The organism is Acinetobacter sp. YH12254 (assembly GCF_013417415.1).
Classification (GTDB): domain Bacteria; phylum Pseudomonadota; class Gammaproteobacteria; order Pseudomonadales; family Moraxellaceae; genus Acinetobacter; species Acinetobacter pseudolwoffii.
In genome coordinates, this window is record NZ_VPEB01000010.1 from 1 (window position 1) to 115,343 (window position 115,343).

96 protein-coding genes, 2 pseudogenes and 1 riboswitch (1 of these 99 running past the window's edge) are annotated in these 115,343 nt (G+C 43.6%); of the genes and pseudogenes, 51 read left to right on the forward strand and 47 right to left on the reverse strand.

Annotated features, from left to right (window positions below; all coding sequences use genetic code 11):
• Together FTV29_RS09170 and FTV29_RS09175 are read left to right on the forward strand one after the other, a co-directional pair.
• Nucleotides 1–115 (forward strand): annotated as a pseudogene (locus tag FTV29_RS09170) (IS982 family transposase); the annotation flags it as partial.
• Nucleotides 116–318: 203 nt separating this feature from the next.
• Nucleotides 319–406: riboswitch (glycine riboswitch) on the forward strand.
• 135 nt (nt 407–541) lie between these two features.
• Nucleotides 542–1,786: a D-amino acid dehydrogenase gene (locus FTV29_RS09175; RefSeq protein ID WP_180075400.1), complete on the forward strand. Its 1,245-nt coding sequence runs from the start codon at nt 542–544 to the stop codon at nt 1,784–1,786.
• Nucleotides 1,787–1,870: 84 nt separating this feature from the next.
• On the opposite strand, the gene FTV29_RS09180 is transcribed toward FTV29_RS09175, so the two are convergent.
• Nucleotides 1,871–2,524, reverse strand: a complete 654-nt coding sequence (locus FTV29_RS09180; RefSeq protein ID WP_100357638.1) for a hypothetical protein — start codon at nt 2,522–2,524, stop codon at nt 1,871–1,873.
• 100 nt (nt 2,525–2,624) lie between these two features.
• Between FTV29_RS09180 and ispF the strand changes: the two genes are divergently transcribed.
• Nucleotides 2,625–3,113 (forward strand): 2-C-methyl-D-erythritol 2,4-cyclodiphosphate synthase, encoded by a 489-nt coding sequence (ispF, locus tag FTV29_RS09185; protein ID WP_180075401.1) that lies wholly within the window; start codon nt 2,625–2,627, stop codon nt 3,111–3,113.
• 2 nt (nt 3,114–3,115) lie between these two features.
• Here the strand turns inward: ispF and FTV29_RS09190 are convergent, their stop codons facing one another.
• The 3 genes from FTV29_RS09190 to FTV29_RS09200 form a co-directional block, all read right to left on the reverse strand.
• Nucleotides 3,116–3,640 (reverse strand): protein tyrosine phosphatase family protein, encoded by a 525-nt coding sequence (locus tag FTV29_RS09190; RefSeq protein ID WP_180072762.1) that lies wholly within the window; start codon nt 3,638–3,640, stop codon nt 3,116–3,118.
• Between the two features lie 64 nt (nt 3,641–3,704).
• Entirely contained in the window at nt 3,705–4,796 is a 1,092-nt protein-coding gene (locus FTV29_RS09195) for a 3-deoxy-7-phosphoheptulonate synthase (protein WP_180049316.1), read from the reverse strand.
• 127 nt (nt 4,797–4,923) lie between these two features.
• A complete protein-coding gene (locus FTV29_RS09200) occupies nt 4,924–5,814 on the reverse strand; it encodes a sulfite exporter TauE/SafE family protein (RefSeq protein WP_005097034.1) in 891 nt (296 codons plus the stop codon).
• Between the two features lie 389 nt (nt 5,815–6,203).
• On the opposite strand from FTV29_RS09200, the gene lpxB reads away from it, so the two are divergent.
• Entirely contained in the window at nt 6,204–7,376 is a 1,173-nt protein-coding gene (lpxB, locus tag FTV29_RS09205) for a lipid-A-disaccharide synthase (RefSeq protein WP_180001439.1), read from the forward strand.
• Here lpxB and FTV29_RS09210 read toward each other — a convergent pair.
• Nucleotides 7,365–8,315 (reverse strand): AraC family transcriptional regulator, encoded by a 951-nt coding sequence (locus FTV29_RS09210; protein ID WP_100328572.1) that lies wholly within the window; start codon nt 8,313–8,315, stop codon nt 7,365–7,367. The two genes, lpxB and FTV29_RS09210, sit on opposite strands and share 12 nt — an antisense overlap.
• A 188-nt stretch (nt 8,316–8,503) precedes the next feature.
• Here FTV29_RS09210 and FTV29_RS09215 point away from each other — a divergent pair, with 188 nt between their 5' ends.
• A complete protein-coding gene (locus tag FTV29_RS09215) occupies nt 8,504–9,718 on the forward strand; it encodes an alkane 1-monooxygenase (RefSeq protein ID WP_180075402.1) in 1,215 nt (404 codons plus the stop codon).
• A gap of 54 nt (nt 9,719–9,772) precedes the next feature.
• Here FTV29_RS09215 and FTV29_RS09220 read toward each other — a convergent pair whose 3' ends face one another.
• Nucleotides 9,773–11,596 (reverse strand): acyl-CoA dehydrogenase, encoded by a 1,824-nt coding sequence (locus FTV29_RS09220; RefSeq protein ID WP_180075403.1) that lies wholly within the window; start codon nt 11,594–11,596, stop codon nt 9,773–9,775.
• Between the two features lie 78 nt (nt 11,597–11,674).
• On the opposite strand from FTV29_RS09220, the gene FTV29_RS09225 reads away from it, so the two are divergent.
• Nucleotides 11,675–12,655, forward strand: coding sequence for a GlxA family transcriptional regulator (locus FTV29_RS09225; protein ID WP_180001442.1), 981 nt, complete (start codon nt 11,675–11,677; stop codon nt 12,653–12,655).
• A gap of 6 nt (nt 12,656–12,661) precedes the next feature.
• On the opposite strand, the gene FTV29_RS09230 is transcribed toward FTV29_RS09225, so the two are convergent.
• Together FTV29_RS09230 and FTV29_RS09235 are read right to left on the reverse strand one after the other, a co-directional pair.
• Nucleotides 12,662–13,861, reverse strand: coding sequence for an MFS transporter (locus FTV29_RS09230; protein ID WP_005097026.1), 1,200 nt, complete (start codon nt 13,859–13,861; stop codon nt 12,662–12,664).
• Nucleotides 13,861–14,301 (reverse strand): MarR family winged helix-turn-helix transcriptional regulator, encoded by a 441-nt coding sequence (locus FTV29_RS09235; protein WP_005170722.1) that lies wholly within the window; start codon nt 14,299–14,301, stop codon nt 13,861–13,863. The genes FTV29_RS09230 and FTV29_RS09235 overlap by 1 nt, the downstream gene beginning before the upstream one ends.
• A 256-nt stretch (nt 14,302–14,557) precedes the next feature.
• Here FTV29_RS09235 and FTV29_RS09240 point away from each other — a divergent pair, with 256 nt between their 5' ends.
• From FTV29_RS09240 to FTV29_RS15145, 3 genes are read left to right on the forward strand one after another with little or no spacing between them, the layout of a single operon-like run.
• On the forward strand, nt 14,558–16,003 hold the full coding sequence (locus FTV29_RS09240; protein ID WP_005097024.1) for a cytochrome ubiquinol oxidase subunit I: 1,446 nt from the start codon (nt 14,558–14,560) through the stop codon (nt 16,001–16,003).
• Entirely contained in the window at nt 16,000–17,004 is a 1,005-nt protein-coding gene (cydB, locus tag FTV29_RS09245) for a cytochrome d ubiquinol oxidase subunit II (protein WP_180075404.1), read from the forward strand. Before FTV29_RS09240 ends, cydB begins: the two co-directional genes overlap by 4 nt.
• Nucleotides 17,005–17,013: 9 nt before the next feature.
• Nucleotides 17,014–17,121 (forward strand): DUF2474 domain-containing protein, encoded by a 108-nt coding sequence (locus FTV29_RS15145; RefSeq protein WP_100328576.1) that lies wholly within the window; start codon nt 17,014–17,016, stop codon nt 17,119–17,121.
• A gap of 67 nt (nt 17,122–17,188) precedes the next feature.
• Here FTV29_RS15145 and FTV29_RS09250 read toward each other — a convergent pair whose 3' ends face one another.
• Both FTV29_RS09250 and FTV29_RS09255 read right to left on the reverse strand, forming a co-directional pair.
• Entirely contained in the window at nt 17,189–17,743 is a 555-nt protein-coding gene (locus tag FTV29_RS09250; protein WP_005170726.1) for a thermonuclease family protein, read from the reverse strand.
• A 221-nt stretch (nt 17,744–17,964) separates the two neighbouring features.
• Nucleotides 17,965–18,882, reverse strand: a complete 918-nt coding sequence (locus FTV29_RS09255; protein ID WP_180075405.1) for a LysR family transcriptional regulator — start codon at nt 18,880–18,882, stop codon at nt 17,965–17,967.
• Between the two features lie 92 nt (nt 18,883–18,974).
• Here FTV29_RS09255 and FTV29_RS09260 point away from each other — a divergent pair, with 92 nt between their 5' ends.
• From FTV29_RS09260 to FTV29_RS09280, 5 genes are all read left to right on the forward strand, one after another.
• The gene (locus FTV29_RS09260; RefSeq protein ID WP_180075406.1) at nt 18,975–20,216 is read left to right on the forward strand and encodes an acyl-CoA dehydrogenase family protein; all 1,242 of its coding nucleotides are present in this window, start codon (nt 18,975–18,977) and stop codon (nt 20,214–20,216) included.
• A gap of 55 nt (nt 20,217–20,271) precedes the next feature.
• Entirely contained in the window at nt 20,272–21,393 is a 1,122-nt protein-coding gene (locus tag FTV29_RS09265; protein ID WP_180075407.1) for a phosphotransferase family protein, read from the forward strand.
• Complete coding sequence (locus FTV29_RS09270; RefSeq protein ID WP_005097015.1) at nt 21,390–22,088, forward strand: histidine phosphatase family protein; 699 nt, start codon at nt 21,390–21,392, stop codon at nt 22,086–22,088. Before FTV29_RS09265 ends, FTV29_RS09270 begins: the two co-directional genes overlap by 4 nt.
• A 53-nt stretch (nt 22,089–22,141) precedes the next feature.
• Nucleotides 22,142–22,885: an SDR family oxidoreductase gene (locus FTV29_RS09275; protein ID WP_005097014.1), complete on the forward strand. Its 744-nt coding sequence runs from the start codon at nt 22,142–22,144 to the stop codon at nt 22,883–22,885.
• Between the two features lie 481 nt (nt 22,886–23,366).
• The gene (locus FTV29_RS09280; protein WP_074382733.1) at nt 23,367–24,428 is read left to right on the forward strand and encodes a fatty acid desaturase; all 1,062 of its coding nucleotides are present in this window, start codon (nt 23,367–23,369) and stop codon (nt 24,426–24,428) included.
• A gap of 41 nt (nt 24,429–24,469) precedes the next feature.
• On the opposite strand, the gene FTV29_RS09285 is transcribed toward FTV29_RS09280, so the two are convergent.
• Entirely contained in the window at nt 24,470–25,840 is a 1,371-nt protein-coding gene (locus tag FTV29_RS09285) for an alpha/beta hydrolase-fold protein (protein WP_257224498.1), read from the reverse strand.
• Between the two features lie 179 nt (nt 25,841–26,019).
• On the opposite strand from FTV29_RS09285, the gene FTV29_RS09290 reads away from it, so the two are divergent.
• Both FTV29_RS09290 and FTV29_RS09295 read left to right on the forward strand, forming a co-directional pair.
• Nucleotides 26,020–26,730 (forward strand): SGNH/GDSL hydrolase family protein, encoded by a 711-nt coding sequence (locus FTV29_RS09290; protein ID WP_005097011.1) that lies wholly within the window; start codon nt 26,020–26,022, stop codon nt 26,728–26,730.
• Nucleotides 26,731–26,762: 32 nt separating this feature from the next.
• Nucleotides 26,763–27,347, forward strand: coding sequence for a uracil-DNA glycosylase family protein (locus tag FTV29_RS09295; RefSeq protein ID WP_005170739.1), 585 nt, complete (start codon nt 26,763–26,765; stop codon nt 27,345–27,347).
• Between the two features lie 275 nt (nt 27,348–27,622).
• Here the strand turns inward: FTV29_RS09295 and FTV29_RS09300 are convergent, their stop codons facing one another.
• The gene (locus tag FTV29_RS09300; RefSeq protein ID WP_005170745.1) at nt 27,623–28,060 is read right to left on the reverse strand and encodes a hypothetical protein; all 438 of its coding nucleotides are present in this window, start codon (nt 28,058–28,060) and stop codon (nt 27,623–27,625) included.
• Nucleotides 28,061–28,228: 168 nt separating this feature from the next.
• Entirely contained in the window at nt 28,229–29,785 is a 1,557-nt protein-coding gene (locus FTV29_RS09305; protein WP_100328581.1) for a phospholipase D family protein, read from the reverse strand.
• Between the two features lie 120 nt (nt 29,786–29,905).
• Here FTV29_RS09305 and FTV29_RS09310 point away from each other — a divergent pair, with 120 nt between their 5' ends.
• The 4 genes from FTV29_RS09310 to FTV29_RS09325 all read left to right on the forward strand — a co-directional run bounded on the left by FTV29_RS09310 (nt 29,906) and on the right by FTV29_RS09325 (nt 34,771).
• Nucleotides 29,906–31,018 carry an S-(hydroxymethyl)glutathione dehydrogenase/class III alcohol dehydrogenase gene (locus FTV29_RS09310; RefSeq protein WP_005170751.1) on the forward strand — a complete coding sequence of 371 codons (1,113 nt, stop codon included), beginning with the start codon at nt 29,906–29,908 and terminating at the stop codon, nt 31,016–31,018.
• A gap of 210 nt (nt 31,019–31,228) precedes the next feature.
• A complete protein-coding gene (locus FTV29_RS09315; RefSeq protein ID WP_005097004.1) occupies nt 31,229–31,759 on the forward strand; it encodes a hypothetical protein in 531 nt (176 codons plus the stop codon).
• A gap of 514 nt (nt 31,760–32,273) precedes the next feature.
• On the forward strand, nt 32,274–33,323 hold the full coding sequence (locus FTV29_RS09320; RefSeq protein WP_074382738.1) for a 3-deoxy-7-phosphoheptulonate synthase: 1,050 nt from the start codon (nt 32,274–32,276) through the stop codon (nt 33,321–33,323).
• A gap of 251 nt (nt 33,324–33,574) precedes the next feature.
• Nucleotides 33,575–34,771 (forward strand): PilT/PilU family type 4a pilus ATPase, encoded by a 1,197-nt coding sequence (locus FTV29_RS09325; RefSeq protein ID WP_180075408.1) that lies wholly within the window; start codon nt 33,575–33,577, stop codon nt 34,769–34,771.
• A gap of 55 nt (nt 34,772–34,826) precedes the next feature.
• Here the strand turns inward: FTV29_RS09325 and FTV29_RS09330 are convergent, their stop codons facing one another.
• The 5 genes from FTV29_RS09330 to FTV29_RS09350 form a co-directional block, all read right to left on the reverse strand.
• Nucleotides 34,827–36,011, reverse strand: coding sequence for an MFS transporter (locus FTV29_RS09330; protein WP_074382740.1), 1,185 nt, complete (start codon nt 36,009–36,011; stop codon nt 34,827–34,829).
• Nucleotides 36,012–36,253: 242 nt separating this feature from the next.
• A complete protein-coding gene (gene gcvH, locus FTV29_RS09335) occupies nt 36,254–36,628 on the reverse strand; it encodes a glycine cleavage system protein GcvH (protein WP_005097000.1) in 375 nt (124 codons plus the stop codon).
• 82 nt (nt 36,629–36,710) lie between these two features.
• Nucleotides 36,711–37,739 carry an AraC family transcriptional regulator gene (locus tag FTV29_RS09340; protein ID WP_100354802.1) on the reverse strand — a complete coding sequence of 343 codons (1,029 nt, stop codon included), beginning with the start codon at nt 37,737–37,739 and terminating at the stop codon, nt 36,711–36,713.
• A 151-nt stretch (nt 37,740–37,890) separates the two neighbouring features.
• Complete coding sequence (locus FTV29_RS09345) at nt 37,891–38,340, reverse strand: MaoC/PaaZ C-terminal domain-containing protein (protein WP_005096996.1); 450 nt, start codon at nt 38,338–38,340, stop codon at nt 37,891–37,893.
• Complete coding sequence (locus FTV29_RS09350; protein ID WP_005096995.1) at nt 38,340–40,193, reverse strand: ABC transporter ATP-binding protein; 1,854 nt, start codon at nt 40,191–40,193, stop codon at nt 38,340–38,342. Before FTV29_RS09350 ends, FTV29_RS09345 begins: the two co-directional genes overlap by 1 nt.
• A 207-nt stretch (nt 40,194–40,400) precedes the next feature.
• On the opposite strand from FTV29_RS09350, the gene FTV29_RS09355 reads away from it, so the two are divergent.
• On the forward strand, nt 40,401–41,057 hold the full coding sequence (locus FTV29_RS09355; RefSeq protein ID WP_074382742.1) for a hypothetical protein: 657 nt from the start codon (nt 40,401–40,403) through the stop codon (nt 41,055–41,057).
• A gap of 131 nt (nt 41,058–41,188) precedes the next feature.
• On the opposite strand, the gene FTV29_RS09360 is transcribed toward FTV29_RS09355, so the two are convergent.
• From FTV29_RS09360 to FTV29_RS09385, 6 genes are all read right to left on the reverse strand, one after another.
• A complete protein-coding gene (locus FTV29_RS09360; protein ID WP_180075409.1) occupies nt 41,189–42,427 on the reverse strand; it encodes a mechanosensitive ion channel family protein in 1,239 nt (412 codons plus the stop codon).
• 187 nt (nt 42,428–42,614) lie between these two features.
• Nucleotides 42,615–43,151: a DUF2058 domain-containing protein gene (locus FTV29_RS09365; RefSeq protein WP_005096992.1), complete on the reverse strand. Its 537-nt coding sequence runs from the start codon at nt 43,149–43,151 to the stop codon at nt 42,615–42,617.
• A gap of 15 nt (nt 43,152–43,166) precedes the next feature.
• A complete protein-coding gene (locus tag FTV29_RS09370; protein ID WP_005170772.1) occupies nt 43,167–43,841 on the reverse strand; it encodes a YoaK family protein in 675 nt (224 codons plus the stop codon).
• Nucleotides 43,842–43,883: 42 nt separating this feature from the next.
• Complete coding sequence (sstT, locus tag FTV29_RS09375; RefSeq protein WP_005170774.1) at nt 43,884–45,080, reverse strand: serine/threonine transporter SstT; 1,197 nt, start codon at nt 45,078–45,080, stop codon at nt 43,884–43,886.
• 328 nt (nt 45,081–45,408) lie between these two features.
• Entirely contained in the window at nt 45,409–47,157 is a 1,749-nt protein-coding gene (locus tag FTV29_RS09380; protein ID WP_005170778.1) for a SulP family inorganic anion transporter, read from the reverse strand.
• Between the two features lie 221 nt (nt 47,158–47,378).
• Nucleotides 47,379–47,696 (reverse strand): helix-turn-helix transcriptional regulator, encoded by a 318-nt coding sequence (locus FTV29_RS09385; protein WP_005096987.1) that lies wholly within the window; start codon nt 47,694–47,696, stop codon nt 47,379–47,381.
• Nucleotides 47,697–47,977: 281 nt separating this feature from the next.
• Here FTV29_RS09385 and cysK point away from each other — a divergent pair, with 281 nt between their 5' ends.
• The 4 genes from cysK to FTV29_RS09405 all read left to right on the forward strand — a co-directional run bounded on the left by cysK (nt 47,978) and on the right by FTV29_RS09405 (nt 52,543).
• Nucleotides 47,978–48,976, forward strand: a complete 999-nt coding sequence (gene cysK, locus FTV29_RS09390) for a cysteine synthase A (protein ID WP_180075410.1) — start codon at nt 47,978–47,980, stop codon at nt 48,974–48,976.
• A 191-nt stretch (nt 48,977–49,167) separates the two neighbouring features.
• Nucleotides 49,168–51,870 carry a heavy metal translocating P-type ATPase gene (locus FTV29_RS09395; protein ID WP_180075411.1) on the forward strand — a complete coding sequence of 901 codons (2,703 nt, stop codon included), beginning with the start codon at nt 49,168–49,170 and terminating at the stop codon, nt 51,868–51,870.
• Nucleotides 51,867–52,274, forward strand: a complete 408-nt coding sequence (gene cueR, locus FTV29_RS09400; protein WP_005096982.1) for a Cu(I)-responsive transcriptional regulator — start codon at nt 51,867–51,869, stop codon at nt 52,272–52,274. Before FTV29_RS09395 ends, cueR begins: the two co-directional genes overlap by 4 nt.
• 74 nt (nt 52,275–52,348) lie before the next feature.
• Nucleotides 52,349–52,543: a heavy-metal-associated domain-containing protein gene (locus tag FTV29_RS09405; RefSeq protein WP_005096981.1), complete on the forward strand. Its 195-nt coding sequence runs from the start codon at nt 52,349–52,351 to the stop codon at nt 52,541–52,543.
• Between the two features lie 65 nt (nt 52,544–52,608).
• On the opposite strand, the gene FTV29_RS09410 is transcribed toward FTV29_RS09405, so the two are convergent.
• Nucleotides 52,609–53,214 (reverse strand): TetR/AcrR family transcriptional regulator, encoded by a 606-nt coding sequence (locus tag FTV29_RS09410; RefSeq protein WP_005096979.1) that lies wholly within the window; start codon nt 53,212–53,214, stop codon nt 52,609–52,611.
• Nucleotides 53,215–53,746: 532 nt separating this feature from the next.
• Here FTV29_RS09410 and FTV29_RS09415 point away from each other — a divergent pair.
• From FTV29_RS09415 to FTV29_RS09425, 3 genes are all read left to right on the forward strand, one after another.
• Nucleotides 53,747–55,528 (forward strand): acyl-CoA dehydrogenase C-terminal domain-containing protein, encoded by a 1,782-nt coding sequence (locus FTV29_RS09415; protein WP_005096978.1) that lies wholly within the window; start codon nt 53,747–53,749, stop codon nt 55,526–55,528.
• A 79-nt stretch (nt 55,529–55,607) separates the two neighbouring features.
• Nucleotides 55,608–56,783: a thiolase family protein gene (locus FTV29_RS09420; RefSeq protein WP_180075445.1), complete on the forward strand. Its 1,176-nt coding sequence runs from the start codon at nt 55,608–55,610 to the stop codon at nt 56,781–56,783.
• Nucleotides 56,784–56,900: 117 nt separating this feature from the next.
• Nucleotides 56,901–58,397: a succinate CoA transferase gene (locus FTV29_RS09425; RefSeq protein WP_180075412.1), complete on the forward strand. Its 1,497-nt coding sequence runs from the start codon at nt 56,901–56,903 to the stop codon at nt 58,395–58,397.
• Nucleotides 58,398–58,485: 88 nt separating this feature from the next.
• Here the strand turns inward: FTV29_RS09425 and FTV29_RS09430 are convergent, their stop codons facing one another.
• Nucleotides 58,486–59,562: a putative zinc-binding metallopeptidase gene (locus tag FTV29_RS09430; protein ID WP_180075413.1), complete on the reverse strand. Its 1,077-nt coding sequence runs from the start codon at nt 59,560–59,562 to the stop codon at nt 58,486–58,488.
• A gap of 245 nt (nt 59,563–59,807) precedes the next feature.
• Here FTV29_RS09430 and FTV29_RS09435 point away from each other — a divergent pair.
• Nucleotides 59,808–60,254 (forward strand): annotated as a pseudogene (locus FTV29_RS09435) (GNAT family N-acetyltransferase).
• Between the two features lie 116 nt (nt 60,255–60,370).
• Nucleotides 60,371–61,258 carry a DMT family transporter gene (locus tag FTV29_RS09440; protein ID WP_100328590.1) on the forward strand — a complete coding sequence of 296 codons (888 nt, stop codon included), beginning with the start codon at nt 60,371–60,373 and terminating at the stop codon, nt 61,256–61,258.
• Between the two features lie 69 nt (nt 61,259–61,327).
• Here FTV29_RS09440 and pcaD read toward each other — a convergent pair whose 3' ends face one another.
• The 12 genes from pcaD to FTV29_RS09500 all read right to left on the reverse strand — a co-directional run bounded on the left by pcaD (nt 61,328) and on the right by FTV29_RS09500 (nt 72,570).
• Complete coding sequence (pcaD, locus tag FTV29_RS09445) at nt 61,328–62,107, reverse strand: 3-oxoadipate enol-lactonase (protein ID WP_005170799.1); 780 nt, start codon at nt 62,105–62,107, stop codon at nt 61,328–61,330.
• Between the two features lie 63 nt (nt 62,108–62,170).
• A complete protein-coding gene (pcaF, locus tag FTV29_RS09450) occupies nt 62,171–63,376 on the reverse strand; it encodes a 3-oxoadipyl-CoA thiolase (RefSeq protein ID WP_180075414.1) in 1,206 nt (401 codons plus the stop codon).
• A gap of 140 nt (nt 63,377–63,516) precedes the next feature.
• The gene (locus FTV29_RS09455) at nt 63,517–64,170 is read right to left on the reverse strand and encodes a 3-oxoacid CoA-transferase subunit B (RefSeq protein WP_180075415.1); all 654 of its coding nucleotides are present in this window, start codon (nt 64,168–64,170) and stop codon (nt 63,517–63,519) included.
• Nucleotides 64,171–64,190: 20 nt separating this feature from the next.
• Entirely contained in the window at nt 64,191–64,877 is a 687-nt protein-coding gene (locus tag FTV29_RS09460; protein ID WP_154773523.1) for a 3-oxoacid CoA-transferase subunit A, read from the reverse strand.
• A 27-nt stretch (nt 64,878–64,904) separates the two neighbouring features.
• A complete protein-coding gene (gene benE / locus FTV29_RS09465; RefSeq protein WP_154773524.1) occupies nt 64,905–66,125 on the reverse strand; it encodes a benzoate/H(+) symporter BenE in 1,221 nt (406 codons plus the stop codon).
• A 63-nt stretch (nt 66,126–66,188) separates the two neighbouring features.
• Nucleotides 66,189–66,974 (reverse strand): benzoate diol dehydrogenase BenD, encoded by a 786-nt coding sequence (gene benD, locus FTV29_RS09470; protein ID WP_154773525.1) that lies wholly within the window; start codon nt 66,972–66,974, stop codon nt 66,189–66,191.
• Between the two features lie 27 nt (nt 66,975–67,001).
• Nucleotides 67,002–68,018, reverse strand: a complete 1,017-nt coding sequence (gene benC, locus FTV29_RS09475; protein ID WP_154773526.1) for a benzoate 1,2-dioxygenase electron transfer component BenC — start codon at nt 68,016–68,018, stop codon at nt 67,002–67,004.
• Between the two features lie 96 nt (nt 68,019–68,114).
• On the reverse strand, nt 68,115–68,606 hold the full coding sequence (benB, locus tag FTV29_RS09480; protein ID WP_154773527.1) for a benzoate 1,2-dioxygenase small subunit: 492 nt from the start codon (nt 68,604–68,606) through the stop codon (nt 68,115–68,117).
• Nucleotides 68,603–69,991 (reverse strand): benzoate 1,2-dioxygenase large subunit, encoded by a 1,389-nt coding sequence (benA, locus tag FTV29_RS09485; RefSeq protein ID WP_180075416.1) that lies wholly within the window; start codon nt 69,989–69,991, stop codon nt 68,603–68,605. The genes benB and benA overlap by 4 nt, the downstream gene beginning before the upstream one ends.
• A 74-nt stretch (nt 69,992–70,065) precedes the next feature.
• The gene (gene catA / locus FTV29_RS09490) at nt 70,066–70,986 is read right to left on the reverse strand and encodes a catechol 1,2-dioxygenase (protein WP_005170822.1); all 921 of its coding nucleotides are present in this window, start codon (nt 70,984–70,986) and stop codon (nt 70,066–70,068) included.
• A 170-nt stretch (nt 70,987–71,156) separates the two neighbouring features.
• A complete protein-coding gene (catC, locus tag FTV29_RS09495) occupies nt 71,157–71,447 on the reverse strand; it encodes a muconolactone Delta-isomerase (RefSeq protein WP_154773530.1) in 291 nt (96 codons plus the stop codon).
• 13 nt (nt 71,448–71,460) lie between these two features.
• Nucleotides 71,461–72,570, reverse strand: a complete 1,110-nt coding sequence (locus FTV29_RS09500) for a muconate/chloromuconate family cycloisomerase (RefSeq protein ID WP_180075417.1) — start codon at nt 72,568–72,570, stop codon at nt 71,461–71,463.
• A 115-nt stretch (nt 72,571–72,685) separates the two neighbouring features.
• Between FTV29_RS09500 and FTV29_RS09505 the strand changes: the two genes are divergently transcribed.
• From FTV29_RS09505 to FTV29_RS09515, 3 genes are all read left to right on the forward strand, one after another.
• Complete coding sequence (locus FTV29_RS09505) at nt 72,686–73,597, forward strand: LysR family transcriptional regulator (protein WP_180075418.1); 912 nt, start codon at nt 72,686–72,688, stop codon at nt 73,595–73,597.
• A 227-nt stretch (nt 73,598–73,824) separates the two neighbouring features.
• Entirely contained in the window at nt 73,825–75,198 is a 1,374-nt protein-coding gene (locus FTV29_RS09510; protein WP_180075419.1) for an MFS transporter, read from the forward strand.
• Between the two features lie 108 nt (nt 75,199–75,306).
• Complete coding sequence (locus FTV29_RS09515; protein ID WP_180075420.1) at nt 75,307–76,656, forward strand: DcaP family trimeric outer membrane transporter; 1,350 nt, start codon at nt 75,307–75,309, stop codon at nt 76,654–76,656.
• Nucleotides 76,657–76,702: 46 nt separating this feature from the next.
• Here the strand turns inward: FTV29_RS09515 and FTV29_RS09520 are convergent, their stop codons facing one another.
• A complete protein-coding gene (locus tag FTV29_RS09520; RefSeq protein WP_180075421.1) occupies nt 76,703–78,124 on the reverse strand; it encodes a PLP-dependent aminotransferase family protein in 1,422 nt (473 codons plus the stop codon).
• Nucleotides 78,125–78,595: 471 nt separating this feature from the next.
• Between FTV29_RS09520 and FTV29_RS09525 the strand changes: the two genes are divergently transcribed.
• Nucleotides 78,596–80,233 carry a long-chain-fatty-acid--CoA ligase gene (locus tag FTV29_RS09525; RefSeq protein WP_100535121.1) on the forward strand — a complete coding sequence of 546 codons (1,638 nt, stop codon included), beginning with the start codon at nt 78,596–78,598 and terminating at the stop codon, nt 80,231–80,233.
• Nucleotides 80,234–80,383: 150 nt separating this feature from the next.
• Here the strand turns inward: FTV29_RS09525 and FTV29_RS09530 are convergent, their stop codons facing one another.
• Entirely contained in the window at nt 80,384–80,695 is a 312-nt protein-coding gene (locus tag FTV29_RS09530; protein WP_005096948.1) for a hypothetical protein, read from the reverse strand.
• A gap of 536 nt (nt 80,696–81,231) precedes the next feature.
• Here FTV29_RS09530 and FTV29_RS15005 point away from each other — a divergent pair.
• The 3 genes from FTV29_RS15005 to FTV29_RS09550 all read left to right on the forward strand — a co-directional run bounded on the left by FTV29_RS15005 (nt 81,232) and on the right by FTV29_RS09550 (nt 84,061).
• The gene (locus tag FTV29_RS15005) at nt 81,232–82,254 is read left to right on the forward strand and encodes a flavin reductase family protein (RefSeq protein WP_005096945.1); all 1,023 of its coding nucleotides are present in this window, start codon (nt 81,232–81,234) and stop codon (nt 82,252–82,254) included.
• A 31-nt stretch (nt 82,255–82,285) separates the two neighbouring features.
• Nucleotides 82,286–83,452 (forward strand): acyl-CoA desaturase, encoded by a 1,167-nt coding sequence (locus FTV29_RS09545; protein ID WP_180075422.1) that lies wholly within the window; start codon nt 82,286–82,288, stop codon nt 83,450–83,452.
• Nucleotides 83,453–83,710: 258 nt separating this feature from the next.
• Nucleotides 83,711–84,061, forward strand: coding sequence for a hypothetical protein (locus FTV29_RS09550; protein ID WP_074382760.1), 351 nt, complete (start codon nt 83,711–83,713; stop codon nt 84,059–84,061).
• Between the two features lie 69 nt (nt 84,062–84,130).
• Here the strand turns inward: FTV29_RS09550 and FTV29_RS09555 are convergent, their stop codons facing one another.
• Complete coding sequence (locus tag FTV29_RS09555; RefSeq protein WP_005096941.1) at nt 84,131–84,841, reverse strand: HAD family phosphatase; 711 nt, start codon at nt 84,839–84,841, stop codon at nt 84,131–84,133.
• A 282-nt stretch (nt 84,842–85,123) separates the two neighbouring features.
• Here FTV29_RS09555 and FTV29_RS09560 point away from each other — a divergent pair, with 282 nt between their 5' ends.
• On the forward strand, nt 85,124–86,017 hold the full coding sequence (locus tag FTV29_RS09560) for a LysR family transcriptional regulator (protein ID WP_005096940.1): 894 nt from the start codon (nt 85,124–85,126) through the stop codon (nt 86,015–86,017).
• Here the strand turns inward: FTV29_RS09560 and FTV29_RS09565 are convergent.
• Both FTV29_RS09565 and FTV29_RS09570 read right to left on the reverse strand, forming a co-directional pair.
• A complete protein-coding gene (locus FTV29_RS09565) occupies nt 86,006–87,007 on the reverse strand; it encodes a CmpA/NrtA family ABC transporter substrate-binding protein (RefSeq protein ID WP_180075423.1) in 1,002 nt (333 codons plus the stop codon). The two genes, FTV29_RS09560 and FTV29_RS09565, sit on opposite strands and share 12 nt — an antisense overlap.
• A gap of 10 nt (nt 87,008–87,017) precedes the next feature.
• Complete coding sequence (locus FTV29_RS09570; RefSeq protein WP_004280362.1) at nt 87,018–87,596, reverse strand: ANTAR domain-containing response regulator; 579 nt, start codon at nt 87,594–87,596, stop codon at nt 87,018–87,020.
• Between the two features lie 504 nt (nt 87,597–88,100).
• Between FTV29_RS09570 and nirB the strand changes: the two genes are divergently transcribed.
• The 5 genes from nirB to FTV29_RS09595 all read left to right on the forward strand — a co-directional run bounded on the left by nirB (nt 88,101) and on the right by FTV29_RS09595 (nt 98,041).
• Nucleotides 88,101–90,647: a nitrite reductase large subunit NirB gene (gene nirB / locus FTV29_RS09575; protein WP_218946064.1), complete on the forward strand. Its 2,547-nt coding sequence runs from the start codon at nt 88,101–88,103 to the stop codon at nt 90,645–90,647.
• A 24-nt stretch (nt 90,648–90,671) separates the two neighbouring features.
• Nucleotides 90,672–92,282 (forward strand): nitrite reductase small subunit NirD, encoded by a 1,611-nt coding sequence (gene nirD / locus FTV29_RS09580; protein WP_180075424.1) that lies wholly within the window; start codon nt 90,672–90,674, stop codon nt 92,280–92,282.
• A 305-nt stretch (nt 92,283–92,587) separates the two neighbouring features.
• Complete coding sequence (locus FTV29_RS09585) at nt 92,588–93,397, forward strand: formate/nitrite transporter family protein (RefSeq protein WP_005170868.1); 810 nt, start codon at nt 92,588–92,590, stop codon at nt 93,395–93,397.
• 65 nt (nt 93,398–93,462) lie between these two features.
• Nucleotides 93,463–95,193 carry a bifunctional protein-serine/threonine kinase/phosphatase gene (locus tag FTV29_RS09590; protein WP_180075425.1) on the forward strand — a complete coding sequence of 577 codons (1,731 nt, stop codon included), beginning with the start codon at nt 93,463–93,465 and terminating at the stop codon, nt 95,191–95,193.
• 688 nt (nt 95,194–95,881) lie between these two features.
• Nucleotides 95,882–98,041 (forward strand): TonB-dependent receptor domain-containing protein, encoded by a 2,160-nt coding sequence (locus FTV29_RS09595; protein ID WP_180075426.1) that lies wholly within the window; start codon nt 95,882–95,884, stop codon nt 98,039–98,041.
• Nucleotides 98,042–98,116: 75 nt separating this feature from the next.
• Here the strand turns inward: FTV29_RS09595 and FTV29_RS09600 are convergent, their stop codons facing one another.
• Together FTV29_RS09600 and FTV29_RS09605 are read right to left on the reverse strand one after the other, a co-directional pair.
• Entirely contained in the window at nt 98,117–98,725 is a 609-nt protein-coding gene (locus tag FTV29_RS09600; protein ID WP_100328614.1) for a MarC family protein, read from the reverse strand.
• 30 nt (nt 98,726–98,755) lie between these two features.
• Complete coding sequence (locus tag FTV29_RS09605; RefSeq protein ID WP_100535114.1) at nt 98,756–100,792, reverse strand: choline transporter; 2,037 nt, start codon at nt 100,790–100,792, stop codon at nt 98,756–98,758.
• 260 nt (nt 100,793–101,052) lie between these two features.
• Here FTV29_RS09605 and betI point away from each other — a divergent pair, with 260 nt between their 5' ends.
• From betI to FTV29_RS09630, 5 genes are all read left to right on the forward strand, one after another.
• Nucleotides 101,053–101,640 (forward strand): transcriptional regulator BetI, encoded by a 588-nt coding sequence (gene betI, locus FTV29_RS09610; RefSeq protein WP_180075427.1) that lies wholly within the window; start codon nt 101,053–101,055, stop codon nt 101,638–101,640.
• A gap of 14 nt (nt 101,641–101,654) precedes the next feature.
• Nucleotides 101,655–103,130: a betaine-aldehyde dehydrogenase gene (betB, locus tag FTV29_RS09615; protein ID WP_180075428.1), complete on the forward strand. Its 1,476-nt coding sequence runs from the start codon at nt 101,655–101,657 to the stop codon at nt 103,128–103,130.
• A gap of 15 nt (nt 103,131–103,145) precedes the next feature.
• Nucleotides 103,146–104,813 (forward strand): choline dehydrogenase, encoded by a 1,668-nt coding sequence (gene betA, locus FTV29_RS09620; protein ID WP_180075447.1) that lies wholly within the window; start codon nt 103,146–103,148, stop codon nt 104,811–104,813.
• A gap of 147 nt (nt 104,814–104,960) precedes the next feature.
• Nucleotides 104,961–105,731 carry a hypothetical protein gene (locus tag FTV29_RS09625; protein ID WP_100357599.1) on the forward strand — a complete coding sequence of 257 codons (771 nt, stop codon included), beginning with the start codon at nt 104,961–104,963 and terminating at the stop codon, nt 105,729–105,731.
• A gap of 363 nt (nt 105,732–106,094) precedes the next feature.
• Nucleotides 106,095–108,293 (forward strand): OsmC domain/YcaO domain-containing protein, encoded by a 2,199-nt coding sequence (locus FTV29_RS09630; RefSeq protein ID WP_180075429.1) that lies wholly within the window; start codon nt 106,095–106,097, stop codon nt 108,291–108,293.
• 300 nt (nt 108,294–108,593) lie between these two features.
• On the opposite strand, the gene FTV29_RS09635 is transcribed toward FTV29_RS09630, so the two are convergent.
• Both FTV29_RS09635 and FTV29_RS09640 read right to left on the reverse strand, forming a co-directional pair.
• On the reverse strand, nt 108,594–110,306 hold the full coding sequence (locus FTV29_RS09635) for an electron transfer flavoprotein-ubiquinone oxidoreductase (protein ID WP_074382773.1): 1,713 nt from the start codon (nt 110,304–110,306) through the stop codon (nt 108,594–108,596).
• A 220-nt stretch (nt 110,307–110,526) separates the two neighbouring features.
• On the reverse strand, nt 110,527–111,363 hold the full coding sequence (locus FTV29_RS09640) for an IclR family transcriptional regulator (RefSeq protein ID WP_005170895.1): 837 nt from the start codon (nt 111,361–111,363) through the stop codon (nt 110,527–110,529).
• A gap of 480 nt (nt 111,364–111,843) precedes the next feature.
• Between FTV29_RS09640 and FTV29_RS09645 the strand changes: the two genes are divergently transcribed.
• The 3 genes from FTV29_RS09645 to FTV29_RS09655 form a co-directional block, all read left to right on the forward strand.
• Complete coding sequence (locus FTV29_RS09645; protein ID WP_180075430.1) at nt 111,844–112,998, forward strand: acyl-CoA dehydrogenase family protein; 1,155 nt, start codon at nt 111,844–111,846, stop codon at nt 112,996–112,998.
• Nucleotides 112,999–113,029: 31 nt separating this feature from the next.
• Nucleotides 113,030–114,229, forward strand: a complete 1,200-nt coding sequence (locus FTV29_RS09650) for an acyl-CoA dehydrogenase (RefSeq protein WP_159515765.1) — start codon at nt 113,030–113,032, stop codon at nt 114,227–114,229.
• Nucleotides 114,230–114,480: 251 nt separating this feature from the next.
• Nucleotides 114,481–115,343, forward strand: partial view of an MFS transporter gene (locus FTV29_RS09655; protein WP_005170902.1) — the 5' portion only. 418 nt of this gene lie beyond the right edge of the window; only the first 863 of its 1,281 coding nucleotides appear in the window; it begins with the start codon at nt 114,481–114,483; its stop codon lies beyond the right edge, outside the window.

Sequence of the window (115,343 nt, forward strand, 5' to 3'; positions counted from 1 at the left end):
ATGGCATTTATCACATCGCTTTATTAGAAAGATTCTGTCACACACCGTCTGCGTTGTTTTGAATAAGAAGCTTGGCCATTCGCCAATTCAACTCGAAAAACTCATTTTAAGTTGAGATTGGCGTAAAGTTTAGAATCTGTTGTATCTCGCTGAATAGAACAAAAGTGAAATCTAAAAATTTGGTAGATGGGCAATATCAGTCAGCAGCAATAATTCAGTTTAATTCGGAACAGTAATTACAAATTGATTCACGTGAACTCACATAAATAAAAACTGTCTTATTGAATAAAATGGTATATAAATTGCTCATGATAATAAAACATTATTGCAGGAGAGAAATGCTTCTGCATTCGCCGAAGGAGCAAGTTCCCAGGAAACTCTCAGGCAAAAGGACTGTGATAATGGATAAAAACTCTGGAGAGAAGTGTTCAATCACTCACCGAAGGGGAAGGTGCTCGCATTGATGTGCAATGCAGCGACCGAAGCTCTCAGGTACACATGACAGATGGGAAAAGACATCAATATAATCAAGGAGGTGTCTATGCGTCATGTCGTGGTGATTGGGGCGGGTATTACTGGGGTAACCACAGCGTATGAGCTTGTTTTGGCAGGCTATCAGGTGACTGTGGTAGATCGACATCTCTATCCGGCCATGGAGACATCTTTTGCCAATGGCGGCCAGCTTTCGGCCTGTAATGCCGAAGTATGGAACCAGAAAGCCACGGTACTCAAAGGTATCAAATGGATGTCTCAAAAAACTGCACCACTTTTGCTCAATCCTTCTTTTAGTGTGCATAAATATAGTTGGCTCATGGAATTTTTGGGAAATATCAAACATTATGAAGCCAATACCCGAGAGACTGTACGTTTGGCTTTATTGGCCAGAGCACGTTTGTATGAAATTGCCCAAACAGAACAGATTGATTTTGACCTGGAAAAACGCGGCATTTTACATTTTTATCATAACAAGACGGATTACGATGTCGCGATCAAGGTCAATGACCTGTTGTGTAGCGGCGGACTGGAGCGCAATGCCATTTCCAATGCGGAAATCAAGCAGATCGAACCTGCATTAACAGGCGATTACTATGCCGGATTTTACTGCCAGAGCGATGCGACCGGAGATATTCATAAATTCAGTACAGGACTGGCCAAAGCCTGCATGCAAAAAGGCGTGAAATTTGAATTTGGCCAAGATGTCTTTGCCGTCGATCATCAGGCTCAACATATTCGGGTGAAATGCAAACCCAGTACTGAAAATGTACATCATTTTACAGATGACATTCTGGAAATTAATGCAGATGCCATTGTGGTGTGTGCGGGTGTGGGCAGTTATCAATTGGCCGAGATTTTAGAGGAACGAGTCAATGTTTATCCGGTCAAAGGTTATTCAATTACCGTGCAGCTGAATGATGAACAGAGCCAAAACAATGCACCATGGGTCAGCTTGCTCGATGAAAGTGCCAAAATTGTCTTGTCACGTCTGGGTAAGGATCGTTTACGAGTCGCAGGAACCGCCGAGTTTAATGGCTATAACCGGGATATTCGTGCAGACCGGATTCAACCACTGATTGACTGGAGCAATCGTAACTTTGATCTGTGTACCGAGCATGTCGTACCTTGGGCTGGCTTACGCCCGATGATGCCAAATATGATGCCTGTGGTGCGCCGTGGTAAACATGAGCGGGTATTTTATAATACCGGCCATGGTCATCTGGGCTGGACCTTGTCGGCTGCAACGGCTGCACTGATTAGCAAGGAAATTGCTCAATACTATCCTGCTTAAATTGATGGCCCGCATGCGGGCTATTTTTTACATCAAATTTCTCATTTTATATAAGGTTAAGTTTTTAATATTTTTTAAATTGAATCAATCATATAAGCGATAAATCCCAGTAAAACGTTCACAACCTTTTTGTTGAGTGTTGACGGCTAGAATTGCTTTACTATAGTTAAACTCATAGCGGCAGTCATTTTCATTATCCATGATCTGTTCTTTTGCTGCAGGCGTGGTATAGGCTAAAAATGGAACAGTCTGCGTTTCGGCCCGGTTATTGGGATTGCGATAGGCCAGACCTTCAATCTTGATGCGGTCTTTAGTCAGTTGATGAATCTTGATATGCACAGGCTGTTTGGCCATTTGTCCCTGCTCGAACTTAATATAATGCTGAGTTAGGCTTTGATTCAGTGAAATATAGATATTTAAATCATCGAGGCGCCATTCAAACTGCTGTTTAAAACAATCTAGGGTTTTGCATTGCTGTAACCGATTTGCCCATAACTGTTGGGTGTCTTGCAATAAGCGAACGGGGGCATCAGTAATTAAAAAAGCGGTCAAGTATTGGTCAGCGAGTTTTTCCCGAGCTTCGGACAGCGCTACTGAGCAGACTTTATTCATGGCCGCTGTTTTTTTGCTGTCGTTGTTACACTCGAGTGGGTTCGCTGAACTACCCGCAGATATCATCCCCAGGCCGAGCATCAGGCCAATTATTTTCAACATATTTATATCAGTTTTCAGTAGCATGATCGCTTATACTTTCACTGTGTTACGCTTGGTCTAACTATAGCGAAATAGAAAGCAAGTGTACAAGATTTCAATGGGCTATTTCTAAAGGATGTATAAGGTGATCGCACAAATTCGTATTGGTCAGGGTCTGGATGTGCATGCATTTGAAGAAGGTGATTTTGTTACTTTGGCAGGCATTCAAATTCCGCATACGCACGGTCTGAAAGCACATTCGGATGGTGATGTGATTCTGCATGCACTATGTGATGCTTTGTTAGGTGCATTGGCGCTGGGAGATATTGGCCAGCATTTCCCGGATACAGATCCGGATTTTAAAGGTGCGGACAGCCGTGTATTGTTGAAGCATGTTTATCAGTTAATTCTGGATCGTGGCTATCAGCTGAACAATGCCGATATTACGGTCGCCTGTGAACGTCCGAAACTGGCCAAACACAATCTGGCAATGCGTCAAAGTATTGCGGATGTGTTGAGTGTCGATGTTACTCAAATCAGTATCAAAGCCACGACGACTGAACAGTTAGGTTTTACCGGTCGTCAGGAAGGCATCATGTGCATGGCAACCGTGCTATTGAGCCACAGCAAATAAGATCAGGCAAAATGATTCGGATTAATCAGGGATAATTCCAGTTCCTGAGTAGCTTTACGGCCTTGTAGTTGCAGGGCAACCGCATGCATGAGACCGGTCCAGGTTTCATTCGGTTCCCAGATTTGATGCAAATGCTCATGCGCCGTAGGCAAATCTATATCCATATAGTATTGACGATATAAATACATCAAACAGCTGACATGATAGTTTTGCAAACAATGCACCCAGACCATTTGCTCTTTCACCAGGTGATCGATCAGGTCCAGTACCAGCAGGCATTGATTGTCTGAAGGTGTTTCCCAGGAAATCGGAACCTGAATATAGTTCAGTCCCAGCTCAAGGCAAATTTTATCTTCATGTGGTAGATACTGTTCACTATCGGTTAATGCCACATTGATGACTGTAGATACACCATATTCTTTCATCAGCTTTAATTGGGCAGTGGTCGGTTGGCCGGAGCTAAACAGATGTTCGTGTATGAACTGAAAATTCTCAATCTGGCTTAATGCCGTTTCAATATCATTCATCAGATAAATTTTCCTTATTCTAGAAATGCAAACGCCATCTTGGCGATGGCGTTGGTCAGATCATTTAACGATTAGGTAAAATGTCTTTCAATGCCTCATGCATGTCGAGTAAAACTTTTTCAGTCGTTTCCCAGTCGATACAGCCATCCGTAACGGACTGACCGTATTCCATATCATTCAGGTTGGCCGGAATGTCCTGACGACCGCCCTTAAGATGACTTTCTACCATAATACCAACAATTGACTTGTTTCCATCAAGAATTTGTTCTGAAATGTTTTTAAGTACAAGTGGTTGCAGGTACGGGTCTTTGTTTGAGTTGGCGTGGCTGGCATCAATCATGATCTTGGTGCTGACTTTGGCCTTGGCCAACGCCGCTTCTGCATCTGCCACCGAGCCTGCATCGTAGTTCGGTTTGCCATTACCGCCACGCAGTACCACGTGAGCATAAGGGTTACCTGAAGTACGAATCACAGCCACCTGACCTTGATCGTTTAAACCAAGGAAGCTATGGCCATGTTTGACCGATTGCATCGCATTGGTTGCCACGGTTAAACCGCCGTCCGTCCCGTTTTTAAAGCCGACTGGTGAAGACAGACCTGAAGACATTTCACGATGCGTCTGGCTTTCAGTCGTACGTGCACCAATTGCAGACCATGAAATCAGGTCTTGATAATACTGCGGTGAGTTCGGATCAAGTGCTTCAGTGGCACATGGTAAACCTATTTCATTCAGTTCAAGTAACAGCTTACGACCGATACGCAGACCTTTTTCGATATTGAACGAGTCGTTCATATCCGGATCGTTGATCAGGCCTTTCCAGCCCACTGTGGTACGTGGTTTTTCAAAATAAACCCGCATCACGATGTATAAGCTGTCTTTAACTTTTTCGCTTAACGCTTTTAAGCGTTCAGCATATTCGTGTGCAGCCGCAGGATCATGAATAGAACAGGGGCCGATGACAACGAACAGGCGTTTGTCTTCACCATCCAGGATTTTACGAATCGTTTCACGACCATGCAGTACGGTTTGATAAGCAGTTTCAGTCAAAGGTAATTCTGCTTTAAGCTCAGCAGGGGTTACCAAAGGAATCATGCTGTGGATATTCACGTCATCAATATCTGATGCTGAAATGGGATTTGACTGTTGTGTATTCATTGCCGTCACTGGTTCGATCATACAAAAGGTTGTTTAATAGCCCGAATATAACATGAATGATGCGTCACTTTGTTATAAAAAAGATGAATACTTCTTTGAAAAAAAAGTGATGAATCGCATAGTTAAATTAAACGGACTGGGAATTCTGGCTCATGACGACCATCGCTGTTTCGGCAGGTTGAGCCGGTTTTGATTTTACAGGGTTAAGCATGAAATTCAGGCCGAGCCCAAATAAGGTAATGCCTAAAATTTTGCGAATCAGTTTTTCTGGCATCCGTGAACTGAGTAAAGTGCCGACAATAATCGCTGGAATAGAACCCACCAATAACCACATGAGCAGCATGAAATCGACATTGCCTGATGACATATGCCCCAAGCCTGCAACCAGCGTCAGTAACACCGCATGCACCACGTCTGAGCCAATGATACGAATCATCGGCAGATTCGGAAACATCACCACTAAAGCCATGATGCCAAATGCACCTGCACCGACTGAAGATAAGGTGACAAAAATACCCAAGATAACGCCCATAATCATGATGGCGATGCGCTTTTCCTTGGCTTGCAGTTTTACTTTTTCCAGATCCTGCGTCATATCTGGCAGTTCTTGTTTTCGGTATTTGTTGAAAAGATTTTCGATCTGGGTGCGAAACAGAATAGACAAGCCGGTAATGGTCAGCATAAAGCCCAATACCATGGTCAGGACGGCCTTGTAATGTGTCGATTGGCTTAAATAGTTGTCGAGTACCCAATGCGTGGCAAAAGATGCTGGAATACTGCCTACTGCCAGCCAGATCACAATTGGCCAGACAATATTCATTTTTTTGGCATGCACAAAAGAACCGCAGAATTTTGAAATCGCGGCATAGAGCAGATCCGTACCAATTGCAATGTGGGGTTCAATCCGGAATAGGCTGATCAGAATGGGTGTCATCAATGAGCCACCACCGACACCGGTTACTCCAACACAAAAACCTACCAACACACCTGCTAAAATAAACTCAATCGGACCAAACATGCATATATGCCAAAATCAAAAAACGTGGATATCTTATGACTTTTGGATATAAGTCGTTGTCTTGATTATTGATTTACTTATGCATAAAAAAGATAAAGCACTGGGCTTAAAATTAAATGAAGTTTCATGTTCATCCTCGCTATAGAAAATAACGTGAAAGACCGGTCACTTATTTTAAAGGACACTTTGATCTGCCTGAAAATGAAGATGAATCAGGAAAACAACTTCAATAGAAAAAATCATCAGGGAAGATTAAGAGTAGGCTAAGTAATTCTAAAGCATACCTTTCTTAAAATATAAGATGCTCACTGCTTATTCAGGCATAAACCCAGCTTTATGTTAGAATTACGATTAAATACAGTTCAATACGGATCTGAGAGGGAACTCACTTGCTAAATCGAAAACTAAAAATTGGAATCGTGGTCGGTGAGGTCTCTGGAGATACGCTTGGCGCAAAGTTGATTCGCCGTTTTCGTGAGCAAGGGATTGATGCCGAATTTGAAGGCATCGGTGGTCCACAAATGATCGCAGAAGGCTTTAAAAGCTATTATCCGATGGATGTTTTATCGGTGATGGGCATTGTTGAAGTTCTCAAGGATATTAAAAAACTCTTTGCTGTACGTGATGGGCTGGTCGAAACTTGGACTAAAAACCCTGTCGATATTTTTATTGGTATAGATGCACCTGATTTTAACCTGCGCCTGTCGAAAACCATTAAACAAAAACAGTTGCCGATGAAGACCGTGCAATATGTCAGTCCTTCGGTCTGGGCATGGCGTCAGGGACGTGTGCATGGTATTAAGGCCAACATTGATCTAGTGCTGTGTTTATTCCCATTCGAAAAAACCTTCTTTAAAAAATGGGATGTGCCAGCCGCTTTTGTGGGTCATCCTCTGGCCAGTCAGTTGCCGCTTGAAAATCCGATTATCGATGCTAAACAAGAACTGAATCTTGATCCGAATCAGAAGCATATTGCACTATTACCGGGAAGTCGCCGCGGTGAGATTGAACGTTTGGGGCCTTTGGTTCTGGATGCAGCCAAGATTCTGCATCAGAAATATCCGGACTATACTTTCCTGATTCCGGCAATTAATGAGGCGCGCAAGCAACAGATAGAACGCTTGCTGGTGACTTATCCTGAAAGTCTAAAGATTCAAATCCGCTTAATGGAAAACAGCGGTACCGAGTCAAAAATCGGCCGTCAGGTCATGAATGCATCCAATATTATTGCGCTGGCGTCAGGTACTGCGACATTGGAAGCGATGTTATTACATCGTCCGATGGTGACTTTCTATAAGCTGAATTGGTTGACTTATCATGTGGTGAAATTTCTCATCAAAATTCCTTATTATTCGCTACCAAATATCATTGCCGGCAAAAAAGTCATTCAGGAGCTGATTCAAGCCGATGCTACGCCTGAAAAGCTGGCGGCTGAAATTGAAAAACTGATGAATATTGAAACTGCACAAATTCAGGTGATGCAGCATATCACCATGCATAAGCAGCTATTGTCTGGTAATAGCGAAGACCCGGTCAAAGCCGTGCTCGCGCTAATCCAGTAATTTGACATTATTGTTCTGACAATTCAGCCGGTACTGGGTGGGCGTCTGTTCAAACTGTTTTTTAAAACTTTGACTGAAGGCCGTCTCGGATGAATAACCAACGCCATGTGCGATCTGCTGAATGCTAAATCCGCTATTTCGCAAATATTGTGCCGCCAGCCGAAGGCGATGCTGTTGCAAATAAGCCAGTGGCGGCTCACCGACAATCTGGGTAAAGAGCTGGGCAAATTTGGAACGTGACATATGACATTGCTCAGCCAGACTTTCTACGGTCCAGAACTGCTCAGGTTTGCCATGAATTGCAGCGAGTGCATTGGACAGTTCCGGATGCGAGAGCGCATTCAGCCAGCTCGAGGAATTTTCCAGATTTAAAATATAATCTCGCACACATTCAATCAGTAAAATACTGACCAGATGATCCAGAATCTTGTCACGTCCCGGCCGCATCTGCTGGGTTTCCAGCGCCAGAAACTGTAAACCGACCTGTAACCATTCCGGTGCGGTGTCGCCCAGAATATGCTGAATATGCAGGTATTTAGGTAAGGCACTTAGCAGAGGCTTTGCCATCTGCATATCCAGGCTGGAACGAATAGCCAGTATGAAACTATGCTCCGCCGAATTTTCCCGATTGAGATCAACACATTGCTGTGCATTGCTCTGAAAATAAGGATTAATCGCATGGTGCTCAGAAAAATCGGCATTGTCTGGGCAGGAAACATGATGGGCGGAACCAGCGGGTAATAGCACCAGATCACCTTGTTGTAGCTCGAGCAGATCACCATTCATGAACTTTAATTGCGCCTGTCCTTGTAATAGGATATAGGCCAACATAAAGGGTTCATGCTGATAGTCAAAGCCGCCCGGATGAAACACATTCAGATAAAGATATTCTGATTTTTCCAGATGAATATCATCAAAAATTTTACTTAAAGCATCCATGCCTAACTCTATTCTTCTGTTTTATTTCATTTAATTGACTATAAATTTTTTAACTTTGTGATTTTAGGCCAGAATTTGGCAGCATGTGCCAAAGACGCTGACATAGCTTTTCTGGACGTTGAATACTGTTCGCTACTGCTGAAATATTCAACTATAAGTGCAGAGTAACATAAAAAAGGAAGGTCGCAATGAATGCCCCTGCACAAATCCAGAAAGCGCAGTTTACGCAGGAAGCGTACGCACCAAAAGGTGTAAAGCTGGATAAAAAACGTTTTGGCTGGTTGCTCAGCCCAGGTCTGCCTGTGATCGGAATGGGAATTCTGGCCGGTTATCATTTTGGTCCCAAAGCCACTCAAAAAATCTTTGCGATGGGCGGGCCTTTATTACTGCATGTGATTATTCCGACATTAGATGCCCTGATTGGCGATGATGCCAATAATCCAAATGATGAGCAGATCAAGGCACTGGTTAACGATCCTTATTATGACCGCATTGTAAAAGCATTTATTCCCTTGCAAATGGCAGCCAATGCCTTTGCTGGCTATGTCGTAAGCCGACCAAATGTGTCTTTGCTGGATCAGGTACTGCTTGGAATTTCTATGGGTGCGATTAATGGTGTGGGCGTAAATACCGCACATGAACTCAGCCATCGTCCGCAGAAAAAAGACCATTACTGGTCTCATGCCAGCCTGATGCCTTTGGGCTATAACCATTTCCGGATTGAACATCCTTATGGACACCATAAACGGGTAGCCACGCCTGAAGATCCGGCATCTTCGAAAATGGGTGAATCTTTTTACCGCTTCTGGCCACGTACCGTAATAGGCGGATTAAAATCTGCAATCCAGATTGAAAAAAGACGGCTCGAGCGTAAGGGACTGAAATTCTTTAGTCAGGAAAATGAACTGTTTCATGGTTGGGCCATGAGTGCCGGCTATCATACCTTGATGCTAAAGGCGTATGGCAAGAAAATTATTCCTTATACACTGACACAGGCATTTTATGGCGTCAGCCTGTTTGAGATTGTGAATTATATCGAGCACTACGGACTAAAACGCGGACAGAAAGCGGATGGCAGTTATGAGCGAACCTTGCCGGAACATAGCTGGAATAACAACAATATCGTGACCAATCTGTTTTTGTATCAGTTACAACGCCATTCCGATCATCATGCCTTTCCAAGCCGGCCATTTCAGGCGCTACGGCATTTTGATGAAGCGCCAGAATTACCGAGCGGTTATGCGACCATGTTGATTCCAGCCCTGATTCCACCTTTATGGTACAAAATCATGGATCAGCGAGTCTATCAGCATTATCAGGGCGATTTAAGCAAGGCCAATATCTTGCCTTCCAAGCGTGCCAAGCTTTTAAAAAAATTTGGTGTAAAAGACTCTGCAGCTTAATGAATTAAAAAATAAAAATGCGCCGATAAAGGCGCATTTTTTGATGAATTCTGCCTAGAACCAGTCGCCTTGCATATTCAGGCAAGTATCATCCAGATTCATCAGTAATTTGGCCTGATGTTCAATTTCAGGGAGTTCCCAGCGAATAAAATATTGAGCTGCCTGAATTTTCCCTGCCAGAAAAGTCTGATCTTCTGCCTGCGAAGATGTGCCAAACTTGAGTTGAGCCTGATTTGCCATTTCCAGCCATAGCCAGGATAGGATGGTTTTGCCCATCATATCCAGATACAGGCCTGAATTGGCCAAAGCTTCACTGACTTTGCCTTGATGTAGGGCCTGACCTAAAACCTGAGTAGTTTTTTGTACAGTGGCAAGGTGCTGTTTATATATCTCTGCCAGTTCCACTATCTCAGGTTCATGAATCTCTGACAAGGTCTTCTGGATGCGCTGCATGAGCAGATTTAGCCCTTTGCCATTATGCTGCCAGAGTTTACGTCCCAGCAGATCCAGAGATTGAATGCCGTAAGTTCCTTCATGAATCGGATTGAGCCGGTTATCACGGTAACATTGCTCCACCGGATATTCACGGGTATAACCCGCGCCGCCCAAGACTTGAATGGCCAGATCATTGGCTTTCGGACCATAGGCGGAAGGGAAGGATTTCACCACCGGTGTGATCAGATCCAGCAAGAGGGCACTGTTCTCATCATGTGCTGCCTGATGTTCATCAATCAGACGCGCCGCAAATAAACACAGGGCCAGTGATCCTTCGACATAAGCTTTTTGTGCCAGCAGCATACGTTTGACATCACTATGCTCAATAATATTGACCGGTTTGGAATCAGGCGATTTTTCATGTGCAAGACGACCTTGCGGACGGTTTTTGGCATAGTTTAAGGATTCCAGATAACCGCGATAGCCAATCATGGCTGCGCCCAAGCCTACGCCGACACGCGCCTCATTCATCATTTTAAACATATATTTTAAGCCATGACCTGCTTCACCAATCAAATAGCCTAAGCAAGCATCATTTTCGCCAAAGCTTAAAACCGTTGAAGTCGTTCCTCTATAACCCATTTTGTGCAGTAAACCAGCCAGCTGTACATCATTGGATTCACCTATAGAGCCATCTGGATTGGTTTTAAATTTCGGCACAATGAACAGGGAAATACCTTTGACCCCTTGCGGTGCATCCTGAATCCGCGCCAGAACCAGATGAATAATATTTTCGGTAATATCCTGATCACCACCAGAAATAAACATTTTCTGGCCTTTAATGTTATAAGTTCCATCTGCCAGAGGAATAGCTTTGGTCGTTAGATCACCCAGAGAAGAACCGACATTCGGCTCGGTCATGGCCATAGTGCCGGCAAAGCGGCCGCTCAACATATGCGGTAAAAATAGCTGTTTTTGTTCTGGTGAAGCAAAGGCTTGAATCAGATTTGCCGCCGCCGCAGTCAGAAAAGAATAGGCAACAGTTGAAGGATTGGCCGCCATAAAATAGGCATTGCAGGCCATATTTAATAAAGTCGGGAGTTGCATACCGCCATGTTCATAATCATGCTGGGCACAGAGCAGGCCGGCCTCGGCAAACTGCTGCCACGCCGTTTTGACTTCAGCAATGGTTTTGACCTGCTTCCCATCAAAGCTCGGTTCATGCTGATCGGCTTTGGCATTATGCGGGGCAAAGTAATCGGTCGCGATACCCTTGGCTGTATCTAAAATACTGTCAAAGGTATTTTTATCATGCTCCTGATAACGTTCCAGTTTTGTCAGAGCTTCAAGTTTGAATACGTCATAAAGCTGGAAATGAAGATCTTTATCATTAATCAGTTGGGTCACGGTACTATCCTGAGTGTGCAATCCTTGAGATAGCATCAAGACTAGCAGTTGCTTTTATTGAGGAGGATTGTCAATAATGACATGAATCGGGTGAAAAGTGACAAATAGAAAAATATGCAACAGGTGGTGATTTTAGGCTTTGATGGGGCTCTGGCTTCAGCCATTACGGGCGTGGTCGATTTATTTGCCATGGCTGGCGTAAGCTGGAACCGGATTCAGCAGCAGGATGTACAACGCCTGTTTAAGGTCAGTATCGCCAGTCCAGATGGACACCCGATTCGTTGTATTAATGGTCTGGAATTACAGGTACATTGTTCCTATCAAGAGATTCAAACCGCAGATATTGTGGTGGTGCCCACCATCGCTGCACCGATTCAGGATGTATTGCAACAGAATCCAGAACTGATTCATTTTTTAAAATCTGCACATGCAGATGCGACTTTAATTGCCGGAAACTGCACCGGGAATTTTTTTCTGGCAGAAGCCGGTATTTTAGATAATCGCGTGGCAACGACGCATTGGGGCTTTCAAGATATTTTCCGGAAGCATTATCCGCAAGTCAAATTGAATGCCGATCTGATGATTAGCCGCGACCAGAATATCTATTGTGCGGGTGGAGGCCTGGCCTGGTTCGACCTAGGCTTACATCTGATTGAACGCTTTTATGGCTTTGAGGTGGCCATGCAATCGGCCAAATCTTTTGTGATTGATTACCGCCGAGATAGCCAGTTGTCTTATTCATTGCTGAATATTGGCCAGCCGCACCATGATGAACTGGTACAAAAAATCCAGAACTGGCTAGAGCAGCATTTTCATGAAGATTTTAGTTTGAACGAGCTGGCAGAGCAGTTTAATGTGACCGGCCGAACCCTGATTCGACGCTTTAAACAAGCCTTAGACATACCGCCCAATCAGTATCTACAAGCGATCCGGATTGAAGCCGCACGTAAACGACTGGAAGAAACCGATCAAGCTGTGGATGTGATTATGCAAAATATTGGTTATCAGGACCCAAGTTCATTTCGCCGTTTATTTCATAGAAAAACTGGCTTGACGCCGTTGGAATATCGGCGCCGCTTTAGCCGTCGCTTTTAGAAGTGTTTAATAAGAAGGTTGTATTTCCCCCGCTTTACGGCCATGCAACAGGTAATACCAGATCAGACAGCTGATGGTCAGTACAGCAGAGTACAGGTAAAGTTGACGATAACCGATCTGATCCAGAAGCATGCCGAGGAAATAAGGTCCAAAACCCAAACCTGCATCTAGCGCAATAAAGAAGGTTGAAGTCGCCAGCCCCATACGCTGCAAACTGGTACTTTTTACCGCAATGGTCTGACAGACGGACTGGAGATTACCAAAGCCAAAACCAAGCAGTGCGGCGCTGGCCAATAACATCGTAGCATTATGGGCCTGACTGAGTAATAAAATTCCTAAGGCCATAATCACAATGGCCGGATAGATGATGATGTTTTCACCTTTACGATCCATTAGCGGGCCGGTAAATGGACGTGAAAGCAAAATCGCAATGGCATACATCAGAAAGAAAAAAGAAGCCGTTTCGACTAAATTAATCTCTTTGGCATAGAAATGAATAAAAGATAAGACGCCGGAATAGCAGGTTGCCACAATCAGAACAATCATCGAAATCGGCAAAGCCTTGGGTTCAATATATTGCGCCAGTCTGCTAGATGATTGATTTTCTATATGATTGACTGGATTCGTTATTTTAATCTGTGGCGGCTGAATAAACAGGCTGCAAATCAGGCAGCTGAGTGCGACTACACTGGTAAAAACAAAAATCACCTGATAGTTAAAATTTGACATTAGCCAGATGCCTAAGAAGGGGCCAATCGCTGTGCCAAGTGTGCTGCTCATACTAAAATAACCAATGCCTTCACCACGTCGAGTCGCAGGAATGGTCTGGGCAATCACGGTGCCTAATACCGTTGAGGCCACACCCATCATAAAACCGTGCATCAGACGGATGCCCAGTAAAATTTCCAGCTTGGCCGGAATCAGATAGAGGCCAGAAAAAAGCAGAAAACCTGTCAGACCGGCCACAAGCGTAATTTTTAGGCCCAAACGGTTTAGCAGTTTCCCGATAATAAGACGGCCGAATAAGGTACCGACAATAAACAAGCCAGAAACCAGCCCTGCCTGTGCCGTGGTTGCACCTAATTCTGCTACCGAGTAGCCGACAATCACAATCACCAGCAAATAAAACACCAGCACCAACTGGAAATTCACCAGACTGATCAAAATAAAATTGGGAGTCCATAAAGGCGTTTGTTCTTGGCTCATTAAAGTCGATCCTGCGAAGCGGGTTGTAACTGCTGAATGAGCTGCATCAAGATATTTTTACTACTTTCAATATCATCTGAGGCAATTTGCTCAAGCAACTGCTTTTCAAATGCCTCAATCTGTGTGGAACCCAGGGCAAAAGTCTCGACTCCTTGCTCACTCAGTGTGAATAGCTTCTGACGCTTGTCTGCAGTTTCGAGTTGGCTAATTAGACCGAGTTCCACTAAATTCTGGATACGTTTACTGATGCTGGGTTTAGATACGTTCAAATAATGAGAAATATCCATCAGGGTACATTGCTGATGCGTCTGAATCACATACAGCACTTGCCATAAGGAATAATTTAACTGTGAAGATAATAAAATCGTATTTATTTCATCACTGAGTAACCGTGCACAACGTAATAACAAGGCGCGAAATGGAAGAGAGGCAGAAGGCATATAGTTAACCTGGCTAACTAATTTAGAGCCAATTTACGCCTATTTGGGGGATTACACAAGTGGTCACCGTTCAATTAAATATTCACTTGCATATTTAATTAAATAGCGCTTACACATTGTTAACTTGAGTAAAAAATAACCGACAAAAGTCTACATATTGCCAAGCCAAATTAAGCCTAAGCTAAGACCAAGAAAAAACACTTCACTAATAAATCTAAGCAAGGCTCCTACAAATAATTATATATAGGTGAAATGTATGACCCTGGGTTTAACCGCATTAGAGTTAGCGCGAATACAATTCGCCTTTACTGTCTCTTTTCATATTATTTTTCCTGCAATCTCAATCGGATTGGCCAGCTTTTTGGCGATTCTGGAATGGCGCTGGCTCAAAACCCAAGACCCGATTTATCGGGATCTGTTTAAGTTTTGGGTGAAAATCTTCGCTGTAGCATTTGGGATGGGCGTGGTCTCTGGCGTGGTCATGAGCTATCAGTTCGGCACCAACTGGAGTGAATTCTCCCGGATTGCAGGTGGCGTGACTGGCCCATTACTGGCCTATGAAGTTCTTACCGCCTTTTTTCTGGAAGCGGGCTTTTTGGGAATTATGCTCTTCGGCTGGGGACGGGTGGGGCCACGTGCACACTTTTTCTCGACCTTGATGGTCGCGGTAGGCACCTGTATCTCGATGTTCTGGATTTTATCCTCCAATAGCTGGATGCAAACGCCGCAAGGCTTTGCCATCGAAAATGGTCTGTTTGTCCCCAAAGACTGGATCGCCATCGTATTTAACCCGTCATTTCCCTACCGTTTGGCGCATATGGCCATTGCTGCCTTTTTGGTTTCTGCATTGCTGGTGGCAGCCACAGCAGCCTGGCATCTTATTCAGGGCCGTCGTGATGCCTTGGTCAAAACTTCATTTTCCATGGCAATGTGGCTGATTCTGGCACTTGCGCCGCTACAGGTTTTGGTGGGTGATGTACATGGTCTAAATACGCTTGAACATCAACCCGCCAAACTGGCGGCAATGGAAGGTCATTGGGAAACCAATCATGATGGCGGCATGCCTTTATATCTGTTTGGACTGCCAGATATGCAGGCTGAGGAAACCAAATATGCCATCGCCATTCCTAATCTGGGCAGCTTGATCCTGACACATTCCATGGACGGCACTGTTACCGGCTTAAAGGATTTTGTACCTGAAGACCGTCCTAATTCGGCAATCGTGTTCTGGAGTTTTCGGATCATGGTCGGGCTAGGAATGTTGATGCTACTGCTGGCAATCTGGGGGGCATGGTCACGTAAAAAAGGTCGCTTTTATGAATCCCGAGGATTACATCGGTTTGCCCTGATTATGGGGCCTTCCGGTTTTATTGCCATGCTGGCTGGGTGGTTTACGACGGAGGTTGGCCGTCAACCCTGGGTGGTCTATGGCATCATGCGTACCAAAGATGCCCTATCGCCGGTATCGGCAGAGCAGGTAGGCTTGACCCTGATTATCTTTGTCGTGGTCTACTGTGTGGTCTTTGGCGCCGGTATTTATTATATGTTGCGACTCATGCACAAAGGCCCGGAATTTATTCATTCTACACCCCCACATGAAATTGATAGTGACGTAATTCAGGCATCTCGCCGGCCATTGAGCAGTATTCGCGAGAGTATTGAGGATGGGGCCGATAATGCAGATCAGGAGAATAAAAAATGATTGATTTGTCATTGATTTGGGTGGTGATCATCGCCGTTGGTGTCCTGATCTATGTCATTCTGGATGGTTTTGATCTGGGCATTGGCATTCTATTTCCGTTTTTTCCGCATCAGGATGACCGTGATGTGATGATGAATACTGTTGCGCCTGTCTGGGATGGCAATGAAACCTGGATGGTATTGGGTGGCGCAGGTTTATTTGCAGCATTTCCGCTGGTCTATTCCACCGTATTATCTGCACTGTATATGCCGATCATCCTGATGGTGATTGCGCTGATCTTCCGTGGTGTTGCTTTTGAATTCCGTTTTAAGGCCAATCGCAGTAAACATTGGTGGGACAAAGCCTTTATTGGTGGTTCTGCGCTGACCAGCTTCCTGCAAGGGGTGATTTTAGGCGCTTATATTCAGGGAATTGAAACCCGAAATGGCATTTATGCGGGCGGCGGGCTGGACTGGTTGACACCATTTAGCCTGTTTACCGGTCTGAGTGTCATGGTGCTGTATGCTGCCTTAGGCTGTGGCTGGCTGATTTTTAGAACGGCCGATCAGTTACAAGACCGTATGTATCAGCTAATGCCAAAAATGATTATCGCCTTATTGATTATCCTGGGCGCTGTCAGTATTTATACGCCGCTGACTCATCCGCAGATTGCGGAACGCTGGTTTAGTCAGCCACAATTTATGTATCTCATGCCCGTGCCGATCTTAGTCCTGTTATTTACCTGGCTGGCTTTACGTGCCTGCAAACAACGTAAGGAACTTAGCCCATTCATGTACATGCTGGTGCTGGTTTTTCTGGCCTATACCGGATTTCTGATCAGTCTCTGGCCTTATATCATTCCACCGTCATTGACCATCTGGGAGGCGGCAGCGCCAGAAAGTAGTCAATTATTTACCTTAATTGGTGCTTTATTACTTATTCCAATCATTCTGATTTATACCGGCGTGTCGTACTGGGTATTCCGCCATAAAGTGCGGGTCGGGGATGATGGCTATCATTAAGGAGCAACAATGAAAGGGAAGCAGATATTATGGTTTGTGGGCCTATGGATTTTAGGCTTCGTTACTCTGGCTTTAATTGCAGGCGCATTCAGGTTTTTTGTCCATCTGGCGTATTAATTTAAAAATTAAAAAGTGATCTGGCGAGCCGGATCACTTTTTAATAGCGAAGAGAAATCAGCAAAGATTAGGATTTTACCTGTTTTCGATACACACTTGGGCGTACAGGTCGGCTACTTTTCCAGAGTCCTTTTTTCTGTTTTTTGGCTTTGTTTTGCAAGTCCAGCATATAGCGTAAATGGTTTTTATCTTTAATATAATCTTCGTAGACCCATGCTGCGCCGCGTTTCACGATTTCTTCATTGATATTTTTACGATAGCGGTAAACGACGCCGACGCAGCGACCATAACGGTCAATATCTGTAATTTTCACGCGAACTATTTTGTTTTTCACCATGCTTTTAACTAGACGCTGTGACTCTTTGCCATAGCTTTGGCTGGATTCTGGCGCATCCACATAGGCAAAACGTAGTCTGGTTTCAGAACGTCTAATATTGAAACGGTAGCAGGTGAGGGTATCCCCATCGCTAACCGCCTTAACACGACACCAGTATTTCTGTCCTTTTTTAAAGGGACGAAATATATCCTTGAGGTAAATGGTGAGTTTGTGCAGCAAATAATAGGAAAAGCATAAGGCAAATAAACCCAGCACAATTTGCCAGGTGGGAGAAAGAGGCAACAAGCTAAAATCCAGATCATCAAAAAAAGCTGCAGAAGAACAACAGCAAGCAGATGCATGATTGTAGAGGAAAGCCCCAAGCACTAGAGTTCAAAAGCTAAACAGTCAGTGTTTCATTTTGTATTTATAAATAGCCTAAGAGATTTAGGTTGAGCCTGACATTTCAGGCTACAATACCAACCATTAGAATAGCCTAAGCAAAATTAATATCCACTTAAAATAGCCTAAGTAAAAATGTTATTAATTTCGCTTCGCAAAAATTGATGTCTTTTATTTTCCTGTAAATCTTTGTGCCAATACATTCCCATATTAATCTTAGGCAGTTGCACAGGCACTTCAAAAAAATTCAGAATTTTGGCTATCTGTAAATGCTCTAAGATATTGCGTGGCATAGTCAACATCGCTTGGGGATATTGCTCCAAAATTTGCAACGCAGTTGAATAATGCTGACAGCGTAAAAAAATTTGTCTTGAAAGCTGCTTACGGCTCAAATACAGATCTTCAATTAGGATACCTGTACGGCGAGATGATACGCCTATATGTGGGGAGGAAAGATAGGATTGTTCTGAAATTTTATTTTGCTGCGTACAGACGACAAATTCATCTTGTACTAAGGGTTCAAACTGAATTTTATCTCCCAGTTTTTGCTCAAGATCCATGACAAAATCGACCTGCTGCGCTGCCAGGTCAGCACTGATATTTTTACGATCCAGTTTGATGCTACTAAACTGAATATCCAGATTCATTTTCTGAAAATGTGCCACCAACTTTGGAAAAATCATTGGTTCAATTTCATCATGTACGGCAATTTTTAAACTTTGCACCATATTTGGTTGAAATTGTTGATGCTGAATAGAAATACTTTGAATCGTCATCAGGGCATTTTTAATGGCGGGATAAATCTGTTCAGCAAACGGCGTGGGTTGCATTTTTGCACCAAAACGTACGAACAGATCATCCTGCAACTGATTTCTGAGCCGCTGCAAAGCGTGACTGGCAGCAGATTGGGTGATACATAATCGCTGTGCTGCTTTAGAAATACTGTTCTGTTCAAAAATAGCGACAAAAAGTGGATATAAATTGATATCTATACGATAGAAAACACTCATATCCATCAGTGTTTTATTATGAATGCTATGCATGATGAGCTATGGATTAAAATCATTTTATTCATAATAGTTTTTAAGTTAAGGTCTTGTAAAGCAGAATACAAAATATCCAGAGGGAAATAGCCATGTTTGAGTTATCCACACGCGCACAAGACTATGTTGAACGGACTAAAAAATTTATTAAAGATGAAATCGACGCTGTTGAAGCCGATTTTTGGCAGCAAGTGCATGAGTTAAATCAAGGCAGTGACTGGACCAAATGGCAATGGCCGACTGAACTGGAAACTTTAAAAGCCAAAGCCAAAGCAGCAGGGCTGTGGAATATGTTTCTGCCATGTCCTGAACTGGGCCAAGGTTTATCAGTCAATGAATATGCTCATATTGCCGAGCTTTCGGGCCGTAGCCTGATTGCACCGACCGTATTTAACTGTAATGCGCCAGACAGCGGCAATATGGAAGTCCTCTGGCGTTATGGCTCTGAAGAACAGAAACAGCAATGGCTTCTGCCATTACTTGAAGGCAAAATCCGTTCTGTATTTTGTATGACTGAACCGGCGGTGGCTTCTAGTGACGCGACCAATATGCAAGCAACGGCGGTCATCGAAGGTGATGAAATTGTTCTGAATGGCCGTAAATGGTGGTCATCAGGTCTGGGCGATCCCAATGCCAAAGTCATTATTTTTATGGCACATACGCCAGATGAAAGCAAAGACCGTCATCATCAGCATTCCATGGTTCTGGTTCCTGTCGATACGGCGGGTGTGAAAATCGAAAGAATGTTACCGGTATTTGGCGACTATGATGCACCGCATGGTCATGGTGAAGTCAGTTTTGAAAATGTCCGCGTTCCAGTTGCCAGTTTTATTGGTGGTGCCGGTCAAGGCTTTGAAATTGCTCAAGGTCGTCTCGGGCCAGGCCGTATTCACCACTGTATGCGTTGTATCGGCGCTGCGGAAAAATCTTTGGAGCTGATGATTGACCGCGGTATGAACCGGACTGCCTTTGGTAAAGAAATTTTAAAACTGGGAGGCAATCTGGAACGTGTTGCTGAAGCACGGGTCGCGATTGATCAGGCACGTCTTTTAACCTTGTATGCAGCCTATAAAATGGATACTTTAGGGAATATGGCGGCTTTGACTGAAATCTCGGCCATTAAAGTGGTTGCGCCAAGTGTATTAGAAAAAGTAGTGGACATGGCCATACAAATTCACGGTGGTGCTGGTGTCTCCCGTGATACGCCACTCACCGGATTCTTTGCTCAGGCACGTGCCCTACGTTTGGCGGATGGACCAGATGAAGTGCATAAAGGTATGATCGCAAAACTGGAACTGGCTAAACGCGGTTACAGTACACGCCATAAAAAATAAGCTTAAACACGATATAAAGTTTGAAGACATTTGAAAAAGAATTGAAGGAAAAATTATGGCAGTTATTGATGTCGGTGGATCGGTTCGTGCAGGTGAGGAACTGGATGTTCAGGCTGTAGGAAACTGGCTGATTGGGCAGGGCGTTCAACTTGAAGGCCCGGTCGAAGTTACTCAATATTCGGGTGGCGCATCGAACTGGACCTATCGTCTGAAATATGACAATGCCGATTTAATCCTGCGTCGTCCACCCAAAGGTACCAAAGCCAAATCTGCCCACGACATGGCCCGTGAATTTAAGGTTCAGTATGCACTTTCCGAGTTTTATCCGGTATTACCAGAGATGGTGGCACTTTGTCAGGATGAATCCGTGATTGGCTGCGACTTCTATGTGATGAAACGCATTGAAGGCATTATTCCACGCGCCAATTTACCCAGAGAGCTGAATTTTAATGAAGCTCAGGTACGTGAACTGTGTATTAACGTCATTGATAAGCTGATTGAGTTGCATCAGGTGCCTTATGTGGGTACTGAACTGGAGAAATTAGGCAAAGGCGAGGGCTATTGTCATCGTCAGGTAGACGGTTGGGATGCACGTTATACCAAAGTCAAGACCTTGAATGTGCCATCTTTCAGATATGTCCGTCAGTGGCTTAAAGACAATACCCCAGCGGATGCTAAAACCTGTCTGATTCACAATGACTGGCGTTTTGATAATGTCATTTTAGATCCAAACGATCCGACTCAAGTCATTGGCGTTCTGGATTGGGAAATGGCGACACTCGGTGATCCATTGATGGATCTGGGTTCAGCTTTGGCTTACTGGGTTGAAGATACGGATAATGCAATTTTTAAAGCCACACGTCGTCAACCCACCAACTTAAAAGGCATGTTTAGCCGTAAAGAAGTGGTGGATTATTATCTGGAAAAAACCGGATTAACCCCTGAAAACTGGACCTTCTATGAAGTCTTTGGAATTTTCCGTTTAGCGGTGATCGCGCAGCAAATTTATTATCGCTATTATCATAAACAGACCAATAATCCAGCATTTAAGGATTTCTGGATTGTGATTCATGCCTTGCATATTCGTGCCTTAAAACTGATTGGCCGCCAGAAAATTGAGGCCAATGATATTGCACAGAAATATATGACCAAATTTAAGGAGTTCATGCCGAAATGACGACGATTTATTTAATCCGCCATGGACAGGCGTCTTTCGGTGCAGAAAGCTATGACAAACTTTCTCCAAATGGTGAATTACAAGCCAAATTATTGGGCCGCTATTTTGATGAAATTTTAAAAGAAGCACCTTATGTGGTGGCAGGCTCCATGCAGCGTCATCAACAAACGGCGCAATTGGCCTTGGCTGAATGTTTTCCTGAAAGTGAGCCAGTTACAGATTCAGCTTGGAACGAATTTAATCATCAACAAGTCTTTGCTCAATATGAGCCACGCTTTAATCAGCCAGAACTGCTGAAAGAAGATGTATCGCAGCATGCCAATCCACGCGCCTATTTAAGTAAAATTTTTGAAGGTGCAATTGAGCGCTGGACTGGCGGTGACTATCACCATGAATATGAAGAATCCTGGCCAGATTTCAAACATCGGGTGGAAACGGCATTGCAGCATTTGTGTGATGATCTGGCTGAAAAGAAACCGCGCTATGCTGTAGTGTTTACGTCGGGCGGAGTCATTTCGGTTGCTGCGGGCAAAATTCTCGGTTTGTCTCCGAATAAAACTTTTGCTTTAAACTGGGCAATTACCAATACCAGCATGACCACGCTACGTCTGGTAGGCAACCAACCCCAGCTATTAAGCCTAAATGAACATCATTATATTAAAGCGCAACGTCCGGATTTATTGACCTGGATTTAAATCTATATTGCAAATCTGATTGCTTAGAAAAATAAAGGAATAAGGTAAAACACATGGCAAAAACAATTTTAATTACTGGTGCAAGTTCAGGAATTGGTGCAGGTATGGCACGCGAATTTGCTCAGAAAGGCTATAACCTGGCCATCTGCGCGCGTCGCCTGGATCGTTTGGAAATACTTAAACAAGAGTTGGAGAGTCAATACGGCATTCAAGTAATTGCTAAAACTTTAGATGTCACTAATTATGATCAGGTCTTTGACGTATTTCGTGCTTTTAAACAAGATTTTGGCACGATTGACCGAGTGATTGTCAATGCCGGAGTCGGTGAAGGCCGTCGTATTGGCAAGGGCAACTTTGCCATTAATAAGGCCACAGTTGAAACCAATTTCATTTCGGCCTTGGCACAATGTGAAGCAGCAGTAGAGATTTTCCGGGCGCAAAATTCAGGCCATCTGGTCATGATTTCTTCAATGAGTGCCATGCGCGGTATGCCTAAACATTTAACCGCTTATGGTGCAAGTAAGGCAGGTGTTGCACATCTGGCCGAAGGGATTCGTGCCGAACTGATTGATACACCAATCAAAGTCACCACAATTTTCCCGGGCTATATTCGTACCGAACTTAATGAAGGCGCCAAGAAACTGCCATTTGAAGTGGATGAAAAAACCGGATCGCGTTTACTTGCTGCTGAAATTGAAAAAGCGCCAGTAAAGGCTTATGTGCCAAAATGGCCATGGCTGCCATTGGGTCTGGCGATGAAAATATTGCCGCTGAAATTGGTGAATAAATTAGGCTAAGATTTAAAATCTAAAAGCTCCATAAGGGGCTTTTTACTTTTCTAGAACTTCAGAAATTTTTTTGCTGGTAATTTCACTTGAAAAAATTGCTTTGCAAAGTCAACGCTAATGCTGACGTTATCAAAGTTACAGATAAAAATGTGCCAAATACATGCACTATCCTGTGTAAAGAAAACAAAGCTCGTTAATTCGATTAATCAGGATCAGGTAGTTTGATAAGCTTTTAATAATGAAATATTTATTATTTCAAGGCAAACCAAGTTTAATTAATATAGAGATAAATTTCTGTTAAAAAACAGATTTTTTAGAGACTGAATCTCATAAAAAATTACGCATGACCTCCCTGTATTTTTATTCATCTTAGAAAAAGTGCCAAAATTGTCCAAAACTTGGACATACTCGCTCGGACAGTCAAAAGATCACTTCTCTTTTTTTTAATTTCCTTTAATGTGCAACTGTCCAGAAATTAAAGGTTCTCTATATGTCTACATCTTCAGAGATGACAGACCAGCAGCGTATCTCCAAAGTTAGAACTGTGGTGACACAGGCAGGTGAAGATTTACGTAACCGTTATCCAATATTGAAACATCAAAATTTTATTGGTGCCAGTATTCTCGGTTTTGCCTGGATCGGTATGGTTTTATGCGCATTGGCCTATGCCTATGGCTATCTTTCTGTATGGCTGACGATTCCTTTAATTGCAATTTTTGCTTCACTGACGCATGAATTAGAGCATGACTTAATTCATTATATGTATTTCAAAAAAACGCCCTGGGCACATCACTTGATGCTGGCTTTGGTGTGGTTGGCGCGTCCAAATACCATTAGTCCGTGGGCACGTCGTCGTTTACACCTGCATCATCATAAATATTCTGGAACTGAACATGATCTGGAAGAACGTGGAATCAGTAATGGTATGCCGTGGGGAATTCGCCGGATTTTGATCATCAGTGATCAATTGATGTCGGTTTATCTGCGTCCTTTCCAGATGTTTAAAATGATCCATCTTTTTCTGGAAAAACAGCCTGAAAAAGAACGTAAAATTGCCATGATTTCCCAGCTATTGGGCTTTGTGCCATTAAGCATTCTTTATTATGGCTTGTTCTATTTATTTGTCGTGTTCCATGTTTCAAATGCAATCGTGCCTTTATTTGGCTATGAGATGCGCTGGTCGCAAGTCGTAATCGAAGCAATGCCAATCATTAATTTTATTGCAGTCATCTGGCTGATTCCCAATTTTATCCGTTCATTTAGCCTGCAATTTGTCAGCTCGAATATGCATTATTATGGCGATATTGATCCGAGGGATGTCATCAAGCAAACACAAGTACTGACGCCTTGGTGGATGATGCCATTTCAGTTGTTCTGCTGCAACTTTGGGGCCACGCATGCGATTCATCACTTTGTCGTTAAAGAGCCTTTTTATATTCGTCAAATGACCTCGAAAACGGCGCATAAAGTGATGAAAGAAGTGGGCGTACGTTTTAATGACCTAGGCACATTTAAACGTTTAAACCGCTGGAATGATATTCAAACAAAATAAAACTGAATTAAAAAAATCCTGCAAATGCAGGATTTTTTTATCTATTCTTTGGAATTTGCAAAGAAGTGCAGCAAAGCATCTTGTAATATCATCTGCCAAATTGCATAGGAATGTGCGCCTTCATAAACCTGATATCTGACCTCATGCCCTTTGGATTTTAAAGCTTGTGCCACGATGGGTGACGTTTCCAGAATACTTAAGTCATTGTTGGTACGCGAGGATTCATAACGATTCGCTGAAATATGAAAATACTGTTGAGGCTGATTCTTTAAGTTATGAATCAATTGATTCATACCATTGATTTTTGAGTGTGGTTCAGGTGACCACCAGAACGAGCCGGATAAAGGCACAGCATGACTAATGTGCTGCGGATTTTCCAAGGCAAGATAAGCTGCACTCAGCCCTCCCAAACTGGAACCGAGAAGAACTGTTTTTTGCTTATCACGTACAATTTTCTGATCGAGCCAAGGCAAAAATTCCTGATTAAAAAAACCTGAAAATCTCGGGTTTGGTGTCAGCTCTTTAGGACGAAGTTCACTATTCGGTGCATGTAAAAAAACCGCTTGAATCGGTGGAAGTTTGCCTTGTTCCACCAGAATATCCAGCACTTTTGGCACATCAAGCAAATGGGCATATTCATTTCCATCAAAGAAAATAGCCGTGATATAAGATTGTTGTGCAGTTTTTTTAGATTGATAGATTTCAACGCGACGTTGATTTTTTAAAAACTGGCTGGATAGCTGATAACGTTTTAGTTCAGGCTGCGGATGATCTGGATAGCGTTTAGGATCGATAAAGGGAGGGGCTTGATCCAGGGCGATAATATTTTCATTCCTCAGTTTAGAGGCAGTATTTTCTTTAAGCCAGCGTTTTGGATTCAATGGATCAAGTTGTAATACCTGCAATACAGCACGGCGCTGCGCCCGGGGTTCTTTGAGTTCTGGGTTTAAATGTGCACAGTAATTCGATAGATAACCCTCCAGATTTGGTAAATCCACTGCAAAACTATAACTGCCGATATAGCGACGGTTCACAATATTTTCCTTAAACCAGATCTCGGTATCGGGCAGGCGAGTCAACCATTCATGATCATTACTCGGGCCACCGACCAGACGCACATTATGTTTGGCTGCTTTCCATAAAAAAATCAGTCGAACATGATCCTGATCAAGTGGCTCAATAATCGGTGTAGTTTGATTTTGCACTTTTTCCCAGAATTGTTGGATTAATCCGGCTCGGTTTTCAGGATACTGCTTTAATTGCTGCTGTAAACTTTTTAACAGGTCGCTTTCGGGTTGAACTGCTTCACACGCTGCAGCATAAGGTGCTTGCTCCATTGAGGAAGGTGAATCTGCCAAACTATGTAATGATAGTGCGCTTAGTAAGAGTGTGCTTAAGTATAAGTATTTCAAATCATCCCCTGTTAGTTTAAAAAAGTAATGATAATTATTATCAATTATAAACACAGATTTGTCTTTCAATTATTTTTATATATTTATTCAATTATTTACATGATGTTTTATCAAAATTCATAGCATGACAGGTTACAATAAAGTTCTAATTCATTGTTTTATATTTAAAGTATAGATTTATGTGGCTGAAAATATCGACTCTTGCATTAATTCCAGCATTGGTAATTCAGGGCAATCGCGTCAAAAAAAACACTGTGCAACTCCCAGAACCGGAGGGTGAACGTGAAGGAACGTGCGGTCAAGGCCAGCCGCTTTCTATACTGATTGTCGGCGATTCTGCGGCTGCCGGCGTTGGGGTAGAGCATCAGGATGATGCATTGCTGGGCGCCATTTTAAAAGATTTGCAGCATAACTTTAAAATTCAATGGAAATTGCATGCAAAAACAGGGGATAGCACAGCTAAAGTGATTCGTGCCATAGAACAACTGGAGACAGAACATTTTGATGTGGTCATTAGCTCAGTTGGTGTAAATGATGTAACCAAGCTCATGCCGGCTGATATCTGGATTCAAAAACAGAAAAAACTATATGCTATGATTCAGCAAAAATTCAGTCCTGAATTGGTCATTGCAGCAGGTGTGCCACCCATGAATATGTTCCCGGCATTACCAAATCCTTTGGCCTGGTTATTTGGACAATATGCCAAAAAAATGAATCAGCAACTGGCGAAATTCGTAGCAAGCCAAGACAGCATGCAATGGATTGAATATGATATTGAAAAATATCGTGCCATGAATTTAGAAATGGCTGCAGATGGTTTTCATCCGAGTAAGGAAGTTTATACACTTTGGGGACAAGAAGTGGCTAGCAAGATTCGGCAGACACTCTAAAATAGTTGAAAGTTCTCAATTTAAGGAATTCTATGTCTGATATTGAAACGCATCCATTACCGCCTTTTTTACCGCCAAATGCCAAATTACTGATGTTGGGTAGTTTTCCACCACCAGCAACTCGCTGGAAAATGAATTTTTATTATCCAAATTATCAAAACGATATGTGGCGGATTTTTGGTTTAATTTTCTTTCAAAATAAAGATTACTTTCTGGATATTGAGAATAAAAAATTTCAGGAATCATTGATCCGTGAATTTCTATTGGAGACTGGAATTGCGATTTTTGATAGTGCCTCTCAGATCAGACGGCTGACGGGCAATGCTTCAGATAAGTTTCTGGAAATTGTGGTACCGACCAATTTAAAGGATTTATTGCTACAGATCCCAGAATGTACCTACATTATGACCACCGGTGATAAAGCCACCGATACCATGATGCTGTCTATGCCTGAAGATGCAGAAAAGCCCAAAATTGGAGAGCCGACGCAAACCAACCTGGAAGGACGCGAACTGCATTTATATCGAATGCCATCTTCATCTCGAGCTTATCCTCTGGCTTTAGATAGAAAAGCTGAAGCTTATCGACAACTCTTTTTAGATGTTGGACTGGTCTAGCGGATGACAGGAGAAAATTAATGAAATCGAAGCTCACTCTGATTTTTTCTTAGTTAAACTTAGAATATGTAAGAATTTTTAAAACAAGAGGTTGTTCTGAATTTTGGTGATTATATTGCTATTTTCTCATTATTTTTATAATGAACAGGCTGACATGATTTAAGCAGAGTCTTATTGCTGGATGCTATACTCGGCATTCATTGGTTTAAGAACATTCACACATAAAAAAGGGTGAATGTGGTCACCCTATATTTATTTCAATGCTAAATCACTGCTCAATCCTGATATTCCACATAGTCCCACAGGTTTAAACGGGTTTTAATTTCCTGACGGATCTCTGGCAACATCGGCAATAACGTCCCATCAATCCATAAACTGAGCGCCTGTGCAGAGAGCAATTGCTGTTGTTCATCGACTAGTTGTGCGCCTTTTAAGATCACGCAGGTTTCTTCAAGCGCTTCAGTTTCGACACCTTTGAATAATACCTGTAAATCATGACCGCTATCGTGAATCAACCACTCTAACTCGAGCTGTATATTTTCACTGGATTTTAGAACAACTTGACCCTGAATAATATCGGATTCAGACAGACAATCATGTTCTACCCGAATTTTGGCCAAATACCATTCTTGCTGAGATAAATCATGGAGAGTTTTTACAGGCGTCAGAATATCACTGAATTTAAACTGACGGCTTAAATCAAAAAATTGCATGGGAGTAGAGGGCGAAAAAATCGCAAAATATTGGAAAAGTTGAATTTTAAAGCAAGGCTAATCGCCTGTAAAACCCTTTAAGCGATGATAGCACCAGATGACTTGACGCTACCATGCCCGGAAAATAGATTCTGTACGTTGTGTAATACCAAAGTCATTACAATGTCATTACATTAGCCATTCCCCGGGGAATTTTGTCACCAGATTCATCATAAAACGCTGAAATTTTGTGGTTTCAGGGTCATGTACATGCTGAATAGTACGGCCATCTTTTTGATGTTCTAACCAGATTATTTCATCTTTTTCATTTAGTTTGAGCTGATAGGCCACGCGCGGTAAAAATTGATTCATCGCATTAGAGATTTCCTTTTGAAAATCTTCCGATTTAACCACCAAACCGACTTCGGTGTTCAGATAAGCTGAACGCGGATCAAAATTAAATGAACCCACAAACACCATACCATCCAGATCAAAAAATTTGGCATGTAGACTCGAACTGTTTTTATTTTTGGCCGGGATGATGTCACCAGTCATAATTTCATACCAAGTCCGTTCTGGCCGGACTATATACGGTTTAAACTCCCAGAGTTCGATGCCATTTTTCAAGAGCTGCTGACGATATTGCTGATAATAAGCATGTACCACAGCTACATCATTGGCCTGAAAAGAATTGGTCAGGATTCTAATTTTGACACCCTGTTGTGCACGCATACTTAAATAATCTGTGCCTTTTTGTGTGGGAATAAAATACGAGGAGACCAGTTCCAGATGATTTTTCGGCTCGCCCATCAGTTCAAGCATATGGGTGTAAATATAATCGCCATTTTTTGCATGAGGACGTGCTTTTGCGGGTGTATCCGCGACAAAATAAGCCTGTGCCCAGTAAATGGGTTGTTTCTTTAAGTGCTCTGCAACTTGTTTTTCGGCAATGCCTACTCGGCGTTTTAATTCAGTTTCATCCACTTCTTCGCGCGCAAAATCAGCTCTTAGCCTTTTTAACATTTCCGGATGACCTGAATCATTCAGAATCTGCCGAACATCATAACTCAGCTTATCATTCCAGAAATTGATGAAGGTCTGATTGGCATTTTCTACGGGTTGACCTGCAAAGAAAATATCGACATCGGTAAACTGGAAATTTTCGCTGGCATCAAAGTATTCACTGCTGATATTACGGCCACCAGTGACAGCTGCGGTACCGTCTGCAATGATCAGTTTATTGTGCATGCGATGATTGATCTGTTTCATTCTAAAGCCATAATCCAGCGCACGTAAATGACGGAATTTATAAGGATTAAAAATCCGCACTTCAAAGTTTGGGTGTTGGCTTAAGGCCAGCAGTTTATCATCAAGCTGGGTGCCATTTTGGTCATCAATCTGCACTCGCACCTTGACACCGCGATCTGCGGCTTTTAACAGCTGGGCCAGCATTATGTTGCCGATAAAATCATCCTTCCAGATGTAATATTGCAGATCCAGATGATATTGGGCTTTATTGATCAGGTGCAAACGTGCGGCCATACTCATAAAACCATCATAGAGTGGTAAAAAAGCAGTTTTTCCTTCATTCATCTGCTGTTTTGAAATTTGATTATCAATCCAGTGCGCAGGTCGAACCGGCGTGATTTCTGCTTGTTCAGCAGTATTTGCAGCCAGTTCGCAGCCAGAAAGAATCATGCTCAAAGTTAAAATGTTCAAACAAACAAAAGGTGAAGGGTTAGTCATTGATGTTCCATTAATTATAGGATTTTTTATTCCTTATCTTCTGATGTTAATAGTTGAATCTCCGAATAGAAAGAGGTTACTGTTAGTCATCTGTAAATCAGCAAAAAAGGATAGTTTTACATGAAATCACGTGCAGCGGTTGCGTTTGGTCCAGGTCAGCCCTTAAAGATCGTGGAAGTAGATGTTGCTCCACCCAAAGCAGGTGAAGTATTGGTAAAAATTAGCCATACCGGAGTGTGTCATACCGATGCATTCACGTTGTCTGGTGAAGATCCTGAAGGCGTATTTCCGGCGATTTTAGGCCATGAAGGCGCAGGTGTGGTGGTCGAAGTTGGTGAAGGTGTCACCAGTCTGAAACCGGGCGATCACGTAATTCCGCTTTATACTGCTGAATGTGGCGAATGCTTGTTCTGTCAATCTGGCAAAACCAACTTGTGTGTGGCTGTGCGTGCAACTCAAGGTAAGGGTGTCATGCCGGATGGAACCACACGTTTTTCTTATAATGGTGAGCCGATTTATCATTATATGGGCTGCTCAACCTTTTCTGAATATACCGTGGTTGCTGAAGTTTCCCTGGCAAAAATCAATCCTGAAGCCAATCATGAGCATGTCTGCCTGCTCGGCTGTGGCGTAACCACTGGTATTGGTGCGGTGCATAACACGGCCAAAGTCCAAGAAGGCGACAGTGTTGCAGTATTCGGTTTAGGTGGTATCGGTCTGGCTGTGGTACAAGGTGCACGTCAGGCCAAAGCAGGTCGTATTATTGTGGTAGACACCAATCCGGATAAGTTTGAACTGGCAAAACAGTTTGGTGCCACAGATTTCTTAAATCCAAAAGAATTTGATCAGCCAATCCAGCAGGTAATTGTAGAAATGACGGGTTGGGGCGTAGACCATTCATTTGAATGTATCGGTAATGTTGATGTAATGCGTTCAGCGCTTGAATGTGCGCACCGTGGCTGGGGTCAGTCGGTGATTATTGGAGTCGCTGGAGCAGGTAAAGAAATTTCCACCCGTCCATTCCAGTTAGTCACAGGCCGTAAATGGATGGGGACTGCATTCGGTGGAGTGAAGGGTCGTTCACAATTACCAAGCATGGTAGAACAATCCATGAAAGGTGAAATTCAACTTGAACCTTTTGTGACGCATACCATGCCGCTTGAACAGATCAATGATGCTTTTGACCTGATGCATGAAGGCAAATCAATTCGTACCGTTATTCATTTTGAATAAGTGAGCGTTTGATTTTGAAAAGACTGGTTTAATACCGGTCTTTTTTATGTGCGTTTCACTTAATTCAGGATACATTAGTGCATGAAAGCCTGACAGAGAATCACTGAACTAACACAAAGCTGCTAATGTCATTACATTCGAGATGCTTATATTAAATAGAGCGTATCAAAATACGTGATTAAACCATTTTAAAGAATAAGGATAAGCGCTATGTCGAATGATAATTTTGATCGTGATGTAATAAAAAACTCTCCTAAAGATGTGCGTGATGATTTAAATGCCGATCCAATTACCGGTGAACCGGGCGCACACCCTGTTGGTACAGGTGTAGGCGCTGCAGGTGGCGCAGCAGCAGGTGTAGCCATTGGTGCAGCAGGTGGCCCTGTAGGTGCAGCTGTGGGTGGGGTTGTTGGTGCAGTGGTCGGCGGTCTGGCAGGTAAGGGTGTCGGCGAAGCGATGAACCCAACAGAAGAACAAGCTTATTGGCGTGATAATTCCATTAATACACCATACTATTCAGAGGCTCGTACCACCTATAGCGATCTGGATTATGACCGTGATTATGATACGGCGTATCGGGTCGGTTATGAAAACCGCGGCAGCTATGATGCCAATACCCGTTTTGAAGATGTTGAACCTGAGCTTAGAGTAAAATGGGAACAGATGAAGGGCCAATCGCGTTTAAACTGGGAACAGGCGAAATATGCGGTACGTGATGCCTGGAATCGCGTTACACACTAATTTTTAATCTGTGTATTGAATTTGATTGGCAAGACCTATATTAAATTTACAGGTTTTGCCAATTTTATCGATATTCAACACTATTCAGTAAATTGATAAATAAAAGTAGAAAAGTTAATAAATATTTTTTTATATTTAATGCTTGTCAAATGCGCAGAGACCGCGTATTTTAATTTTAGATTCACATTTTATGAAAGACATAACATGTTAAAGCAACCTATCATTTCAAACGCATATTTTTATTTCTGGCAGTTTAGATAATTGCCTGAATGCGTTTGGGCAATGAACAGGTTGCCCACCAGTTTATACCTGATCGGCAACCCTGATCAGGTTTTTTTATGCTTATCATTTTTACAAAACTTTGGAGACAGCCATGACAAACTTTAACTATTCATATTTTAACAACTTTTATTGGTCTTACTTTAGTCAGCTCATGACACTCTCGACCTCGTTAATTAGACCCATAACGCTCAAATAAAAGTTTGGACTGATTGCCAGTCCCAGGATTAAAGTCATGAATACCTTAAATACATCACAACAACATCACGCTGAAACCATTTTAACTTTACCTCAGCAACTGAAACAGCAATTGCCCCTGTCTGCGCAATTGGCTCATCAAGTCGCTGAACAACGTCAAACCATTCAAAATATATTAGAAGGCAAGGACCATCGTTTAATGGTGGTTACAGGCCCGTGTTCCATTCATGACGAAGCCTCGGCTCTAGAATATGCAGAAAAATTAAAACAGCTACAAGCCCAGGTGTCTGATCAAATTTTTCTGGTCATGCGTGCTTATATCGAAAAACCACGCACGACCGTGGGCTGGAAAGGTTTTCTTTACGATCCGAACCTCGATGGTTCTTCCAATATGCAATTGGGCCTGGAAAAATCCCGTGCTTTATACCTTAAAATTATTGAAATGGGCTTGCCAATTGCATCTGAAATTTTAAGTCCGATGGCAACTGCTTATTTTGATGATCTACTGGCTTGGGGTGCCATTGGCGCACGCACTAGTGAATCGCAAATTCACCGTGAAATCTCAAGTCACATGCCCTACAGCATCGGTTTCAAAAACGGCACTGACGGTTCAATCCAGATTGCTCTGGATGCAATCCAGTCTGCCTCTCATCCGCATCAATTCCTAGGCATGAGTCAGTCCGGTTTACCCTGTATTTTAAACTCTCAGGGCAATCCTAAAGCACATTTGATTTTACGTGGCTCAAACAGTGGGCCGAATTACCAGTGCTCAGAAATCGAGAAAATCAAAGCGAAACACTCAGCAGAATTGCCAGCACTGGTGATTGACTGTAGTCATGGCAACAGTGCAAAAAATCCAATGCTGCAAGCTAAAGTGCTGGAGCAAATCGTCGCAGAACGCCTGCAGACCAATGTTCGCGGCGTAATGCTGGAAAGTCACTTGGTGGATGGCAACCAGAAAATTTCTGCAGAGATGGTGTATGGTCAATCAGTTACTGATGGATGTCTGGGCTGGGTAAAAACTGAACAGTTGTTGCTTGGCATTGCTCAGCATTTATCGCTTCGCTGTCTAAAACGCAGTGCATAAAGCTTTAAAAGCACTTTCTCTGAACAGGTTTGGTGAAAGTGCATTTTATTTTAGAAGCTTAAAGTGCTTCCCAGTAAATTGACTTAACATGAAATACATCACACAAATAAGATGATAAATTTTATAAAATAAATAAAATCTGTTTGTGTCCTCTTATAAATCCCTACACAATTAAAAGAGAATATATCCATTTGAATATATAACCTTTTTTTCAATAATTTAATGTCATGGCAGGTTGTTTGGGGATCTTGATGTTTGCAACAGAGCTCTTAGAAGAAGCACGAAAATTCATGCACCACATGCTGACCAAAGTGGTCGAATATGGTGGTTCAGATTTATTTATTACCGCCGACTTTCCACCGAGTATTAAACATCAGGGTTTAATGAAGCCTTTTGGACAGCAAGAACTGACGGCTGAAAAAACCAAGCTGTTTGCCTATAGCCTGATGAATCAAAAGCAGCGCAAGGAATTTGAAACAGAACTGGAGTGCAACTTTGCTATCACTGTGCCGGGTGTTTCGCGTTTTCGGGTTAACGTGTTCCAGCAACAACTGAATGTTGGTATGGTGATTCGTACTATTACCGCAGAAATTCCAAATTTCCAGAAGCTCAAACTTCCTGATTCACTTAAACATGTGATTATGGAGAAACGTGGTCTGGTGCTGGTGGTCGGGGGAACCGGCTCAGGAAAGTCAACCTCGCTCGCGGCGATGATTGACTACCGCAATGAAAATTCAGCCGGGCATATTATTACCGTGGAAGATCCGGTGGAGTATGTACATAAACATAAAAAATCCATGATTACGCATCGTGAAGTCGGTGTGGACTGTCATTCCTGGCACAATGCGCTGAAAAATACCTTGCGTCAGGCACCCGATGTGATTCTGATCGGGGAAATTCGTGATACTGAAACCATGGAACATGCGATTGCTTTTGCCGAAACCGGGCATCTTTGTCTGGGAACTTTGCACTCCAACAATGCCAATCAGACTTTAGACCGGATTATTAACTTCTTCCCGGAAGAGCGCCGCAATCAGTTATTGATGGATTTATCCTCGAATATGAAGGCGATTATTTCCCAGCGTCTGATTCGGACGCAGGATGGTAAAGGCCGTCGTGCAGCGATTGAAATCATGTTAAATACGCCATTGATTTCCGACCTGATTTTGAAAGGTGAGTTTCATGAGCTGAAAGCGATTATGGCAAAATCCCGTGAATTGGGGATGCAAACCTTTGACCAGGCCTTATTTGAATTGTATAACCAGGGCGAAATTTCTTATGAGGAAGCGTTACGCAATGCCGACTCCACCAATGAATTACGCTTACAGATCAAGCTAAAAAGTAATCGTCAGGATAATGCAGCAGTCGGAGAAAGTACGCAGTTTTCTATGCTACAAAAACCAAAACCTGAAGAAAAATCAGCAGAAAATCAAGCTGTAGCTGAATAAAGACTGTCTTGGGAAACAATCAAAACAGGTAGATTTGAATTCTGCCTGTTTTGGGTTAGCTATTTTTGACTGCTTTAGCCTGAACCACCAGATGAAAATATCCCATACTACTTAGGGTCAAGACGGCACAAATCACAAAAGCAGTTTGATAACTATAAGCTGCAATGATAGCACCGATCAGGACTGAGCCAATGGCAATACCCAGATCATAGCAGGTATAAAAAGTCGAAGTTGCGTAGCCAATCCGGTGTTTTGGTGCACGTTGAATGGCTAAGGTTTGAATGCACGGTTGCACACTACCAAAACCGACTCCGACCAGAACCGCAGCCAGCATAAAACCCCATAAAGTCTGAATCTGGCTCAGTAAAAACAGACCCAGACTAAAAGCCAGCAGTGCCGGATAAATCACGTATTGTGGACCTTTGCGGTCATAAATTTTTCCAGTGATCGGACGCAGGCTCATCATGGAAATTGCAAATACCACAAAGAATAAACCGGCATAGGCCATTAAATCCTTACTGGCTGCAAATGGCGCGATAAAAGACATGATGCTGGCATAAGAAAAGGAAATCAGCATGGCAAGTCCTGCCACAGGCAGTGCTTTCTTTTCGACAAAATCAGTCAGCCCTAGTGATGTTTTCTTGTCGGTGTGGTCGATCATTTTTTCAGGCTCTTTGACCGGAATCAGTAAACAGAAGATAAAGCCGATAAAAACCAAAGCGATCAACAAGGTGCTGACCTGAAAATAAGACCAATATTCAATCAAGCTCAGACCAATTAAAGGCCCCAAGACAATTCCCAGATTGACAGACATGACAAAATAACCCATGCCTTCGCCTTTACGCTGTTCTGGAATAAACTGGTTGACCACCGGCACACAGGCTGTGGTCAGAATACTAAACCAGATGCCATGCAAGAAACGGATGATAAACAGAATCGTGAGCTGATCAGCGAGCAGGTAAGCTAAGGAAAAAAGACTGAAAAATATTTCTGAGACAATTAAAGTTTTGCGTATGCCAAATTTTTCGATAATTAAGCCACTAAAAGGACGTACTGCAATGGCAGAGACCATAAATAAGGTCATGGCCAGACCAGCTTGGGTCAGATTACCACCTAATTCCTTTAAGATATAAATCGGCAGAATTGTGGTTTGCGCAAAATAGAAAATAAATAAAAACAGGTTGTTGGCCAGACACAGTACAAATGACTTGGTCCATAACGGCGCTACAATGGCATTCATGATTATCCTAAAATGATGGGTGATGAGACGCTGGTCTTAGAATGGGGGAATTATTGTTATAAATAAGTGTGGCATATTCAGGAGTGCAGCGCATCCTGTTCAGTACTTTAGGAAATATACGTGAAAAATACAATAATATTTTAATATGAATATATGTAATTGAAGCCGATTGGGAAAGCGGAACAATATCTATGGCATAAAAAAAATCAGCCCGCAGGCTGATTTTCTAAATATAAGCGGGTTTATAGGCCAGCTTCATATGCTGTATTGGAAAGCAGGTGTTCAACATCTGACATATTGTCTGGTTTGATTTTATAGATCCAGCCTTTGCCATAGGGATCGTCATTAATAAAATCAGGATCATCTTCAAGATCAGGATTGATTTCAACAACAATACCAGAAACAGGTGCATGAATATCAGACGCAGTTTTGACCGATTCAACTACACCGGCTTGCTGACCCGCAGTGATGTGTGAATCAAGATCTGGTGCCTCTACATAGACCAAATCACCTAATGCATCCTGTGCATGGTCGGAAATACCGGTCACAACAAGATCACCCTCAATGCGTACCCATTCATGCGTACTTGCGTACTTTAATTCTGAAGGATGATTCATTGATAACTCCTTAAAAATCTTTAGATCATTTTTGACATGTTTTATACATTCTTTTTGGCCAAAACAAAAGGCTTATGACCCTTTATAAATAAGGATCTTTGCGCCAGTTGCTCGGGCTGCGACCACTCCAGCGTTTAAATGCCCGGCTAAAATTGGCGACATCACTATAACCAAGTTCATCAGCAATCTGTTCCAAGCTAAAGTCGGTCCGGGACAATAACGACGTCGCATGCCGGTAGCGTACTTCATCGACCAGCGTAGAAAAAGAGGTACCTTCAGCCGCCAGCTGACGTTTTAGGGTGCGGTCGGACATATGCAGACGATCTGCCACACTTTCAATACTCAGATAATGCTGCTCGGAATGGGTCAGAATATCACGGACCCGCATCGCAATCCGGTGTCGCTCGCCCAAGGCCGAGAGTTCAGTTTCACACTGGTTAATTGCAATCTGGCTGGCAATCGGATCGGCATGCACCAGCTTGTTCATCAGGTAGCTCTTATCAAAACTCAAGATCAAATGCGGCTGTTCAAAGCGAAACTGATGATGTGGAAATTTGGCCATAAAGCGTTCAAAGCCTTCCGGTTTTTTGAAATCAAAATCGATTTCTCCAGCGGCATAATCAATTCCGGTAATGGCCTTGGCCATACTGATCATGCCAAAAATCAGTGCAATCGAGATTTCGGTGCGTAAGGGTTCCAGCTGAATATCGGTTTGCAACTGGACTGTAGCCTTGGCACCAAAGGTCGAAAAGAATAGCTGTAAAAAGGGCATACGCAGCTGGATGAAACGGTTGGCCAGTACTAATGCATCGGTAATATCCTTGGCCGTCATGATGGCATAGCCAATAAAACCATGAATAGAAATCCGCATCTGGGTACCCAGATGATAACCAAGTGTCGGTTCACCGCTCAGCTTGAGGGCATGTTTGACCAGTTCATTGGCCACAGGTGTCGGGATGCGAAAATCAGGATCCGCCAGCTGCTCCGTACTCAGGCCAAAGGGCTTGAACAACGATTCGTCATTATATCCCCAGCGGGAAATGACATCGAGCAGCAAAAGAGCGTATACACCTGGAATTCCATGATCTTGGCGTGGAGCAATTGTTTTCATGCGCGATCCGTTGCACTCACTTAAATTTTTTTATTTATGGTCTGATATTGGCATGAAACTGCCATTTTTTTCATTAAAATTGTTGGACAAAGTTTTGGCTATTGCCACAATCATTGTGGCAGATTAGCCTGAATTTCGCCTAAAAATCAATTTAAACCGGAGAAAATCCTCGTTTAAATACCACAATTTTAGTGGTTGAACTAAAAATCATTTTATGATGCTGGTCAAATGCCTGCGTCTGGTAGCTAACGATCCCACGGTCAGTTTTGCTTCTGGAGGGCTGAATATCCATGATTTCGACTTCGACGTGAATCTCATCCCCGGGGCGGGTCGGACAAGGCCAACGCAGATGCGACTCTGAACCAATGAGCCCATAAGCCACAGGAAAACATTCAGTCCACAAGCGCATAACCACTGCCGCAGTATGCCAACCACTGGCGGCAATTCCCTGAAATACCGGATGGGCTGCAGCTTGCTGTTCATCAGTATGAAAGACTTGTGGGTCATAAGCCCGGGCAAAATTTTGAATTTCTTCCAGTCCCATATGATATTTACGGCTGCTAAAGCGGTCAGCGATGTTCAAATCTTCCAAATACAGCATTATTCACGATCCTTCGTTGCTTTGATCTGTTGTTGTATCAGTAATCCGCCCGTTTGACGCTGCCAAAGCTGGGCGTAGATTCCATTTAATGCTACCAGTTCATCATGGGTACCTTGCTCGGCAATTTTGCCTTGATCCATTACAATCAGGCGATCCATCTGGGCAATTGTCGATAAACGATGCGCAATGGCAATTACGGTTTTGCCTTGCATCAGATCATCGAGGCTGTTTTGAATGGCCGCTTCGACTTCAGAATCCAGCGCACTGGTGGCTTCATCCAGAATCAGAATGGGTGCATCTTTTAGAAATACCCGTGCGATTGCAACACGTTGACGTTGACCACCAGAAAGTTTTACACCACGCTCACCGACATAAGCCTCATAGCCTCTTTTGCCGCGTAAGTCGGTCAGATGAGGAATAAACTCTTCTGCTTTGGCTTTACGTACCGCTTCATACATCTCTTGATCGGTTGCATCAGGACGACCATATTTGATGTTCTCTGCAACGGTACGATGCAGCAGCGAAGTGTCTTGAGTCACTAAAGCAATGTTCTTACGCAAACTGTCCTGCGTCACATCTTCAATGTTCTGCCCATCGATTAAAATACGACCTTGGTCAAGATGATAAAAATGCAGCAATAACTGAATCAGGGTCGATTTACCTGCGCCTGAACGTCCCACAATCCCGATTTTTTCACCCGGGCGAATGGTCAGGTTAAACTGGTCAATGACATTTTTATCATTATAGGCAAAGCTGACATTGTCGAATTTAATTTCACCATGCTGAAGCTGTAGCTCTTTGGCATTGGGTTTATCTTCAATGGCAATCTTGCGGCCTAAAGTTTTCATACCATCCTGAATGGTCCCGACATTTTCAAACAGGGCAGAGGTCTGCCACATCATAAACTCGGCAATACTGTTCAGTTTGAGTATCATGGCCGTGGTGGCTGCAATAATGCCCAATTCGGCCTGTCCTTCCATCCATAGCCAGATGGCCGTACCCAACACACCGCCATAGAGAATAATGCTCAGAAATAAAATACTGATTTCATACTGAGCCCCCAGACGCATCTGTTTGTAAACCGTGACCATAAATTCCTGCATGGAGGTTTTAGCATACTGGCTTTCTCGACCAGCATGGGCAAACAGCTTGACAGTCTGGATATTGGTATAGGCATCGGTGACACGGCCGGTCATGACGGCACGCGCATCGGCCTGTGACTTGGAAATCTTGCTTAAACGCGGAATAAAGTACCAGGCCGCACAGATAAATAGCAGTAGCCACACCATCAAAGGGATAACTAAATAGGGAGAAATATTGCCTAAAACGATATTGATGGTGACGAAATAAATCAGCACATAGGCCAGCATATCTCCCAAAATGACCCAGAATTCCCGGATGGCCAGCGCCGTTTGCATGACTTTGGCAGATAAACGTCCGGCAAAATCATTATGGAAAAAATCCAGACTTTGTTTCATCAGTAAATTATGAAAGCGCCAGCGTAAACGCATCGGAAAGTTGCTATACAAAATCTGGTGCTTGATCAGGGATTGGGCACTGGCAAAGAAAATATTGGCCAGCAGGATAATGCTCAGCAAGGTTAGGTTGCTGGCATGTTGTTCCAGAAAAGTATCTGGCTGGCTTTTGCTGAGCCAATTTACCAGATCGCCAATTTTTGAGTAGAGTAAGGCTTCAAAGCTGGCAGCACCGGCCGTACACAGCACCAGAATCAGCAAATAACGGCGCACACCGTAGGCTGCCTGCCAGACAAATGGAAAAAACTTGGTCGGTAAAGGTTGATTCAGGTTTTTGGTGGGATAGGGATCAACCAGTCTTTCAAGCCATCGAAACATTATCGTACTCTTATCATGCATTTTGCTTTGTAGTGATTATAAAGGATTGAATTTTTTTAAGCCTAGGATTAGATGAAATAGCCACAAAATTATTATCCAAATCAGACTTTACTTTTCATGCCAGATACGTAATTCTAAATCCATAATTATATTAAAGTTTAAACCATTTTTCCTCATAAAAAGAATCAAAAACGAGAGAGCTTAAAGATGAGTATTTGGGTAGTGGCCAGCCGTAAACGAGGCTCAGGAAAAACCACAATTGCGATGTATATCACTGAGTTATTACGTGGGCAAGGCGCGACCTTGCTCATTGATGCCAATCTGGAACCCTATGGTTATGAATGGGCAAATCTGAAAAATAAACAATTTTCTTTCGAGCATCTGGATATCTTAAAACAAGATGGTCGTAGTCTGGATCATCGTCTGGAGATACTGAAACAGCAGTTCGCCTATATTATTGTTGATATTGACGGGCAGGATACATCTGCCTTGCGTTCAGTCCTGAAACATGCAGATAAGCTGATTATTCCCAGTTCCATCAATCCAGAAGATATCCGGCTTGAAACCGAACTGGTGCAATTGGCGATTGGGATCGCACAATATAATACTCAATTAAAAATTTATACGGTATTGAATAAGATTCCTGAACAGCAGCAACTTGCAGAAATGAAACAGACACAGCATCTGCTCAAGCATATGCCCGGTGCACAGTTTCTAAACACGGTGATTTATGAACATCAAAGCTATCATCATTTATTATTAAACGGCGAAAGGATCTGTGAAGAGCAGTTCGACTCAGAACATGATTTTTATAAAATGCTACAAGAACTGATGCAGCTGCAAGCGTCTGCAATCTCAGCCTGAGCATCTCAATACCCAATCTAATATTTGTTTAAGTTGTCGATTTTTATATTTTTATTTAATCAGGCCAATCAAAAGCCTGAAACTGTAGCCAGTTTCAGGCTTTTATTTTATTTGAAGATTGTCGCAGCTTTTCAGGAAACGCTAAAAGATTCCTTGAGGTCGAAACCTGAAGGTGCCTGATACACTTTTAGGCCAAATTCAGGAATAATCGCCAACAGGTGATCCAGAATATCCGACTGGATATTTTCATACTCGACCCAGACCGTGGTATTGGTAAATGCATAAATTTCCAGAGGCAAACCTTCACTGGTCGGTTGTAACTGACGAACCATCAGCGAGTGATTTTTACTAATTCCCGGATGCTGTTGCAGATAAAACTCCACATAGGCACGGAAAGTCCCCAGATTGGTCAGACGGCGCTGGTTATATTGCGAATGATGGCTGAGCTGCAAGTTAAATTGCTGCAGTTCTTCAGTTTTGGTATTTAGATATTGATCCAGCAGAATAAATTCTTTCAGCTTGTTCTGTTCCTCAGCTGACATGAAATGCACGCTGCTCTGATCGACATGAATGGAACGTTTAATCCGGCGCGCACCGGCTTCCTGCATGCCACGCCAGTTTTTAAAGGTATCCGTCACCAGTTTATTGGTCGGAATGGTGGTGACTGTTTTATCAAAGTTCTGCACGGTAATGGTGTGTAATGACATATCAATGACATCGCCGTCCGCATTTAAAGATGGCATTTCAATCCAGTCACCAATACGCACCATGTCATAAGAGGAAATCTGTACCGAAGCCACCAGCGATAGGATGGTATTTTGGAACACCAGCATCAGTACCGCAGCCATGGCACCAAAACCGGCCAGCAAGGTAAAGACATCTTTCTTGAGGAAAGTCCCCAGAATCATCAAACCACAAACGATGAAGATGATCAGCTTGACCAGTTGCAAATAGCCTTTAATCGGCTTGTTACGCGATTTCGGATTGCGCTGATAAATCAGGTTAAAAATATTCAGCAATTCGCCAATCGCCAGGGCAATGGTCAGGAAGATAAAGGCCTGCGCACCCATCTGGATAAAGGTCTCGACCTTGTCTGATAAATGCGGAACGGTGGTAATTCCATTCATAATCACAATGGCCGGCACAATATTGGCAATATGGCGGATCACGCTATGCTCAGCAATGATTTCATTATGTGCAAAAGGCATTTTGGAAATCAGTTTACGAATTCCGCGAACAACGACTTGTTTGGCAAATAAATTTGCAATAATTGCCAGTAAAATCACAATGCTCAATGAAGAGAGCATTTCTAGCCAGGGATATTGATCTGCCCACACTTGTATATTCTGGACAACCTTAAACTGTTCCAACTTATCTTTTCTCACACTGTTAAAATTGTGAAAGAGTTTATAGCTTTAAGCTGAGTTTTTTAATTTTAATTAAACTTTTAATACATATCTTTGGAAAGTGTTTACCTGAAATAGCTTTTAGACTGTGATCTGATATAAAAAAACCGGCCTAAGCCGGTTTAGTATGATATCAAATACTAATAATAACTTACCACATCAGGTCATCCGGAATGACATAGGCTGCATACGGATCTTCTTCATCGGTAATTTGTTCATTTTTCTCTGAATTATTCACAATGATAAAGCCTTGCATCTTGGCATTAATACGATCTCCCAAAGCCTTAGGCAAGAACACATAACTGTCATTTTCACGTGCAATCACCAGACTGCCTGCCACCAGTGCATTATAGATCTGCTGGTTCAGGTAAACCTTCTTGATCTTGCTGTCATCAATAAACTGATACACCGCATCACCATCCGTATCGCGGATTTTGTGCTGGTTAATCATCTGGATGATCGCGGCTTTCAGTTCTTTTTCCTGTAAGGCCGCTTTTTTCTCTAACTCGATGGCTTGGTCTTTGGCCAGTTTCTGCTGCTTGTCTTGCTCAATCTTCGCCTTGATTTCAGCCTCGGTGCTATCACCGGTGCGTTTTTCATGCACAGCCTGTTTAGACAGTTTTTTGGCTTTTTTATTATCGACCAAACCTGCCTTTAACAATTGTGCCTGCAATGCATTTTTAACCATGAGAATGTCCAGAAATTAATCGTGTTGATGTCGATAACGTAAATAAATCACCCAGTAAATCAGACTGAGCATCAGGCTCAGCCCTGCCGGGATCAGGAATGCATTTAATTTTAAATAAGGATAAAGCCAGCTGGCAAGAATACCACCGCTTAAAAAACCGAGCAAAATAAGTAAATGTAAAACGACTCGGCGTGGTTCTACATCTAAGCCGCGTAAACGGTAACCCATGGCCAAGCCAAGGTCGGTCAGTACACCAGATAAATGCGTGGTGCGAATAATGGCACCTTTATAATGGCTGACCATGGCATTTTGCAGACCCATCGCGACACAGGCCCATAACAGGGCATAGCGCGGGAAATAGGGCAATAATAACCAGCAGATCAGAATAAAAAAAGCCACCAGGCTTAAAGGGTAACCATAAAGTCGTCCCAAGCGAAAGTGACTATTTCCTAGAATCAGCCCGCTATACAGAGAACCAATGACATAGCAGAGTGTGACCAGAAGCAGATATAGCATCATGTCTGGCTGCCAGTCCAGCAGCGCCATGGCCAGCATACTGACATTACCGGTCATATGTGAAACAGACTGGTGTAATACCGTCACCAGACCCAGGACGTTAATCATGCCGGCATTCACCGCAAGAAAGAACGCCCCTAATTGTATCCAGGTAGGTAAACGCTGTAATGGCATAACAACATCATTGGCAAAAAATTTTGATTATTCAATATAAAATCAATTTGATGCGCGGTCTACTGCTGTGGTAAATAAAACATCCGTAGACGAGTTTAAAGCAGTTTCAGTAGAATCCTGCAATACACTGATTACCATACCAATCGCGACCACTTGCATAGCGATATCCGAAGAAATACCAAACAGACCACAGGCCAAAGGAATCAACAATAATGAACCACCGGCCACACCTGAAGCACCACAGGCCGAGATGGTTGCTACTACGGAAAGAATTAGCATGGTGGTGAAATCTACGCTAATGCCCAAGGTATTTACCGTTGCCAGTGACAATACGGTAATGGTGACCGATGCCCCAGCCATATTGATCGCAGCACCGAGAGGAATCGCGATACTTGCGGTTGATTCTTTGACGCCTAGACGTTTTGCCAGATCCAGATTGACGGGAATGTTGGCTGCCGAACTACGGGTAAAGAAGGCGGTAATGCCACTTTCACGCAAGCAGGTAAAGACGAGTGGATAGGGGTTGTGACGCGTCACTAAAGCCACCAACATTGGGTTAATTACCAGTGCAACAAAAGCCATCGTACCTAATAGTACCGCAAGTAAATGTGCATAACTGGTCAGCGTATCCAGACCGGATTCAGCAAAAGTCACCGCAACCAGACCAAAAATACCCACAGGTGCAAAACTGATCACTAAACGAATCACATAATTAACCGCAAAGGCGGCATCATTCAAAAGGGTCTTGGTGGTATCCGATGCATGACGGAAGGCGATGCCCAATGCCACAGACCAGGCCAGAACGCCAATGAAATTTGCTTCAGCAATAGCAACGACCGGGTTGGCGACAAAGCTAAGCAGCAGATTCTTCAGGATTTCTACCAGACTGCCAGGTGGCTGTAAGTCCGCTTGTGCAGCAATATCCAGAAACAGCGTACTTGGAAATAACATACTCGAAACGACAGCACTGAGTGCAGCAAGGAACATACCTACCGCATACATCATCATAATCGGTTTAATGGCGGTGTTGGATTGCCCCACTTTAAAATTTGCGATAGAAGCTAAAACTAAAATGAAAACCAGAATCGGTGCAACAGATTTCAAGGCTTTAATAAACAGGTCGCCCAATAGGCTTAATGAGGGAGTAGCTTCGGGAAATACCACAGCCACACCTACACCTAAAATAATGGCGATGATGATTCGAGAGACTAGGCTCATACGCATAAGGGCAGAAAACATAAGATTGCCTTGTGAAAATTACGAGGGCTAAATTTGGGAAAAAGTTGCGCTATTTTATACTTAATTTAAACAAGGCTTGAAATATATTTTTATATAAAAAACAAGTTATTGATATAATTGATTTATTCTAAAATTAATCAATATAAAAGAATACTTTTATTTGAAAAAACAATCTAAAGATGCTGAATAAATCATCTCTTTTAAAGTTATATTCATGAAATAAATATCAAAGTTAAATCGATAAATTCAAATTATATTTGAAAATTTAAAAAAGTTTGGCGTCATGACCGGTTTGAATCTCCGGCCATAAGTTTAACGATCTGCTGTCCTAAATCGTATAGTCTTTATGCTGCTCAAAGATTTCTGGAGCCAAGTCCCGAATTGCCTGAAAATGAGTCAGATAAATGTGGCCACTCAGATGAATCATCAGCTTCGAGGCTTGTAGCTTGTCCATCACCGGGCCTTTCACTTCGGCAAAATGCAGTCGAATGTTCAGTTTGGCCAATTCCGCATTTAAATCCTCCAGCATTTCCAAAGCGCTTAAATCAATGGCACTGATACTGGAGCAATTTAAAATCACATGTTGCAACTTGTCATTCAGGCTCATCTGATTGATCAGATAACCTTTGAAGCTATTGGCATTCAGAAAAGTCAGATTTTCATCAATCCGCAGTGACAGCACCCGATCGGAGGTACTGACTTGATGACGCTGAATATTACGAAAATGCTGTGTACCTTCGACCAGTCCGAGCACTGCAATATGCGGACGACTGATTCGCCATAACATCAGGATAAACGTCGATATGATCCCAATAATCAGGCCAGTGGAAATATCAATCAGCACCACACCCAGAAAGGTAATCCACATGGCAATACCATCGGCTTTAGAATAACGCCAGGCATCAAAGAAAGGCCGAAAATCGACCAGTTTCCAGATGGAAACAATAATCGTGGCGGCCAGAATGGTCAGGGGCAGATCTTCAAAAAATCCGGTAAAGAACAGGCTGACGAAAATAATCAGAATGGAGGACAAAACTCCTGCCATGGGGGATTTGGCACCGGCATCGGCATTGACCACGGTACGCGACAGACTGCCAGTAACCGGAAAGGCTGAACTGACGCCTGCACTGATATTGGCAATCCCCAAGGCAATCAATTCCTGATTACTGTTTAAATGACTGCGTTGTTGCAAGGCTGTGGCTTGAGCAATTGACAGTGATTCCACAAAGCTGATCATGGCGATCATGCTGGCACCCGGTAACAAGGTCATGACCAGTTCCCAGTTCCAGTGCGGAAAAGACAAGGGCGGAAAACCGGACGGGATTGCACCCACTGTTTTAATGCCTTGGCCCTTTAAATTCAGAAATACAATCGCTGCAATCCCGAGACATACCAGAATGAGAGGCACAGCCCGTACCAGAAAATCTGTAGAGCCGATCCGGCTTTGTACTGCCTGAGATTTTAGCAACTTGGGCAGATAGATCAGTAAAGCCATCGACAACAGGCCAAATAACAGGCTTGGTAAATGCAGGAGCGGCAGATACTCCAGGAGACTTGTTGTAAATTCTGGAATGTTATTGGCTTTTAAGGGCAGGTCGACCAAGAACTTCAATTGTCCAAAAGCAATTAATAGTGCCGAGGCAATAATAAAGCTCTGAATGACCGGATGACTGATCAGCTGAATTAAGAAACCGAAACGGAATAATCCCAAGAGCAGGGAAATAATACCGACCATGAGTGCTAATAAGGTCGCAGCTTCGATATAGACCGGTGAGCCGACTTCAAACAGTGGATTGAGCGTGGCAAAAGTCATCATTGAAATGATCGCCACCGGGCCAATCGATAAAGTCGAACTGCCACCGAGCAACGCATAAATGATCATTGGCAGGATGCTGGCATATAAGCCCATGATCGGCGGTAAACCGGCCAGCATGGCATAAGCCATCCCCTGAGGAACCAGCATCGCCACGACAATCAGTGCGGCCAGCACATCGGATTTAAATTTGACCGGCGTATAGTCGCTTAACCATGCCCAGGCAGGCAGTCTATGCAGAAGTTTAGACTTGGAATTTGGCATAAAAAGGTCTAAATCACAAATATAGATATATTATGCACAAATTCTGCTAAGAAATCTTAAGGGGTCGAATTTGTGATGATTTATGTTTTTAAAATAAATCAGCTAGGTCTGGCCTCCATTTTCTTGAAGCAGCTATAGCGATTTTCTACAAAGTCGTTATTTCTGCCAGATCAATGGGGTAGAGAAGTGTGTTTTGGCGTTAAATAGTGTTTAAAAATAAACTATTTAATTTGATTCGCACAATACAGCTGATAAAGCGTAGTCAATACCACAATCAAATTTTGATCTTTAATTGAATAATAGATCTGTTTACCATCCCGACGGGTATTCACTACATCACTTTTGCGCAGCATCATGAGCTGCTGGGAAAGTGTTGGCTGTTTAATCTCAGTTATTTCCTCAATTTCTGAAACATTCAGTTCCGCTTGAGAGAGATGGCATAAAATAAGGAGACGGTCGGTATTGGCCAGGGATTTTAAAATGCCAACGACCTGTTCTGCTGAATCGCGCATAGTCGTGATTTCAAAATCGGTTTTCATTCAATATGTCCATTATAAAGTTACAGCCCGTTAATTATACGGGTCTTAGCTCGTAATACCTTGCTAAAAACAGTTAAGTTTTATGGTTTTTAATGAATTGAATTATCAATTAAAATTATATTTTAAATATTGATAGATAAGATAAATTTATTGCATAGTGCAGAAAGTATTTTAGTTCACATTCGTGCAATCAAGTGCAAGTTTCATCAAACATCTACAAAGCAAAAAAATGCTTGTATGATGTTTAAGCGACTTGAACCAATAACATCAGGGATATCATCATGAGTACAGATTCAGCTTTTCCAACACCAAATAATTTAGGGATAGCGGTTTATAGTAATAATGCAGACGCGATTGGAAATACACCGCTTGTTCGTATTAATCGTGTGATTTCCGGTCCAGCCACTGTACTTGCGAAAATTGAAAGCCGTAATCCGGCATTTTCAGTCAAGTGCCGTATTGGTGCAGCATTGATTAATGATGCTGAAAAATCTGGCAAGCTCAAACCCGGTATGCATATTGTCGAGCCGACTAGTGGCAATACCGGTATTGCATTGGCTTTTGTTGCGGCAGCCAAAGGTTATGACATTACTTTGACCATGCCTTCAAGCATGAGTATTGAACGCCGTAAGGTGGTGAAAGCACTGGGTGCCAATCTGGTATTGACTGATCCGGCCAAAGGCATGAAAGGCGCGATTGAAGAAGCACAACGTCTAGTCAATGAAAATCCTGAACTGTACTACCTGCCACAACAGTTTGAAAATCCGGCCAATCCAAAAATTCATGAAGAAACCACAGGTCCAGAAATCTGGGAAGCTACGGCGGGTAATGTCGATATTCTGGTCGCAGGTGTCGGAACAGGCGGAACCATTACCGGTATTTCGCGTTACTTTGAGAAAGTTAAAAATAAGCCTCTATATTCGGTGGCGGTGGAACCTGCTGAATCTGCAATTATTGGTCAGGCCAAACGCGGCGAAACGCTGACACCGGGACCACACAAAATTCAAGGTATCGGAGCCAACTTTATTCCGGGCAACCTGGATTTAGATCTGGTCGATGAAGTGATTGCCATTAATAGCGCAGAGGCAATCGAGTGGGCACGCAAAACTGCAGCTCAGGAAGGTATTTTGGTCGGCATTTCAAGTGGTGCGGCCATGGCGGCAGCGGCACAACTGGCTGCACGCCCTGAAAATGCCGGTAAAAATATTGTGGTGATTTTGCCAGATGGCGGTGAACGCTACCTGTCTTCGGTTCTGTTTGAAGATATTTCTGCCGAATAAAATTGATGCATTCAATATTTTAAACACTGCTATAAAAGCCCGAAGTCATCTTCGGGCTTTTATTTGGTTCTTGGATGAACATCCAATCGCAATACCGCTTTATCTTTCCTAAAATATTTAAATGAAAGACTTGACCTTGCCATGCTGGGAATGTTTAAGCTATAGCATCGGCAGCAAGTTGATGCATGGAGATGGGCATGGCAGAACAAGACAGCATCCGGTTATATGAACAGCAGGTGCAGATTGGCGGTATGACCTGTGCATCCTGCGTGGCTCGGGTCGAAAAAGCCTTGAAAAAAATTGAGGGCGTGGTTGAGGCATCTGTCAACCTGTCGACTGAAAAAGCTTTTATTAAAAGCCAGCAGTCGATTGCTGCCGCTGTGCTAGTTCAAGCAATTGAAAAAACTGGCTTTGATGTACCGACGCAACAGTTTGCTTTGAATATTGAAGGCATGACCTGTACATCTTGTGTGGCTCGCGTAGAAAAAGCCCTAAAAAAAGTAGAAGGTGTACTGGATGCACACGTGAATCTGGCCACTGAAAAGGCGCATGTGAGTCTAATCAATTCTGTGCCATTGTCCAAGTTGACTCAGGCGGTGCAAAAAGCCGGTTTTGATATTCAGACTGACCGGATTGAACTGGCAATTGAAGGTATGACTTGTGCTTCATGTGTGGTACGAGTCGAAAAAGCCTTATTGAAAGTAGAAGGCGTCAGCGAGGCGCAGGTCAATCTAGCCACCGAAACTGCCTGGGTGAAAGCCTCACAATCCCAGATTCCGGCATTGATTGCTGCTGTGGAGAAAGCTGGTTATCAAGCCACACTAAAATCCGGTACCGATCTCTCAGCAGAGAATCATGTGGCTTTTCAGGAAAAGAAAGCCAATGAAACTGCACAGCTGAAACGCGATTTATGGTTGGCACTTGTTCTGGCAATTCCCGTATTTATTCTGGAAATGGGTTCACATCTGATCCCAGCTTTTCATCACTGGATTACCCATACACTGGGAACACAAAACAGCTGGTACATCCAGTTTGTATTGACCACCCTGGTACTGCTGATTCCGGGACGGCGTTTTTATCAGCATGGTATTCCGGCTTTATTGCGTTTGGCGCCGGATATGAATTCTCTGGTCGCAGTCGGAACAATCGCAGCTTATGGATTTTCCTGCATTGCGACCTTTTTTCCGCAGCTGTTACCCCAGTCCACCGTCCATGTATATTTTGAAGCGGCAGCTGTCATTGTTGCGCTGATTTTACTGGGGCGGTATCTGGAAGCCAAAGCCAAAGGTAAAACCTCAGAAGCGATTCAGTATCTGGTCGGCTTGCAACCGAAAACCGCACGGGTACAACAGCATGGCAACTGGGTTGATCTGGCGATTGCCGATGTACAACAGGGCATGCTGATTGAAATCCGCCCGGGTGAAAAAGTCGCCGTCGATGGTGAAGTGGTTGCCGGGCAAAGTTATATCGATGAAGCAATGATGAGTGGTGAGCCTTTACCCGTGGCCAAACAGGCAGGGGATCAGGTGGTGGGTGGTACAGTGAACCAGAATGGAACCTTGCAAATCAGGGCCACTGCGGTCGGACAGGATTCTGTACTGGCGCAGATTATTGAGATGGTGGAACAGGCACAAGGCTCGAAACTACCGATTCAGGCGGTGGTGGATAAAGTGACTTTATGGTTTGTACCTGCCGTCATGGCACTGGCGGCCTTGACCTTCATGGTCTGGTTCCTGTTTGGGCCTGAACCCAATCTGACCTATGCATTGGTCAACGCCGTGGCGGTGCTGATTATTGCCTGTCCGTGTGCGATGGGGCTGGCAACGCCGACCTCAATTATGGTCGGAACTGGGCGTGCCGCTGAACTGGGCGTGCTGTTTCGTAAGGGTGAAGCTTTACAGTTATTACAACAAACCCAAGTCGTCGCACTTGATAAAACCGGAACCTTGACTGAAGGAAAACCGTTGCTGACGGACTTTGAAGTCACAGCAGATTTTAATCAGCAGACTGTATTGCAACTGGTGGCTTCGGTTGAAGCCAAGTCAGAACATCCGATTGCCCATGCCATTGTTCAGGCAGCTCATGAGCAACAACTGGAACTGAGTGAAGTCACAGATTTTGATTCGATCACCGGCGCAGGGGTCAAGGCACAGGTAGCTGGTCAGCAGCTGCATATTGGGGCTGAACGTCTGATGCAGGACTTGGGTCTAAATGTCGATCTGTTTCGGTCTACTGCACAAAAACTCGGTGATCAGGGCCGTAGTCCCTTATATGTGGCGATCAATCAAAAGCTGGCGGCTATTATTGCCGTCGCGGATCCGATTAAAGCAACTACCTATAGTGCGATTCAGGCCTTGCATGAGCAGGGTCTGAAAGTGGCGATGATCACCGGTGACAATCAGCATACCGCGCAGGCCATTGCCAAACAGCTGAAAATTGATCAGGTAATTGCGGAAGTTTTACCGCATGAGAAAGTGGATGCGGTACGTCAACTCCAGCAGCAATATGGCGTACTCACTTTTGTCGGAGACGGAATCAATGATGCCCCGGCACTGGCACAGGCTGATGTTGGCATGGCGATTGGTACAGGCACCGATGTCGCGATTGAGGCAGCCGATGTGGTGTTGATGTCAGGTAATTTACAGCATGTGGCCACCGGAATTGGTCTGAGTCAGGCCACCATGCGCAATATCCGGCAGAACCTGTTCTGGGCCTTTGTCTATAATATTGCTTTAATCCCGATCGCTGCCGGGGTGCTCTATCCATTCTGGGGCATCTTGTTATCACCAATGTTTGCCGCAGGCGCGATGGCATTGTCTTCCGTGTTTGTTGTCACTAATGCTTTGAGATTAAAAGCCTACAAAGCGGTACAGTTCAAGGAGCAAGCAGGATGAATATTGGTCAGGCGGCAAAACGTTCCGGCATCTCTGCAAAAATGATTCGTTATTATGAAGACATCGGGTTGTTGCCTGCTGCGAAACGAAGCGATGCAGGTTATCGGGTTTATACTGATGCGGACATTAAAACCTTAAGTTTTATTCAACATGCACGCGAACTCGGCTTTTCTTCAGAGCAGATGAAAGAATTACTCGGCCTGTGGCTGAACAGCTCACGTCAGAGTAGCGAGGTGAAACAGCTGGCCGAAAAACATATCCAGTTTTTACAACAGAAAATTGCCGATATGCAGCATATGCTGGTGATATTACAGCAATCGGTGGAGCAGTGTGCCGGCAATGAACAGTCCGATTGCCAGATTTTAAAACAGATTGAACAGGGTGTCGTCCCTGAGCAGCACTGAGCTGATCTGCAGCTCAGGTTAAATATAATCTGCCCAATCACATTAATTTTTAAAGCGATCCTATGGAGCTAAATATGAAATTCCGTATTGAAAATATGACCTGTGGTGGCTGTGCACGCAGTGTGACTGCTACGATTAAAGATCTGGATGAAAATGCCACCGTTCATATAGATGTGGCGACTAAGCTGGTCGAAGTTGAATCGACAGTCACTGAGTCCGAGATTGTCGCGGCTTTAACCGAAGACGGATTTCCGCCAATTGCTGCTTGATATTTGTTAAGTCATTCAATTGAAATAAAATGCCGGATTCAATCCGGCATTTTTTATTATAGGGCTTAGACTGACGAGATTTTATCCGGGGTCATCAGCGCCTGATTAATATACAGTTTAATCAGACGTTCACGCGAACCAATCGCTTTTTGATAATTGGTTGAATTTAATAATAGTGAAGCTCCATAAGTCACGGTCCAGATATAAGACAAATAATCCCGAATCGACATGGCACTTTCTAAAGCCACCAGATAATCATGGGTCATGTCTTTAATCCGGATAATCCGTTCTTCACGAATCCGATAAAGCTCCTGAAATAAATCTTTCAGGTTTTTTTCATTATTGGTTAAACGCTCTTCAATCACATGCAACAGGATGGTGCGATTGGAATTGAGCATGTGATAGAGCATATATTGCGAAACATAATTTTTAATATCGTTATTATATTTTTTTGATATTTCCAGGATTCTTTTTTCATTCAGAATAATTAGTTCTAAATATAACTGGTTCTTGCTTTTGAAATGCTTGTAGATCGTTCCTTTCGCGATGTCCAGTTCACTGGCAAGTTCACTCAGGGTAATGTCCTGATTATTGTCCAGTAGCAGGCTTTCAGCCATGCTCAGGATCTTCTCTTTACGAAGAAGGAAGTTCTGCTGTCTTACAGTCGTCATCTTCTTGGTCCATATTTTTCGAAAAAGAACCTTTCAAGAATATTCAATTTTACCCAAGATAGCTATAAAACTAAGGTCGTGATATTTATCTAATTTTGTATATTTATGCAGCAACTGCTGACAATGAAAAATATATATGGTGTCAGTCTGGAAATATTGTCAAGAAAACTGAACCCTAGAGATCAACTTTGCTAAATAAAATTCCATTTTCAGCATAATTATTTTATTGTTTCAGCACATCAAGTGAAATCATTATTCGGTTTAAGACCGTCCTGGCAAAGGATTATAGTGGTGAATAAAGAATCATTTTAAGCCTGCTTGGTTCAGTAAATAACGGTGACATAAAGCTTGGGTTTTTAAATTTTATGTCGCTTATTTAGTTGAATGAGATTTACTGCTGGATTAATTCGAGATGATGATTTTCGATTGATATGCATTGATTGAAGTAAAATCATAAAAAAGATTTTCATTAATCAATGATTATAAAACGCTCAGCAACAGAATTGAGTATCACCAGTTAAGGAATGTAAGAATGCCTATTTATAATGCGCCGCTAAAAGACATGGAATTTATTTTAAATGATGTGTTTCAAGCTGAACAATTTTGGCAAGGTAATGAAAATCTTGCACATTTAGATATGGCAACTGCAAATGCAATTCTGGAAGAGATGGCCAAATTTTCCAAGAATGTCATTCTTGACCTGAATCGTCCTGCGGATGAAGAAGGTGGTGCTCAGTTTAAACATGGTGAAGTGACCACACCTACAGGCTTTAAAGATGCCTTTAAGCAGTTTGCTGAAGGTGGCTGGGTAGGTTTAGGTGCCAGTGAAGAATGGGGCGGGCAGAATATGCCAAAAATGCTGACCGTGCTGGCCGATGAAATGATCTGGAGTACTAATCCATCATTTATGCTTTACCCGCTGTTAACCGTAGGTGCAGGCATGGCGATCAATGATCGCGCTTCACAAGAACAGAAAGAAACCTATTTACCAAAATTCTATACAGGCGAATGGTCGGGCACCATGTGTCTGACTGAGCCACATTCAGGTACTGATCTTGGCATAATCAAAACCAAGGCTGAACCCAATGAAGATGGCAGCTATAACATCAGCGGTACCAAAATCTTTATTACCAGCGGTGAACATGACCTGAGTGAAAATATCATTCATCTGGTGCTGGCAAAAACACCAAATGCACCCGCCGGTTCACGTGGCATTTCCCTGTTTATTGTGCCGAAATTTCTGGTGAATGCAGATGGTTCACTCGGTGAACGTAATGCAGTATCTGCGGGTTCAATCGAACATAAGATGGGAATTAAAGGCTCAGCGACCTGCGTCATGAACTTTGATGGTGCCAAAGCTTATATGGTCGGTAACGAAAATGAAGGACTGGCCGGCATGTTCGTGATGATGAACTACGAACGTCTGTCGATGGGAATTCAGGGCATTGGCGCGGCAGAATTTGCTTATCAGAATGCGGCACAATATGCGACAGACCGTTTACAGGGACGCGCCTCGACCGGTGCGAAATCACCGGAAAAACCAGCCGATTCGATTCTGGTACATGGTGATGTGCGCCGGATGTTGCTGAATGTGCGCGCCAACAATGAAGCATCTCGTGCCTTTGCTGTCTATGTCGGTCAGCAGCTGGATATCACCAAATATTCGACCGATGCTGAAGCGGTGCGTAAAGCGACCGACCGTGTGGCTCTGTTAACCCCAATTGCCAAAGCATATCTGACTGATAAAGCATTAGATTCTGCACTGGAAGCGCAAATGTGCTTCGGTGGTCATGGTTATATCCGTGAATGGGGTATGGAACAATGTATTCGCGATCTGCGCATTTCACAAATTTATGAAGGCACCAATGGTGTGCAGGCAATTGACCTGATTGGCCGTAAAACTACCAAATGTAAAGGTGCTTATATTGCAGAGTATATCGCTGAAATCCGCGAGTTCGCCCAAGGTCTGGATGATTCATTGACGATTAAAACGGCGACATTAGAGACCTGTCAGCAACTGGAAGACATCACCAGCTTTATCGTCGAGCAGTCTCAACTGAATCCGGACTTTGCTAACTCGATTGCGGTCGATTATCTGCATGCGGTGGGTCTGCTCAGTTTTGTGTATATGTATGCGCGTATCAGCAAAGCTGCAGCAACGAAAGACGATAGCTATTTCCAGAACAAATTGGTACTGGCGAATTATTATGTCGCCAAAGTTCTCCCGGATTTGAGTGCCCGAATTCAACGTATTCAGGCAGGTGCAGAACTGGTCATGCAATTACCTGAAGACTATTTCACTGCACAGGCTTAAACCGGCAAGTATTGCGAAGGACAAACACTGCAGAGCTTCTGCTGTGCGGTGTTAAATAACAATGATGAAAAAGGATGAGATTAGAATGATTGTAATTGTAGAAGCTGTACGTACCGCAATGGGCGGTTTTCAAGGCTCACTTTCAAGCTGTACCGCGCCAGATTTGGGTGCTGTGGCAATTAAAGAAGTAGTGGCACGTGCAGGTCTGTCGGCCAATGATATTGATGAAGTGATTATGGGCTGCGTTCTTCCTGCTGGTTTAAAACAGGGTCCGGCACGTCAGGCCATGCGTCAGGCGGGTCTACCGGATTCCACGGGGGCGACCACGATTAATAAAATTTGTGGTTCTGGTATGAAAGCCGTGATGCAGGCAGCAGATGCGATCAAAGCCGGTTCAGCAGAGATTGTGGTGGCTGGCGGTATGGAGTCGATGTCGAACGCACCATATTTGATGGACAAGGCACGTGCCGGATTCCGTATGGGGCATGGAAAGGTCATTGATCATATGTTCCAGGAAGGGCTGGAAGATGCAGAAACAGGTCTGTCGATGGGAATTCTGGCACAGGAAATGGCAGATAAAAAAGGCTATACCCGCGAACAGCAGGACGATTATGCCATTGGCTCATTAAACAAAGCGGTGACGGCTGTTCAGCAAGGCTTCTTTAAAGATGAAATCGTAGCAGTCACTGTCAGTAACCGTAAAGGCGATGTGGTGGTTGAGCAGGATGAACAACCTTTAAATGCCAAAACAGACAAAATTCCAAGCTTGCGTCCAGCCTTCAAAAAAGACGGAACCATTACCGCAGCAAATGCCAGTTCAATTTCAGACGGTGCTTCAGCACTGGTGGTCACCTCTAGTGAAATTGCTGCACAGCGTAACTTAAAACCCCTGGCTAATATTCTGGCCTATGCCAGCCATTCGCAGCATCCTTCGGAATTCACCATTGCACCTGTCGGTGCGATTGAAAAAGTGCTGAAAAAAACCGGTTGGGATGCCGCCGATGTTGACCTCTGGGAAATCAATGAGGCTTTTGCCATGGTGACGATGCTAGCCATTGATGGCTTTAAACTGGATACTGCAAAAGTCAACATCAACGGTGGCGCATGTGCGCTCGGTCATCCACTGGGGTCTTCTGGTTCCCGTATTATTGTGACCTTGATTCATGCCTTAAAACGTACTGGTGGCAAGAAAGGTATTGCCGCACTGTGTATCGGTGGCGGTGAAGCAACTGCGATTGCAGTGGAACTGGTTTAAGTCCAGCCAAAATTCAATGCTCGAATTAGCAAAATTAATTATTGATTGATTTAGACGCTAATGCTCTTGGTTCACCAGGAGCAGACGCCTCTTTATTTTATATTTTTGAGATTTTTTATGAACGGTTTAGAGCGCATTCGTTTGCTCCCATTACAAGATAAAGTCGTATCTGTCGAAAAAGCACTACAACTGATTCAAGATGGCGATGTAGTTGGTTTAAGTGGTTTTGGGGGGGCAGGTGAAGCGAAAACTGTGCCTTTGGCCTTGGCTGAATATGCACAGAAGTATCCAATTCATATTACCTTGGCGACAGGTGCAAGTCTGGGGAACCGGATTGATGGAAAACTCAATGAAGCACATGTCATAACCCGCCGTTATCCTTATCAGGCAGATCCTTCTTTACGTAAAGCGATTAATGCCGGTGAAGTGATGTATGTCGATCAGCATCTCTCTGAACTGGCCGATAATATCCGTCATAAAAACTTGCCAGCGATTAATGTGGCTGTAATTGCTGCAACTGCGATTACTGAAGACGGTCAGATTATTCCGACAGGCTCTTGCGGAAATTCTGCAAATTTCATCGAAATGGCAGATCGGGTCATTATTGAAATTGATATGACGATTAATCCCGTACTAGAAGGTGTTCACGATATCTATGTACCTCAAGCGCGCCCAAACCGCGAGCCAATTCCTCTGACTCAAGCCAGTGACAAAATTGGAACAATCGGGATTCATGTTGCACCTGAAAAAATTTCTGCGATTGTCATCAATGAGATTCCAGACACTTCCTTTGGCATGGACGAACCGGATCAAGAAACGCTGGCGATTGCCAGTCACCTGATTCATTTCTTTGAACAGGAAGTGGCAGCAGGGCGTTTACCTGAAAATCTGGGGCCGCTGCAATCCGGTGTGGGCTCCGTGGCCAATGCGGTCTTTGCCGGCTTCGAACATTCCAATTTCAATAATCTGGAAATGTATTCTGAAGTCTTGCAGGATTGCACTTTCCAGCTTATCGATTCAGGCAAGATGACCTTTGCTTCAGGTTGTTCCATGACCCTGACCGATGACTGTGCCGCACGGGTGATGAACAATTTTGATCGATACAAAGATAAAATTGTCTTGCGTCCACAGGAACTTTCCAACAACCCTGAGCTGATTCGCCGTCTGGGTATAATTGCAATCAATACCGCACTGGAGTTTGATATTTACGGGAATGTGAATTCAACCCATGTCGCTGGCACCAAGATGATGAACGGTATTGGAGGCTCGGGAGATTTTACCCGTCATGCGCATATTGCCATCTTTGTGACCAAATCCTATGCCAAAGGTGGTGCGATTTCTTCAGTCGTTCCTCTAGTCAGCCATACCGACCATACCGATCATGACGTTGATATTCTGGTGACTGAGCAAGGTTTGGCAGATCTGCGTGGTTTGGCACCGCGTGAACGTGCCCGCAAGATTATCGATATCTGTGCTCATCCAGATTACCGCGAAAGTTTAAATCATTATTTTGAGCGTGCCTGTGCGCGTGGTGGTCAGACACCGCATTTATTGAATGAAGCTTTGTCTTGGCATGCCCAATTTGAAGAAACCGGTTCAATGAAAACCGCTTAATACGTTTAATCACATTGATCGTCAAATAAAGCCCGTCGTATACGGGCTTTATTCATTTTATTACATTCAGTTTTTTGTCGTTTAGAGATCATTTGGATGATTTAAAAACTTTTTCCAGTACATGCCGATGTATAAATCGAAGCTTGTCTTTTACCGCTTCGGTCAGCTTGAATGGGTAGGCGTCTTCCAGACCCATACAACGGTTCAAGGCATTTAAATTAAAGGTTAAGGTAACCCAGTTTGCAAGAATATGTTCAACATCCTGTCCGCCAATTGGACATTCTTTAAAATCCATGCTGGCCAGATAGCCACCATTGCCAATAACGCGGATTCCAGCATAGTAAGCAGTTTCCAGTGTTTCCATCATATGCAGATAATGCGCCCAGGTTTCTGCCCAGTCTTCCCAAGGATGTGCGGTGGCATAAGCACTAATATAGTTTTCCTGCCAGTTGATCGGGGCGCCGTCATTATAATAAGTTTGCAGCGCCTCACTGTAATTTTGCCGCTCATCACCAAAATAGTGACGAAACTCTTCAATCAGTTCCGGATGTAAGTGTTGCATCAGTGCAAAATAGTAATGTCCGCTTTCATGGCGAAAATGGCCCAATAAAGTCCGGTAATTTTCTCCCATATTCACGCGCGTTGTTTCACGATACACCACATCCGCCTCAATCGCATTTAAGGTAATCACACCATTGGCATGACCAATCAAAACCGGCTGATCATCTTCAGGCAGTAAAAAATCAAAACGCAGGCCAAATGGATCATCTTCAGATTTTTTGGGGCGTGGCATCATGTTCATACGCTGCGCCAAATAAAGGAAGCGGCGTTTGGCCTCTTCCAGTCGAAACCAGTAAATCAGGTTCTCTGAATTTTCCAGATCAGGAATCACATGAGTGAGTTGACAGGACTCACAAAAATCTTCATCTTCATTACTGGGAATCATCCAGTTACATACCTGATAGTGCGTATAGTTATGACAGGGTTTATAACTGGCATGCTGATAATTTTTGGAGACTGGAATCCATTGATCAGCACTCTGCTTTTTAAATGAGCACAACTCTTTTTCCGAAGCGACATAGCCGATTGGTGACATACAATGATCACAGACTGATTTGTAAAAAAATAGCTGTTGCTGGCAGACGGCGCATTCAAAATGTTTCATCTAAACTCCCTGTAGGGAAGCAAACTGTCTAGAATGCCTACCTAAATTTCATCCTATTGTAATAACATCATAAAAATTTTAATAAAAACTCTATATGGCTGAATTGTAAGTGGAGGATGCTTGGTATTATATTGTGAGCTAAATAACTTGTTATTTTTAATAGAAAAAGATTGCTTAGAGAAATACAAATTGACAGATGATCTGTTTTTGCAACAAAGCCAGGTTAAGGTGAAATTTAAAATAATATGAACATTAGAAAAGCTACTGTTCAGGATACATCTGCTATCGTAGAAGTCATTGCGCCATTTGTAGAGGCTGTCACTACGGCAGAAGAGGGACGCTTACGTTTTAAAGCTGAAGTAATTCAAACCATTTTTGAACGGCCAGATATTTATTATTATGTGGCTGAAATTGACTGCAGAATAGTCGGTGTTGTGGCTTATATAGCGCCGGCACATTTCATGCATTTTTTCTTGAATAAGGCTTATCAAGGTCAAGGTTACGGTCGCCAAATGTGGCGCTTTTTAGAAAATTAGATTCGTAGCCAAGGTCATCAATCTATTACTGTAAAATCCAGTTTATATGCTTTGGATATTTATAAACGCTTCGGTTTTGTTGAAATGGGCGAATACACTGAGGAAAATGGCATTCGTTTTATTCCCATGCGAAAAGACTATTTAGCTGAAATTTAAACTATCTAAAAACAATCCAAACTTTCCGCTATTCACCTTCACTCCATTTTTAATTAGTCATGCCTTTTACTTCGGCATAGAATTGGTTCACTTTTGTTATATATGCAAATCATTTTATGGCAATCAGCTGGATCTTTTTCACCTTAATGGCTGCATTTATGCAGGCATGGCGCAATGCATTTCAAAAACAGCTGAGCACTACGGTCGATGTTTGGGGGGTCACGCTGGCACGGTTTATCTTTGCCTTACCTTTTGCCATGGTCTATCTATACAGCCTGTATCACTTCAAGCCCGTTGAAAATATTATCCATTTTACTCCCAGGTTTTGGGTCTATATTGTGATTGCCGGTTCGAGCCAGATTTTAGCAACTGCATTGATGGTGAAGCTGTTTCAACAAAAAAATTATGCGATTGGGGTCGGTTTGGCTAAAAGTGAAGCCATTCTTGCCGCCGTCATTGGTGTCGTGTTTTTAGCCGATCATTTATCGGTACTGGCCTGGATCGGTGTGGTACTCGGTGCTTATGCTGTATTCCTGCTGAGTAAAGGCCAGCAGATCAGTGGATTTTCTGCCCAGACCTTAGCGATTGGAATCGGCAGCGGCTTAAGTTTTGCGATTACCTCACTCTTGGTCAGGGAGGCGAGTCTGGAGCTAAGCACATTGCCAACTGTCCATCGTGCTGCATGGGTACTGCTGATGGTCATCAGTTTTCAATGCATCAGTATGCTGATCTATCTGAGTCTATTTAGCCGCCAGACTTTAGTGGCCATGTGGCAACGCTTGAGATTAACCTTTAAAGTCAGCGTGTGCAGCTTTATGGCATCGCTGGGCTGGTTTACTGCCATGAGCATGATGAGTGTGCCCATTGTCAAAACACTAGGTCAAATCGAGATTTTATTTAGTATGCTGATTTCTGCATATTTCTTTAAGGAGAAACTGGCACGTGCCGAACATTGGGGGTTGGGCTTGGTGGTGATCGCTGCGATTTTGGTCATTTGGGCTTAATGCTGACTCCATCTTGATAAAAAAAAGCCACTGATGATGATCAGTGGCTTTTTTCTTTTTTTGAGCAGTTTAAGCTGCAATAAATGCCTGAACTGCCTGATTGAACGCTTCAGGTTGCTCGACATTGGAAATATGCGATGCATTGATTTCAAACAGTTGGCTATTGGCAATGCTGGCTTGCATCGACTGACCATCAGCAACAGTCGTTACAGGATCTTGCTGACCTGCCACAATCAATACAGGAACTGAAATTGTCTTTAACTGTTCACGTAAATCCGCTTTAGCCAAAGCTTCACAGCAACTCGCATAACCTTCCGGGCTGCCAGCTCCAAGGTCGTTTGAAAGTTCTGCAACAATTGCTGCGTTGCTTTGAATAAAGGGTTCGGTAAACCAGCGTGATGCTGCGGTCGATGCAATCGGTGCCAAGCCTTGCTCACGCACCAGTGCAGCACGTTCCAGCCAGGCCTGTTCCTGACCGATTTTGGCTGCCGTATTACACACAATCACTTGGTTAAAGCGTTCTGGGCGGTTAATTGCCAGCCATTGGCCAGTCAGACCACCCATGGAAATGCCACAGAAAGCAGCTTTCTGGATATTTAAATGATCCAGTAGATTCACTACATCTTGACCCAGTTGATCCAGGGTATATGGCCCTTGTGGTGCGCTCGAGCCACCGTGACCACGGGTGTCATAACACACCACGAAATAATCTTTCTGGAAAAATTCAATTTGTGGCTGCCACATGCTGAATTTGGTGCCCAATGAATTGGAGAACACAATTGCAGGTTTAGAGGCATCCCCAAAAGTCTGGTAATTAATTTGTGCATCGTTAGATGTAAATGTTGGCATTAAAATCCCTCCCGACCTCCCTTTAAAAAAGGGAGGGGAAATTTTCATTAAGTGATATTGCTTTTAGACGCGTTCGATAATCAAAGCAATACCTTGACCGACACCAATACACATTGAACAGAGTGCATATTGACCGCCAGTTTGTTCCAGCTGGTTCAAGGCAGTGGTCACCAGACGTGCACCAGAGGCGCCGAGTGGATGACCCAATGCAATTGCGCCACCGTTCGGATTGACTTTTTCCGAGCCGTCTTCAATGCCTAGATCACGGGTACATGCCAGTGCTTGGGCCGCAAAAGCTTCATTCAGCTCGATCACATCCATCTGCTCTAGCGTTAAGCCGGTTTGAGCAAGTAGCTTTTTGATGGCAGGTGCCGGGCCAAAGCCCATGATGCGTGGTTCAACACCGACAACCGTTGAACCAATAATTTTGGCACGTGGTTTTAAACCGTGTTTAGTCACCGCTTCATCAGACGCGATCAGCAGGGCAGCGGCACCATCGTTAATCCCAGATGCGTTACCTGCAGTCACAGTACCGTCAGCTTTCACCACAGGTTTCAGTTTTGCCAGAGCTTCTGCGGTAGTCGATGCACGTGGATGTTCGTCTTTAGCAACAACCACAGGTTCACCTTTACGTTGTGGAATTTCCACCGCAATGATTTCTTTATCAAAGAAACCACGTGCTTGCGCAGCAGCAGTACGTTGCTGGCTGGTTAAAGCAAACTGGTCCTGATCGGCACGGTTAATGTTGAACTGTTCCGCCAGATTTTCAGCAGTTTGCGGCATAGTTTCTACGCCGTACATTTCTTTCAGTTTCGGGTTAATGAAACGCCAGCCCATGGTGGTGTCTTCAATCTTCTGGCTACGGCCATAAGCAGATTCAGATTTACCCATCACAAATGGTGCACGGCTCATGGACTCGACGCCACCTGCGATAATCAGTTCAGCTTCGCCCGCTTTAATGGTACGCGCAGCAATGGCAATCGCGTCCAGTGACGAACCACACAGACGGTTAATCGTGGTTGCAGGAACTTGGTATGGTAAACCTGCTAAAAGAGCCGACATACGACCCACGTTACGGTTGTCTTCACCGGCCTGGTTGGCACAGCCATAAATGACGTCATCGACCTGTTCCCAGTTCACTGACGGGTTACGTTGCATTAACGCTTTAATTGGCAATGAGCCTAAGTCATCAGCACGGACTGGTGCTAAACCACCTGCGTAACGGCCAAATGGAGTACGGATGGCATCGATGATATATGCGTTTTTCATATCTATTTTTCCAAATTATTTTAATCCCTCCCGACCTCCCTTTAATAAAGGGAGGAGTTCCCTACACAAATCTAGGGATATGGAAGTCCCCCTTTGAAAAAGGGGGATTTAGGGGGATTTAAAATTATCTTTAAAGTGTATTAACCTTGAGTCGCATCAATCAGCTTAGCGCCAGTTAAAGACTGTAGCTCTTCAAAGCTTAAGCCTTCAACTTTCTCAATCACTTTCATGCCTTCATCTGTCACGTCAATCACGCATAGGTCAGTGTAAATGCGGTCTACACATTTCAAGCCTGTTGCAGGATAAGTCAGTTCAGCGACAATTTTTGGTTCGCCTTTTTTGGTCACGTGGTCAGTCGTAATAAAGACTTTTTTCGCACCTACGGCCAAGTCCATCGCACCACCCACGGCAGGAATCGCATCAGGTGCACCAGTATGCCAGTTGGCCAAGTCACCATTTTCAGCGACCTGAAAAGCACCCAATACCGCGATGTCTAAGTGACCGCCACGCATCATCGCGAATGAATCACCATGATGGAAGAAAGCACCGCCTTCCAGTAAAGTCACATATTCTTTACCTGCGTTGATCAGTTCAGGATCTTCTTCACCTTTTGCAGGTGGTGGACCAAAAGCCAATAAGCCATTTTCAGAATGTAAGAACACGTCTTTGTCTGAAGGCAGGTAGTTCGAAATTTTGGTTGGCAAGCCAATACCCAGGTTGACATAAGCACCGTCTGGAATGTCTTGTGCCACACGTTCAGCGATTTGATCACGTGTTAATTTAGTATAGCTCATGATGTTCTCCTACGTGATGCTTATGCTGATTGTTCTGGTTGTTTCGCGCCAACCGCGACAACGTGCTGAACAAAAATACCCGGGGTAATAATATGCTCAGGGTCTAAAGCACCCAGTTCAACCACTTCAGAGACTTGTGCAATAGTGACATCAGCCGCCATCGCCATGATTGGGCCAAAGTTACGTGCAGATTTACGGTACACCAGGTTACCCCAACGGTCGCCTTGCTGTGCTTTAATTAAAGCAAAGTCGGCTTTGATTGGATTTTCCAGTACATAGTCTTTACCTTCATAGTTCATGGTCGGTTTGCCTTCTGCCAGCAACGTACCAAAACCAGTCGGGGTGTAGATTGGACCCAAGCCCATACCTGCAGCCTGAATACGGCATGCTAGGTTACCTTGAGGAACCAGTTCTAATTCGATTTTGCCTGCACGGTATAATTCATCGAATACCCAAGAGTCAGACTGACGTGGGAATGAGCAAATGATTTTACGTACCGCACCTGCTTTCAGTAATTTAGCCAGACCGTAGTCGCCATTACCTGCGTTGTTGTTGACAATAATTAAATCTTTAATGCCAAGTTCAATCAAACCATCAATGAGTTCCGCTGGCTGACCTGCGGTACCAAAACCACCAATCATGATGGTTGAACCATCTTTAATTTGCGAAAGAACTTCTGTTAAAGAAGTTTGACTTTTATCAATCATAATGTGTCCTAGACAATTGCCTGTCCATTAACTTTTGGAACTTTGAGTTGAAGGTAGGGAGGCTGTCGGGCCGTCACGTTTGGTTAAAACCATATGTGCAATCAGACCAATACAGATCCCCCAAAATACAGAACTTAGCCCTAAAAACTGCATGCCAGAGGCAGTGGCCAAAAAGGTGATGAGGGCTGCATCACGCTGTGATTCTTTACCCATGGCAACCGAAATATTGGTGGAAATTGCACCGAGGAGTGCAAGTCCAGCCAAGGCTGCAATGAGTTCTTTGGGTAACAAGCTGAATAGCATGACGATGCTACCGGCAAATAACCCGCCTAAAATATAAAAAATACCGTTTGCCACACCGGCGATATAACGCTTTTCTTTCAGTTCATGCGCATCTTTACCTAGACATAATGCCGCGGTAATTGAGGCAAGGACGATGGTAATTCCGCCCACACATGCCACTGCAAGTGACGCAATACTGGTGGCGCTGATGATCGGTTTGGCCGGCATGTCATAGCCACTGAGCTTCATAATCGCCATACCCGGTAAAAACTGTCCGGACAGGCTGACCAGAATCAAAGGCAATGCCAGATTCAGGGTCGAATTCCAGCTCCATTCCGGCGCAATAAATTGCGGAATTGCCAAACTGAAGTTTGCATTCACCGGATTAATCTGACCCAGTATCAGGCTTAAAATCACACCGGCTGTCAGTACCCAGACCATGGCATAACGTGGGCTAAAACGCTTGGCCAATAAAAAAACCGCCAACATGCCAAAAACAATGTACGGCAGGGTATCGGTAGCAGTGAACAGGCCTAAACCAAACTGCACCAAAATTCCCGCCATCATGCCGGCAGCCACTTCTTGCGGAATCCAGGACAGCAATTTGTCAAAATAACCGGTGATTCCAATCAAAAAAATCACCACAGCAGAGGTGATATAAGCAGCAACTGCTTCATTGAGCGATATATCCGGGAACAGCGTTACCAGTAAGGCTGTGCCGGGTGCAGACCAGGCCGTGACCACAGGTACTTTATATTTAATCGATAAAAAGATACCTGCAACCGCAGCACCAATAGAAATACCCCAAATCCATGAGATCATCATGGCTGGGGAAACCTGGGCTTGCTGTGCCGCCTGGAAAAAAATGATCAATGGCCCGGAATAAGAGATCAGTACTGCTAAAAATCCTGCAACAGTCGCTGAAATAGACCAGTCATTTTTTAAATCCTGGAACAGGGTATTCATTGGTAATGTGCCTCCTTGCGTTTAACCATGATCCTGTTAACTATTCAAAATGGATGATCAGGCTTAACCCTGATCACCACCACCTACAGGTACAACCGTACCTGTCATGTACGATGATTCATCAGAAGCCAGGAATACAATCGCATTCACCTGTTCCTGAATGGTGCCATAACGTCCGAGGAAAGTACGGTCGATAGTTTGGTCAACCACTTCCTGCATCCACGCTTTTTCTGATTCAGTCAGTGGATTGGCATTACGTGGCACTTTACGTGGAGGTGCTTCTGTACCACCAGTAGCAATGGCATTGACACGAATACCATCTTTGGCATGTTCAAAGGCAAGCGAAGCGGTTAAACCGTTTACACCACCTTTAGATGCTGAATAGGGCACACGATTAATACCACGAGTGGCAATAGAAGATACGTTTACAATTGTACCTTTCTGATTTTTAATCATTTCTGGTAATACTGCGCGGCAGCACCACAGCGTAGGGAACAGTGAACGATTCACTTCCTTAATGATTTCTTCTTCAGAAAATTCCTGGAAAGGTTTCATCCAGATAGCGCCACCGACGTTGTTGATCAGAACATCAACACGGCCATAGGTCTCAAGTGCTTTGGCAACTACAGATTCTGCACCAGCAAAAGTTTCCAGGTTGGCTTTGACTGTAATCGCATCACCACCCAGTTCTTCAATTTCAGCCAACACTTCTTCCACATACGGAGAAAGGTCAGCCATCACCACTTGTGCACCTTCGCTTGCTACCTGTAAAGCCACACCGCGACCGATGCCTTGCGCGGCACCGGTGACGATTACAACTTTATTTTCAAATCTTTTTGAGCGATCCATTTGATTCTCCAGCTCTATCTATAAAACTTAGTTAGCAGAGAATTTTTCAAACAGGAAGCTTGCAGGTTTAACGCCTTCAGCATCTAACCAGCCGCGGACCGCTTCTACCATTGGTACTGGACCACATAGGTAGATGTCGACATCGCCGCCATTCAGCCATTCGTTTTCGATATGGCCAGTTACATAACCTTTACGCTCATGGGCAGATTCAGGGTTAGCAACCACAGTGCGGTATTCGAACCAAGGGAATTTGTCTTGCAGTTCGTTCAGTTTTTCAATTGCCACCAGGTCAAAGTCATTGGTCACACCAAAGACTAAACGTACCGGATGTTCAGAACCTTTTTCTTCCAGTACTTGCAGCATAGACATGAATGGTGCAATACCTGTACCACCCGCCAACATCAACACAGGGCGAGCCACAGGGCGCAGGTAGAAGCTACCAAATGGACCAGTAAAGGTCATTTTGTCGCCAGCTTTGGCATTGGCACTCAAGAACTCACTCATTTTACCGTTTGGCACGTTACGTACCACAAAGCCGGTTAAACGGTTGCCTGGTTTAGAGCTGAATGAATAAGAACGGGTTTCAGTGGTACCTGGAATACCCACGTTCACATATTGACCGGCAAGGAAGTGGATGTCTGGTTGACCTTCATCTAACTGAATGTCAAAGGTAATGGTCGAATCAGACAGGTTTTCGACACGCGCCAAAGTACCCTGGAATGCATGAATTTCAGTTTTGCACACTTCAGAAGAAGCCTGGATCTGGAATACGGCGTCAGACGTTGGTTTACATTGACACGCAAGAATGTAGCCTTCAGCTGCTTCTTCAGGGGTTAATGCATCTTCAATATAAGTTTCTTCAGGCATGTCATACGAACCTGATTCACAAAACGCACGGCACGTTCCACAAGCACCATCACGGCAGTCCAAAGGAATATTGATCTTTTGACGGTAAGCCGCGTCTGACAGTGTTTCACCGTCGCTAACAGAAATAAAACGTGTAACGCCATCTTCAAATTGAAGTGCAACATTGTGGTTTGACATGGCTGAATATCCTATATAAATCTTTAAAACTAAACCTTTCAGCCAAGCTTCCGTTTGACTGAAAGGGTTTTTACCTTGCTGTAAGTGAATACAGTCTTAGAGGTGATAAACGTCGATTACCTGGTTGATGTAATCGTTTTTCAGCACCACGTATTTGCTTAAAATTTGTGGTTTGTCGCCTGAAAAGTCAATTTCATAACGTGACATACCGAAGTAGCTGTAGTTAGTTTTGTAACGGAAACTCAAGGTATTCCAGTTAAAACGTACAGTTACCTTGTCACCATCACGTTCAACAATTTCAATATTGCTGAGGTTATGGCAGGTACGGGTATCCGGCATGGTGGCAGATGAACGTTCAGTCTTGATACGGAACACACGGTCTTCCAGACCTTGACGGTCAGGGTAGTAAATCAAAGAGATTTCAGACTGTGGATCTGTGGTCAGTTTGTCGTCGTCATCCCAAGCTGGCATCCAGAAAGACGCAGTAGGGGCATAACACGTCAACCAGTCATCCCATTGCTCATCATCTAAAAAGCGGGCTTCTTGATACAGGAACTGCGCAATTTTTTCTAAAGTGATGTCGCTCATGCGTTTTCTCCTTCAGTAGATGCTGCAATTTCTTTTTCAGTCGCGATGCCTTTTTTGATCAGTTCTAACCAGTACTGGTGTTGAGCCAGGTATAGACCTTCGTCTTCAGTTTTAATACCAGACAGTTTTGGTTTTAAACCAATTTCGTTGGCAGCATCATCCGGGCCTTGGATCCAGTGTTTAGAACCGCGACACATATCGTTCCATTCCAGCGCGATACCTGCGTAACCCGCCTGACATGCACGGAATTCTTCAAGATCGTCTGGAGTTGCCATACCTGATGCGTTAAAGAAGTCTTCGTACTGACGGATACGGCGTGCGCGTGCTTCTGGCTCTTCACCTTTAGGCGCGATACAGTAAATCGTGACTTCAGTCTTATCGACAGAAAGTGGACGTAATACACGGATTTGTGAACCGAACTGATCCATGAAATACACGTTTGGATACAGGCACAGGTTACGTGAACGTTCGATCATCCACTTCGCCATTGCTTCACCGTATTGCTCGGTGTATTCATCTTTCTTGGCAAAGTTAGGACGGTCTTCCGGGTTAGCCCATTGTGTCCAAAGCAGCATGTGACCGTGTTCAAAGCCGTAAGAACCACCGCCTTGTTTACCCCATGAACCAGCGCTCATGGCACGAATGTTGTCACCCGCTTCTTTTTCTTTACGTTGCTGAGTCGTTGCAGCGTAGTTCCAGTGTACTGCAGATACGTGGTAACCATCGGCACCGTTTTCAGCAGTCAACTTCCAGTTACCTTCATAGGTATAAGTCGAAGAACCACGTAAAACTTCCAGACCTTGATCAGACTGACCCACGATCATGTCAATGATCTTGGTCGCTTCACCCAGGTATTCTTCCAGTGAAGGAACATCCGGATTCAAGCTACCAAACAGGAAGCCTTTATAGCTTTCAAAACGGGCAACTTTTTTCAAGTCATGCGAACCGTCTTTGTTGAAGCAATCTGAATAACCTGCTTCTGCCGGGTCTTTTACTTTTAACAACTTACCAGAGTTATTAAAGGTCCAGCCGTGGAATGGGCAAGTATAGGTCGCTTTGTTGCCTTTCTTGTTACGGCACAATTGTGCACCGCGATGCGAACAGGCATTGATCATTGCATTGAGTTCACCTTGACGGTTACGTGCAATGATAATGGGTTGACGGCCAATATAGGTGGTGTAGAAATCGTTGTTGTTTGGAATCTGGCTTTCATGCGCCAGATAAACCCAGTTGCCTTCAAAGATGTATTTCATCTCCAGGTCAAACAGGGCTTGGTCTGTGAATACAGAACGGTGAAGTTTAAATTCACCAGATTCAAAATCGTCAACCAGTAGTTCATCAATACGATCAAGATGGCTGGTGTTAATTACGGGAATACGAGGCATGTCCTTTCTCCGACTTTCCTGGGGGGAAGTCAGCGGGATATATCTTTGAAACATACCCCGCTTCTATAGTTGTATTAAGCGCTAGCGCGGCGACGATCAACTTCAGTCGTTGGTGCAGCAGCTTGTTCTTTTACAAGTTCAATATCGAACTGGATGTGTTTGAAAGGACCTTTTAAGCCACGTTTTGCAATTTCAGCTTCATCAGTCACATCCACCGCAGTTGCCACCAAGCCTTCACGGGTTGCAAATGCAAAGTCATCCCACAGGTACTGGTCGCCTTCGATGTTGAATTGAGTGGTCAGCTTGCGGTAGCCCGGTGCAGATACGAAGTAATGCACATGCGATGGACGGTTACCGTGACGACCTAATTTGTCCAGTACAAACTGAGTTGTACCTTCTGGAGGGCAGCCATAACCGACCGGCATCGTTGTGAGTGCAACATATTTACCGTCTTGGTCACTGAAGATAGAGCGACGTAAGTTGAAATCAGACTGTGACTTATCAAAGAATGAATAGTTCCCTAGGCTGTTGGCATGCCAAATTTCAACTTTAGCGCCTTCGATGATATTGCCTTCAGTATCCGTCACTGTCCCTTCAATGATCAACGTTGGGATTTTGTCTGATTCAGAACCATCATCCATACGTGCAAAGCCAACTGACTCTGGTGCACCTGAGACATAAAGTGGGCCTTCAATGGTACGTGGTGTACCACCGCTAATTCCTGCTTTTGCATCTGCTTCATCAGCACGTAGGTCCAAGTAATGCTCTAGACCCAAACCTGCAGCCAATAGGCCTAGCTCGTTTGCTTGGCCTGCATCAGTAAAGTATTCAAGACCTTTCCACAATTCAGTTTGTGAAATATCAAGATCTTCGATCGCCTGGAAAAGATCACCGAGTAAACGTACAGTAATTTGCTGTACACGCTCATCTACAGGACCTGTCGCAGTGTCGACATTCATTTGTTTTACTAATGCATCAATTTCTTGGCGATTCATACTATTACTCCTCAGTATGTCTACATTCTTTTATGTGGCGTGCTGTTTAGCTTGCTCTGGCTGGCTAAATCTTGCTGGCCACAATCCTTGTTTGGTTACCCTCTGGTCTTGCTGTGGGAAGGGAATAACGTTATTCCCAAGTCCCAAAATTCTTACTTAAAAACTCTTACTTAACTGTCGTCATCACGAACTGAAGATGGGTGACGGTTCAACGGCATCACTTCAATGTTCATAAATGGATAAAGCGGCAAGCCCTGTAACAGGTTGTGCAACTCTTCATTGCTTTCAACATCAAAAATACTGATGTTTGAATACTGGCCGGTAATGCGCCAGATATGACGCCATTTACCTTGACGCTGCAATTCCTGTGAATAGGCTTTTTCAACAGCCTTAATTTCATTTGCCTGTTCAACTGGCAGATCACGTGGAATGTTTACATCCATACGTACGTGAAAAAGCATGGGTTTCTCCTAATTACTGACGACGCAAGTTGTCAATCTTGTTTTCATCCAACTCAATACCCAGACCTGGTCCTTTCGGAATCTCAAGTTCAAAGTTTTGATAGTTGAGTGGGGTTTTCAAAATATCTTCAGTCAGCAGTAGAGGACCAAACAGCTCGGTACCAAATGCCAGACTTTCAAAAGTAGAGAACACATGTGCTGAAGCAATCGTGCCCACAGGGCCTTCCAGCATGGTGCCGCCATACAGGTCAATACCTGCCAGTTTGGCAATCAGGCCAACTTCACAACCTTCGATCAGACCACCTGACTGAGCCACTTTGACTGCAAAAACAGATGAACCGTTTTGTTTGGCAATCTCATAAGCTGACTGCGGGCCCATTAACGATTCGTCTGCCATGATGGCAACATCAAAACGACGGGTTAGACGGCGCATAGCATCCAGGTTATTGATCGCACATGGCTGTTCAATCAGATCAACACCGCCATCTTGCAGCAACTGAATTCCTTTAATGGCGTCTAATTCTGACCAGGCACGGTTCACATCGACACGGATCGAAACGTCTTTGCCCAAGGCTTTCTTAATCGCCAGTACATGTTCAACATCTTCTTCAACTGGACGAGAACCAATTTTGAGTTTGAAAATGTTGTGGCGTTTTGCCGCAATCATTTTCTCTGCTTCAGCAATATCTTTTTCGGTATTACCAGAAGCCAGTACCCAAAGAACTGGAATACTGTCACGTAAGCGGCCACCAAGAACTTCACTTAATGGCAAACCTAAACGTTGTGCCTGAATATCTAGAAGTGCAGTCTGAATCGCACATTTGGCAAAACGGTTACCATTAATATTCTTTTTGATTGCTTGTAATGTTTGTGCAACATTTAAACCAGATAATGTTTGTAAAAGCGGTGCGAAATAAGTTTCAATATTAACTTTTACGCTTTCCGGGCTTTCATCACCATAACCTAAGCCACCGATAGTTGTTGCCTCACCCCATCCGATGTAACCATCTTCAGTGGTGATTTTAACCAATACCAGGGTCTGGGTTTGCATCGTTGCCACTGCCATCTTGTGAGGGCGAATGGTTGGAATTTCTACCAGCAAGGTTTCAACTGACTTATACATAATACGGGTTCACATTCTTGCTTTAATGCTTTGACTTGATATACCTTAAAAGAATAATGTTGATTGGTCTAAGATCGATTTAGCATTTTTTTATACTTTAAAGGTATTCAGCGCCATGGAACTCAGACATTTACGTTACTTCGTTGCCGTCGTCGAAGAGCAAAGTTTTACCAAAGCGGCAGAAAAGTTGTTTATTGCTCAACCACCTTTGAGCCGACAGATCCAAAATCTGGAACAAGAACTCGATATTCAGCTATTTGAGCGTGGTAGCCGCCCGCTAAAGACCACGGAAGCCGGTCAATTCTTCTATCAGCACGCTGTTAAACTTTTGTCTAATGCGGAAGAAATAAAATCGATGACCAAGCGGATTGGTATTGCCGATCGCACGATAAGTATTGGTTTTGTTGGCTCTTTATTGTTTGGTTTATTGTCCCGTATCCTGTTTTTATTTAAACAGCAGCATCCTTATCTCAAAATCGAGATGATGGAAATGAATACTTATGAACAGATTCAGGCCCTCAAAGAAGGACGTATAGATGTCGGCTTTGGCCGTTTAAGAATCTCGGATCCTGCCATCAAACGGGTGTTATTGCGTGAAGAACGCTTGGTGGTAGCAGCTCATTCAAGTCATCCGCTGGCGCAAAGAGAAGGTTTACATTTATCTGAGCTGGTCGATCAACAGTTATTTTTATATCCAAATACAGGGAAAGCTAATTTTGCCACCCAGGTACGTGGCATATTTTCCGAGTATGGTCTGGAACCGAAAAATATCCGTATTGTCCGTGAGTTACAGTTGGCACTTGGCTTTGTTGCTGCAGGCGAGGGTATTTGTATTGCTCCAGAAAGCGCGCAAAATATTAAATTAGCCCATCTTAACTTTATACCTTTAGCAGATGCATTTGCGGTAAGTCCTGTCTTTATGGCCATGCGTAATATGGATGAAAGTGAATACATCCGTTATCTATTTGATGCCGTGTATCAAGCCTATGATCTGGAAGCATTAAAATATGATCGAGCCGTATTTTAACTGCTTAAAATCGTGTGAAAGAGAGCAATAAAACACCTGAGGGCGAGATAAAAAAGAATTGTTTTAAGGAATATTATAATTAAATAATATATTTATTATTTAATTTAATCACTTAGCTTGCACTAGACTTTATAGGTATAAAGGCATGCCTATTCAGTTTTAGACATTTTTTTCTATTTTCTGCATTGTGAGCAGCATTCGTTGAACTTCACAATTAGGAGGTGGAGATGTCTACAAATAAAGTGAATATAAATACGCTGATTGATGAAGCGAAATTCACGCCCTTTCACTGGGGTGTCTTGATCTGGTGTTTACTCATCATTATTTTTGACGGTTATGACCTGGTCATCTATGGCGTGGCATTGCCGCTGCTGATGCAAGAATGGTCGCTGAATGCGGTACAAGCGGGAATGCTGGCCAGTACTGCCTTATTCGGGATGATGTTCGGTGCCATGAGTTTCGGTACCTTGTCCGATAAACTCGGCCGTAAAAAGACCATCATGATCTGTGTGGCGATTTTTAGTGGTTTTACTTTTATTGGTGCCTTTGCCACATCTCCAGTTGAATTTGGAATCTTACGTTTCCTGGCGGGTCTTGGGATCGGTGGTGTGATGCCAAACGTGGTGGCATTGATGACTGAATATGCCCCTAAACGTATCCGCAGCACGCTGGTTGCCTTGATGTTTAGTGGTTATGCCATTGGCGGTATGACGTCTGCGCTATTAGGTGCATGGTTGGTGCCACAATTTGGCTGGAAAATCATGTTCCTGCTGGCTGGTATTCCATTGTTGATCTTGCCGATTCTTTGGAAATACTTGCCAGAATCGCTAATGTACCTGACCAACAAGCAGGAGACTGCTCAGGCACACACGATTATTCAGAAAATCTCTCCGTCGCAAGTCATTACTAACGATACCCAGTTGGTGCTGAATGAAGTGCAAAAAGGTGATGAAGCACCATTAAAAGCGCTCTTTCAACAAGGCCGTAGCTTCAGTACATTCATGTTCTGGCTGGCATTCTTTATGTGTCTGTTGATGGTATACGCACTAGGTAGCTGGTTGCCTAAACTGATGATTCAGGCTGGTTACTCGCTGGGTGCAAGTATGATCTTCCTGTTCGCACTGAATATCGGTGGCATGGTGGGTGCGATTGGTGGGGGTTACCTTGCAGATAAATTCCATATCAAAAAAGTGCTGACCATCATGTTCTTATGCGGTGCCATTGCCTTGATTCTGCTTGGCTTTAACAGTCCGCAATTTGTACTGTATACCTTGATTGCTGTGGCAGGTGCTGCAACGATTGGCTCACAAATTCTGCTGTATACCTTTGTCGCACAGTATTATCCATCGACGGTACGTTCTACCGGTATGGGCTGGGCATCAGGTATTGGACGTATTGGGGCAATTGTGGGTCCGGTTCTGACAGGCGCATTATTGACCATGAATTTACCGCATCAAATGAACTTCTTTGCAATTGCGATTCCTGGTGTAATCGCTGCGCTGGCAATTTTACTGGTGAACTTAAAAACCTCTGTAGATGGTCAAGCCCTTGCAAAGTCTGGTGTAAAGCCAAACCCAATGGTAAAAGAAGCGACGCATTAAGTTAGATTTAACTTAATAAAGATAATATTCCCAATGATATAGATCGCCATCGTAATGGGTGGTGATCTGTTGCTAGAATCGAAACGCATAATAAAAAGCGAGTTTAGGATGAACACGACATTATTTACCCAAAAATCAATCAATAAGCCAACATTAAAACGTACATTATTGATGAGTATGATTGCAATGAGTATGGGCGGCATGGGCGTATCAGCTCAGGCGCAAACTGCACAAAACAGTCAGCAAGAAATTGAACAGCTCCGTCAGGAAGTTCAGGCCTTACGCGCATTGGTTGAGCAACAGCAAAAACAGACTGCGACTTTAAATACTGCTGTACAAACTCAGCAAGCAGCAGCGGCATCTGCCAAACCTGTGATGAAACTTGCCAGCGGTGCTGAATTCAACCTTTACGGAAATGTCCGTGCCGATGCCTCTTATCAGGCTGAAGGCGGTGGTAAAGACATGCCTTATAACCAAATTAACAGTGTGCCACTAGAAGGTAATTCGGAACAAAGTGATCGGTTTCGTTCAACACTTTCTGCGACTCGTTTAGGTATGGACTTTAAAGCACCGGTTGGCGCTGGAGATAAAGCCCTGAGCGGTAAGGTTGAGGTGGATTTTCTAGGTGGTGCAGGTCTGGATAATTTACGGATCCGACATGCGTATATGAGCTATGCCAACTGGTTAATTGGTCAAACCTGGTCAAACTTTGCTGTACCGGATTATATGCCAGAAACAGTGGATGCTTTGGCTTATGTAGGTGGCGCAGTAAAACGTACACCACAAGTGCGTTACACAACTAAGTTTAGCCCACAAACTAATTTAGTTGTTGCTGCGGAAGATCCAAAAGATAAATTAGTCAGTGATAAAGCGATTAATCAGCGTTTTCCAGCTTTAACTGCACGTTTAAACCATCAATTTGCAGATAATTTAAACGTAAGTGTTCGTGCAATGGGGCACGAAAAACGTATAGATACTGATGAAGAAATGGCATGGGGGGTAGGTGTTGGTACAAAATATGAAGTTGTACCAGGTACTACTATAAAAGCCGACTACTATCATGTGAAAGGTGATAATAGCTTTGTATCATTTGCAAACCCAGGCGTACTAGTTAAAGATGGTAATCTGATACAAAGCGAATTTGACTCGATTACGGTAGGTTTAACCCAGCAGTTTAATGACAAATTGCGTGGTACTTTGGGCTATGGCTATATGAAGTTTGATGATGATCAAGATTACATTAATGCTTTAAGTAACAAGAGTGCTGCGAATAAAGATCTTTGGCAGGCATGGGCCAATATATTCTATAGCCCACGTAAACCACTTAGCTTCGGTCTAGAATATGTCTATGGTGAACGTAAAGCCTATGGTCCTGTTTTAGATGAATACGATCAACCAGTTAGCGGTCGTACAGGCGAAGACAACCGAATTAATGCGGTTGCCATTTATAACTTCTAAAATATTGCTTAAACAGAATATTTAAGTTAAGAAAAGCGTGGCTGAATTAAGCCACGCTTTTGTTCATTTGCAGAATCGTTTTTGCCAGCAGATTGACTGCTTGTTCAATATCAGCATTCCATTCGAAAGAACAATTTAAACGAATATAATTTTGGCTGGCATGATCCGGTTTAAACAGCAGTGCAGGGGCAATTGAAATATGCTGCAGCAGCAACTGTTCATAGAGCGCCTGGGCATCCAGTTGTTTCGGCAATTCAATCCAGAGAAAATAACCACTGGAATAATAGTAAATTTTACATGTAGGCGCTAAGCGGTTTTTGAGATCCTGATAAAACTTCTTTTTATATTTTTCCAGATGATGTCTTAGCTGTCGTAAATGTTTTTCATAATGATGATGCGAAATAAATTCTACCAGCGTGTTCTGGAGTAAGGGACTGACCGTTAAAGTGCTCATGAGCTGCAAATGCTGAATGGCATCGGAAAATGGACCGGCATAGACCCAACCGACGCGTGCGCCCATGCCTAGTGTTTTGGAAAATGAAGCACAGTGCAGCACCATCTGATGCTGGTCAAAATATTTAACTGGTAGCGGTTTGGATGAACCATAATTCAACTCCTGATAAACATCATCTTCAATTAAATAGACCTGATATTCATACAAAAGTTCAGCAATTCTCTGTTTAATTTCCGAACTAACAGTAAAGCCAATCGGATTATGCGCGTTCAGCATTAGCCAGCACACCTTGATCGGATACTGTTTCAAAGCCTGTTCAAATGATGCCAGATCAAAACCGAATTGCGGATGCTCAGGGATAGTAATCACCTGTAGCCCCAAACGCTCGGCTGCCTGCCAGGCTCCATAAAATATGGTTTGTTGCAGCAGGATAAAATCACCGGGTTGGGTCAATGCCTGTAAAGACAGATTCAGTGCTTCTAATGCTCCAGATGTAATGACAATGTCATCTGCATGGCAAGCAATGCCTTGCAACTGGTAACGATTAGCAATCAGTTGGCGTAAATCCTGATTGCCAGGCGGCATATGATTCTGGTTGTTATAACTGCTTTTTCTTTTGGCCTGCTGCGCCAGAATCTGCATAAATTTGGCGTTATATAACAGCTCTGCATTGGGAAATGCGGAACCAAAAGGCACAATTTCTGCAGCTTGGATCGATTTTAAATAATTAAATACCACAGAGTTGATTTGAACTTTTGGGCTTAAACTAATCTGGATTGGTTGTTTGCTGTTGACCAGATCTGTAGAACGCTCTGCAACGTAATAGCCGGATTTATCTCTGGCATAAACCAGACCTTGCGCTTCAAGTTCCTGATAAGCATTGAGTACCGTCATCAGGCTATAGCCAGACAATTGGGTCTGTTCGCGGAGTGAAGGTAATTTTTCATGTACCCTCCATACGCCGTTTTCAATCATCTGACGGATATTCTGCGCCAGTTTTTCAGACTTATACATACACTTGCTTGAACTAAGACTGTTCTAATTATTTTGATTTATAGCATATTTCAAGATGCTCAATATAACAAATTAAGTTTAATGTGGTTGTCAGTCTATTTTCAAGCTGGCGTTCTATCGATCTGCTGTACTGTTCTTCTAAGATCAGTATCCAAGTAAATATTTCTATTCAAATGGGATGGTTGTATTAATCGGGTCGACATGAACTCAATACATGATCATTAAACTGAATATCAGGCCTCAACCTTTCTAGGGAAATTCTCTACCTCTCCATCAATCGTATTCTAATTTTTATACGCCTGAGTCACTTCTCTTAATTTGTCACAATTCGATACTTACAAATTCAGATTTACTTGCTAAATTCAGTCCACATGATGATAAAAACTATGTCACGGTCTTAGACCGCTCCATCATGTCTAGATAACAACGATACGAATACACGGACCAATAACAAGCACAAAGGAGTGGACAATGCTCGGAAATATGATGTTTCAGCCTTTACTGATCAGCAGCATGATTGAACATGCAGGACGCTATCATGCCGATACCGAGGTAATTTCCAAAAATACCGACACCAGCATTAAGGTGACCAACTGGGGCGAAATTCATCAAAACTCGAAACGTTTTGCCAAGGTATTGCAACAACTCGGCTTGGAACAGGGAGATCGGGTTGCCACCATTGCCTGGAATAATCATCGCCATTTAGAGTCCTGGTATGCTATTTCTGGCAGCGGTCTGGTCTGTCATACCATTAATCCGCGCCTGTTTCCGGAGCAGCTGATTTTTATTATGAATGATGCGGCAGATCGTGTGGTCATCTTTGATAAAACATTTGTACCTTTAATCAAGGCGGTAAAACCGCTGCTGACCTCAGTCGAGCATTTTATCTGTCTGGATGCTGCCGATCCGAGCGTCACTGAAGCCATTCCAGAAGTGCAATTTTATGATGATCTGATTGCCAGTCAACACACAGAATTTGAATGGCCAGTCATTGATGAAAACTCAGCCAGTTCACTGTGCTATACATCAGGAACCACGGGCAACCCTAAAGGCGTGCTATATAGCCATCGCTCTACTGTATTACATAGCTATGCCATCATTTTACCGGACTCATTAAATGTCTCGGCTGCCGATATTATGTTGCCAGTGGTGCCGATGTTCCATGTGAATGCATGGGGCACGCCATACGCGGCAGCCATGGTGGGATGCACGCTGGTACTGCCGGGGCCAGGTCTGGATGGTGCCAGTCTGGTGAATCTGATTGATACGTATAAAGTTTCAGTGGCGCTTGGCGTGCCAACCATCTGGCAGGGTTTGATTGCCGCAGCAAACCAGTCAGGTTCCAAGCTGGAAAGTCTGAAACGTAATGTAATCGGAGGATCGGCCTGTCCACCGGCAATGTTACGAACTTTCAAAGAGCAGTTTAACTGTGAAACAATTCATGCTTGGGGCATGACGGAAACAGGTCCAGTGGCTACTGCCAATCAGCTCAAAGCCAAACATTTACAGCTATCAGATGAAGAAAAACAGCAGATTCGTCTGTCTCAAGGCCGACCGCCATTTGGGGTTAGTGTACGTTTAACTGATGTAGAAAAATGTACGCATGAAATTGAACGAGATGGTGAAACTATCGGAAGTTTACAGGTGAAAGGGCACTGGGTTATTAATAAGTATTTCGGTAAGCAAGAATCTCCATTGACTGAGGATGGTTGGTTAGATACAGGGGATATTGGCACGCTGAATCAAGATGGTTTTGTAAAACTCAGTGACCGTTCCAAAGATTTAATCAAGTCTGGCGGCGAATGGATTTCATCGGTGGATCTGGAAAATATTGCCATGGGACATCCGGAAATTGCGATGGCGGCGGTGATTGCCGCCCAGCATCCAAAGTGGGATGAACGTCCGGTATTGATTGCGATTAAAAAATCGGACAGTCAGCTGAGTGAGACAGAGCTACTCGATTATTATGCTGATAAAGTCGCTAAATGGCAGGTTCCAGACAGAGTGGTTTTTGTAGACTCAATTCCACTAAGTGGAACTGGAAAGATGCTGAAAAAAGATTTGCGGGAACTCTATGGGAATATTCTTTTAGAGCAGGCTGTCGGTTAGAGCCTCAACATGAAATTTTGATTGAGCCATATATGACATATCTTTTGTCATAAGAAAAGCCTATTCTAGAGAGGATAGGCTTTTTATAAATACTCATATCATTGATTTTTAAAGTTATATATGGAGTTTTAGGGCATTGGTTTTAGAAAATTATAAAATCTTAAATTTCTTTTTCATAAAGTAAAAAGCTAATAAAACACTTAACCAAAATAAATAATTTAAAAGAAAATAGTTAAAGAGAAATTCATCTTGATCCCAGAAAATAAATAACACACTTATATTATTAGCAGGTGATGTAAAATCTCCATCAATTAAGAATACAAAAGGAAATCCTCCTGCAAGTCTATGTACTTCCTCAATTTGATCTACCACTATACGATTAATAGGGATGTATCTTTGATAAAACAAAGATACCGAGGTTAGTGCAAAAGATAAAATGCTGATATATAATATTTTTTTCATAGACTAATTCTTTGTCTTTTAAGTTTATCAAAAACAACCAATAACACAGCCAGGAAATAGAGTCAGAAGAATGGTTGGTATATTGCTATACATTTCAACTATTCTTTAAAAAACTACCCCTTACGAATTTGTCTAAAAAGAATAAAACTAACGTAGCAATAATTAGAGAAGCTAATATATACGGTTAGCAATTTAAGGATGCTATGTTATCAATTCAAATTACTAGAGATGACAAATAATGTATCGCATGACGATCTAACAAGCAAAAAAATCACTCAGAATTGATTTCCCTATAAAAGTCAGCTTTTTATATAGAGTTAGCAGAATTAACAGATATAAAAATCCCTTTTTCTAAAAACTATAGTTTCAGCAGATGCTTTTGCTTCATATTGTCCGACAAAAAGCTCTATTATGTTTGATAAGCACATAATTTGACCTGTATTGATATGGTCTGAATTATAAAACGCTTTATGCTGACAACATAATAAATAGACAGTTGTACATTAATATTACTGTCTGCGGATAAGGGGATAAAAATGACAAGTATGCCGACCTATCAGCCGCATTGGGTTCGTGAAGATTTCATTGATTTTATTGGTGAAAAAATCCATCCAACCTGGGCGTTTAAAAAAGTTAAAGCGGCCATTATGGGCATTCAGGCCATCAGTCCTGACTTTTTCAAGATTCACTTGCGCCCGAATCATAATTTTAAAGCCAGGTCATTTCAGGCTGGCCAACATATTGCAGTAACAATAAGACTCGATGGTGTACGTCATCAGCGATATTATTCTGTGGTGACGGTATTAAAAAATGGTGATTTGATTATTGCGGTGAAACAGCAAGGCAAAGTGTCACGCGCCTTGAGCCAGATGCAAATCGGGGCTGTCATTGAAATTTCGCAGCCGCAAGGTGACTTTATACTGCAAAACTCTAGCCAGCCAACCTTATTTCTGGCATCCGGCAGTGGTATTACTGCAATATATTCCTTGCTGCAAAAAGCAGTGATCCAGTCCCTGGAACAGATCGACCTGATTTATTTTACTCGCGATGATGCCTTTCATGCTGAATTGAAAACCCTGGCTTTAATGCATCCAAACTTGAAATATCATCATTTTAATACACGGGAACAGCAACAGCATCTGAATCAAAGATTATTGCAAAAACTGGTGCCAGATGTTGCAGAACGAAAAATATATGCCTGTGGCTCTGCTGGGATGATGAAGGCTGCACTTAGAATTGTAGAAAAACTGGATTTGAAATCCAATTTTCATTCGGAATATTTCCAGATTGTGGTCGATGAAAAAATTAAGGCGCAGCCAGTACAGTTTTTAAGATCGCAGCAAGTGTTTCAGGCTCAGTCCAACTTGCTGGAAAGCGCTGAAAATTCAGGCCTGCGTCCTGCTCATGGTTGCCGGATGGGAATCTGTAATACCTGTTCCTGTACCAAAGTCAGTGGCTCGGTGCGTAATGTCCTGACCGGTGAGGTTGATCATGGCAATAACACCCAGATTAAACTTTGTATTTCCCAGGCGATGAGTCCAGTCGTTATTAATTTATAAGCCAGTATTAAACGAATAAAAAGGTGCTCCCATGAATATGCAAATTGATTTTAAACGACACAGTAAGTCGCAATTTCTCAGTCCTGAACAGATTGAGGAGTTTGGTGCTAAAGTCGATGCGATCCGCCGCGAGGTCATGGACGATCTGGGTGAAAAAGACGCCAATTATATTTATAAAATCCGTAATTTTGTCCGTTATAGCGAAATTGCATCCCGAGGCATGTTGATGTTTGCTGGCTGGTTGCCACCGGTTTGGCTGGCAGGGACAGGGCTGCTTGGCATCTCCAAAATTGTGGAAAATATGGAGCTGGGACATAATGTCATGCACGGTCAGTTCGACTGGATGAATGATCCGACCCTGAACGGAACCACCTATGACTGGGATACGATTTCCACAGGAGATGACTGGAAATATACCCATAACTATATTCATCATACCTATACCAATATTGTCGGGATGGATCATGATGTCGGTTATGGCCTGATTCGGGTCAGTGAATCCCAAAAATGGGAACCACGTTTCCTGTTCAATATTCCACTGGGCATGCAGTTAATGGTGTTTTTTGAATGGTATGTCGGCCTGCAACGCTTGCATCTGGAAGATGTGATTGCCTATAAAACCAAAACCTGGAAAGAAGTTTGGAAAGAAGCGGCTCCACTGCGTCAAAAAATGCGCCGTCAGGTGTTAAAAGATTATGTATTTTTTCCAGTGATTGCTGGCCCGAATGCCATTCCTGTGTTTGCCGGAAATGCTGTAGCCAATGTAATTCGTAGTCTGTGGGCGTCTGCGGTGATTTTTAATGGTCATTTTACGGAAGATGCTGAAACTTTTGAGATGGATAATACCGACAATGAAACCCGTGCTGAGTGGTATTTACGCCAGGTTCGTGGTTCGAGTAATTTTACCGGGACGGACTGGCTGCATATTTTGAGTGGTAATTTGAGCCATCAGATTGAACATCATCTATTTCCGGACATGCCAGCCAATCGCTATGCGCAGGTGGCGCCGAAAGTAAAAGCGCTGTGTGCTGAATATGGCATTCATTATAATGAAGCGAGCTTTATAAAACAGTTTTCTACTGTTTGGGTGCGTCTGGCCAAATGTTCATTGCCGAATCACTGGACTGCACAGATTATTGAAAAAACCCACTCTGCTAAATCTGTATTGAGCCACTTTAAATCCAAAATCATGCCCTAATTTTTAATGTGTGGTATTCACCCGTTTGCTACGCCTCAATAGATTTACATGGTCTATTGGGGACTTTTTTGCTTTTTTGTCGTTTTAGTAGAAATTGAATCATCCATTTTTATGAATGAAGTATGGAGAGATATTTCAAAAAAATCACCAAAGAAAAACAGATACGGTACTGCTGAAACGCTTTGCCTACAACAACCTGCTTAAGCTCTAGAGGGTTGTCCCTATAATGGCCGCGTTGTCACAATCAAGGTCTCAGTTTTGAAATATCTTCAATTTTTTTCAGGCATCTCATTATTACTGCTTTTAACTGCTTGTAACCTCACAGAAGCACCAGCTCCAGATTATCAAGGAAACTGGAAAAATACGCTGGAAAATCCAAAACTTGAAAATGTATTGGTCATTTCGAAAAATGGTGAAAATTACTTCATTACCAACACCATAAAAGACAAAGAAACTGGTAAAACCGAAGAGAAAAATCCGATGCCGGCAGCAGTGAGCAAAAATGGCTTACTTCAGTTAAATGCAGGTGCAGGTATGGTTGATTTTGCAATCGATGAAAAAACAGGAAATCTGGTCGGTTCAGGCTCAGTCTATGAGAAAGCCAAATAACGTTTTCTTCTCAGGTCAGAGATCTGCAGAAAAAAATGTCATGAAATACAATGATTCATGGCATTTTTTTTATTGGGCTAAACTTAATAACTCAGTAAAATCTTCTGCAAAATAATTTGCTTGGACCTTGATCAAATCTATTTCATGAACAGAGTATTGATCATAAACTGCAATCACATCGATTCCTGCATTGTTGGCCGCTTCAACGCCAATTAATGAATCCTCAATAATCAGGCAATCTGCGGCTTGCACCTGAAAATGCTGAAGGGCATTGAAATAGACTTCAGGATGCGGCTTGATGTTCTGCACATTTTCACGGGTCAAGAGCAGGGCAAAGTCATCATTAAAGCTGATTTTTTTGTTAATGTTTTGATTATTGTCCTGATAACGCTGCACATTGAACAAACTGGTGGTTGTGGTCAGGGCGATCTGAATCCCTTGTTGTTTCAGGGCTTGAATGAACCGTTCAGCATGTGGTTTTAGCTCGACCACATGATCGAGAAAATGCCGTGAAATTGCATAACGGCGGTTTTTTACTTCTTCTTTATTCGGCGCAAATCCATAAAGCGCTTTTAAATAAGCACAATATTCCAGATAGGGATCCGGCCGATGTTTAAATTTTTTGAGCTGAAGATCGCGCTGTTGCTGGATCTGACTTAAGTCGACTTCAATATTTGCCAACTCCTGAATCAGCGCAGCATCGACCTGATTCCAGACTCCCACGGAATCAATCAAGGTGCCATCCAAATCAAAACACACCAACTTTTTGCCTTGGAACATAAGATATTTCTCTTAATTTGCATCGTTAATTCTGTGGGCTTGAGTATATAGCATGAAGCTTGCGTGTTTAAGTTGACCAAGGAAAAACAGAAGTGCATATTTACAACAGAAGTACTTGTAACGAGGTTCCACATCAGAGAAAAGTAATTTTTAACACCACATGGAAATTGACTGATCCTAGAAATCGTTGCAAAGTGTTATATTTGAACATTGGCAATTGATAAAATGATGTCGATGATATCTTCGTCAAAATTATTAGAAAGTTAAAGGAAATGTGTTTCTGTGTTTGAACTTGACTGTAAATTGCTCAGTATTTTTTATTATGTCTATAAATTTAAAAACGTATCTCAGGCAGCTGATCATTTAGACATGAGCCAGCCAGCGGTGAGCAATCTGCTGAATAAAATTCGCCAGCATTATGGTGATCCTTTATTTTTACGTATTGGCAATGAAATGCTGCCGACAGATTTATCTAAGCAGTTGTTTCCCTTGGTCAGTGAAGCACTCAGTAAAGTTGAAGCGATTAATAATTTCACCATCAATTTTGATCAGGTCACTTCACAGCAACGTTTTACACTGGCGATGACCGATGTATCGCATCTGGTGTTATTGCCAAAAATTTCACAGTATCTCAAGCAGCATGCATCACATATCCGCCTGAATGTGCGTCCGATTACCTCGGAAACCAGTTATCAGATGGCCAATGGCGAGATTGATCTGGCTTTGGGCTTCTTGCCAAATCTGGAGAATGGCTTTTATCAGCAGAAACTGTTTGAACAGTATTATGTGGTGATCGCAGCGAAAGACCATCCGCGACTAACGGGTGACAGCATCACGACCGAAGAGTATTTACGTGAAACCCATATCGATATTGATGCCGGGATGGGGCATTACCATATTGAAAATGAATTGCTGAATCTGGAACTCAAGCGCGACATTCTAATGCGTCTGCCCAGCTATTTAGGCGTGGGACTGGTGGTACAGGAAACCGATGCGATTGCGACCGTGCCTTATTATTTGAGCGAAGTCCTGTTATCACGTGGCAATCTCAAGATTTTTGGGGCACCGATTGCTTTCCCGACCTATTCTGTAAAGCAGTATTGGCATATGTCCTGTCATCATAAAACCAGTCATCAATGGCTACGCAATATGTTGCATGAAATCTTAAGCAAATAGCATTTCAGCATACATGCATTGTGCTGCAATCTGCTTTTTCTCTATCTCAGAGATTTCGACACCATCCCATTTTTCAATCTGCTCGATTAACCAGATAAAATCGGCAAGCTGCGGTTTCGCACTTGCACCAACAAGATTGCGGATGATGTTTTGAATTTTATGATAGTCACAGACATGACGCTGTGCAGAGCATTCAAACTGGATAATCTGATAATCAACCAGCATGTCCCAAACTTGGGACAGATCAGCACGCTGTTTTAAATCCGTTTGGGCTTTCTGGACAGCATTGACCAAAGCCTTCACCGTGCATGGATGTAATTCTGCCCATTCCTGAGTCATGGCCAGAACCTTGTCGGCAACTTTAGGAATGATATTCTGGCTTGCAGCGACAATTAAACTATAGCCTTCAAGCTTGGCCTGAATATTCCAGGGTTCTCCCACACAAAAGCCATCAAAGACCTGTTCCGAGATTCCTTTTACCATCGAAGCTGGTGGTGAGGTCATGAGCTGAATCTTGTGGGCAATATTGACATCTGTCAGGGCTAACCATTCTTTTATACAATAATGATGAATTGAGTGCTTATAGACATAGGCCAGATTCATTTTCTGCTGTTGTTGCAAGGCCTGCACCAGTTTTTGAGAACTGCTTTTTTCATCATCTTCTGCATCAATTCCCAATTCATGACACAGATCTTGACGCAGGCTGATAAAAGCCTGATTCATGCTCAGTACCAACGGGGTTTGCAAAGCCACCTGTAACTGGTCTGTACCCAGAGCAGCAGCAGGTAGCATGGCGGACAAACAATGCGCAGCGTCCAGAAAGCCATAGGCCAGACGGTCTCTTAAACTGGACCAGGAGGCCTCCCGGATTAAGTTGATGGTTAATCCCTGTTCGGCAAAATAACCCTGTTTTTCGGCCCAGAGAATGGCAACACAATCAAGTAAAGGAATATAGCCAATATTGAGTTCAGTTTTTTCTAATGTGGACATATGCTTTTCCTTATTGGCCCAGTAGCAGCTTCTGTGCATCCAGTAAGCGTCTGGCCATTTCACCAATGGTAATCCGGTGACTCATGGCATTTTTACGCAATAAAGCAAAGGCCTGTTCTTCCGTTAAGGCATGCAGCTGGATGAGCAGGGCTTTGGCCTTATCGATATCTTTACGGTCAATTAGCTTGTCCTGGGTTTCTTTTAAATCATTCAGCAGCTTTTTATGTTTGCGAAACTGTTCAATTGAAATTTCCAGAATACTTTCTAGTTTGGTGGGATCAATACCATCGACAATATAAGCCGTGATTCCGGCATCAATCGCACTTTTGATGGTGTCTTTATTGGAGTTCTGGGTAAACAGCACGGTCGGAAGTTCATATTGGCTGACACAGCTTTCAATAATATCCCGATGCGGATGATCCATATTCAGCAGGATCACATCTGCATGAATACCCTTAACATGTACCATATTCAGGTCATTCAGGATTAAACAGGCCACCACCTGAAAATCATGTGAAAGTAAGGATTCCTGGATGAATTGGGCACGCTCCAGATCATCATCAATAAGAGCAATTCGTAATTTGGACATGGAATATTTTCAAGTAAGGCCTAAGGAATATTCAAGCAGGAGTAAAGCAAAAAACATGCCATTAAATTGGTGCATAAAATTCTATTTTTCTGTTCAATTTAGTGCATAGCTTTAGGGATTTCAGCTGATGGCTGATCAAAATGAAGCGTTTAGGTAGATCATCTGCCTGAAATAAGGCGTTTTCTTATTGGAAAAGTTGGCACGATTTCTGCATTTATTAAATCGTCAAAGATGACTTTCAATACTAACAACGGCCAACGATGTCCGTTCTGATCGTAATTGCATTTTCAAAAAAATGTGATTGGTATTTCGTTCAGCACAGGATAAATGACATGGTCAGTTGTTCAGCAATACAAAACGCACAAGCGTTTCAACCCTTCCGCCAGCATTACAAAGTGCTGGGTTGCGGTATTTACAACATATTCAATCAGCAGACATATCAATGCCTAGACGTGATATGTGGCTTTTTATCATCTTTAAAAAAACAATAGTTGGAGTGCAGATATGAAAATTCTCATGATTGGGCATGGCATGGTGGGGCATAAATTCATCGAATCTGTATTGGAACAGGCCGGTGATGACATTGAGCTGACCATTTTGGCAGAAGAGCCACATTTAGCTTATGATCGGGTGCATTTGACCGAATATTTCAGCGGTAAGTCGGTGAAGGATCTGAGTCTGTGTCGTAGTGATTTTGCCGATGCCTATGGCATTGATTTGCGAATTAATACTAAAGCGGTTGAAATTGATCAGCTCAATAAAACCGTCACCACCAGCCAGGGTGATGTGCTGAATTTTGACAAGTTGATTCTTGCTACCGGCTCTTATGCCTTTGTACCGCCAATCCCGGGCAATGACCGTCAGAATTGCTTTGTTTATCGTACCATTGAAGATCTGGATGCCATTCGCGCAGCCAGCCTGAATGCCAAAACCGGTGTGGTAATTGGCGGTGGTCTGCTGGGTCTGGAAGCAGCGAAGGCTTTGCGAGATCTGAATCTGGAAACCCATGTCGTAGAATTTGCTCCGCGCTTGATGGCGGTGCAGATTGATGATCTGGGCGGCCGGGTACTGCGCTCTAGAATTGAAGACCTTGGTGTCAAGGTGCATACCCAAAAAGCAACCTCATCTATTGAAGATGGTTACAACGCTCAGCATGTAATGAAGTTCGGAGATGGTTCGGTACTTGAAACCGATATCATCCTGTTCTCGGCCGGTATTCGTCCGCGTGATGAACTGGCGCGCCAGAGCGGCCTGCTGATTGGTGAGCGTGGCGGCATCATCATTAATGATTATTGCCAGACCTCACATCCGGACATTTATGCCATTGGTGAATGTGCACTTTGGGACAATAAAATTTATGGTCTGGTTGCACCGGGCTATGACATGGCGCGGATCGCGGCAAAACATGTACTGGACCAAGAGAGCCATGCATTCGCTGGTGCCGACATGAGCACCAAGCTCAAACTGATGGGTGTGGATGTTGCTTCTATTGGTGATGCACACGCCATGTCACCAGATGCCTTGAGCTATTTCTATGCTGATGAAGCCGTGCAGGTTTATAAAAAAATCGTGGTGTCAGCAGACAAAACCAAGCTGCTGGGCGCAGTGCTGGTGGGCTGTGCCAAAGAATATAGCGATCTTCTACAAATGATGCTGAATGGTCTGGCTGTACCGGAGCAACCAGAAAGCCTGATCATGCCGGGCTTTGATCAGTCAACTTCAAAATCAGGTGGTAGTGGTATCGACTTATTGCCTGACAGTGCGACCATCTGTTCCTGTAATAACGTTTCCAAAGCTGATATCTGTTCAGCCATTGATGGCGGTGCAACTTCATTGGGTGCACTGAAAAAATGCACGCAGGCTGCAACGGCGTGCGGTGGCTGTGCGCCACTGGTGACGCAGGTTCTCAAATCTGAATTACAGCGTCAGGGTGTCACGGTGAACAATCACCTGTGCGAACACTTTGCCTATTCACGTCAGGAACTGTATCACCTGGTACGCGTGCATGAAATCAAGACATTCTCTGACCTGATTCAGCAACATGGGCACGGCATGGGCTGTGATATCTGCAAACCGACCGTAGCCAATATTCTGGCATCCTGCTGGAATGATTTTGTTTTAAAACCTAGCCATGCCGGTTTACAGGATAGCAACGACTACTACCTCGGCAATATTCAGAAAGATGGTTCCTATTCGATTGTGCCACGTGTGGCAGGCGGCGAAATCACCCCGGATGGCCTGATTACCATCGGTCAGATCGCCAAAGACTATGGCCTATATACCAAAATCACAGGCGGACAACGAATTGACATGTTCGGTGCGCAGGTACATCAACTGCCTGAAATCTGGGAAAAACTGATCAATGCCGGTTTCGAGTCTGGACATGCCTACGGCAAATCCTTACGTACGGTGAAATCTTGCGTGGGCAGTACCTGGTGTCGTTTTGGGGTCGATGACTCTGTCGGCTTGGCGATTTTCCTTGAGAATCGTTATAAAGGCCTGCGTTCACCACATAAAACTAAAATGGCAGTATCTGGCTGTACCCGTGAATGTGCAGAAGCACAGAGCAAGGATGTCGGTGTCATTGCCACCGAAAAAGGCTGGAATCTATATGTATGCGGCAATGGCGGTATGAAACCGCGCCATGCTGAACTGCTCGCCTCGGATCTGGATACTTCCACACTCATCAAATATATCGACCGCTTCTTTATGTTCTATATCCAGACAGCAGACCGTCTGCAGCGCACCAGTGTGTGGCGTGACAATATGGAAGGTGGGCTGGACTATCTGAAAGATGTCATTGTGCATGATTCGCTCGGCATTGCCGCTGAACTGGAAAGCCGTATGCAGCATGTGATTGGCACTTATCAGGATGAATGGCGCACTGCGATTGAAGATCCTGAAGTGCGCAAACGCTTTAAGACTTTTATTAATGCCAAAGTAGCCGAGCAGAATGACCCGCATATTCAGTTTGCGCCTGTACGTGGCCAGATTCGTCCAAAGACAGAAGCTGAACGTGATTTAAACCGTATTCCAGTGGTTGAAGCCTAAATACCACAGTCAGGGAGAATGAAAATGACAATTTTAAAAGACATGAACGAACTGAACTGGTACGAAGTCTGCAATCTGGATGAGATCACTCCGAATACCGGTGTGGCGGCCTTGATTGAAGATCAGCAGATTGCAATTTTTCGCGTGGGTCAGGAACAGCGGGTTTATGCACTCAGCAATCAGGATCCGTTTAGTCTGGCCAATGTCATGGCACGTGGCATTCTGGGGGATCTGCAAGGTGAGCGTGTAGTCGCATCCCCAATTTACAAGCAGCATTTCAGTCTGGTGACCGGCCGTTGTCTGGAAGAACAAGACAAGAAATTACTGGTATTTCCAACCCGAATTGAAAATGGCAAAGTTCTGGTGAGTCCAACTCCACAAAAGACCTATATTTCCAGTAATGGTCAAAACACAGAGCGTTTAAAACTGGTACTGGTCGGGAATGGGCTGGCGGGTATGCGCTGTCTGGAAGACTTGCTGGATATGGCGCCAGATCGTTATGACATGACCGTAATTGGGGGAGAACCGTGGGGCAATTACAACCGGATCATGTTGTCACCGGTATTGTCTGGTGAGAAAAGCTTTGCCGAAATTATGCTGCATTCAGCCGACTGGTATGCCGAAAAAGGCATTCGATTCATCGCTGGAGATGCTGCCATCGCTATCGACCGTTCGCGTAAACAGGTTCATACCGGAAAAGGCGAAGTCGTTGCTTATGATCGTCTGATCCTCGCGACCGGTTCCAAACCTTTCGTACCGCCAATTCCGGGTGCTGAACTTGAAGGCGTGATGAGCTTCCGGGATATTCAGGATGTTAACCGCATGCTGGATTACTGCAAAACCAAGCAAAATTCCGTCGTCATTGGCGGTGGTCTGTTAGGACTGGAAGCCGCATATGGCTTGAAACAGCGAGGGATGAATGTAACGGTGCTACATCTGATAGACCGTATTATGGATCGTCAGCTGGACATGAAAGCCAGTCAAATGCTGAAGAAATCAATTGAAGAAAAAGGTATTAGGATTATCACCGAAGCCAATACCGAAGAACTACTCGGTAGTGATGGTCACGTGACTCAACTGCGCTTAAAAGACGGGACAATGCTGGATGCTGATTTGGTGGTATTCGCCGTCGGGATTCGACCAAATAAAAGTCTGGCCGAACAGTCTGGCCTGCGCTGTAACCGCGGCGTGCTGGTGAATGACACCATGCAGACCTATGATCCGAGTATTTATGCAGTGGGTGAATGTATTGAGCATCGTGGTCAGACCTTTGGATTGGTTGAGCCATTATGGGGACAGGCCTTTATCTGTGCGACTCATCTGGCTGAACATGGCCGACTGACCTTTAAGGCACCGACTGTTCCGACCCAGCTTAAGGTCAGCGGATGTGACGTATTCTCGGCAGGTAATTTTGAACCGACTAATGATTTCGAAGATATCGTGCTGAATGATGAGAAGCGTCAGATTTATAAACGGATCATCATTCAACAGGACAAAGTCATCGGTGCGGTGTTGTTTGGCGATACTGAAGATGGGGCATGGTATGCCGAACTGATTGCAGATCAGACACCAATTAGTAATATCCGCAGCAAGCTGCTTTTTGGTCGGGATTTTGCATTAAGGAAAGTAGGCTAATCGGATAAAGCTCTCCAGCCCTTCTTTAGCAAAGGAGGGTTGGGGAGGATTAAATTTTAGGCTTGCTCATTCAGAAATTATATTGCTGGATAAGCCTTCAATTGTAGGTTGGTGCAACAAAGCCAATTACATTTAAAAATATGGCACGTTATTTGCTGATCTATTTAGTAAATATGGCAACGGCGCCATGACACGATTGATCTGCTTAAATAATGCAAGGCAAAGACGCCTAGGGTTGAAATAGACCTTAGGCGTCTTTTTATTTAATAACAGGCAAGAAATTTTTATATAAAGGGGATAAAACTATGGCTTATCTTGCTCCTGCAGAGTTTGCAAAAAAAGTAGTCGATGCTGGTGAAGCAAAACTGCATATGGCCACACGTGATGTTGTAATTCGTGCATTTATGGCCGGTGCGATTCTGGCGCTGGCAGCAGTATTTGCGGTGACGATTGCTGTACAGACAGGGGTGCCACTGATCGGTGCACTGTTATTTCCAGTCGGGTTTTGCATGTTATATCTATTGGGCTATGACCTGCTGACCGGGGTATTTGTATTGACTCCTTTGGCCTGGCTAGACAAACGTCCAGGGGTGACATGGGCGCGTATTTTAAAAAACTGGGGGCTGGTGTTTTTAGGCAATTTTATTGGATGTTTAACCGTCGCAATCTTGATGGCGGCGGTCTATACCATGGGTTTCGCAGCTGAACCAAACGAAGTCGGCGTGAAAATTGCTCATATTGGTGAAGACCGGACTTTGGGTTATGCCGAATATGGCTTTGCTGGCTGGATGACCATCTTTATACGCGGCATGCTGTGTAACTGGATGGTGTCACTTGGTGTGATTGGCGCCATGATGTCAACAACTGTAAGTGGAAAATTCATTGCCATGTGGATGCCGATCATGCTGTTCTTTGCCATGGGATTTGAGCATTCTGTCGTGAATATGTTCCTGTTCCCATTTGCCATGATGATGGGCGGTGATTTCTCGATTACAGACTATTTCTTGTGGAATGAATTACCGGTAGTGCTGGGTAACTTGGTTGGTGGTTTAGCTTTAACTGGTCTGGCGCTGTATACCACGCATGTCCGTACAGGTGATAAAAAAGAATTTTAATTTGAGCATGATATTTATGTCTTGAAATTGAAGGGATCGATTAGATCCCTTTTCGAGTGTCTACAATGAATAAAAAATTAAAAATCAGTATCGGACAATATTCTTCCGCCGGAATCAAAGCACAAAATCAGGATTTTTATGGCATTTATATTCCTGAAGGCCATGCGCTGAGCAGCAAAGGTATTGCCTGTGCCATTGCAGACGGGATTAGCAGCAGCAATGTCAGCCATATTGCGGCAGAAACGGCGGTCAGTAGTTTTTTATCCGATTATTATTCAACTTCGGATGCATGGAGTACCCAAACTTCAGCTGCTCGGGTGATTCGTGCGACCAACTCTTGGCTGTATGCGCAAACCCAACAGAGTCAGGGACGTTTTGATAAAGATCATGGTTATGTCTGCACCTTGAGTGCACTGATTTTGAAACAAAACAGGGCACATATTTTTCATGCAGGTGATGGCCGTGTTTATCGCATTCAAGCCCAAAGCATTGAACAGCTGACCATTGATCATCGGGTTCGTTTATCTTCAACCGAGCATTATTTAAGTCGTGCTTTAGGTGTAGATCATCGGATTGAAGTCGATTATCAACAACTTGAATTATGTGAAGATGATTTGTTTCTCTTGATGACCGATGGTGTCTATGAATTTATCGATATACAGCAGATCTCGGATATGCTGCAGCAAAAACAAAATCTGGATACTATTGCCCAATCTATCGTCGAACTGGCCTTAAAGCGCGGCAGCGATGACAATCTCACCATTCAAATCATCCGAATTGATGCATTAGCTCAAGAGAAAAGCTTTCAGATTCAGGAAAATATTTTATTTCCACAGCAACTCAGTCATGGTGATTTGTTTGAAGGTTATCGCATTCATAAAATCCTGCACCAAAATCATCGCAGTAGCCTTTATTTGGCGCAGGATGCAGCCACACAAGCTCAGCTGGTCATTAAAACCTTGTCTGTCGATTTGCAGGATGACCTGAAAGCAGTGGAACAATTCCAGCTGGAAGACTGGGTATCCAAGCGTTTAAAACATGAAAACCTGATGCACTACTATCCGCATACAGGCAGTAAAAAGTTTTTATTTCAAAGTTATGAATACTTGCAAGGGGAAAGCTTAAACCGATGGCTACATCGTCAAAAAACTGCTTTAAGTTTAAAACAACTGATTCCGATTATTGAACAGGTGGCCAAAGCACTGAATGCCATGCATCGACTTGAAATGCTGCATCAGGATGTACGGCCAGAAAATGTCATGCTGCTTGAACCGATTGATGCTTTGAAATTAAAACTGATTGATTATGGATCGACGGCAGTTAGAGGGCTGGTCGAACTGAATCCTAAACATGCAGATGTGCCTTTGGGAACGTTGGCATTTATGGCACCAGAGTATTTTATAGGGCGCTCACCCTCGGTAAAATCAGATCAGTTTTCACTGGCAGTGATGAGCTATTATTTATTGACCCGGCAATTGCCTTATGGGACAGAGCTGGCGCGCTGCAAGACCGAAAAAAAATTAAAAAAGGTACGCTATCATTCACTGTCTGAATATCGTCCGGATTTGCCCAAGGGTTTGGATGCGATTTTTAAAAAAGCACTGTCAATTCGTCCAGAGCAACGTTATGAGGCACTTTCAGCATTTATCTATGACTTGAAACAGCCTGATCTTGAATTAAAAAAATCTGTTTCACGTCCTGTGATTGAGCGTCATCCCCTGACATTCTGGAAATGCTGCACCGCGATTCTGTTTATCTTATTACTCTTGGTCTTTTCCCTATATTTTACAAAATAAAGCTCTTTAATAGGCTATTCAATTATATTTTTTGAATTGTCAGCAGCAAGTTCGGGAATGTTTGGCATATTATTCAGTCCAAATATCTGCTTATTCTATGTGCAGGTTTTAATGAAACAGTTGCTGTTTGCATCACTTTATGTTCACGCGGTTTTCACCCTTTTTCTGCTCAATGAGTGAATAATTTTTGAATATGAGTCAGGTTGAGTCTGATCCAAAATTTATCCTTTAGCCCAGATCCAAGACCCAGTGCTCAGTAATTTTCTCAAAATATATAAACGACTGTGGGCTCGATCCAAGACGATGCTATGAGCTAATTCAAATCGATATGCTACTCAATTTCAGTGAGCTTTGAATATGAAGTAACTGGTTTAGTCCACTATGAATTTAACGCAGTATTACATTATGCCAACTGGAAATACATGTGTGCAGAATTAAATAGCATATTATTTAATATCAAATACTTAATTATTAAGTTCTTGGAACTTGTGAGGATGTGGTGGCTATCTTGCAAGTTGTATAATCAAAAAATACCAAAATTACATCAAAAAATATACGCTGATCAGTCAGTTTTTTGGCAGAAAATAATGCCTTGATTCGGCATTGTTCATTTATGCTACAGCATAATTTTTAAAACCAGAATCCCTCTAGGATTAGGATCATGTATACAGGATTGTATAAACCCGATATGAGCACGAGAACAATTCCGCTGAACAAAAAACCGCTAAGCTTGATGATCCTTTCAGTTCTTTCCAGTGCTGTCTATGCTGAAACATCTCGCAGCCAGCATCCTGTGCAACAACTCAACACCATCGTGGTCAGTGCTGAACAGACAGATCCGCAGCAGCAATACCAGACCGAGCTTGCGCAAACCTCAGGTGGAACCAATTTTATTTCAGCCCAGCAGCTTGAACATCAACATATTGCAAATAATGCCGATGTATTTCGTCTGCAACCCGGTATCTATGCTCAATCCCCGGGCAATGAAGGCGCCAAAGTGTCTATCCGTGGCTCGGGTATTAACCGGACATCAGGTGCGCATGCCTCTGGTACCTTTGTGCTGATTGATGACATTCCATTTACCGGGCCGGGCGGCACCGCTTATGAATTACTAGAGCCTTGGTGGATTGATCATGTTGGCGTCTATCGCGGTGCAAACGGTTTTAAACAGGGGGCGCTGGCGCTAGGCGGAGCGATTAACTATAAAAGCAAGACTGGTGCCGAGCAGAATGGTTCTGAACTGAAGTATGAGGCAGGCAGTCATGGTTATCAAAAATATCAGTTCAGTACTGGCCGTAAACTGGATCAGCTGGATTATTATCTGGCACTAACGGGTAACCAGTTTGACGGAATTCAGGATCATGCCAAAGGTGATGGCAAAGGCCTAGCTTTTAATCTCGGCTACCAGATTAGCCCGGACATTGAAACCCGTTTTTATGCCCGTTACCGTGAGAGCAAACATCTGACACCGGGGCGTATTAGGCAAGAACAATTAAAAAACAATCCTAAAGTAGCTGATCCTAATTTTGTAGGAATTGATGCCAAACGTATCCAGCCGGGCAGTACCTGGCTCGCCAACACCACCACCTGGAATTTGCAGGATGATGCAAAATTGACTGCTAGTCTGGCATATCATCATTATCCGTTAGACTTACGTGAAAGTCGCTATCGTACCAATGTCGATTATGAAGATATTACTGCACGTATTCAGTATGAAAAGCCCTATCAATTGTTGGGTCTGGAACATCAGGGGCGTATTGCCTTACGCAGTACCACCCATCGTCCAAACAGTGGTGTAACGGAAACTTTAAGATTTAATACAGAAATTGGTAATCAAACATATCCGGCAGATACGGTCACGCGCCGTTATACCTATCGTGGTTCAGACAATGTATTGCAATTTGATCAGCAGACGGCGCTCAATGACCAGCTCTCCCTAGATCTGGGTCTTGCAGCAGTCTATGCCCATCGTGAAAGTGAAGTGACTTATCCAGTTGCCAGTCCTAAGATCAATCAGTATGAGTGGGATTTTGCCCCACGTCTCGGGATGACTTATCAGCCGAATGAGTCTGTGCAGTGGTTTGCCAATTTAAGCCGCAGCATCGAACCGGCTCATCCTTGGGCGATGGCATGGTCATCTCCCTATTATTTTGATGAAGGAATTGCCTCAGGTCGGGTACGTGCTCCGATTCAATTAAAAACCCAGACTGCAAATACATTGGAATTGGGTGGACGTGGCCAATCAGGCTTTGGCGATTGGGCGCTTAGCTATTATTATTCTAAAGTTAAAAATGAACTTTTAACGTCTGAAATGATTAAGGATTATGGAGAGGGTTCAAGCAAAAATGAAAGAATCAGTGTAGAAGCAAATGCCACACCAACCATTCATCAAGGCGTCGAACTCAGTTTGGATATACCATTGCATGAATTTAAACACGGCGAGTTACGCTTGCAACAGGCCTATACACTGAGTGATTTCCAATACAAAAATGATCCGCTGTTTGGCGAAAACCAGTTGCCGGGAATACCCAAACATTTGTATCAGGCACAGCTCAGTTATGCCATGCATAATGGTTTTTATATCGGCGTGAATACCGAATATGCGTCCAAAATGCCGCATGATTATGCCAATAGCCGCTTTAGTGATGATTACCAGATTTGGGGCATTGACCTCGGTTATGCACCAGAACACCAATCATGGAAAACCTGGATCAATTTCAAGAATATCACCGATGAAAAATATGCTGCTGTGGTCATCCCGGGCCTAAATGATCAAGGGAAGGATGTGGCGCGATCTTCACCAGGAGAAGGATTCTCGACCTATGCTGGTGTGTCTTTCAAGTTTTAAACTTGAAACTGTTACAAGCGTAAAAAAAAGAGCGGAGATTAGCCCGCTCTTTTTTATATATGATTAATTCAACCATTAACTTTGGATAATTCCATTGACGCCCGTGACGATCATGTCTATCGCAATGGTACCGATCAGCAGCGCAGCAACACGGCCAACAATATCCACATATAAATCTATGTAGTTGGAGTATTTATGCTGTAAATGATCATGCAGATATTTCATTAGAATCAGCAGGCTGCAGGTCAAAAACAGGGTAAGAAAAATCACCAGCATGGTTTGCCATAAACTGAGCTGAATTCCGGTAATCACCGCCGCTGAAATGGTGCCCGGGCCAATCATAAATGGCATGGCAATGGTGCCTGCCAGATGATGAGGCGCCCCACGCATCACGCCAATGGTATCGGCGCCTTCAAAGACATAGCGATAACCAATCACCAGAAAAATGATACCGCCAAAAATCTGGAAAGATTCAAAGCGTACATGCAGCACTTCCTGAAAGAAGGCTTCACCAGTCTTGGCAAAAATGATAAAGACGATAAAACTGATCAGGCTGCCCTGAATCAATGCCATATTAAAGACTTTGGCCTCGGAATTACGGATAATTCCGAGCATATAAATACTCATCAAAAATGGATTGAGCAAAGAAAAAAACAGGGCAAAGGCATGTAAGCTTTCTGACATCATCAATTCCTTCTAAGACCTTGGGCAGTATTAATTTTCACGGTCTGGAAACAGGGGACGTGTACCCGGACTGATACGGTTAATATGCAGATACATCATATGACGTTCATATTTATCCAAGATGTCATTGATCACCTGTTCCTTGCTATAACCGACCAGATCATTGCCTTGTGAACCTTCAAACAGATAACTTTCTAGACGGTAGTAATAACGTTTGGCTCGTTTGCCGCGTGAGCTGAAGTTTGGCGTGTCATAACGCACCGGCCAGATTTCATAGACAAAGTTTTCTTCTTCATCGAGCTGAATAATCAGATCCAGATGATAGAGTTCCGGCTCATCATCTACCGCTTTCTCCTGTACATCGACATGCACGCCCTTATTCATTAGTTCAGTTGCTACCGCTTGAATAGCCGGTTTGCACACATCTTCCAGCATGCTGCGGGTTTGGGACAGGCTCGGATGTAACATCACCCGGCTAAGCCGTTTTTTCCAGTTGAAAATATCCACGTTTCCGACCACAGGAGCGGCATTCATGCTGGTACTGGCCTGACGGAAATCTTCCAGACGCAGGGACTTATATAGGCCCGCCATGACAAAGAAAATCACAAAGCTAAACGGCAGCCCCATAATAATAGTCGTGTTCTGTAAGGCCGTAACCCCATTCGCCATCAGCATCGCCAGGGTCAGCAGGCCTATGGCAATGGCCCAGAAAATACTCAGCCAGCGCGGTGAATCATGCTCGATATTGGTAAATTTAGTGGTGAAATTCCCCAGTACCAAAGCGCCAGAATCCGCAGAAGTGACATAGAACAACAAACCGGTAATGGTTGCGATCCCTGCGATAAAGCTAAAGCCAGGATATTGTGCCAGCAGGTCATAGAAACCATGTGCCGGATTTTCCAGGACAGTGGTCGCCAGCTGTGTATTCCCATCAAACATGACGCTATGTAATGCACTATTACCAAAAATAGATAACCAGGTCAGGGTAAATAATAGGGGAATAATCAAGGTGCCGGCGACAAACTCACGGATGGTTCGTCCACGAGAGATCCGTGCCAGAAATAACCCGACAAAAGGAGACCAGGCAATCCACCAGGCCCAGAAGAACAAGGTCCAGCTGTTCATCCATTCTTTAGGTTGCTCAAATGGAAAACTGGTTAAGGACAGCTTTGGAAACTGACTGATATAGTCACCAAAGTTCTGAATCAGGGCGGCCAGCAAGAATTCGGTATTGCCCATCATTAAAATAAACAGTAACAGGCCAATCGAGACATAAATATTAATTTCTGAAAGGACGCGGATGCCTTTATTGACACCGGATGCAACAGAAATAATGGTAATAATCACCGCGACTGCGATTAATCCGGTCTGTACCCACAGGTTTTCCGGTAAATCAAACAGCACATGCAGGCCGTAATTGAGCTGGACCACACCAATACCGCAGGTGGTCGCAATACCGAAAATCGTGCCGAGTACGGCCGCAGTATCGACCGTATGCCCAATCGGACCATGAATCTTTTTACCAAAAATCGGATAGAGTGCTGAACGGATGGTCAGTGGCAGGTTATAACGATAACTGAAATAGCCCAGGGCCACACCTATCAGTGCATACATGCTCCAGCCAGTTAAACCATAGTGGAACAGGGTCCAGACCATGGACTGGCGAGCCGCCTCGAAAGTCTGGCCTTCACCGACGGGTGGATTCATATAATGCGAGAGAGGTTCCGCCACCGAGAAGAACATCAGGTCAATCCCGATTCCGGCAGAAAACAACATGGCTGACCAGCTTAATAAACTAAATTCAGGCTTGGAATGTTTAGGCCCTAATTTAATTTCCCCATAACGTGAACAGGCAATAAAAATAATAAACACCAGATACAAAGTGGCAGCCAGCAGGTAATACCAGCTAAATGTACGACTGACCCAGTTCAGAATATTGGTGATGACCAGATTGGCCTGTTGATTGAATAAAATCGTGACGAGAGAAAAAAGCAGAATAAGTGTTGCTGAAACATAAAACACCACTTTATTCAGACTATCCTGCACTTGTTCAGTTTTCTTTTGCATAAATCTGTGACCGTAGTTTTATTGTCATGTGATTTACAGCGCAGTTCGATTTGACACAGGGTTCGACACTTAAAGAGTCAAAGCCGAATCAATTACAAACATTTGCAAATCCAAAACAAACTGCGCTGTACATCTGAGGTTGCTAGGCACTATAATTTTTATTAATTGATCGTTCAATTAAAAAAACGTTTTTTAATGTTACCTCATTCTGCTATTGCAGCATGAGTCCGATTTATAGATTCGTTATTCAGGTTAGTCTTATGCCAAAAGTTGGTATGCAACCGATCCGCCGTCAACAGCTTATTGACGCGACCCTAGCTGCTGTAAATGAACTAGGTTTTGCAGAAACCTCAATCAGCCAGATTGCACAACGTGCCGGTGTTTCGACCGGCATCATAAGCCATTATTTTGGCGGGAAAAATGGCCTCATTGAAGCAACAATGCGTTATTTATTGCAGCAGTTAGCTAAAACCGTGGCAGAGATGCAGACCCAGGTGGATGCCACACCTGAGCAACGTTTGCTTGCCATTGTACGGGGTAATTTTGCTGCACCTCAAACCAATAAGGCCGCTATGAAAGTCTGGCTGGCATTTTGGGCGAGCAGCTTGCATCAACCGGACTTGCATCGGTTGCAACAGGTTAACCATTACCGCTTACATTCCAATCTCAAGCACGAATTTATGAAAGTGCTGTCCAAATCAGAAGCAGAAAAAGCGGCACAAGGGCTAGCTGCACTGATTGATGGTTTCTGGCTACGTGGAGCACTGATCAGTGGCGAGATTGATCCAGAAATGCCGATCGAACTGTGTAGCCAGTTTATCCAGCAGCAATTGAAATCACACAAATAGGCGAGGGAATTACAGTGACTACCTATCATTTACAGCGTCCTTATATTCACGGCCAATATGTCGATGCAACATCGCATCGCAGCTTTGAAAGCATCAACCCTGCAACTGGTGAGATCCTGGCGGAAATCCAGATCTGCAGCAAAGAAGACATTGATCGTGCCGTCGAATCTGCACAAAAAGGGCAGAAGGTCTGGGCTGCAATGACGGCGATCGAGCGCTCCCGGATTTTAAATAAAGCAGTCGCTATTTTACGCGAACGTAGTGATGAACTGGCGCGTATTGAAAGTCTCGACAGCGGTAAAGCCTGGAGTGAAACCTCTACGGTAGATATTGCGACTGGTGCAGATGTCCTCGAATATTATGCCGGCATCTTGCCAGCCCTCGAAGGACAGCAGATTCCACTGCGAGAGACTTCATTTATTTATACCCGTCGTGAGCCTTTGGGTGTTGTGGCCGGCATCGGGGCCTGGAATTATCCAATCCAGATTGCATTATGGAAATCTGCACCAGCACTGGCGGCAGGCAATGCCATGATTTTTAAGGCCAGTGAAACCACGCCTTTGACCGCACTGAAACTGGCTGAAATCTATACCGAAGCCGGTGTGCCGCACGGGGTATTTAATGTCGTGACTGGCAGTGGCGAGATTGGCGCTTATTTAACTGCACATCGGGATATTGCTAAAGTCTCGTTTACCGGTGGTGTTGCCACGGGTAAAAAAGTCATGGCGCAAGCCGCAGATTCCAGCCTGAAAGAAGTCACCATGGAACTCGGTGGGAAATCTCCCCTGATTATCTGTGAAGATGCCGATCTTGATCTTGCCGCTGACATTGCCATGATGGCCAATTTTTACAGCTCAGGTCAGGTCTGTACCAACGGCACCCGGGTATTCATTCCCTATACCTTAAAAGCGGCTTTTGAAGAAAAAATCTTGCAGCGTATTCCTCATATCCGTATAGGCGATCCGCTCGATCCGGAAACCAATTTTGGGCCAGTCTCTAGTTTTGCGCATATGCAGAAAGTACTGAAATTTATCGAGCAGGGCAAAATCGAAGGGGCACGATTACTTTGTGGTGGTGGCCGTGCCACACAAGGTGATGTGGCCAAAGGTGCCTACGTCTTGCCCACGGTATTTAGTGACTGCCGGGATGATATGAGTATCGTCCAGCATGAGATCTTTGGGCCTGTCATGAGCATTTTAAGCTATGACTCTGAAGAGGAAGTCATTCGCCGTGCCAATGCGACCGAATATGGGCTGGCTGCAGGTGTAGTTACGCCTGATCTTGCCCGTGCGCATCGTATCATTCACCAGATTGAAGCCGGAATTTGCTGGATTAATACCTGGGGCGAATCTCCAGCAGAAATGCCGGTCGGTGGTTATAAACACTCGGGCGTAGGGCGTGAGAACGGACTTGTGACCTTACAGCAATATACCCAGACCAAATCGGTTCAGGTGGAATTGAGCCCATTTCAGTCCGTGTTTAGCGCATAAGGAGGTCTCAGCTTGATGAATTATGATTATATTATTATCGGGGCAGGCTCGGCCGGAAATGTGCTGGCTGCTCGATTGACTGAGGATCCGGATACCAAAGTGTTGCTATTAGAGGCGGGCGGGCCGGATTATCGTCTGGATTTTAGAACCCAGATGCCGGCAGCCTTGGCTTATCCTTTACAGGGCCGCCGTTATAACTGGGCCTATCTGACCGATCCTGAACCACATATGAATAATCGCCGCATGGAATGCGGACGTGGTAAAGGCCTTGGTGGCTCATCGCTGATTAATGGCATGTGTTATATCCGCGGCAATGCCATGGATCTGGAACAGTGGGCCAGCTTGAAAGGTCTGGAACACTGGAGCTATGCAGAATGTCTGCCCTATTATAAAAAGGCGGAAACACGCGATATTGGCGGCAATGACTATCATGGCGATGCCGGGCCAGTTTCAGTCGCAACACCAAAAAATGATAATAATGAGCTGTTTCATGCCATGATCGAAGCCGGTGTACAGGCCGGTTATCCACGAACGGACGATTTAAATGGCTATCAGCAGGAAGGCTTTGGCCCGATGGATCGTACCGTAACTCCGCAAGGGCGCCGTTCCAGTACCGCGCGCGGTTATCTGGATATGGCCAAAGGGCGTGACAATCTCACTATTATTACCCATGCCATGACCAACAGAATCCTGTTTAGCCAGAAGCAGGCAATTGGTGTGGAATATTTTGAAGGGCAAAATACCTTGCAGCCGATTCAGGTCTTTGCCGATAAAGAAGTGCTGCTGTGTGGCGGGGCAATTGCCTCACCGCAAATTTTGCAACGCTCCGGTGTCGGCCCTGCTGCATTATTAAACAGTCTGGATATTCCGGTCGTTCAGGACTTGCCGGGTGTGGGCGAAAACTTGCAGGATCATCTGGAAATGTACCTGCAATACCAGTGTAAAAAACCGGTCAGTCTCTATCCCGCCTTAAAGTGGTATAACCAGCCGATGATTGGTGCTGAATGGTTATTTCTAGGCACAGGTATTGGTGCCAGTAATCAGTTTGAAGCAGGTGGCTTTATCCGCTCCTCCGACGAGTTCGACTGGCCCAATATCCAGTATCATTTCCTGCCGATTGCAATTAACTATAATGGAACCAATGCCATTCATGAGCATGGTTTTCAGGCGCATGTCGGTTCGATGCGTTCACCCTCCCGCGGGCGTATACAACTCAAATCCAAAGATCCGTTTGAGCATCCAAGTATTTTATTTAACTATATGAGTACCGAGCAGGATTGGCGCGAATTCCGGGATGCCATCCGGATTACCCGGGAAATTATGCACCAGCCAGCACTTGATCCTTATCGGGGTGAAGAAATCAGTCCGGGTCAAGCTGTACAGACAGATACCCAGATTGACGAGTTTGTGCGTAATCATGCTGAAACCGCATATCACCCATCTTCTAGCTGTAAAATGGGCGAGGATGATATGGCAGTTGTGGACGGTTATGGCCGGGTACATGAAATGCAGGGTCTCAGAGTCATTGATGCTTCCATCATGCCCTTAATTATTACCGGAAATTTGAATGCCACCACCATCATGATGGCCGAGAAACTGGCAGATCATATTCGGGGAAATCCGGCTTTAGCTGCATCGACTGCGCCGTTTTATCAGGCAGCTCGAGTCTCAAGCCAAGCTTGAAATTTCTATTTTACAGGTGGAAATAGGCATAAACTTATATTAATTATGCGTTAAAATAAGCTGTATATTTTGATATTAATCAATCTTTAAGTAGGGCTGCATCATGTGTTCAGCCCTTTTATTTACCTAAAAAGAATTTTATATTTTATGAGAATCTTAAATCAAACCTTGCTCTTCGGCTGTGTCACATTTTCCAGTATTTGTAGTTTTGCAAATGACGTTCAAAATAATCAAATACAAGCAAGTGGCAACCTGAGCGTGGTGTCTAAATATGTATCACGCGGTTTAAGCAATGCACCGGAAGACGATAATATTGCACTACAAGCAGGGTTGAATTTGGCCTATGGCAACTTTTATGTGGGCTATTGGGGTTCTACATTGGGTTATTCCTATGCTGAGGTGCAAGGACGCAAAGGGCATAGCACCGATAAATTCGAGCATGATTTTCTGGTCGGTTATACGCACAGCTCGGAACATTATGATTGGGATTTCTGGAATGCCACCTACTATTATCCAGGGGGCGAAAACACCACCGGTAATGAGTTGGGTTTAAATGTCAGCCGTATGCTGGATGAAAAAACCAGTATTGGCGCGAGCGTATCGACCTATCTTTATGATGTGGCCTATGCCAATCAGGGCGATACCTTTTATACGCTGAATCTGAACCATCAATTGAATGATCGTGTGAATGCCAGTCTGACTGCTGCAGGTAGCTATTTTAATGATGAAGGCAAATATGAAGGTGGAGAACTGGGCGATACCCAAAAACAGCATGCCTTCCGTTATGCGTCTGCTGGACTGAGTTATGCAATCTTGCCTCAATTAAGTGTGTCAGGCGAATATCTGCTGGGGGGCTATGACCGCTACGGTGACAAGCAGCGAAATCTGGCTTTATTCGGTTTAAGCTATGATTTTTAAGGCCTTAAAGCTTAGAAGATGAAATGATTTTTATCTGTCTTAAATATGTTAAAGCTACATCAGAAGCGCTCATTCGATATTAAAAGCAACACATGGATCGTCACAAATTTTAAATGTGTTGATTCATGTTGTTCCTATTTCTTAGCTTTATAGAAAATATCGCGGAAAAACTCACAAACGTTATCAATTTCATCAAATGACTCTATAATAGCGCCCATTCTTAAAGGGTTCGCCGTAGTCTCATGACTACGTTATTACCCTGATTTATTTTTAAGTCAAGTTCTCCTGCGTGATTCGGCTTGTACATTCAGATTCAGCATCTTATTTGTCCATGGCGGCACATAAGAACATTTAGGTGTCCACATGGAAATCAAGGTCAATTATCTCGACAATCTGCGCCAAGAAGCCAAATTTGATGACTTCACGGTGATTGCCGATCAACCGATTCGTTACAAAGGCGATGGTTCCGCTCCCGGTCCATTCGATTATTTTCTGGCCTCATCGGCACTTTGTGCAGCTTACTTTGTCAAAGTATATTGTGCAGCACGGGATATTCCGACCGAAAATATTCGCCTGTCACAAAACAATATTGTCGATCCTGAAAACCGTTATAAACAGATTTTTAAAATTCAGGTTGAACTGCCGGCTGATATTTCAGAAAAAGACCGTCAAGGCATTTTACGTTCGATTGACCGTTGTACGGTCAAGAAAGTGATCCAGACTGGCCCTGAGTTTGTGATTGAAGAAGTCGAAAGCATTGATGCCGATGCGCAAGCCTTGTTAATGCCAAGTCTGGCCTCGGCAAACAGCACGTTCATTCCGGGCAAAGATCTGCCTTTGGAAGAAACCATTGCCAATATGTCTGCCATTCTGGCCGGTCTGGGCATGAAGATTGAAATCGCATCATGGCGCAACATCGTACCAAATGTATGGTCATTGCATATTCGTGATGCACAGTCGCCAATGTGCTTTACCAATGGTAAAGGGTCAACCAAGGAAAGTGCGCTGGCATCTGCACTGGGCGAGTTCATCGAGCGCTTGAACTGTAACTTTTTCTATAATGACCAGTTCTGGGGTGAAGACATTGCCAATGCAGAATTTGTACATTATCCGGATGAAAAATGGTTTAAGCCGGGTCCAAATGGCGAACTTCCGCAGGAAGTCTTAGACGAATATACGCTTGAAATTTATGATCCTGAAGATGAGTTATTGGGTACGCATCTTTATGACACCAACTCGGGCAATACTGAACGTGGTATCTGTTCACTGCCATTTGTACGTCACTCCGATGGTGAAACGGTTTATTTCCCATCGAATCTGATTGAAAATCTATACTTGAGTAACGGGATGAGTGCAGGGAATACCTTGCCTGAAGCTCAGGTGCAATGTCTGTCTGAAATCTTTGAACGTGCAGTCAAGCGTGAAATTATTGAAGGTGAACTGGCTTTACCAGATGTACCTGAACAGGTGCTGGCAAAATATCCAAAAATCGTGGAAGGTATTAAAGGTTTAGAGGAACAGGGCTTCCCGGTGCTGGTCAAAGATGCCTCATTAGGCGGTCAATTCCCGGTAATGTGTGTGACCTTGATGAACCCGCGTACCGGCGGTGTGTTTGCATCTTTTGGCGCGCATCCAAATTTTGAAGTGGCACTTGAACGCAGTCTGACTGAATTGCTGCAAGGTCGTAGCTTCGAAGGTCTGAATGACCTGCCGAAGCCAACTTTTAGCTCAAATGCCGTGACTGAACCAAACAACTATGTCGAACACTTTATCGATTCGAGCGGTGTGGTGTCTTGGCGTTTCTTTAGTGCCAAAGCAGATCATGAATTTGTGGAATGGGATTTCACCAACCATGGTCAAAACTCCAATGCAGATGAAGCTGCAGCTTTATTCGGCATTCTGGAAGAGCTCGGTCATGAAGCCTATATGGCGGTTTATCAACATTTAGGTGCAACGGCTTGTCGGATTCTGGTGCCAGGCTATTCTGAAATCTATCTGGTCGAAGATCTGATCTGGGACAATACCAACAAGGCTCTGGCATTCCGTGAAGATATCCTGAACTTGCATCGTCTGGATGAAGAACAGCTTGAGGCGCTGGTAGAGCGTCTGGAAGAATGTGAGCTGGATGACTATACCGAGATCAAAACCTTGATCGGGGTTGAATTCGATGAAAATACCGAATGGGGTCAATTAACGATTCTAGAATTAAAATTGTTAATTTATCTTGCGCTGCAACAATTTGAAGAAGCCAAGGATCTGGTTGAGCAGTTCTTGCAGTTCAATACCAATACCGTTGAACGTGGCCTGTTCTACCAGTGCATGAATGTCGTACTTGAAGTATTGCTTGATGACGAGATGGAACTGGAAGATTATGCACATAACTTCCGCCGTATGTTTGGTGATGCATGTATGGACGCGGTTATGGCTTCAGTTGAAGGCACAGTACGTTTCCATGGTTTGAGCGAAACCAGTATGAAGCTTGAAGGTCTGGATCGTCATTTACGCCTGATTGATAGCTATAAAAAACTGCATGCTGCGCGTGCCAAGTTTGTCGCAAAATAAATCAATTCCCTGAATGACTCAAATTTTAGTCGTTCAGGTCTGATTTTAAAATGGCTGATCCGGCTTCGGGTCAGCCATTTTTTCAGCACGACATAAACCAGATTATTTTCCTATCTCATTTCAATAGATAGAGTGATACAGGCTTATTTTGATTTACTTTAAAATTTATTAATCCCAGCTCTCGAGAGAACTGGGATTACCTAAAAAATTAAAGTGAAGAGTTAGTACGAACTGCTTCAAGATTGGGTAAGTGAATCAGAGAAATAGATATATTTTTTTAATTCACAAGAACTATCCAAATTACATATTTGGATAGTTTGGACCACCGCCACCTTCCGGTGTTACCCAGGTGATGTTCTGAGACGGATCTTTAATATCACAGGTCTTGCAGTGCACACAGTTGGCTGCATTGATCTGGAAACGCTTGGAACCGTCATTATTTTCCATGATTTCGTATACACCTGCCGGGCAGTAACGCTGTGCCGGCTCATCCCATTTCGGTAAGTTCACTTCCACCGGAATCGAAGCATCAGTCAGCTTTAAATGCGCAGGCTGGTTTTCTTCATGTACGGTATTGGATACAAATACTGAAGACAGACGGTCAAAGGTCAGCTTGCCATCCGGTTTAGGATAGTTCGGTTTAAACGTTTCAGCCGCCTGAGTTTTCAGTGCCGCATGGTCTTGTACCAGATCATGTAGGGTAAACGGTACTTTAAACACGTTCTGATCAATGAAGTTAAATGCACCACCGATCCATTGACCGAATTTATGCATTGCCGGGCCAAAGTTACGTGAGTTATATAACTCTTCTTTCAGCCAGCTTGCATCAAACTTGTCTTTATAGGCGGTCAGTTCTTTGACAAAGAAATCTTCGCCTTCAACTACACGCGCAACCGCCAGATCACCGCCTTTTTCCACACCAGCCGCAATCGCTTCAAATACCGCTTCGCCGCAGAGCATGCCGGACTTCATTGCCGTATGTGAACCTTTGATTTTGGCAAAGTTCAGGAAACCTGCATCATCACCAATTAAAGAGCCACCCGGGAAGGTAAATTTAGGCAGTGAGTTAAAGCCACCTTTGGTCACGGCACGTGCGCCATAAGAAATACGCTTGCCGCCTTCCAGATATTGTTTAATCAGAGGATGGGTTTTCCAGCGCTGCATTTCCATAAATGGATACATATGCGGATTGGTGTAGGACAGATCCACGATCATGCCCAAAGTCACCTGATTATTTTCAGCATGGTATAACCACCAGCCGCCACTCGAGCCGGTTTCATTGAGTGGCCAGCCGGCACCATGCATCACAAGACCCGCTTTGTGCTTGGCCGGATCAATTTCCCACAGTTCTTTGATCCCGATACCGTAATGCTGTGGATCTGCATCTTTGGCCAGGTTGAACTGTTCGATCAGACGTTTACCGAGGTGGCCACGACAACCTTCAGCAAAAATGGTGTATTTGGCATGCAGTTCATAACCCGGGGTAAAGTTATGCGTTGGTTCGCCATCTTTACCAATGCCCATGTCACCGGTCTGGATGCCTTTCACGGTACCGTCAGCATGATACAGAATGTCCGATGCGGCAAAGCCCGGAAAGATCGAGACTTCCAGTTCTTCCGCTTTCTGGCCTAACCAGCGCACCACATTGCCCAGCGAGATGACATAGTTGCCATCGTTATGCATGGTTTTTGGCACCATCCAGTGTGGGGCTTCTTGTGATTTTTCATCTGAAAGCAGGAAGAAAGTTTTATCTTCGGTCACCGGCACATTGAGCGGTGCGCCTTGATCTTTCCAGTCCGGGAATAATTCATTGATGGCACGTGGTTCAAGTACCGCACCTGACAGGATATGTGCACCGACTTCGGAGCCTTTTTCTACGACACAAACGGACAAATCATTTAAGTTGTTTTCAATTGCAAGTTGACGGATCTTGATCGCAGCAGATAGACCTGCAGGGCCTGCGCCGACGATGACGACGTCAAACTCCATCGATTCTCTTGTTATATCTTCCATAATATAAAATCCAGTTTCGCTATACGATATTTATAGCATTATCCAGATGGCTTATGAAGTCTAATTTTTGTTTTTTATAGGGATAGATTTTGAGAGTCTTGGATTGCTGTAGAATGAATAGAATTGAAAAGATCCGGTTCAATATTAGAAAACGGTTTAATTATTATTGGCTGCAACAAATAAAAAGAGCGACCTAAGCCGCCCGAATGAGAGGTTTTACTTACATATTATTCAGGTTCATGGCAATACTATTCACCATGTGAATCAGACGCGGGCCAATTTCATTTTCCAGTTTTTCCTGATTTAGCAAATAACTTGGTGCACCACAGTTAAAAGTTAAAATACCATGTTTGGGATGAATCAAAGGAACGGCCACAGAGTTCACATCTTTGGCCCAGTCTCCGAGAGATAAACAATAACCATAATCCTGATAATCGCGAATGGCGCGTTCTAGATTTCGTTTAATTGTTGTCCATTGATCTTCATTTCTTTTTTTAATGGCATCAAATAAATATTCACGTTCTTTCACGTCCATCGCTGCCAGACATGCACGCCCCATGGCACTCGAATGAATTGGTAAAGTTGAACCCACTGAACGGCGCATGGTTAAAGTCGTATCTGTATGTACCACTTCCAGATAGATCATATTGAGACGGTCACGTGTTGCCATTGCCACTGGCGCCTGGGCATAACGTGACATTTCTTCCATAAATGGATAGGCCTGGGTTCGCGCAGAAATATTGCTTAAGGCAGAATAGCCCAGAGCCAGTACACCGACATCGAGTAAATATTTAGTCGTATTTGGAAGTTGTTTCAGATAGCCTAAAGATACCAGCGTACTGGTAATACGCGCCACGGTTGGCTTTGGTAAATTGGTCATTTGTGCAATTTCTTGATTGCCCAACAACTGATTGGTCGCAGAAAAGCATCTTAGAATCTCAAGGCCACGCGCAATAGACGCAATAAATTGGGGATTGTTTTCGCGATGAATATGCGAGATCGGATCTAAGCGAATTTCATCAAAATTAGGTATTTCACCTGTTTTATTTTTAGTCATGGTCTACAGAAATAGAGAAGTAAATTAATGAATATCATAGCAACTTAGTTTCACGATACAAAATAAAACATTTAAATTGTAGATGAATTATATGAGTAACGACTAAATATTATTCTATCTCATGTCTAAATGCTGCTATACAGAGTAAATAACTGCAAAAAATAGTGAAGCTATTTTTAAAATAAAGCCTTTAAATAAACAATAAATTTTACCACTTTTTAAGCTCTCATCTCTGGTCAGCTCCTTATAGAAAGCAGCGTTAGTAAAGCGAAATTTAAAAAGCAATAATTTCGTATTGTGAAATATTATTCTATATAAAATCCATTTTAAAGCCAGATAAATTTCGTTTTTTTATAAAAAATAAATTTTTTGACGAATTTGCTTGCTGAATTTTTATTTTTATGGTTATTTATTTCGTAATACGAAACTAAAAATAAAACGGTAAAGGAATTTACCCAGACCATATACATGGAGATTCATATGATTCGCGATCCGGAAATGCTCGATCAACTTCTGTCTACGATTCGAGATTTTGTAAAAAATGAACTGGTTCCTCTCGAACATGAAGTAGAAGAGAACAATGCCATTCCTGAACATATTGTGGAGCAGATGAAAGAACTGGGTTTGTTTGGTCTGACGATTCCAGAAGAATACGGCGGTTTAGGCATTACCATGGAAGAGGAAATTCTGGTTGCGATGGAATTAGGCCGGACATCGGCTGCATTCCGTTCTCTAATCGGGACCAACAACGGTATTGGTTCAAGTGGCATCGTCATTGATGGTACAGAAGAGCAAAAACAGAAATATTTACCGCGTTATGCAACCGGCGAAATCATTGGTTCTTTCTGTTTGACTGAGCCAGATTCCGGTTCAGATGCTGCATCTTTAAAAACCAATGCGGTAAAAGATGGCGATTATTATGTTTTAAATGGCACCAAACGTTTTATTACCAATGCGCCACGTGCAACGACATTTACAGTCATGGCACGCACCAATCCAGAAATCAAAGGCGCCAGTGGCATTTCAGCATTTCTGGTAGAAGCGGGCACACCGGGCTTGAGCCTAGGCAAAATTGATAAAAAAATGGGTCAACATGGTTCTTATACCTGCGATGTTATTTTCGATAATTGCCGGGTGCATAAAGACCAGCTGATTGGTGGTGTTGAAGGCGTTGGTTTCAAGACAGCCATGCGCGTTCTGGACAAAGGCCGTTTACATATTGCCGGCTATAGCGTGGGTATGGCAGAACGCATGCTGGAAGATGCCTTAAATTATGCGGTTGAACGTAAACAGTTTGGCCAACCGATTGCGAATTTTCAGCTGATTCAAGGTATGTTAGCCGACTCAAAAGCTGAAATTTATGCAGCCAAATGTATGGTGCTGGATGCGGCACGTAAGCGTGATGCCGGCCAGAATGTGACGACGGAAGCCTCTTGCGCCAAAATGTTTGCCACTGAAATGTGTGGCCGTGTCGCTGATCGCTGCTTGCAAATCCATGGTGGCGCAGGTTATATCAGTGAATATTCAATTGAACGTTTCTATCGTGATGTGCGTTTATTCCGTTTATATGAAGGAACGACCCAAATTCAACAAATTATTATTGCGCGTGAAATGATTAAACAGGCAACAGCCTAAACACATAATTTTAAAATAGGGAAATATTAAAATGACGACAAAAATTAGATTTGATTGGCAAGACCCGTTTTTAATCGAACAACAACTGACTTCAGAAGAGCGCATGATTCGTGATGCGGCAGCAGCATATTGTCAGGACAAACTGATGCCGCGTGTATTGGAACAGTTTCGTCATGAAAAAACTGATCCGGCTATTTTCCGTGAAATGGGTGAGCTTGGTTTACTGGGCCCAACCATACCTGAACAGTACGGCGGTGCCGGTTTAAATTATGTCAGCTATGGTCTGATTGCGCGTGAAGTCGAGCGTGTCGATTCAGGTTATCGCTCTATGGCCAGCGTACAGAGTTCACTGGTAATGGTGCCGATTAACGAATTCGGTTCTGAAGAGCAAAAACAGAAGTATTTACCAAAATTGGCCACCGGTGAATATATTGGCTGTTTCGGTCTGACTGAGCCAGATCATGGTTCAGATCCGGGCAGCATGATTAGCCGTGCCAAAAAAGTCGATGGTGGTTACCGTTTAACTGGCGCAAAAATGTGGATTACCAATAGTCCAATAGCCGATGTATTTGTGGTCTGGGCTAAAGAAGTCTCTGCTGAGGGTAATGTCGGTGACATTCGCGGTTTCATTCTGGAAAAAGGTTGGGAAGGGCTGTCTGCACCTGCGATTCATGGCAAGGTCGGTTTACGCGCATCAATCACTGGTGAAATCGTGATGGATAATGTCTTTGTACCGGAAGAAAATGCATTTCCAGAAGTGCGTGGCTTGAAAGGTCCATTTACCTGCCTGAACAGTGCCCGTTACGGGATTGCCTGGGGTGCCATGGGCGCAGCAGAATTTTGCTGGCATACCGCACATCAATACACCATGGACCGTAAACAGTTTGGCCGTCCATTGGCAGCAAACCAGCTGATTCAGAAAAAACTGGCCGATATGCAAACTGAAATTGCCCTTGGTTTACAGGTAGCATTACGTTTTGGTCGCATGAAAGATGAAGGTATCGCGTCAGTTGAAGGGACTTCACTGATCAAGCGCAATAACTGTGGTAAGGCCCTGGATATTGCACGTCTAGCACGTGACATGATGGGCGGTAACGGGATTTCTGATGAATTTGGTGTAGCCCGTCATCTGGTTAATCTGGAAGTCGTGAATACCTATGAAGGTACTCATGATGTACATGCCCTGATTTTAGGACGTGCACAAACCGGCATCGCTGCATTTTGTAACTAAGTCTAGCTATAACATCTAGCCAGCACATGCTGGCTAGAGCGCCGACTATTTGTTGCCGTTTGTTTACAAATACCAGGTTTTCAATAAGATACCCAATTAAAAATCAAGTGGAAACATGCACATAAATTAAATACCCGATAGGCAGATGATAGGATTATCACCCTGGTTCACTATATCTTTCATATAAATAATTACGTGAAAGATAAAAGTTATAAAAGCACCGGAATGCTCAAAAATATTTTAAGGACGCCATGAATACGATCAGTGCGCAACACCCTCATTTGGAAAATGATAACCAACCCAAGAAAAAAGTCTGGATTCTGGCCTTTGTGTTCTCATTTTTGGCATTACTGGTCGATGGAGCAGATATTGCGTTATTGGCCTACAGTCTGACCAGTCTGAAACAGGAATTTTCATTAAGTAGTATGCAGGCAGGGGCGCTGGGCAGCTGGACATTGGCAGGTATGGCGATTGGTGGATTTTTTGGTGGCTGGGCCTGTGACCGGTTCGGGCGGGTTCGAGTCATCGTGATCGCCATTGCACTGTTTTCTTCATTGACTTTCTGGCTAGGATTTGCCGAAAGCTATGATCAGTTTAAGTGGCTGCGTTTTACTTCTGCGATTGGTCTAGGCGCCTTGTATATTGCCTGTAATACCCTGATGGCGGAATATGTGCCAACCAAGTATCGCTCGACAGTATTGGCCACACTGATGACCGGTTGGACCCTGGGCTCGGTCGTCGCCACTGTTTTGGCCGGCTGGTTATTGCCCGAATTTGGCTGGCGATATCTGTATTATATTGCGATTATTCCTATTGTACTTTCTGTCGCAATGTACTTTTTAGTGCCTGAACCCAAAGCCTGGTTAGATGCACGTCAAGCGCGCCTCGATGCCAAAGCCAGCGGGATTGTTCAGGAAAAACCTAAAAACACTTTTAAAATGGTTTTTGAAGATGCACTTAGCCGTCGCATGTTCATTCTCTGGTCATTCAGTACCGCATTTTTACAGTTTGGATATTACGGCGTCAGTAACTGGTTACCTGCCTATCTAGAGTCGGATCTGGGCATCAAGTTTAAAGAAATGACCATGTATATGATTGGTACTTTCCTGATCAT

Excerpts from the sequence above, each read along its gene's own strand:
- FTV29_RS09255 (WP_180075405.1), bottom strand. The coding sequence starts at position 18,882 with ATGCATAGCATTCATAATAAAACACTGATGGATATGAGTGTTTTCTAT.
- FTV29_RS09460 (WP_154773523.1), bottom strand. The coding sequence starts at position 64,877 with ATGATTGATAAAAGTCAAACTTCTTTAACAGAAGTTCTTTCGCAAATT.
- FTV29_RS09320 (WP_074382738.1), top strand. The coding sequence starts at position 32,274 with ATGAATACCTTAAATACATCACAACAACATCACGCTGAAACCATTTTA.
- FTV29_RS09645 (WP_180075430.1), top strand. The coding sequence starts at position 111,844 with ATGATTCGCGATCCGGAAATGCTCGATCAACTTCTGTCTACGATTCGA.
- FTV29_RS09215 (WP_180075402.1), top strand. The coding sequence starts at position 8,504 with ATGAATGCCCCTGCACAAATCCAGAAAGCGCAGTTTACGCAGGAAGCG.
- FTV29_RS09340 (WP_100354802.1), bottom strand. The coding sequence starts at position 37,739 with ATGAAAACAATTGCTCCACGCCAAGATCATGGAATTCCAGGTGTATAC.
- cysK (WP_180075410.1), top strand. The coding sequence starts at position 47,978 with ATGAGTACAGATTCAGCTTTTCCAACACCAAATAATTTAGGGATAGCG.
- FTV29_RS09630 (WP_180075429.1), top strand. The coding sequence starts at position 106,095 with ATGGAAATCAAGGTCAATTATCTCGACAATCTGCGCCAAGAAGCCAAA.
- FTV29_RS09425 (WP_180075412.1), top strand. The coding sequence starts at position 56,901 with ATGAACGGTTTAGAGCGCATTCGTTTGCTCCCATTACAAGATAAAGTC.
- cydB (WP_180075404.1), top strand. The coding sequence starts at position 16,000 with ATGATTGATTTGTCATTGATTTGGGTGGTGATCATCGCCGTTGGTGTC.
- FTV29_RS09605 (WP_100535114.1), bottom strand. The coding sequence starts at position 100,792 with ATGCAAAAGAAAACTGAACAAGTGCAGGATAGTCTGAATAAAGTGGTG.
- FTV29_RS09325 (WP_180075408.1), top strand. The coding sequence starts at position 33,575 with ATGTTTGCAACAGAGCTCTTAGAAGAAGCACGAAAATTCATGCACCAC.
- FTV29_RS09405 (WP_005096981.1), top strand. The coding sequence starts at position 52,349 with ATGAAATTCCGTATTGAAAATATGACCTGTGGTGGCTGTGCACGCAGT.
- FTV29_RS09275 (WP_005097014.1), top strand. The coding sequence starts at position 22,142 with ATGGCAAAAACAATTTTAATTACTGGTGCAAGTTCAGGAATTGGTGCA.
- FTV29_RS09225 (WP_180001442.1), top strand. The coding sequence starts at position 11,675 with ATGCAACAGGTGGTGATTTTAGGCTTTGATGGGGCTCTGGCTTCAGCC.
- FTV29_RS09555 (WP_005096941.1), bottom strand. The coding sequence starts at position 84,841 with ATGTTCCAAGGCAAAAAGTTGGTGTGTTTTGATTTGGATGGCACCTTG.
- FTV29_RS09520 (WP_180075421.1), bottom strand. The coding sequence starts at position 78,124 with ATGTATAAGTCTGAAAAACTGGCGCAGAATATCCGTCAGATGATTGAA.
- FTV29_RS09500 (WP_180075417.1), bottom strand. The coding sequence starts at position 72,570 with ATGTATAAGTCAGTTGAAACCTTGCTGGTAGAAATTCCAACCATTCGC.
- benB (WP_154773527.1), bottom strand. The coding sequence starts at position 68,606 with ATGAGCGACATCACTTTAGAAAAAATTGCGCAGTTCCTGTATCAAGAA.
- FTV29_RS15005 (WP_005096945.1), top strand. The coding sequence starts at position 81,232 with ATGACAAGTATGCCGACCTATCAGCCGCATTGGGTTCGTGAAGATTTC.
- FTV29_RS09455 (WP_180075415.1), bottom strand. The coding sequence starts at position 64,170 with ATGAGCTATACTAAATTAACACGTGATCAAATCGCTGAACGTGTGGCA.
- FTV29_RS09505 (WP_180075418.1), top strand. The coding sequence starts at position 72,686 with ATGGAACTCAGACATTTACGTTACTTCGTTGCCGTCGTCGAAGAGCAA.
- cueR (WP_005096982.1), top strand. The coding sequence starts at position 51,867 with ATGAATATTGGTCAGGCGGCAAAACGTTCCGGCATCTCTGCAAAAATG.
- FTV29_RS09355 (WP_074382742.1), top strand. The coding sequence starts at position 40,401 with ATGAGTATTTGGGTAGTGGCCAGCCGTAAACGAGGCTCAGGAAAAACC.
- FTV29_RS09265 (WP_180075407.1), top strand. The coding sequence starts at position 20,272 with ATGGCAGTTATTGATGTCGGTGGATCGGTTCGTGCAGGTGAGGAACTG.
- FTV29_RS09310 (WP_005170751.1), top strand. The coding sequence starts at position 29,906 with ATGAAATCACGTGCAGCGGTTGCGTTTGGTCCAGGTCAGCCCTTAAAG.
- benD (WP_154773525.1), bottom strand. The coding sequence starts at position 66,974 with ATGGATCGCTCAAAAAGATTTGAAAATAAAGTTGTAATCGTCACCGGT.
- FTV29_RS09175 (WP_180075400.1), top strand. The coding sequence starts at position 542 with ATGCGTCATGTCGTGGTGATTGGGGCGGGTATTACTGGGGTAACCACA.
- FTV29_RS09290 (WP_005097011.1), top strand. The coding sequence starts at position 26,020 with ATGTGGCTGAAAATATCGACTCTTGCATTAATTCCAGCATTGGTAATT.
- FTV29_RS09330 (WP_074382740.1), bottom strand. The coding sequence starts at position 36,011 with ATGAATGCCATTGTAGCGCCGTTATGGACCAAGTCATTTGTACTGTGT.
- FTV29_RS09260 (WP_180075406.1), top strand. The coding sequence starts at position 18,975 with ATGTTTGAGTTATCCACACGCGCACAAGACTATGTTGAACGGACTAAA.
- FTV29_RS09545 (WP_180075422.1), top strand. The coding sequence starts at position 82,286 with ATGAATATGCAAATTGATTTTAAACGACACAGTAAGTCGCAATTTCTC.
- FTV29_RS09345 (WP_005096996.1), bottom strand. The coding sequence starts at position 38,340 with ATGCTGTATTTGGAAGATTTGAACATCGCTGACCGCTTTAGCAGCCGT.
- FTV29_RS09515 (WP_180075420.1), top strand. The coding sequence starts at position 75,307 with ATGAACACGACATTATTTACCCAAAAATCAATCAATAAGCCAACATTA.
- benE (WP_154773524.1), bottom strand. The coding sequence starts at position 66,125 with ATGAATACCCTGTTCCAGGATTTAAAAAATGACTGGTCTATTTCAGCG.
- FTV29_RS09595 (WP_180075426.1), top strand. The coding sequence starts at position 95,882 with ATGAGCACGAGAACAATTCCGCTGAACAAAAAACCGCTAAGCTTGATG.
- FTV29_RS09240 (WP_005097024.1), top strand. The coding sequence starts at position 14,558 with ATGACCCTGGGTTTAACCGCATTAGAGTTAGCGCGAATACAATTCGCC.
- FTV29_RS09600 (WP_100328614.1), bottom strand. The coding sequence starts at position 98,725 with ATGTCAGAAAGCTTACATGCCTTTGCCCTGTTTTTTTCTTTGCTCAAT.
- pcaF (WP_180075414.1), bottom strand. The coding sequence starts at position 63,376 with ATGAAAAACGCATATATCATCGATGCCATCCGTACTCCATTTGGCCGT.
- FTV29_RS09220 (WP_180075403.1), bottom strand. The coding sequence starts at position 11,596 with ATGCTATCTCAAGGATTGCACACTCAGGATAGTACCGTGACCCAACTG.
- FTV29_RS09570 (WP_004280362.1), bottom strand. The coding sequence starts at position 87,596 with ATGTCCAAATTACGAATTGCTCTTATTGATGATGATCTGGAGCGTGCC.
- FTV29_RS09365 (WP_005096992.1), bottom strand. The coding sequence starts at position 43,151 with ATGGTTAAAAATGCATTGCAGGCACAATTGTTAAAGGCAGGTTTGGTC.
- FTV29_RS09530 (WP_005096948.1), bottom strand. The coding sequence starts at position 80,695 with ATGAAAAAAATATTATATATCAGCATTTTATCTTTTGCACTAACCTCG.
- FTV29_RS09315 (WP_005097004.1), top strand. The coding sequence starts at position 31,229 with ATGTCGAATGATAATTTTGATCGTGATGTAATAAAAAACTCTCCTAAA.
- FTV29_RS09180 (WP_100357638.1), bottom strand. The coding sequence starts at position 2,524 with ATGCTACTGAAAACTGATATAAATATGTTGAAAATAATTGGCCTGATG.
- FTV29_RS09650 (WP_159515765.1), top strand. The coding sequence starts at position 113,030 with ATGACGACAAAAATTAGATTTGATTGGCAAGACCCGTTTTTAATCGAA.
- benC (WP_154773526.1), bottom strand. The coding sequence starts at position 68,018 with ATGTCAAACCACAATGTTGCACTTCAATTTGAAGATGGCGTTACACGT.
- FTV29_RS09230 (WP_005097026.1), bottom strand. The coding sequence starts at position 13,861 with ATGAGCCAAGAACAAACGCCTTTATGGACTCCCAATTTTATTTTGATC.
- betI (WP_180075427.1), top strand. The coding sequence starts at position 101,053 with ATGCCAAAAGTTGGTATGCAACCGATCCGCCGTCAACAGCTTATTGAC.
- FTV29_RS09200 (WP_005097034.1), bottom strand. The coding sequence starts at position 5,814 with ATGTTTGGTCCGATTGAGTTTATTTTAGCAGGTGTGTTGGTAGGTTTT.
- FTV29_RS09565 (WP_180075423.1), bottom strand. The coding sequence starts at position 87,007 with ATGTCCACATTAGAAAAAACTGAACTCAATATTGGCTATATTCCTTTA.
- FTV29_RS09305 (WP_100328581.1), bottom strand. The coding sequence starts at position 29,785 with ATGACTAACCCTTCACCTTTTGTTTGTTTGAACATTTTAACTTTGAGC.
- FTV29_RS09280 (WP_074382733.1), top strand. The coding sequence starts at position 23,367 with ATGTCTACATCTTCAGAGATGACAGACCAGCAGCGTATCTCCAAAGTT.
- FTV29_RS09585 (WP_005170868.1), top strand. The coding sequence starts at position 92,588 with ATGGCTTATCTTGCTCCTGCAGAGTTTGCAAAAAAAGTAGTCGATGCT.
- FTV29_RS09270 (WP_005097015.1), top strand. The coding sequence starts at position 21,390 with ATGACGACGATTTATTTAATCCGCCATGGACAGGCGTCTTTCGGTGCA.
- FTV29_RS09235 (WP_005170722.1), bottom strand. The coding sequence starts at position 14,301 with ATGCCTTCTGCCTCTCTTCCATTTCGCGCCTTGTTATTACGTTGTGCA.
- betA (WP_180075447.1), top strand. The coding sequence starts at position 103,146 with ATGAATTATGATTATATTATTATCGGGGCAGGCTCGGCCGGAAATGTG.
- FTV29_RS09370 (WP_005170772.1), bottom strand. The coding sequence starts at position 43,841 with ATGCCATTACAGCGTTTACCTACCTGGATACAATTAGGGGCGTTCTTT.
- FTV29_RS09525 (WP_100535121.1), top strand. The coding sequence starts at position 78,596 with ATGCTCGGAAATATGATGTTTCAGCCTTTACTGATCAGCAGCATGATT.
- FTV29_RS09415 (WP_005096978.1), top strand. The coding sequence starts at position 53,747 with ATGCCTATTTATAATGCGCCGCTAAAAGACATGGAATTTATTTTAAAT.
- FTV29_RS09510 (WP_180075419.1), top strand. The coding sequence starts at position 73,825 with ATGTCTACAAATAAAGTGAATATAAATACGCTGATTGATGAAGCGAAA.
- FTV29_RS09440 (WP_100328590.1), top strand. The coding sequence starts at position 60,371 with ATGGCAATCAGCTGGATCTTTTTCACCTTAATGGCTGCATTTATGCAG.
- sstT (WP_005170774.1), bottom strand. The coding sequence starts at position 45,080 with ATGTTTTCTGCCCTTATGCGTATGAGCCTAGTCTCTCGAATCATCATC.
- FTV29_RS09190 (WP_180072762.1), bottom strand. The coding sequence starts at position 3,640 with ATGAATGATATTGAAACGGCATTAAGCCAGATTGAGAATTTTCAGTTC.
- FTV29_RS09295 (WP_005170739.1), top strand. The coding sequence starts at position 26,763 with ATGTCTGATATTGAAACGCATCCATTACCGCCTTTTTTACCGCCAAAT.
- FTV29_RS09350 (WP_005096995.1), bottom strand. The coding sequence starts at position 40,193 with ATGTTTCGATGGCTTGAAAGACTGGTTGATCCCTATCCCACCAAAAAC.
- FTV29_RS09385 (WP_005096987.1), bottom strand. The coding sequence starts at position 47,696 with ATGAAAACCGATTTTGAAATCACGACTATGCGCGATTCAGCAGAACAG.
- FTV29_RS09380 (WP_005170778.1), bottom strand. The coding sequence starts at position 47,157 with ATGCCAAATTCCAAGTCTAAACTTCTGCATAGACTGCCTGCCTGGGCA.
- FTV29_RS09640 (WP_005170895.1), bottom strand. The coding sequence starts at position 111,363 with ATGACTAAAAATAAAACAGGTGAAATACCTAATTTTGATGAAATTCGC.
- FTV29_RS09430 (WP_180075413.1), bottom strand. The coding sequence starts at position 59,562 with ATGAAACATTTTGAATGCGCCGTCTGCCAGCAACAGCTATTTTTTTAC.
- nirB (WP_218946064.1), top strand. The coding sequence starts at position 88,101 with ATGAAAATTCTCATGATTGGGCATGGCATGGTGGGGCATAAATTCATC.
- FTV29_RS09625 (WP_100357599.1), top strand. The coding sequence starts at position 104,961 with ATGAGAATCTTAAATCAAACCTTGCTCTTCGGCTGTGTCACATTTTCC.
- FTV29_RS09210 (WP_100328572.1), bottom strand. The coding sequence starts at position 8,315 with ATGGATGCTTTAAGTAAAATTTTTGATGATATTCATCTGGAAAAATCA.
- FTV29_RS09410 (WP_005096979.1), bottom strand. The coding sequence starts at position 53,214 with ATGACGACTGTAAGACAGCAGAACTTCCTTCTTCGTAAAGAGAAGATC.
- FTV29_RS09635 (WP_074382773.1), bottom strand. The coding sequence starts at position 110,306 with ATGGAAGATATAACAAGAGAATCGATGGAGTTTGACGTCGTCATCGTC.
- gcvH (WP_005097000.1), bottom strand. The coding sequence starts at position 36,628 with ATGAATCATCCTTCAGAATTAAAGTACGCAAGTACGCATGAATGGGTA.
- benA (WP_180075416.1), bottom strand. The coding sequence starts at position 69,991 with ATGCCTCGTATTCCCGTAATTAACACCAGCCATCTTGATCGTATTGAT.
- FTV29_RS15145 (WP_100328576.1), top strand. The coding sequence starts at position 17,014 with ATGAAAGGGAAGCAGATATTATGGTTTGTGGGCCTATGGATTTTAGGC.
- nirD (WP_180075424.1), top strand. The coding sequence starts at position 90,672 with ATGACAATTTTAAAAGACATGAACGAACTGAACTGGTACGAAGTCTGC.
- FTV29_RS09395 (WP_180075411.1), top strand. The coding sequence starts at position 49,168 with ATGGGCATGGCAGAACAAGACAGCATCCGGTTATATGAACAGCAGGTG.
- FTV29_RS09590 (WP_180075425.1), top strand. The coding sequence starts at position 93,463 with ATGAATAAAAAATTAAAAATCAGTATCGGACAATATTCTTCCGCCGGA.
- FTV29_RS09300 (WP_005170745.1), bottom strand. The coding sequence starts at position 28,060 with ATGCAATTTTTTGATTTAAGCCGTCAGTTTAAATTCAGTGATATTCTG.
- catC (WP_154773530.1), bottom strand. The coding sequence starts at position 71,447 with ATGCTTTTTCACGTACGTATGGATGTAAACATTCCACGTGATCTGCCA.
- catA (WP_005170822.1), bottom strand. The coding sequence starts at position 70,986 with ATGAATCGCCAAGAAATTGATGCATTAGTAAAACAAATGAATGTCGAC.
- FTV29_RS09195 (WP_180049316.1), bottom strand. The coding sequence starts at position 4,796 with ATGAATACACAACAGTCAAATCCCATTTCAGCATCAGATATTGATGAC.
- pcaD (WP_005170799.1), bottom strand. The coding sequence starts at position 62,107 with ATGCCAACATTTACATCTAACGATGCACAAATTAATTACCAGACTTTT.